The organism is Streptomyces sp. NPDC020731 (genome assembly GCF_044334705.1).
GTDB lineage: Bacteria > Actinomycetota > Actinomycetes > Streptomycetales > Streptomycetaceae > Streptomyces.
This window is the reverse complement of the sequence record NZ_JBIRTN010000005.1, coordinates 161228-274432: the sequence shown is the minus strand read 5'-3', so window position 1 is coordinate 274432 and position 113205 is coordinate 161228. Positions and strand designations below refer to the sequence as shown.

Annotated in this window: 106 protein-coding genes and 1 riboswitch (1 of these 107 running past the window's edge); of the genes, 39 read left to right on the top strand and 67 right to left on the bottom strand. The window is 71.9% G+C overall.

The features are described 5' to 3' along the window. A protein-coding gene (locus ACH4VX_RS10200; protein WP_398366893.1) for a DUF6350 family protein crosses the window boundary here: on the bottom strand, positions 1-720 show its 5' portion. It extends 909 nt beyond the left edge of the window; 720 of the gene's 1629 nt are visible here — the first part of the coding sequence; it begins with the start codon at positions 718-720; its stop codon lies off the left edge, out of view. A gap of 96 nt (positions 721-816) precedes the next feature. On the opposite strand from ACH4VX_RS10200, the gene ACH4VX_RS10195 reads away from it, so the two are divergent. Next, positions 817-1986, top strand: coding sequence for a sigma factor-like helix-turn-helix DNA-binding protein (locus ACH4VX_RS10195; RefSeq protein WP_398366892.1), 1170 nt, complete (start codon positions 817-819; stop codon positions 1984-1986). Positions 1987-2065: 79 nt separating this feature from the next. On the opposite strand, the gene sucD is transcribed toward ACH4VX_RS10195, so the two are convergent. From sucD to ACH4VX_RS10165, 6 genes are all read right to left on the bottom strand, one after another. Further along, positions 2066-2950 carry a succinate--CoA ligase subunit alpha gene (gene sucD / locus ACH4VX_RS10190; RefSeq protein WP_398366891.1) on the bottom strand — a complete coding sequence of 295 codons (885 nt, stop codon included), beginning with the start codon at positions 2948-2950 and terminating at the stop codon, positions 2066-2068. Positions 2951-2971: 21 nt separating this feature from the next. Continuing rightward, a complete protein-coding gene (gene sucC / locus ACH4VX_RS10185; protein ID WP_398366890.1) occupies positions 2972-4150 on the bottom strand; it encodes an ADP-forming succinate--CoA ligase subunit beta in 1179 nt (392 codons plus the stop codon). Positions 4151-4741: 591 nt separating this feature from the next. Continuing rightward, entirely contained in the window at positions 4742-5800 is a 1059-nt protein-coding gene (locus tag ACH4VX_RS10180; protein ID WP_398366889.1) for a hypothetical protein, read from the bottom strand. A 155-nt stretch (positions 5801-5955) separates the two neighbouring features. Beyond that, positions 5956-7137: a VWA domain-containing protein gene (locus ACH4VX_RS10175; protein WP_398366888.1), complete on the bottom strand. Its 1182-nt coding sequence runs from the start codon at positions 7135-7137 to the stop codon at positions 5956-5958. Continuing rightward, positions 7134-9461 carry a DUF5682 family protein gene (locus ACH4VX_RS10170; RefSeq protein ID WP_398366887.1) on the bottom strand — a complete coding sequence of 776 codons (2328 nt, stop codon included), beginning with the start codon at positions 9459-9461 and terminating at the stop codon, positions 7134-7136. Before ACH4VX_RS10170 ends, ACH4VX_RS10175 begins: the two co-directional genes overlap by 4 nt. Beyond that, positions 9458-10609: an AAA family ATPase gene (locus ACH4VX_RS10165; protein ID WP_398366886.1), complete on the bottom strand. Its 1152-nt coding sequence runs from the start codon at positions 10607-10609 to the stop codon at positions 9458-9460. The genes ACH4VX_RS10170 and ACH4VX_RS10165 overlap by 4 nt, the downstream gene beginning before the upstream one ends. Positions 10610-10741: 132 nt before the next feature. Here ACH4VX_RS10165 and ACH4VX_RS10160 point away from each other — a divergent pair, with 132 nt between their 5' ends. Further along, complete coding sequence (locus ACH4VX_RS10160; protein ID WP_398366885.1) at positions 10742-12094, top strand: SWIM zinc finger family protein; 1353 nt, start codon at positions 10742-10744, stop codon at positions 12092-12094. Positions 12095-12206: 112 nt separating this feature from the next. Then, positions 12207-13835, top strand: coding sequence for a DUF5691 domain-containing protein (locus ACH4VX_RS10155; RefSeq protein WP_398366884.1), 1629 nt, complete (start codon positions 12207-12209; stop codon positions 13833-13835). A 278-nt stretch (positions 13836-14113) separates the two neighbouring features. On the opposite strand, the gene ACH4VX_RS10150 is transcribed toward ACH4VX_RS10155, so the two are convergent. After that, on the bottom strand, positions 14114-14530 hold the full coding sequence (locus ACH4VX_RS10150; RefSeq protein ID WP_398366883.1) for a cobalamin B12-binding domain-containing protein: 417 nt from the start codon (positions 14528-14530) through the stop codon (positions 14114-14116). Positions 14531-14943: 413 nt separating this feature from the next. Between ACH4VX_RS10150 and ACH4VX_RS10145 the strand changes: the two genes are divergently transcribed. Continuing rightward, complete coding sequence (locus ACH4VX_RS10145) at positions 14944-15810, top strand: esterase/lipase family protein (protein ID WP_398366882.1); 867 nt, start codon at positions 14944-14946, stop codon at positions 15808-15810. A gap of 319 nt (positions 15811-16129) precedes the next feature. Further along, positions 16130-17587 carry a M23 family metallopeptidase gene (locus ACH4VX_RS10140; RefSeq protein WP_398366994.1) on the top strand — a complete coding sequence of 486 codons (1458 nt, stop codon included), beginning with the start codon at positions 16130-16132 and terminating at the stop codon, positions 17585-17587. A gap of 30 nt (positions 17588-17617) precedes the next feature. Here ACH4VX_RS10140 and pcrA read toward each other — a convergent pair whose 3' ends face one another. Next, on the bottom strand, positions 17618-20098 hold the full coding sequence (pcrA, locus tag ACH4VX_RS10135) for a DNA helicase PcrA (protein ID WP_398366881.1): 2481 nt from the start codon (positions 20096-20098) through the stop codon (positions 17618-17620). Between the two features lie 255 nt (positions 20099-20353). After that, positions 20354-20511: riboswitch (cyclic di-AMP (ydaO/yuaA leader) on the top strand. A gap of 7 nt (positions 20512-20518) precedes the next feature. Between pcrA and ACH4VX_RS10130 the strand changes: the two genes are divergently transcribed. Further along, entirely contained in the window at positions 20519-21694 is a 1176-nt protein-coding gene (locus tag ACH4VX_RS10130; RefSeq protein WP_398366880.1) for an NlpC/P60 family protein, read from the top strand. A 55-nt stretch (positions 21695-21749) separates the two neighbouring features. Here ACH4VX_RS10130 and ACH4VX_RS10125 read toward each other — a convergent pair whose 3' ends face one another. Beyond that, positions 21750-22103, bottom strand: coding sequence for a hypothetical protein (locus ACH4VX_RS10125; protein ID WP_398366879.1), 354 nt, complete (start codon positions 22101-22103; stop codon positions 21750-21752). Positions 22104-22464: 361 nt separating this feature from the next. Between ACH4VX_RS10125 and ACH4VX_RS10120 the strand changes: the two genes are divergently transcribed. Further along, a complete protein-coding gene (locus ACH4VX_RS10120; protein WP_398366878.1) occupies positions 22465-23502 on the top strand; it encodes an NlpC/P60 family protein in 1038 nt (345 codons plus the stop codon). Between the two features lie 9 nt (positions 23503-23511). Here the strand turns inward: ACH4VX_RS10120 and ACH4VX_RS10115 are convergent, their stop codons facing one another. Further along, positions 23512-24234, bottom strand: a complete 723-nt coding sequence (locus ACH4VX_RS10115; RefSeq protein ID WP_398366877.1) for a LuxR C-terminal-related transcriptional regulator — start codon at positions 24232-24234, stop codon at positions 23512-23514. Beyond that, a complete protein-coding gene (locus tag ACH4VX_RS10110) occupies positions 24231-25520 on the bottom strand; it encodes a PspC domain-containing protein (RefSeq protein WP_398366876.1) in 1290 nt (429 codons plus the stop codon). The genes ACH4VX_RS10115 and ACH4VX_RS10110 overlap by 4 nt, the downstream gene beginning before the upstream one ends. A gap of 179 nt (positions 25521-25699) precedes the next feature. On the opposite strand from ACH4VX_RS10110, the gene ACH4VX_RS10105 reads away from it, so the two are divergent. Further along, positions 25700-27058: a PspC domain-containing protein gene (locus ACH4VX_RS10105; protein ID WP_398366875.1), complete on the top strand. Its 1359-nt coding sequence runs from the start codon at positions 25700-25702 to the stop codon at positions 27056-27058. Further along, complete coding sequence (locus tag ACH4VX_RS10100) at positions 27045-27281, top strand: hypothetical protein (protein ID WP_398366874.1); 237 nt, start codon at positions 27045-27047, stop codon at positions 27279-27281. Before ACH4VX_RS10105 ends, ACH4VX_RS10100 begins: the two co-directional genes overlap by 14 nt. Before the next feature lie 311 nt (positions 27282-27592). On the opposite strand, the gene ACH4VX_RS10095 is transcribed toward ACH4VX_RS10100, so the two are convergent. The 3 genes from ACH4VX_RS10095 to ACH4VX_RS10085 all read right to left on the bottom strand — a co-directional run bounded on the left by ACH4VX_RS10095 (position 27593) and on the right by ACH4VX_RS10085 (position 30625). Further along, positions 27593-28114: a DoxX family membrane protein gene (locus ACH4VX_RS10095; RefSeq protein WP_398366873.1), complete on the bottom strand. Its 522-nt coding sequence runs from the start codon at positions 28112-28114 to the stop codon at positions 27593-27595. Between the two features lie 282 nt (positions 28115-28396). After that, positions 28397-29677 (bottom strand): hypothetical protein, encoded by a 1281-nt coding sequence (locus ACH4VX_RS10090; RefSeq protein ID WP_398366872.1) that lies wholly within the window; start codon positions 29675-29677, stop codon positions 28397-28399. A gap of 153 nt (positions 29678-29830) precedes the next feature. Further along, the gene (locus tag ACH4VX_RS10085) at positions 29831-30625 is read right to left on the bottom strand and encodes a class II aldolase/adducin family protein (RefSeq protein ID WP_398366871.1); all 795 of its coding nucleotides are present in this window, start codon (positions 30623-30625) and stop codon (positions 29831-29833) included. A gap of 164 nt (positions 30626-30789) precedes the next feature. Here ACH4VX_RS10085 and ACH4VX_RS10080 point away from each other — a divergent pair, with 164 nt between their 5' ends. Beyond that, positions 30790-31269, top strand: coding sequence for a pyridoxamine 5'-phosphate oxidase family protein (locus ACH4VX_RS10080; protein WP_398366870.1), 480 nt, complete (start codon positions 30790-30792; stop codon positions 31267-31269). A gap of 9 nt (positions 31270-31278) precedes the next feature. On the opposite strand, the gene guaA is transcribed toward ACH4VX_RS10080, so the two are convergent. Further along, a complete protein-coding gene (guaA, locus tag ACH4VX_RS10075) occupies positions 31279-32859 on the bottom strand; it encodes a glutamine-hydrolyzing GMP synthase (RefSeq protein ID WP_398366869.1) in 1581 nt (526 codons plus the stop codon). Positions 32860-33193: 334 nt separating this feature from the next. Between guaA and ACH4VX_RS10070 the strand changes: the two genes are divergently transcribed. Beyond that, positions 33194-33490 (top strand): chorismate mutase, encoded by a 297-nt coding sequence (locus ACH4VX_RS10070; protein ID WP_398366868.1) that lies wholly within the window; start codon positions 33194-33196, stop codon positions 33488-33490. A 280-nt stretch (positions 33491-33770) separates the two neighbouring features. On the opposite strand, the gene ACH4VX_RS10065 is transcribed toward ACH4VX_RS10070, so the two are convergent. Further along, positions 33771-35006, bottom strand: coding sequence for a hypothetical protein (locus ACH4VX_RS10065; protein WP_398366867.1), 1236 nt, complete (start codon positions 35004-35006; stop codon positions 33771-33773). Between the two features lie 238 nt (positions 35007-35244). Here ACH4VX_RS10065 and ACH4VX_RS10060 point away from each other — a divergent pair, with 238 nt between their 5' ends. Beyond that, positions 35245-36291, top strand: a complete 1047-nt coding sequence (locus tag ACH4VX_RS10060) for an LAETG motif-containing sortase-dependent surface protein (protein ID WP_398366866.1) — start codon at positions 35245-35247, stop codon at positions 36289-36291. A 126-nt stretch (positions 36292-36417) separates the two neighbouring features. Here the strand turns inward: ACH4VX_RS10060 and ACH4VX_RS10055 are convergent, their stop codons facing one another. The 7 genes from ACH4VX_RS10055 to ACH4VX_RS10025 all read right to left on the bottom strand — a co-directional run bounded on the left by ACH4VX_RS10055 (position 36418) and on the right by ACH4VX_RS10025 (position 49674). Next, the gene (locus ACH4VX_RS10055) at positions 36418-38205 is read right to left on the bottom strand and encodes a GMC oxidoreductase (RefSeq protein WP_398366865.1); all 1788 of its coding nucleotides are present in this window, start codon (positions 38203-38205) and stop codon (positions 36418-36420) included. A gap of 99 nt (positions 38206-38304) precedes the next feature. Continuing rightward, positions 38305-39918, bottom strand: coding sequence for a succinic semialdehyde dehydrogenase (locus ACH4VX_RS10050; RefSeq protein ID WP_398366864.1), 1614 nt, complete (start codon positions 39916-39918; stop codon positions 38305-38307). A 129-nt stretch (positions 39919-40047) separates the two neighbouring features. Continuing rightward, positions 40048-41754, bottom strand: coding sequence for a serine/threonine-protein kinase (locus ACH4VX_RS10045; RefSeq protein ID WP_398366863.1), 1707 nt, complete (start codon positions 41752-41754; stop codon positions 40048-40050). A gap of 80 nt (positions 41755-41834) precedes the next feature. Then, the gene (locus ACH4VX_RS10040; protein ID WP_398366862.1) at positions 41835-43058 is read right to left on the bottom strand and encodes a serine/threonine-protein kinase; all 1224 of its coding nucleotides are present in this window, start codon (positions 43056-43058) and stop codon (positions 41835-41837) included. Between the two features lie 82 nt (positions 43059-43140). Next, a complete protein-coding gene (locus tag ACH4VX_RS10035; protein ID WP_398366861.1) occupies positions 43141-44748 on the bottom strand; it encodes a protein kinase in 1608 nt (535 codons plus the stop codon). 159 nt (positions 44749-44907) lie between these two features. Beyond that, positions 44908-47466: a protein kinase gene (locus ACH4VX_RS10030; protein WP_398366860.1), complete on the bottom strand. Its 2559-nt coding sequence runs from the start codon at positions 47464-47466 to the stop codon at positions 44908-44910. A 153-nt stretch (positions 47467-47619) separates the two neighbouring features. Beyond that, positions 47620-49674 (bottom strand): protein kinase, encoded by a 2055-nt coding sequence (locus ACH4VX_RS10025; RefSeq protein WP_398366993.1) that lies wholly within the window; start codon positions 49672-49674, stop codon positions 47620-47622. A gap of 172 nt (positions 49675-49846) precedes the next feature. On the opposite strand from ACH4VX_RS10025, the gene ACH4VX_RS10020 reads away from it, so the two are divergent. Next, positions 49847-50941, top strand: a complete 1095-nt coding sequence (locus tag ACH4VX_RS10020) for a serine hydrolase domain-containing protein (RefSeq protein WP_398366859.1) — start codon at positions 49847-49849, stop codon at positions 50939-50941. Positions 50942-50966: 25 nt separating this feature from the next. Here ACH4VX_RS10020 and ACH4VX_RS10015 read toward each other — a convergent pair whose 3' ends face one another. Continuing rightward, complete coding sequence (locus tag ACH4VX_RS10015; RefSeq protein ID WP_398366858.1) at positions 50967-52673, bottom strand: glycerol-3-phosphate dehydrogenase/oxidase; 1707 nt, start codon at positions 52671-52673, stop codon at positions 50967-50969. A 272-nt stretch (positions 52674-52945) separates the two neighbouring features. Here ACH4VX_RS10015 and ACH4VX_RS10010 point away from each other — a divergent pair, with 272 nt between their 5' ends. Next, the gene (locus ACH4VX_RS10010; RefSeq protein ID WP_398366857.1) at positions 52946-54154 is read left to right on the top strand and encodes a nucleotide sugar dehydrogenase; all 1209 of its coding nucleotides are present in this window, start codon (positions 52946-52948) and stop codon (positions 54152-54154) included. Between the two features lie 310 nt (positions 54155-54464). On the opposite strand, the gene ACH4VX_RS10005 is transcribed toward ACH4VX_RS10010, so the two are convergent. The 4 genes from ACH4VX_RS10005 to ACH4VX_RS09990 form a co-directional block, all read right to left on the bottom strand. After that, complete coding sequence (locus ACH4VX_RS10005) at positions 54465-55589, bottom strand: GuaB3 family IMP dehydrogenase-related protein (protein WP_398366856.1); 1125 nt, start codon at positions 55587-55589, stop codon at positions 54465-54467. A gap of 128 nt (positions 55590-55717) precedes the next feature. Then, positions 55718-57223 (bottom strand): IMP dehydrogenase, encoded by a 1506-nt coding sequence (gene guaB, locus ACH4VX_RS10000; protein WP_398366855.1) that lies wholly within the window; start codon positions 57221-57223, stop codon positions 55718-55720. Between the two features lie 161 nt (positions 57224-57384). Further along, on the bottom strand, positions 57385-57972 hold the full coding sequence (locus tag ACH4VX_RS09995) for a sigma-70 family RNA polymerase sigma factor (RefSeq protein WP_398366854.1): 588 nt from the start codon (positions 57970-57972) through the stop codon (positions 57385-57387). Positions 57973-58961: 989 nt separating this feature from the next. Continuing rightward, complete coding sequence (locus ACH4VX_RS09990) at positions 58962-59573, bottom strand: response regulator transcription factor (protein WP_003948568.1); 612 nt, start codon at positions 59571-59573, stop codon at positions 58962-58964. 380 nt (positions 59574-59953) lie between these two features. Between ACH4VX_RS09990 and ACH4VX_RS09985 the strand changes: the two genes are divergently transcribed. Continuing rightward, the gene (locus tag ACH4VX_RS09985) at positions 59954-60283 is read left to right on the top strand and encodes a WhiB family transcriptional regulator (RefSeq protein ID WP_398366853.1); all 330 of its coding nucleotides are present in this window, start codon (positions 59954-59956) and stop codon (positions 60281-60283) included. Between the two features lie 112 nt (positions 60284-60395). Here ACH4VX_RS09985 and ACH4VX_RS09980 read toward each other — a convergent pair whose 3' ends face one another. After that, the gene (locus ACH4VX_RS09980; protein ID WP_398366852.1) at positions 60396-61292 is read right to left on the bottom strand and encodes a LysR family transcriptional regulator; all 897 of its coding nucleotides are present in this window, start codon (positions 61290-61292) and stop codon (positions 60396-60398) included. Between the two features lie 80 nt (positions 61293-61372). Between ACH4VX_RS09980 and ACH4VX_RS09975 the strand changes: the two genes are divergently transcribed. The 3 genes from ACH4VX_RS09975 to ACH4VX_RS09965 all read left to right on the top strand — a co-directional run bounded on the left by ACH4VX_RS09975 (position 61373) and on the right by ACH4VX_RS09965 (position 63790). Further along, entirely contained in the window at positions 61373-62053 is a 681-nt protein-coding gene (locus ACH4VX_RS09975; RefSeq protein WP_398366851.1) for an MOSC domain-containing protein, read from the top strand. Positions 62054-62116: 63 nt separating this feature from the next. After that, positions 62117-62890: an SDR family NAD(P)-dependent oxidoreductase gene (locus tag ACH4VX_RS09970; RefSeq protein WP_398366850.1), complete on the top strand. Its 774-nt coding sequence runs from the start codon at positions 62117-62119 to the stop codon at positions 62888-62890. Between the two features lie 192 nt (positions 62891-63082). After that, positions 63083-63790 carry an ester cyclase gene (locus ACH4VX_RS09965; protein ID WP_398366849.1) on the top strand — a complete coding sequence of 236 codons (708 nt, stop codon included), beginning with the start codon at positions 63083-63085 and terminating at the stop codon, positions 63788-63790. A 207-nt stretch (positions 63791-63997) separates the two neighbouring features. Here ACH4VX_RS09965 and ACH4VX_RS09960 read toward each other — a convergent pair whose 3' ends face one another. Continuing rightward, positions 63998-64222 carry a hypothetical protein gene (locus ACH4VX_RS09960; protein ID WP_398366848.1) on the bottom strand — a complete coding sequence of 75 codons (225 nt, stop codon included), beginning with the start codon at positions 64220-64222 and terminating at the stop codon, positions 63998-64000. A 153-nt stretch (positions 64223-64375) separates the two neighbouring features. Between ACH4VX_RS09960 and ACH4VX_RS09955 the strand changes: the two genes are divergently transcribed. The 4 genes from ACH4VX_RS09955 to ACH4VX_RS09940 all read left to right on the top strand — a co-directional run bounded on the left by ACH4VX_RS09955 (position 64376) and on the right by ACH4VX_RS09940 (position 66755). After that, positions 64376-64726, top strand: a complete 351-nt coding sequence (locus ACH4VX_RS09955; protein ID WP_398366847.1) for a PadR family transcriptional regulator — start codon at positions 64376-64378, stop codon at positions 64724-64726. Between the two features lie 15 nt (positions 64727-64741). Further along, positions 64742-65176: a hypothetical protein gene (locus ACH4VX_RS09950; RefSeq protein WP_398366846.1), complete on the top strand. Its 435-nt coding sequence runs from the start codon at positions 64742-64744 to the stop codon at positions 65174-65176. A 240-nt stretch (positions 65177-65416) separates the two neighbouring features. Beyond that, positions 65417-66277: a helix-turn-helix domain-containing protein gene (locus ACH4VX_RS09945; protein ID WP_398366845.1), complete on the top strand. Its 861-nt coding sequence runs from the start codon at positions 65417-65419 to the stop codon at positions 66275-66277. 208 nt (positions 66278-66485) lie between these two features. Further along, entirely contained in the window at positions 66486-66755 is a 270-nt protein-coding gene (locus ACH4VX_RS09940) for a hypothetical protein (protein ID WP_398366844.1), read from the top strand. A gap of 267 nt (positions 66756-67022) precedes the next feature. Here ACH4VX_RS09940 and ACH4VX_RS09935 read toward each other — a convergent pair whose 3' ends face one another. The 3 genes from ACH4VX_RS09935 to ACH4VX_RS09925 all read right to left on the bottom strand — a co-directional run bounded on the left by ACH4VX_RS09935 (position 67023) and on the right by ACH4VX_RS09925 (position 69531). Beyond that, positions 67023-67223, bottom strand: coding sequence for a DUF397 domain-containing protein (locus tag ACH4VX_RS09935; RefSeq protein WP_228313034.1), 201 nt, complete (start codon positions 67221-67223; stop codon positions 67023-67025). Positions 67224-67977: 754 nt separating this feature from the next. Further along, a complete protein-coding gene (locus tag ACH4VX_RS09930) occupies positions 67978-68193 on the bottom strand; it encodes a hypothetical protein (protein WP_398366843.1) in 216 nt (71 codons plus the stop codon). Between the two features lie 162 nt (positions 68194-68355). Continuing rightward, a complete protein-coding gene (locus ACH4VX_RS09925) occupies positions 68356-69531 on the bottom strand; it encodes an FAD-dependent oxidoreductase (RefSeq protein ID WP_398366842.1) in 1176 nt (391 codons plus the stop codon). An 80-nt stretch (positions 69532-69611) separates the two neighbouring features. On the opposite strand from ACH4VX_RS09925, the gene ACH4VX_RS09920 reads away from it, so the two are divergent. The 3 genes from ACH4VX_RS09920 to ACH4VX_RS09910 are packed head-to-tail and all read left to right on the top strand — an operon-like array spanning position 69612 to position 70571. Continuing rightward, positions 69612-70262 carry a TetR/AcrR family transcriptional regulator gene (locus ACH4VX_RS09920; RefSeq protein WP_398366841.1) on the top strand — a complete coding sequence of 217 codons (651 nt, stop codon included), beginning with the start codon at positions 69612-69614 and terminating at the stop codon, positions 70260-70262. Continuing rightward, positions 70259-70408 carry a hypothetical protein gene (locus tag ACH4VX_RS09915; RefSeq protein ID WP_398366840.1) on the top strand — a complete coding sequence of 50 codons (150 nt, stop codon included), beginning with the start codon at positions 70259-70261 and terminating at the stop codon, positions 70406-70408. The genes ACH4VX_RS09920 and ACH4VX_RS09915 overlap by 4 nt, the downstream gene beginning before the upstream one ends. 40 nt (positions 70409-70448) lie before the next feature. Beyond that, entirely contained in the window at positions 70449-70571 is a 123-nt protein-coding gene (locus tag ACH4VX_RS09910) for a hypothetical protein (RefSeq protein WP_398366839.1), read from the top strand. Between the two features lie 70 nt (positions 70572-70641). Here the strand turns inward: ACH4VX_RS09910 and ACH4VX_RS09905 are convergent, their stop codons facing one another. Together ACH4VX_RS09905 and ACH4VX_RS09900 are read right to left on the bottom strand one after the other, a co-directional pair. Next, entirely contained in the window at positions 70642-70848 is a 207-nt protein-coding gene (locus ACH4VX_RS09905; protein WP_398366838.1) for a DUF397 domain-containing protein, read from the bottom strand. Then, positions 70845-71693 carry a Scr1 family TA system antitoxin-like transcriptional regulator gene (locus ACH4VX_RS09900; protein WP_398366837.1) on the bottom strand — a complete coding sequence of 283 codons (849 nt, stop codon included), beginning with the start codon at positions 71691-71693 and terminating at the stop codon, positions 70845-70847. Before ACH4VX_RS09900 ends, ACH4VX_RS09905 begins: the two co-directional genes overlap by 4 nt. Before the next feature lie 191 nt (positions 71694-71884). Here ACH4VX_RS09900 and ACH4VX_RS09895 point away from each other — a divergent pair, with 191 nt between their 5' ends. Then, positions 71885-72349 carry a hypothetical protein gene (locus tag ACH4VX_RS09895; RefSeq protein WP_398366836.1) on the top strand — a complete coding sequence of 155 codons (465 nt, stop codon included), beginning with the start codon at positions 71885-71887 and terminating at the stop codon, positions 72347-72349. Positions 72350-72496: 147 nt separating this feature from the next. Then, positions 72497-73567 (top strand): hypothetical protein, encoded by a 1071-nt coding sequence (locus ACH4VX_RS09890; protein ID WP_398366835.1) that lies wholly within the window; start codon positions 72497-72499, stop codon positions 73565-73567. A gap of 130 nt (positions 73568-73697) precedes the next feature. Here ACH4VX_RS09890 and ACH4VX_RS09885 read toward each other — a convergent pair whose 3' ends face one another. Next, positions 73698-74237 (bottom strand): GNAT family N-acetyltransferase, encoded by a 540-nt coding sequence (locus tag ACH4VX_RS09885; protein WP_398366834.1) that lies wholly within the window; start codon positions 74235-74237, stop codon positions 73698-73700. A gap of 245 nt (positions 74238-74482) precedes the next feature. On the opposite strand from ACH4VX_RS09885, the gene ACH4VX_RS09880 reads away from it, so the two are divergent. After that, entirely contained in the window at positions 74483-74953 is a 471-nt protein-coding gene (locus ACH4VX_RS09880) for an ATP-binding protein (protein ID WP_398366833.1), read from the top strand. 230 nt (positions 74954-75183) lie between these two features. Continuing rightward, entirely contained in the window at positions 75184-75600 is a 417-nt protein-coding gene (locus tag ACH4VX_RS09875) for a DUF1761 domain-containing protein (protein WP_398366832.1), read from the top strand. On the opposite strand, the gene ACH4VX_RS09870 is transcribed toward ACH4VX_RS09875, so the two are convergent. The 5 genes from ACH4VX_RS09870 to ACH4VX_RS09850 all read right to left on the bottom strand — a co-directional run bounded on the left by ACH4VX_RS09870 (position 75597) and on the right by ACH4VX_RS09850 (position 81052). Beyond that, positions 75597-76667, bottom strand: a complete 1071-nt coding sequence (locus ACH4VX_RS09870) for a hypothetical protein (RefSeq protein WP_398366831.1) — start codon at positions 76665-76667, stop codon at positions 75597-75599. The genes ACH4VX_RS09875 and ACH4VX_RS09870 overlap by 4 nt on opposite strands. 173 nt (positions 76668-76840) lie before the next feature. After that, the gene (groL, locus tag ACH4VX_RS09865) at positions 76841-78466 is read right to left on the bottom strand and encodes a chaperonin GroEL (RefSeq protein ID WP_398366830.1); all 1626 of its coding nucleotides are present in this window, start codon (positions 78464-78466) and stop codon (positions 76841-76843) included. A gap of 129 nt (positions 78467-78595) precedes the next feature. Further along, the gene (gene groES / locus ACH4VX_RS09860; RefSeq protein ID WP_003998759.1) at positions 78596-78904 is read right to left on the bottom strand and encodes a co-chaperone GroES; all 309 of its coding nucleotides are present in this window, start codon (positions 78902-78904) and stop codon (positions 78596-78598) included. Between the two features lie 301 nt (positions 78905-79205). Beyond that, positions 79206-79991: a polysaccharide deacetylase family protein gene (locus ACH4VX_RS09855; RefSeq protein ID WP_398366829.1), complete on the bottom strand. Its 786-nt coding sequence runs from the start codon at positions 79989-79991 to the stop codon at positions 79206-79208. 182 nt (positions 79992-80173) lie between these two features. After that, positions 80174-81052, bottom strand: a complete 879-nt coding sequence (locus tag ACH4VX_RS09850; protein WP_398366992.1) for a polysaccharide deacetylase family protein — start codon at positions 81050-81052, stop codon at positions 80174-80176. A gap of 135 nt (positions 81053-81187) precedes the next feature. Here ACH4VX_RS09850 and ACH4VX_RS09845 point away from each other — a divergent pair, with 135 nt between their 5' ends. Further along, on the top strand, positions 81188-82375 hold the full coding sequence (locus ACH4VX_RS09845) for a methyltransferase domain-containing protein (protein ID WP_398366828.1): 1188 nt from the start codon (positions 81188-81190) through the stop codon (positions 82373-82375). On the opposite strand, the gene ACH4VX_RS09840 is transcribed toward ACH4VX_RS09845, so the two are convergent. The 8 genes from ACH4VX_RS09840 to tsaB form a co-directional block, all read right to left on the bottom strand. After that, positions 82376-83674, bottom strand: a complete 1299-nt coding sequence (locus ACH4VX_RS09840) for an RNA polymerase sigma factor (RefSeq protein ID WP_398366827.1) — start codon at positions 83672-83674, stop codon at positions 82376-82378. A gap of 65 nt (positions 83675-83739) precedes the next feature. Beyond that, a complete protein-coding gene (locus ACH4VX_RS09835; RefSeq protein WP_398366826.1) occupies positions 83740-84096 on the bottom strand; it encodes a YciI family protein in 357 nt (118 codons plus the stop codon). A 123-nt stretch (positions 84097-84219) separates the two neighbouring features. Then, positions 84220-85323 (bottom strand): LCP family protein, encoded by a 1104-nt coding sequence (locus tag ACH4VX_RS09830; RefSeq protein ID WP_398366825.1) that lies wholly within the window; start codon positions 85321-85323, stop codon positions 84220-84222. Between the two features lie 111 nt (positions 85324-85434). After that, positions 85435-86487 (bottom strand): LacI family DNA-binding transcriptional regulator, encoded by a 1053-nt coding sequence (locus ACH4VX_RS09825; protein WP_398366824.1) that lies wholly within the window; start codon positions 86485-86487, stop codon positions 85435-85437. A gap of 229 nt (positions 86488-86716) precedes the next feature. Beyond that, positions 86717-86980, bottom strand: coding sequence for a hypothetical protein (locus ACH4VX_RS09820; RefSeq protein WP_398366823.1), 264 nt, complete (start codon positions 86978-86980; stop codon positions 86717-86719). Further along, positions 86977-88074: a tRNA (adenosine(37)-N6)-threonylcarbamoyltransferase complex transferase subunit TsaD gene (gene tsaD / locus ACH4VX_RS09815; protein WP_398366822.1), complete on the bottom strand. Its 1098-nt coding sequence runs from the start codon at positions 88072-88074 to the stop codon at positions 86977-86979. The genes ACH4VX_RS09820 and tsaD overlap by 4 nt, the downstream gene beginning before the upstream one ends. Next, a complete protein-coding gene (gene rimI, locus ACH4VX_RS09810; RefSeq protein ID WP_398366821.1) occupies positions 88067-88648 on the bottom strand; it encodes a ribosomal protein S18-alanine N-acetyltransferase in 582 nt (193 codons plus the stop codon). Before rimI ends, tsaD begins: the two co-directional genes overlap by 8 nt. After that, positions 88645-89298 (bottom strand): tRNA (adenosine(37)-N6)-threonylcarbamoyltransferase complex dimerization subunit type 1 TsaB, encoded by a 654-nt coding sequence (gene tsaB, locus ACH4VX_RS09805; RefSeq protein WP_398366820.1) that lies wholly within the window; start codon positions 89296-89298, stop codon positions 88645-88647. Before tsaB ends, rimI begins: the two co-directional genes overlap by 4 nt. A gap of 119 nt (positions 89299-89417) precedes the next feature. Between tsaB and ACH4VX_RS09800 the strand changes: the two genes are divergently transcribed. Beyond that, positions 89418-89966 carry a hypothetical protein gene (locus ACH4VX_RS09800; RefSeq protein WP_398366819.1) on the top strand — a complete coding sequence of 183 codons (549 nt, stop codon included), beginning with the start codon at positions 89418-89420 and terminating at the stop codon, positions 89964-89966. A 164-nt stretch (positions 89967-90130) separates the two neighbouring features. Continuing rightward, a complete protein-coding gene (locus tag ACH4VX_RS09795; protein ID WP_398366818.1) occupies positions 90131-90310 on the top strand; it encodes a hypothetical protein in 180 nt (59 codons plus the stop codon). A gap of 140 nt (positions 90311-90450) precedes the next feature. On the opposite strand, the gene tsaE is transcribed toward ACH4VX_RS09795, so the two are convergent. The 4 genes from tsaE to ACH4VX_RS09775 form a co-directional block, all read right to left on the bottom strand. Next, positions 90451-90930: a tRNA (adenosine(37)-N6)-threonylcarbamoyltransferase complex ATPase subunit type 1 TsaE gene (gene tsaE / locus ACH4VX_RS09790; protein ID WP_398366817.1), complete on the bottom strand. Its 480-nt coding sequence runs from the start codon at positions 90928-90930 to the stop codon at positions 90451-90453. An 88-nt stretch (positions 90931-91018) separates the two neighbouring features. Continuing rightward, a complete protein-coding gene (locus ACH4VX_RS09785; RefSeq protein WP_398366816.1) occupies positions 91019-92248 on the bottom strand; it encodes an alpha/beta fold hydrolase in 1230 nt (409 codons plus the stop codon). After that, positions 92245-93435, bottom strand: coding sequence for an alanine racemase (gene alr, locus ACH4VX_RS09780; protein WP_398366815.1), 1191 nt, complete (start codon positions 93433-93435; stop codon positions 92245-92247). The genes ACH4VX_RS09785 and alr overlap by 4 nt, the downstream gene beginning before the upstream one ends. Positions 93436-93595: 160 nt before the next feature. Further along, complete coding sequence (locus ACH4VX_RS09775) at positions 93596-95029, bottom strand: NAD(P)H-hydrate dehydratase (RefSeq protein ID WP_398366814.1); 1434 nt, start codon at positions 95027-95029, stop codon at positions 93596-93598. A 148-nt stretch (positions 95030-95177) separates the two neighbouring features. Here ACH4VX_RS09775 and ACH4VX_RS09770 point away from each other — a divergent pair, with 148 nt between their 5' ends. Then, positions 95178-96362 carry a hypothetical protein gene (locus ACH4VX_RS09770; RefSeq protein ID WP_398366813.1) on the top strand — a complete coding sequence of 395 codons (1185 nt, stop codon included), beginning with the start codon at positions 95178-95180 and terminating at the stop codon, positions 96360-96362. A 75-nt stretch (positions 96363-96437) separates the two neighbouring features. Here ACH4VX_RS09770 and ACH4VX_RS09765 read toward each other — a convergent pair whose 3' ends face one another. The 4 genes from ACH4VX_RS09765 to ACH4VX_RS09750 all read right to left on the bottom strand — a co-directional run bounded on the left by ACH4VX_RS09765 (position 96438) and on the right by ACH4VX_RS09750 (position 98522). Continuing rightward, positions 96438-97274, bottom strand: coding sequence for an RNA polymerase sigma factor SigF (locus ACH4VX_RS09765; protein ID WP_398366991.1), 837 nt, complete (start codon positions 97272-97274; stop codon positions 96438-96440). Between the two features lie 108 nt (positions 97275-97382). Beyond that, complete coding sequence (locus ACH4VX_RS09760) at positions 97383-97517, bottom strand: hypothetical protein (RefSeq protein WP_398366812.1); 135 nt, start codon at positions 97515-97517, stop codon at positions 97383-97385. A gap of 5 nt (positions 97518-97522) precedes the next feature. Beyond that, the gene (locus ACH4VX_RS09755) at positions 97523-97894 is read right to left on the bottom strand and encodes a holo-ACP synthase (RefSeq protein ID WP_398366811.1); all 372 of its coding nucleotides are present in this window, start codon (positions 97892-97894) and stop codon (positions 97523-97525) included. Positions 97895-98108: 214 nt separating this feature from the next. After that, positions 98109-98522 (bottom strand): ATP-binding protein, encoded by a 414-nt coding sequence (locus ACH4VX_RS09750; RefSeq protein ID WP_398366810.1) that lies wholly within the window; start codon positions 98520-98522, stop codon positions 98109-98111. Positions 98523-98726: 204 nt separating this feature from the next. On the opposite strand from ACH4VX_RS09750, the gene ACH4VX_RS09745 reads away from it, so the two are divergent. The 3 genes from ACH4VX_RS09745 to ACH4VX_RS09735 are packed head-to-tail and all read left to right on the top strand — an operon-like array spanning position 98727 to position 99984. After that, on the top strand, positions 98727-99566 hold the full coding sequence (locus ACH4VX_RS09745) for a helix-turn-helix domain-containing protein (protein WP_398366809.1): 840 nt from the start codon (positions 98727-98729) through the stop codon (positions 99564-99566). An 8-nt stretch (positions 99567-99574) separates the two neighbouring features. Then, a complete protein-coding gene (locus ACH4VX_RS09740; protein ID WP_078913967.1) occupies positions 99575-99769 on the top strand; it encodes a DUF397 domain-containing protein in 195 nt (64 codons plus the stop codon). After that, positions 99766-99984 carry a DUF397 domain-containing protein gene (locus ACH4VX_RS09735; RefSeq protein WP_398366808.1) on the top strand — a complete coding sequence of 73 codons (219 nt, stop codon included), beginning with the start codon at positions 99766-99768 and terminating at the stop codon, positions 99982-99984. Before ACH4VX_RS09740 ends, ACH4VX_RS09735 begins: the two co-directional genes overlap by 4 nt. Here the strand turns inward: ACH4VX_RS09735 and glmS are convergent. Then, complete coding sequence (gene glmS, locus ACH4VX_RS09730; RefSeq protein ID WP_398366807.1) at positions 99945-101792, bottom strand: glutamine--fructose-6-phosphate transaminase (isomerizing); 1848 nt, start codon at positions 101790-101792, stop codon at positions 99945-99947. The two genes, ACH4VX_RS09735 and glmS, sit on opposite strands and share 40 nt — an antisense overlap. A gap of 124 nt (positions 101793-101916) precedes the next feature. Further along, the gene (locus ACH4VX_RS09725; RefSeq protein WP_398366806.1) at positions 101917-102702 is read right to left on the bottom strand and encodes a hypothetical protein; all 786 of its coding nucleotides are present in this window, start codon (positions 102700-102702) and stop codon (positions 101917-101919) included. Between the two features lie 210 nt (positions 102703-102912). Here ACH4VX_RS09725 and coaA point away from each other — a divergent pair, with 210 nt between their 5' ends. Together coaA and ACH4VX_RS09715 are read left to right on the top strand one after the other, a co-directional pair. Further along, the gene (gene coaA / locus ACH4VX_RS09720) at positions 102913-103902 is read left to right on the top strand and encodes a type I pantothenate kinase (RefSeq protein ID WP_398366805.1); all 990 of its coding nucleotides are present in this window, start codon (positions 102913-102915) and stop codon (positions 103900-103902) included. A gap of 16 nt (positions 103903-103918) precedes the next feature. Then, a complete protein-coding gene (locus tag ACH4VX_RS09715) occupies positions 103919-104866 on the top strand; it encodes a DUF389 domain-containing protein (protein ID WP_398366804.1) in 948 nt (315 codons plus the stop codon). Between the two features lie 200 nt (positions 104867-105066). Here ACH4VX_RS09715 and glmM read toward each other — a convergent pair whose 3' ends face one another. The 4 genes from glmM to ACH4VX_RS09695 all read right to left on the bottom strand — a co-directional run bounded on the left by glmM (position 105067) and on the right by ACH4VX_RS09695 (position 109168). Next, positions 105067-106425, bottom strand: a complete 1359-nt coding sequence (gene glmM / locus ACH4VX_RS09710; protein ID WP_398366803.1) for a phosphoglucosamine mutase — start codon at positions 106423-106425, stop codon at positions 105067-105069. A gap of 303 nt (positions 106426-106728) precedes the next feature. After that, positions 106729-107241, bottom strand: a complete 513-nt coding sequence (gene rpsI, locus ACH4VX_RS09705; RefSeq protein ID WP_398366802.1) for a 30S ribosomal protein S9 — start codon at positions 107239-107241, stop codon at positions 106729-106731. 42 nt (positions 107242-107283) lie between these two features. Further along, positions 107284-107727 (bottom strand): 50S ribosomal protein L13, encoded by a 444-nt coding sequence (gene rplM / locus ACH4VX_RS09700; protein WP_037929612.1) that lies wholly within the window; start codon positions 107725-107727, stop codon positions 107284-107286. A gap of 244 nt (positions 107728-107971) precedes the next feature. Beyond that, positions 107972-109168 carry a glycosyltransferase family 87 protein gene (locus ACH4VX_RS09695; protein ID WP_398366801.1) on the bottom strand — a complete coding sequence of 399 codons (1197 nt, stop codon included), beginning with the start codon at positions 109166-109168 and terminating at the stop codon, positions 107972-107974. Between the two features lie 74 nt (positions 109169-109242). Here ACH4VX_RS09695 and ACH4VX_RS09690 point away from each other — a divergent pair, with 74 nt between their 5' ends. Next, positions 109243-110130: a hypothetical protein gene (locus tag ACH4VX_RS09690; protein WP_398366800.1), complete on the top strand. Its 888-nt coding sequence runs from the start codon at positions 109243-109245 to the stop codon at positions 110128-110130. Between the two features lie 19 nt (positions 110131-110149). Here the strand turns inward: ACH4VX_RS09690 and truA are convergent, their stop codons facing one another. The 3 genes from truA to ACH4VX_RS09675 all read right to left on the bottom strand — a co-directional run bounded on the left by truA (position 110150) and on the right by ACH4VX_RS09675 (position 112861). After that, a complete protein-coding gene (gene truA / locus ACH4VX_RS09685) occupies positions 110150-111007 on the bottom strand; it encodes a tRNA pseudouridine(38-40) synthase TruA (RefSeq protein ID WP_398366799.1) in 858 nt (285 codons plus the stop codon). A gap of 143 nt (positions 111008-111150) precedes the next feature. After that, positions 111151-111648 (bottom strand): 50S ribosomal protein L17, encoded by a 498-nt coding sequence (rplQ, locus tag ACH4VX_RS09680; RefSeq protein WP_398366798.1) that lies wholly within the window; start codon positions 111646-111648, stop codon positions 111151-111153. 190 nt (positions 111649-111838) lie between these two features. Continuing rightward, positions 111839-112861, bottom strand: a complete 1023-nt coding sequence (locus tag ACH4VX_RS09675; RefSeq protein ID WP_003966937.1) for a DNA-directed RNA polymerase subunit alpha — start codon at positions 112859-112861, stop codon at positions 111839-111841. Positions 112862-113205: the final 344 nt, after the last annotated feature.

The following is a 113205-nucleotide window of genomic DNA, read 5'->3' as shown; positions in this document are numbered from 1 at the left end:
CAGCAGCGCCCCGCCGCCGGCCAGCACCGTCGCCCCGGCCGCCGCCGCCCGTGCCACGACTCCGGGACGGCCGTCCGGTCCGCGGACCAGATGGCGTACGCCCCTGGGCAGCACCGCGCCCAGCACCCGCTCCAGCGGTCCGCTCGGACGGCCGTACGCCGTCCACACCCCCGTCCCCGCGGCCAGTCCGGCGACCAGCGGCACGCACACCGCGGTCCACTCCCACGCCGGCCGCAGCCCACCGCCCGCGCAGTAGAGCGCGGCGGGAGTGCCGACGGCGAGGTAGCCGAGGAGGACGCCCGCCCACGCCGTACGGCCGGGGACGAGCGGGGCCTCCCGGCCCGCACCGCCCGCGCCGCCCTCCGCCGCGTCGCGGGCCGCCCGGTGCAGCAGCCACACCGGCAGCGCGAGCAGCAGCAGCGGCGGGACGCCCACGGGTGCGGGGACGCCGGAGAGCGTGTCGGTGCGGACCAGTTCGGCGCCGTGCGCCAGCAGCCACAGCGCCGCCGCGATGTGCAGGGCGCCGCCCGGTCCGCTGTCGGGGTAGGGCGAGCTGATCCACAGCAGGATCACGAGCACGGTGAGCGCCGCGAGCCCCAGTCCGGCCGCGAGGGCGCCGCCGAGGAGGCCGGCGGCAAGCCCTGGCGAGCGGTCACGCATGCGGGTGAGCAGGGCGGCCGGCGTCGTACGGCGAGCGGTCATCTGGGTCACGTCCGCCATGCTCCCAACGACACGCGCTTTCCCGGCGTAACGGGCGAAGCACGGTTGTGTCGCTCAATATACGTTTATGTACTTTTCCGGACGGAGGGGCACCCGGTGACATGGAGCCCCGCCACCCCGCTTCCCCCACCCGACGAACGCCGACGCCTGCGTGAGACGGCCTCACTGACACGGCCTCAGCTCGCGGAACGCGTGGGCGTCCGGCCCGAGACGGTGCGTGCGTGGGAGTCCGGCCGCAGCGCACCCCGCGGCCGGAACCGGGAGGCGTACGCGAAGCTGCTGGCCGGCCTGGCGGAAGGGGCCGCCGGTGCGGGGACGCGGGAGTCCCCGTCCGTCCGTCGGGAGAAGGAGGCCACAGAGGTGGTGACGGTGCGCGTGGACAAGCCGGCCGGCGACGGCCGTTCCGGAGAGTTCGCGCAGGCGCCCCCGCCGTCCTCCGTCTCCTCCGAGACCCCCGAGACCTCCCCGGGGCTGACACCCGCTCAGGCCTTCGACGCCCTGTACTCCTTCTGCGCCCCCGCCCTCGTCCGGCAGACCTATCTGCTCACCGGCCGCCGCACACTCGCCCGCGAGTCCGTGGAGCGCGCCTTCCAGTTGGCCTGGGACCGCTGGCCCGAGGTGGCCCGCGACCCGGACCCGGCCGGCTGGGTGCGCGCGGCGGCGTACGAGTGGGCGCTCTCCCCGTGGCACCGGTACCGCCGCCGCCACCGGCAGTCCGAACCGCCGCCCCCCGACGAGGACGACCGGGCACTCCTGGAGGTCCTGCTGCACCTGCCGCCGCCGTACCGCCGCACGCTCCTGCTGTACGACGGCCTCGGCCTCGGCCTGCCCGAGACGGCGGCGGAGACGGAGGCCAGCACCCGGGCGGCGGCCGGCCGGCTGACGCACGCGCGCGAGGCCGTCGCCGCCCGGCTCCCGGACCTGTCGGACCCGCGGGAGCTGCACCGGCGGCTGGCCGAGCTGGCTTCCACCGGGCGGCTGCGGGCGGCCGAACCGCCGGTGGTGCGCGACGCCAGCGAGCGCCGGGCGAGGATCTGGACCCGGGCCGCCGTCGCGTTCACGGTCGTGCTGATCGGCACCACGGCACTCACCCTGCGTACGGCCCCGACCCGCTACGAGCCGCCCGTGCCACCGGGCGGGACGGTGCGGGGCGTTCCGCCGCGGGTGGCACCCGGGCCCCTGTCGGAGGACCAGCGCGAGTTGCGCGCCCGGCTGCGGGAGGAGCTGCCGCGGGGACCGGAACGGCTGGCACCGCAGGCGCGATAGCCGTGGCCGGAGACGACGGTGGGCCCGTCCCCCTGCGGGGAACGGGCCCACCCGTACGGTGTCGCTCGGTGCCGTCCGCTCAGCCGGCGAGGATCGCGCGCGCCAGCTTCGCCGTCTCGGTCGGCGTCTTGCCGACCTTGACGCCGGCGGCCTCGAGGGCCTCCTTCTTCGCGGCGGCCGTGCCGGAGGAGCCGGAGACGATGGCGCCGGCGTGGCCCATGGTCTTGCCCTCGGGTGCGGTGAAGCCCGCGACGTAGCCGACGACCGGCTTCTTCACGTTCTCCGCGATGTAGGCCGCGGCCCGCTCCTCGGCGTCGCCGCCGATCTCACCGATCATCACGATCAGGTCGGTGTCGGGGTCGGCCTCGAACGCGGCGAGCGCGTCGATGTGCGTGGTGCCGATGACCGGGTCGCCGCCGATGCCCACGGCCGAGGAGAAGCCGATGTCACGCAGCTCGTACATCATCTGGTACGTCAGCGTGCCGGACTTCGAGACCAGGCCGATACGGCCCGGCTTGGTGATGTCGCCCGGGATGATGCCGGCGTTCGACTGGCCGGGGGTGATCAGACCCGGGCAGTTCGGGCCGATGATCCGGGTCTTGTTGCCCTTCTCCACGGCGTACGCGTAGAAGGCGGCGGAGTCGTGCACCGCGATGCCCTCGGTGATGACGACCGCGAGCGGGATCTCGGCGTCGATGGCCTCGACGACCGCGGACTTGGCGAAGGCCGGCGGGACGAAGAGGACGGACACGTTCGCGCCCGTCTTCTCCATCGCCTCGGCGACCGTGCCGAAGACCGGGATGTCGTTGCCGTCGATGTCGACCGACGTGCCGGCCTTGCGCGGGTTCACGCCACCGACGATGTTCGTGCCGTCGGCCAGCATGAGCTTGGTGTGCTTCATGCCCGTGGCACCGGTCATGCCCTGGACGATGACCTTGGAGTCCTTGTTGAGGAAGATAGCCATGGCTGTTCTGTCCCTCGTCCCTTACTTCGCGGCCGCGAGCTCGGCGGCCTTGTCGGCCGCGCCGTCCATGGTGTCCACGCGCTGCACCAGCGGGTGGTTGGCGTCGGAGAGGATCTTGCGACCCAGCTCGGCGTTGTTGCCGTCGAGGCGGACGACGAGGGGCTTGGTGACTTCCTCGCCCTTGTCCGCGAGCAGCTGGAGCGCCTGCACGATGCCGTTGGCGACCTCGTCGCAGGCGGTGATGCCGCCGAAGACGTTGACGAAGACGGACTTGACGTCCGGGTCGCCGAGGATGATCTCCAGGCCGTTCGCCATGACGGCGGCGGAGGCACCACCACCGATGTCGAGGAAGTTGGCGGGCTTGACGCCGCCGTGCGCCTCACCGGCGTAGGCGACGACGTCCAGGGTGCTCATGACGAGGCCCGCGCCGTTGCCGATGATGCCGACCTCACCGTCGAGCTTGACGTAGTTGAGGTTCTTCTCCTTGGCGGCCGCCTCGAGCGGGTTGGCCGCGGCCTTGTCCTGCAGGGCCTCGTGCTCCGGCTGGCGGAACTCGGCGTTCTCGTCCAGGGAGACCTTGCCGTCCAGGGCGATGACGTCACCGGAGGCGACCTTGGCCAGCGGGTTGACCTCGACGAGGAGCGCGTCCTCGGCGACGAAGGTCTTCCACAGGGTGACCAGGACGTCGGCGACCTTGTCGGCGACCTCGGCCGGGAAGTTCGCGGCCTCGACGATCTCGCGGGCCTTGGCGGGGGTCACACCCTCGTTGGCGTCGATCGGGGTCTTGGCGACGGCCTCCGGACGGTTGGCCGCCACCTCCTCGATGTCCATGCCGCCCTCGACGGAGGCGATGGAGAGGAAGGTGCGGTTGGCGCGGTCGAGGAGGAAGGAGACGTAGTACTCCTCCAGGATCTCCGGGGCCGTCTCGGCGATCATCACCTTGTGGACCGTGTGGCCCTTGATGTCCATGCCGAGGATGTCCGTCGCGCGGGCGACGGCCTCGTCCGGGGTCGCGGCGAGCTTGACGCCGCCGGCCTTGCCACGGCCGCCGACCTTCACCTGGGCCTTGACGACGGACTTGCCACCGAGACGCTCGGTGGCTGCGTGGGCCGCCTCAGGCGTGTCGATGACTTCACCGGCCAGCACCGGTACATCGTGCTTGGCGAAGAGGTCCCTCGCCTGATACTCGAACAGGTCCACGCGCTTCCGTCCCTATCAGTGATCTCGCGGTCGTTGGGTGCGTGGGCGTGCCGCGAAGGGCAACGTGACGTCCGCCGTGTCACAAGGGAGGCGCACACGGTGTCCGAGCGCGCGGCATGTCCGTCTCGCAGGTTATCGCCGCTTGGGTGACCTCTCTAAATCGCGGGTCACACGTGAGCGGTGATACCTGTCACATGATGCCGCCGTCCCTGGCACGGCGTGCCGGGCGTGAGGGGCCTCACCGGGCTGGGGTTGGCCCGGTGAGGCCCTTTCGAACAGCCCGGAGGGGCGGTGAACGCCCCGTTCTCCGGGATGCGGGGTGGCCGGCCCCCACCCCAATGGGGGCCGGCCACCCCTCCACGAGGTTCCGACCGGACAGACCGACGGCTTTCGGCTGTCCGGGTCCTGATGCCCCGCGAAGTCCTTTGTTACCCGCGAGTCAGGTACGGGTGGGGACACGGGTACGTGCGGTCGGACCGGCACGGGAGGGGCCGCGGCGGCTTCCGCCGGGGCCCGGAGGGCCGCCCGGTCGGGCAGGCTGCCGCGCCGCCCTCGCGCGCACGTGTCCGCAGCGAGGGGAGGGCTCCGTCCCTAAGCGGGTGAGACCGGGACGTCCCGGTACGGGGCCCGCGTGCCGGCCGCCTCGACGCGCACGGTGGGGCCGGGTACGAGCCGGAGCGGCGGCCGGTGATGCGCGGTGACGGCGTACGCGTCACCGTGTCGCGGTGTGCCGTGGTCCACGGCCGAGCGGCTGCCCGTCGTGCCGTCCGGCTGACCGGCGGGAGTGCCGGGAGTGTGCGGTGCGGGGGCCGGGCCGGCGTCCCCGGCTTCCCCGGCCCGTACGGCGTCCCGCGCGGGCCGGTGTCCGTGCTCTGCCTGGGTCGCGCCGCCGGCACGGGTGGACTCCGGACCGTGGGCTCCGGGGCCCGCGACCGGCTCCGGGGTCCCGGACGGTCCGTCCGGCCCCTTCAACTCGTCCGGGGCGTCCTGCCCGGGCGCGTCGGACGGCGGCGTCGAGGTGCCCGGCTGCGGGGCGGGCGTGCTCGGCCCGGGGAGCGTCTGCTCCGGCGCGTCGGGCAGGTGCGGGAGCTCCGGCAGCGGCGCGGGCTGCTCCAGGCCGGGGAGCGCGGGCAGGGCGGGCAGGGCTGGGAGGCTGGGCAGGGCTGGCAGGGCGGGGAGCACGGGCAGAGTAGGGAGCGCGGGCTGCTCCAGGCCAGGGAGCGCGGGCAGCGCGGGGAGTTCGGGCAGAGCCGGGAGCTGCCCCGGCGTCGACTCGTCCAGCCGGTCGGTCACCGCGTCGGCCAGGTCCCCGACCGGCCGTACGACCCGCTCGTCCACGGGCCGGGCCACGGTCTCGGTCAGCGGGCGGGCCGGGGCGGCCGCGTCCGGGCGCGGCGCGGTGAGGACGTCGATGACCGGCGCGGGACCGTTCGAGTCGGGCGGGGTGCCCGGATCGGCCGATGCCAAGGCCCCGATGGTGGAGGAGGCCTTCTCCGCCGGCCCGCCGTCCGCCGCCCGCGCCCCCTCCCCGCACAGCACGCCGAGCACGAACACCGCGCCCACCAGCAGGGCCAACTGGACCGCACGCCGCCCCGCCACCGTGCGCATCGCGCGCAGAGCGGCACCGGGCACGGCTGCTGACCGGATCAAGAGGGGCGGGTCCTCCCGGACGGCGGGACGGCTGGAGACACTTCGCGGGTCCCGAATCGAACGGCGTCGATACTCGCACGCGACTCCCGAGGTTGCGCAAGCCCTCCGTTACCGATGGGTACTCATGTCCGTTTTCACCGGCCCGAGTCCGCCCCTCACACCGCGTCCGGTATCGGCAACGGCCGCTTCTCGATCGCCGCCGCCATCACCTCCGGGAACAGATCGGGTGTGCAGGCGAACGCCGGTGCGCCCAGCGCGGCGAGCGCCGCCGCGTGCTCCCCGTCGTATGCGGGCGCCCCCTCGTCGGACAGCGCGAGCAGCGTCACGAACCGCACGCCCGACGCCTTCATCGCCGCCACCCGTTTGAGCATCTCGTCGCGTATCCCCCCTTCGTAGAGGTCACTGATCAGCACGAGCACCGTCTCCGCCGGCCGGGTGATCCGCGACTGGCAGTACGCCAGCGCCCGGTTGATGTCCGTACCACCGCCGAGCCGGGTGCCGAAGAGCACGTCGACGGGGTCGTCGAGCCGGTCGGTGAGGTCGGCAACCGTCGTGTCGAAGACGACGAGCCGTGTGTCGATCGACCGCACGGAGGCGAGCACCGCCCCGAACACCGACGCGTACACCACGGACGCCGCCATCGACCCGGACTGGTCGACGCAGAGGATCACCTCCTTCCGCACCGACCGCGCGGCACGCCCGTAGCCGATGAGCCGCTCGGGCACGACCGTCCGGTGCTCCGGGAGGTAGTGCTTGAGGTTGGCCGCGATCGTGCGGTTCCAGTCGATGTCGTGATGGCGTGGCCGGCTGACACGGGCGCTGCGGTCGAGGGCGCCGGTGAGGGTGGCCCGGGTGCGGGTGGCGAGCCGCTTCTCCAGGTCCTCGACGACCTTGCGCACGACCGCCCGTGCCGTCTCCTTCGTCGTCTCCGGCATGGCCTTGTCGAGCGACAGCAGCGTGCCGACGAGGTGGACGTCGGCCTCGACGGCCTCCAGCATCTCCGGTTCCAGCAGGAGCGTGGCGAGGCCGAGCCGGTCGATGGCGTCGCGCTGCATGACCTGGACGACGGAGGAGGGGAAGTAGGTCCGGATGTCCCCGAGCCAGCGGGCCACCGACGGTGCCGACGCGCCGAGCCCCGCCGAACGGTCCCGGCCCGCCTGCGGCTTGTCCCCCTTGCCGTAGAGCGCGGCGAGCGCCCCGTCCATCGCGGCGTCCTGTCCGGACAGCGCGCATCCGGTCCCGTCGGCCGTGTCTCCGCCGAGCACGAGCCGCCAGCGCCGCAGCCGCTCCTGCGCCGGGTCCGTCGTCCCTGCCGCCTCGCCCTGCGTGTCCGTCATCCCGCCACCCCCGCCAGTCCGTCGCGTACCCTCTCGTCCTCCCCGTCCGGCCCGAGCAGCAGCCGCAGGACCGGCAGCACGGCGTCCGCGCGGGCGGTGTCGGGGTCGGGGGCGAAGCCGGGGGTGCCGGAAACCGCGGCCGCCGTGCCGCCGCGTGTCCCCGGTCCACGCCGGACCAGTTCACCGAGGGTGCGCCGCACCCCCGGCTCGTACGCCGAGAACGTCCGCCGCAGCAGCGGCAGCACGTCCGTGAACGCCTCCGCCGGTACGCCCGTCAGCCATGTGTCGACCAGCCCGAGCAGCCGCTCGTCGTGGACCAGGAGCAGTCCGCCGCCGGAGCCGCCGCCGACAAAGCCCTCGATCCACGCGGCCGCGTCCGCCGGTGGCGTGCCCGGCGACAGCACGAGCCCCATGAGCCGCGCCGCCTCGTCCTGCGCCAGCTCCCCGTCGTCCAGCAGCAGCCGCACGGACCGCCCCCGTATGACGCCGGGCACGGTGTCCCGTGCGGACAGGGTCCGCAGCACCGACTGCCAGCGGGCGCGCAGCTTCCCGTGGCCCGGTGCGGGGGCGTCGCCGAGGAGGCCCACCGCGCCGTGCACCGCGTCGACATGGCGCCGCATCTCCTCGGCGGCGTCGGCGTCCAGTGCCGCGCAGGCCGGGGGCAGTCCGACGAAGACCCGCTCGGCGAGTCCGGCGGCGACCTCGGCCAGCGCCGCCGTGTCGGTGCCGCGCACGTCGCCGTAGCGCAGCGAGCGGACTAGGGCGGGCAGCGCCTGGGCGAGGTGGCCGACGTCCGTGTCGAGGGCCGCGCGGTCGGTGAGGATCCGCATCACCGTGGGCAGCGCCTCGGGCAGTGCGGCCAGCAGACAGCGCTCGGCGAGTCCGGTGACCTCGGCGAGGCCCCGCGCGCCGCCGGCGTCCGCCTCCGCCTTGGCGGTCGCGGCGGCGAGTACGGTCGTCCCCCAGACCCCGGCCTCGGCGACCCGCACGGACAGCTCGGGCTCCCAGCGCAGCCGCCATGTCTCCCGGAAGGTCCCCGTGCCGCCGCGTGCGGCGGCCGGCTCTCCCCAGCCGATGCCGAGCAGCCGCAGCCGGTGCAGCAGTCTGCCGCGCTCCGCGTCGGTCTCCTTGCGCAGGTCGAGTTCCAGCTCCCGCGCCCCGGCCTCGGGTTTCAGCCGCAGCCGGCGCTGGGTCCGCTCGAGGTCCCGCTGCAACGGCACGGCGGGCGCCGTCGCCGGCACCTCCCCGAGCACGTCGCCGACGATCAGCCGGTCGCGCACCAGTGCCAGCGGCACGTCGGAGCCCTCGCACATCACCGCCCGTACGGCGTCGGTCGTCTCGCCCAGGCCGGGCAGCGGACGTCCGCGCAGCGCGGCGAGGGTCTCCGCCAGCCGTACGGCCTCGATGACGTGCGCGGAGGAGACGATCCGGTCCTCGGCCCGCAACAGCCCGGCCACCTTGGTCAGCCACCGCTCGACCGGCCGGTCCGGGGCGCCGAACAGATGCCCGTACCAGCCCGGGGAGTCGATGCCCGCGCCGTAGCCGCTCGTCCGGGAGAGTCTGCGGTTGGTCCAGGGCACCCAGGTCATGTCCGTCTTCACCTTGGGCAGCCCCTTCAGCAGGGCACGGTCGGCGGCGACGGTGGCCCTCCGCCGCAGCGCCGGCACGTGCCAGGCCCCGCAGACCACGGCCACGCCGTCCTCGGACTCCCGCTGTGCCGCCCGGATCCGCAGCCGCATGTGCGCCTCGCGCACGAGGTCCCGCCGGTGTCCCCCGCTTCCGTACTCCTCCCGCAGCGCGGTCATGGCCTCCTCGAGCGCGGTGAACGGTGCGACCGCGTCCCCCTCACCCACGCCCCGGTGTTCGACGACGTCCTCCCACCACCGCTCGGCGTCGTCGTACCCGGCGGCTTCGGCGAGCACCCCCAGGGGATCGATCCGTAGGCCGTCGCCCGCGCCGGGCCCGGGGCCCTCGTCGTCCTCCCAGGCCAGTGTGTGCGTGGCCGGCAGGTCGATGAAACGGGCCTGGACCTTGTGCTCCAGCGCCCAGCGGAGCGCGACCCACTCCGGGGAGAACTCGGCCAGCGGCCAGAAGGCCGAACGCCCGGGTTCGTCCACCGCGTGGGCGAGCAGCGCGACCGGTGGCCGCATGTCCTCCTCGGCGGCGAGCGGGACCAGCACGTCCGCCTCCGGCGGGCCCTCGATCAGCACGGCATCCGGCCGGGCCTCCTCCAGCACCGCCCGCACCGCCCGCGCGGACCCCGGCCCGTGATGCCGCACGCCGAGCAGCAGCGGCCCCGCGGTGCCCGCCTTCCCGCCGTTCATCCACTGACCTCCCGGCAGGCCCGGTAGAAGTCCTTCCAGCCGTCGCGCTCGCGGATCACGGTCTCCAGGTACTCCCGCCAGACGACGCGGTCCGCCGCCGGGTCGCGGACGACCGCGCCGAGGATGCCCGCGGCGACGTCCCCGGCCCGCAGCACGCCGTCACCGAAGTGGGCGGCCAGCGCCAGCCCGCCCGTGACGACGGAGATCGCCTCGGCGGTCGACAGCGTGCCGCTGGGCGACTTGAGCTTCGTCCTGCCGTCGGTGGTGACCCCGTCGCGCAGCTCGCGGAAGACGGTGACGACCCGGCGGATCTCGTCGATGCCGTCGGGCACGGCCGGCAGGTCGAGGGAGCGGCCGATCTGGTCGACCCGGCGCGAGACGATGTCGAGCTCCGCCTCCGGGGTCTCCGGCAGCGGCAGCACCACGGTGTTGAAGCGGCGGCGCAGGGCGCTGGACAGCTCGTTGATCCCGCGGTCGCGGTCGTTGGCCGTGGCGATCAGGTTGAAGCCGCGGACCGCCTGCACTTCCTGGCCCAGCTCCGGTATCGGCAGCGTCTTCTCCGACAGGATGGTGATCAGCGTGTCCTGGACGTCGGCCGGGATGCGGGTCAGTTCCTCGACGCGGGCCGTCATGCCCTCCGCCATGGCCCGCATCACCGGGCTGGGCACGAGGGCGTCGCGGCTGGGGCCGTGGGCGAGCAGCCGGGCGTAGTTCCAGCCGTAGCGGATGGCCTCCTCCGGGGTGCCGGCCGTGCCCTGCACGAGCAGGGTGGAGTCGCCGCTGACCGCGGCGGCCAGGTGCTCGGAGACCCAGGTCTTCGCGGTGCCGGGCACGCCGAGCAGGAGCAGGGCGCGGTCGGTGGCGAGGGTGGTCACCGCGACCTCGACGATGCGGCGCGGACCGATGTACTTCGGCGTGATCACCGTGCCGTCCGGCAGTGTGCCGCCGAGCAGGTAGGTGGCGACGGCCCACGGCGACAGCCGCCAGCGGGCGGGGCGGGGACGGTCGTCCTGCGCCGCCAGCGCGGCGAGTTCGGCGCCGAAGGCGTCCTCGGCGTGCGGCCGCAGCGTCTGCGCGGGCGTCGCGTTCGCGGGCGCGGAGCCGTCCCGGCTCGGGTCGACGGACGTCGGTTCCACAGAGACAGGCATGGTTGATTCCCTCTCCAGCTCGGCCGGTTCGGATCTGGCACCAACCGTGCACCACGCCACTGACAATCGCTCTGGCCTGCGCGAATGCGCTCACCGGGGCGATTGTCAGTGCGAGGATCTAGTTTCGGTGGCATGACTCAGCAGGGGGTGCGCTGGACCGCGGACCAGGTGCTGGCACTGGCGCCTGACCCCGCGTCACGCACGGCGGGGAGCGAACTCGGCGCGGCCGGTCCGTGGTCCGGGACCGGCAGTTCGGGCGAGGGGACGGTGTGGGGTCTGTGCGAGGGCGGTGGGAGCACTCCGTACCGGACGGTCGTCGACGTCGCGGACGCCTCCGGGCCCGCGTACCAATGCAGTTGTCCGAGCCGTAAGTTCCCGTGCAAGCACGCGCTCGGTCTGCTGCTGCTCTGGTCGGGCGGGGACGGGGCGGTGCCACGGGAGGAGGCGCCGGAGTGGGCCGAGCAGTGGATCGCGGGCCGGCGCACGCGCGCGGAACAGAAGCGGACCGCGGGTGCCTCGGAGGCCTCGGGCCCCGCCGCTCCGGAGGCGGCGCGGCGCAGGGCGGAGCGCCGGGCCGAGCGGGTGACGGCGGGTGCGGTGGAGCTGGAGCAGCGCCTGACGGATCTGCTCCGCGGCGGCCTGGCCTCGGCCGAGCAGTCGGGGTACGGGCTGTGGGAGGAGACCGCGGCCCGCATGGTCGACGCCCAGGCGCCGGGGCTGGCCGCCCGGGTGCGTGAGCTGGGGGCGCTGGCGGGCGCCGGGCCGGGCGGGCCGGTGCGGCTGCTGGAGGAGTGCGCGCTGCTCCACCTCCTCGGCCGGGGCTGGCTGCGCCGGGAGCGGCTGCCGGAGGGGCTGGCCGCGACGGTCCGGTCCCGTATCGGCCTGCCCGTGTCGGCGGACGGCCCGGCGATACGGGACCGCTGGCTGGTCCTCGCCCAGTACGACACGGCGGACAGCCGTCTGACGACCCGCCGCATCTGGCTGTACGGCACGGATTCGGGGCGCACGGCGCTGCTCCTCTCCTACGGTGCGGCGGGCCGCGCCCCGGAGCTCGCGCTGCCGGTCGGGCCGGCCCTCGACGCCGAGCTGTCCGCGTACCCGGGCGCGGGGCAGCCGCGGATGGCCCTGGGCGAGCGGTTCGCGCCGCCCGCGCCGACGGACGTACGGCCGCCGGGGACGACGACGGCCCGGGCGGCCGCCCGCTACGGCGAGGCGCTGCGCGACGACCCCTGGCTGGACTCGGTCCCGGTGACGCTGGACCGGGTGATACCGGCTCCGGACGGTGACGGCTGGCAGCTGGCCGACGCCGACGAGGACGCGGCCCTGCCGCTCACGCCGGCCGCGCGGTCCCGCCCCGGTCTGTGGCGTCTGGTCGCCCTGTCGGGTGGCGCCCCGGTCAGGGTCTTCGGCGAGTGCGGCCACCAGGGATTCACTCCATTGGCGGCATGGCCGGAGGGACCCGGTGAGGCGGTGTCACTGTGCTGAGCGGTGCGCTCGTCCCCGTTCCCGTCCGCCCCAGGAATTTTTCGGGCATCACTGGACACTCGGCGCGTGTGAGTCTTCGACCGTGCCGGGACGCCCGTCGGAAAGGAAGCTCATGAGCAGGACGACCACCGCCGTGGACGCGCCCCTCCCGGATTCCTGGGAGGAACTGGTGACCGCGGCCCTGCTGGGCACGGACCGGCGTACACCGGCGGGCTCCGTGCCCGGGCCGGACGCGCCGTCGGCCCTGCTGGACGCGGTGGCCGTGGCGACCGTGCGGCGACGCGCCGGGCTGCGGCCGGCGCGGGCCGCGGAGCGTCCGCGGCCGGCGCCCGAGGATCCGCGCCCTCCGCTGCCGTCCGCCGCCGCGCACCGGCTCACGACGCTGCTCACCGACCGACCCGGCACCTCGGGCGGCGGGCGCCGGGGCACGGCTCCGGACCTCATGGAGCTGCTGCCCCAGTGGCTGGCGACGGCGAACGCCCGCGGTTTCGCGGCACCCCCGGCCGCGCTGCCCGCCCTGCTCGACGCCGCGCGGGGACGGACCGACCTGCGTCCGGCGGCGCTGCGCTTCGCGGGGCCGCGCGCCCTGTGGCTGGCCCGGTTCAACCCGGACTGGCGGTTCGCCCTGCGTTCCGCGCCGGGCGGGGACACGTCCGCGCCCCGTCTCCACGACACGGAAGGCGTACGGCGGCTCTGGCAGGAGGGTCTCTTCGCCGAACGGGTCGCCCTCCTCACCGCCCTCCGCTCCCGCAAGCCGGCCACCGCGCGCGAACTCCTCGCGGCGAGCTGGGCGACGGAACGGGCGGAGGACCGCCTGATGTTCCTGGACTCGCTGCGCACCGGACTCGGCCCGGACGACGAGCCCTTCCTCGAGCAGGCCCTGGCCGACCGCAGCCGCAACGTACGGGCGACGGCGGCGGAGCTGCTGACGGCGCTGCCCGGCTCCGCGCTGGCGGAACGCATGGCGGTCCGGGCCGTGGCCTGTGTGGCCGTCGACCATACGCGGAACACGCCGACGATCGCCGTCGAGGCGCCGCACGAATGCGACGCGGGCATGGAACGCGACGGCGTGGTGTCCAGGGCTCCCGCGGGCCGGGGCGAACGGTCCTGGTGGCTCGGCCAGTTGGTGGAGGCGGCACCCCTGGGCAGCTGGTCGCGGCGGCTCGGCGGGCGTACGCCCCGGGAGATCGTGGCGCTGCCGGTGGCGGACGACTGGCAGGGCGAACTGCACGCGGCCTGGTGCCGGGCGGCGGTACGGCAGCGCGACGCGGCGTGGTCCCGGGCGCTGCTCGGAGAGCCCTCCGCGCCGGAGGCGGGCGGACCGGGGGCGGTGTCCCTGGCCGAACGCGCCAAGCTGCTCGGCACGCTGGACGCCGCCGAACGGGCCGAGTGGGTGGCCGGGTTCATCGAGACGCACGGCCTGTCCGAGGCGTTCCAGCTGCTCGGGGTGTGTGCCGTGCCCTGGGCGGCGCCGGTCGGACGAGCGGTGGTCGACGCGCTCAACATCGCGCGTGACGCAGGGAGTTATCCATGGAGTTTCAGCGGAGTCATGGGCCTGGCCGAACGTTGCCTCGACCCGTCCGAGGCCGGCCGCCTCGACGCGCTCCTGGCGATACCGGACGAGCCGGAGAACGCGTCGCCCGGAGCCGGCGGCTACTGGTCGGAGGCCTTCCAACGCCTGGTCACCACACTGCGCCTGCGCGCGGCCATGCTGACAGAACTGACCCCGGCCGCCTCCTGACGTCCCGGAACGAGGAGACCGCCCCCAGCCGACTCATCGCGAGCAGCCGCACCGTGCCGACCGCGGGCGGTCGTGCCTCCCCCAGTGCCCCGAAGGCCTGGGAGGTGCCCCCAGGGGCGATGGGGGTTCCCCCGCCGGGGGAGGCACCCCGCAAACGCCGGGCCGCGCGACCCACCCCCGTCCCACGCCGGCCCCGGGGCGACAGAGCCGAGGCGCCGGGTCCGGTCCGGCGACCGGCCGAGCCCCGGCCACCACGCGCGCGGCGCCACAAGGGCGGGCTACGCCTCCGCCGGCTGGTGCACGTTCGCCCGCACCCAGTCCACGATGGACGCCGTGGTCGCACCCGGGGTGAAGATCTCCGCGACACCCTTCTCCTTCAGCGGAGCGATGTCCGCCTCGGGAATGATCCCGCCGCCGAAGACCAGGATGTCCGCCGCGTCCCGCTGCTCGAGCAGCTCGATGACGGCCGCGAAGAGCGTGTTGTGCGCCCCGGAGAGGATGGACAGACCGATCGCGTCGGCGTCCTCCTGGATCGCGGTGTCGACGATCTGCTCGGGGGTCTGGTGAAGCCCGGTGTAGATCACCTCCATACCGGCGTCGCGCAGCGCCCGCGCGATCACCTTGGCCCCGCGATCGTGGCCGTCGAGCCCCGGCTTGGCCACCACCACGCGGATCGGACCGGCTGCCACACCCATCACTGCCTCCATGAAGCGACTACATCCATCCGTACCGACAAGTACCGCACACATCCGTCATGCCGTACACATCGCTCGGGTGCCCCGGCCCGAACCGGCCGGGGAAGTGAACGAACGTTATCTCCAGCATCCCGCAACCGGCAGTTTCACGGTGCGCAGCGAGGGGCAAATCACACGGAGGGACACGTTCACCGCGCAGCGTTCCCGGGCTCGGAGCCCCGCGCACCGCATGCCCGTGCACCACTCGGGCAACGGTGGGAACATGCGCACAAGGGATTCGCACCGAGGTCGCCGTACCACCGCGCCCCCTCCACGCATCGCACACGCGCACCGTCGACCGCTCTCGTAGCGATTTCCCATGAGGGCACACGGGGGACAGGGCTGTCCTCCCGCGTGCCGACAGGAGGTCGGCCATGAAGGTCACCGAGACAGCTCTTCCCTTCCTGCCGCTCTGCCGGCGCCTCCTGCCGACCCGGCTGGCGGATCTCTCCCTGACCCTGCTGAAGGCGACCGCCCTGGAGCTGGCGATCCTGGCGGGCCACCTCCTGCTCTACCCCGCCGGCATCGTCCAGGAGCGCCGGGACGCGCGCCCCGCGCTGCCCGCCCCGGACGGCACCGCACAGCTGCCGGCGGAGGCCAAGCCCCCGGTGGTGCTGCTGCACGGCTTCATCGACAACCGGTCGGTCTTCGTCCTGCTGCGCCGCAGCCTCGCCCAGCACGGCAGGCAGCAGATCGAGTCGCTCAACTACTCCCCGCTGACCTGCGACATCCGCATCGCGGCCGAACTGCTCGGCCACCACATAGAGCAGGTGTGCGAACGCACGGGCAGCCGCCGGGTCGATGTGGTCGGGCACAGCCTCGGCGGGCTCATCGCGCGGTACTACGTACAGCGGCTGGGCGGTGACACCCGTGTGCGGACGCTCGTCACGCTCGGCACCCCGCACTCCGGCACACGCGTCGCCCCACTGGCCAACGCGCACCCCATCGTGCGCCAGATGCGCCCCGGCTCACCGGTGCTCGAGGAGCTCGCCCGGCCCGCGCCGGGCTGCCGTACGCGCTTCGTCGCCTTCTGGAGCGACCTCGACCACATCATGGACCCGCTGGAGTCGGCGTGCGTCGAGCACCCCGACCTGACGACGGTGAACGTACGGGTGAGCGGCGTGGGCCACCTCGCCCTGCCCGTGCACCCGGCCGTGGCGACCCGTATACGGCAGGCCCTGGACACGGCGCATCCCGAAGAGCCGGCCACCGGCCGCCCGGAAGGCCTGACGGTGGCCTGAGCGCGACACGCCCGGCACCGGCGCCACGGGACAACCGGAACCACGCGCCCCCTCGACAGCAATCCGAACAACAACGGTCCAAGAAGGCCCACTTACCGCCGTCGACCCGTCCACCATCTCGAACAAACCTCGAACAAAAAGCCAAGACCGCGCCCGTCGTCCGCCAAAAGACGACCGATTGCCCGTTTCCTGCGCGCGTGAAACCTGCGGAAGATTGTCGTGCCCGCATACCGCCGGGTACAGTCGCCGCACTGCTCTGGCAGCCCCTGTTGTCGAGGCGAAAGAGAAGTTGGTGAACGACCGTCACCCGTCGGGGACCATGGACCCGGCTCCGGCTTCCGACGCCGATCCGGCGCCCCATGCGTCGTACGGCACCCAGGAAGCCCAGTACGGCGACTTCACCACGTACGGCGGTTACGACGCCACTCATTTCGGGACCGGCGGCCACCCCACCGGAAGCTTCGCCACCGACCCCCTCTTCGGCGACCTCCCCGGCGGCGGCCACGACACGGGCGCGTACGAGACCGGGCACTGGCCCGCGCATGGTCACGACACCGGGCAGTACGACACGTACGCCACCCCGTGCCCGTCCGCGTACGACACCGGCGGCTACGACGCGACCGCCTGGACCACCGGCCATCACCCGATGCCGGTGATCCCGCCGCAGGCCACCTCCCCGGAGACCAGCGGCCAGTGGGATTCCGGTGAGTGGCTCCAGGCCGATCAGGCCGGGAACCCCGCCGACCGGACCCAGCAGTGGGACTGGGGCACGCAGACCTTCGACAGCGGTGTCTACGACGCCACGCAGTGGAACTCCGACGGCGGCGACACCGCCGCCCCGGCGCCCGCGTCCGGCCCCTATGAGCCGCAGGCCGAGTCCTACGAGCACCGGGCCGAGCCGTTCGACCAGGAGCCCTACGAGGCTCCCGCCGCCGACGGGCCGGCCGACACCGGTGAGCTGCCCGCGGTGCACCTGCTCGAAGAGCAGGAGGAGACCGTTCCCGCCCCGGCGCCGCGCGCGGCCTCACGCGCCGGGTCCCGTTCCCGCCGCCGTACGCCCGCCAAGCGCTCCGCGCTGCTGACGGTGGCCGTGCCCTCGGCGTGCGTGATGGGTGTCGCCGGTATCGCCGCGGCCTCGGTCGGCGACCTGACCGACGACGGCGGCCAGGAGACGGCGACGACCGCGGCGGACGTCCAGCCGGTGAAACCGTCCACCGCCAACATCAAGCTGGACACCCAGCTGGAGAGCCTCGCCGCCGGCGCCGACGACTTCGCCGACCGGGCCAGCCGCACCCAGGAGCGCATCGACCTCAAGGCGCAGCAGGAGGCCGACCGCAAGGCGGCCGCGCAGGAGGCGGCCCGCAAGGAGCGGCTGCGGCCGAAGTTCGCGCTCCCGGTCGCGCAGCACGGCCTCAGCGCCTACTACGGCCAGTCCGGCATCAACTGGATGTCCGTCCACACCGGCATCGACTTCCCCGTCCTGTACGGCGCGACGGTGATGGCCGCCACCGACGGCACGGTGCGCACGCAGCTCAACTCCGCCTACGGCAACATGATGATCGTGACGGCGAAGGACGGCACGGAGACGTGGTACTGCCACCTCTCCAGCTACCAGGTCGCCTCCGGTACGACCGTGAAGGCCGGCGACCCGATCGCCTTCTCCGGGGACTCCGGCAATTCGACCGGTCCGCACCTGCACTTCGAGGTCCGCCCCGGCGGCGGCTCGGCGATCGATCCGCTCGCCTGGTTCCGCAGCCACGGCCTCGACCCGTCGTAGGACCAACCCCCGACGGGTCGAGGCCCGCGGCTACAGCTTCTCCACCGGCGCGTACCGCAGCAGCAGCCGCTTGGGCTTGGTGTCCCCGAAGTCGATCGTCGCCTCCGCGTTCCCACCCGTGCCCTTCACCGCGACCACGGTGCCGAGGCCGAACTGGTCGTGGGTGACCCGGTCCCCGACCGCCACCGACACCACGGGCTTCTCCGCGGTCCGCCGGGTGGCGAAACCTGAGGCGCCCGACGCCGACGAGCGGGAACGGGACGACGACAGCGAAGCCGCCACTCCCGACACCGGACCGGAGGACACGGACGCGCTCGCTCCCGTCCGCTTCCACTCCAGATGGGTGGCCGGGATCTCCTCCAGGAACCGCGAGGGCGGGTTGTAGGACGGCTGACCCCACGCGCTGCGCAGCGTCGACCGGGTCAGGTACAGCCGCTCACGCGCGCGCGTGATGCCGACGTACGCCAGGCGCCGCTCCTCCTCCAGCTCCTTGGTCTGGCCGAGGGCGCGCATGTGCGGGAAGACGCCGTCCTCCATGCCGGTGAGGAAGACCACCGGGAACTCCAGGCCCTTGGCGGTGTGCAGGGTCATCAGGGTGATGACGCCGGAGCCGTCCTCGTCCTCGTCGGGGATCTGGTCGGAGTCGGCGACCAGGGCGACCCGCTCCAGGAAGTCGGACAGCACCACGGACTCGCCCTCGCCGCGCTCCTGCTCGAACTCCAGGGCGACAGCCGCGAGTTCCTGGAGGTTCTCGATCCGGGTCTCGTCCTGCGGGTCGGTGGAGGCCTGCAGCTCGGCGAGGTAACCGGTGCGTTCCAGGATCGCCTCCAGGACCGTCGCCGGGCCCGCCCCGGACTCGACGACCGTACGCAGGTCCTCCATCAGCGTGTTGAACCGCTTGACCGCGTTCGACGACCGCGCGGCCATGCCGTACGCCTCGTCGACGCGCCTCAGCGCCTGCGGGAAGCTGATCTTCTCGCGCTGCGCGAGGGCGTCGATCATGGCCTCCGCACGGTCGCCGATGCCCCGCTTGGGGACGTTGAGGATGCGGCGCAGCGGCACCGAGTCCTCGGGGTTGGCGAGCACCCGCAGATAGGCCAGGACGTCCCGGACCTCCTTGCGCTCGTAGAAGCGGACGCCGCCGACGACCTTGTAGGGCAAGCCGACGCGGATGAAGATCTCCTCGAAGACACGGGACTGGGCGTTGGTGCGGTAGAAGACGGCGACGTCACCCGCCTTCGCCTCGCCCGCGTCGGTGAGGCGGTCTATCTCGTCGGCGACGAACTGGGCCTCGTCGTGCTCGGTGTCCGCGACGTACCCGGTGATCCGCGCGCCCGCGCCGGCGTTGGTCCACAGGTTCTTGGGGCGGCGCGACTCGTTGCGCTCGATGACGGCGTTGGCCGCGCTCAGGATGGTCTGCGTGGAACGGTAGTTCTGCTCCAGCAGGATCGTGGTCGCGTCCGGGTAGTCCTCCTCGAACTGGAGGATGTTGCGGATCGTCGCGCCGCGGAAGGCGTAGATCGACTGGTCGGCGTCACCGACCACGCACAGCTCGGCGGGCGGGACCTCGGTCTCGGACGGTGCGCCGGCGGGGTGCCCGGCGGTGCCGACGAGCTCACGCACCAGGGCGTACTGGGCGTGGTTGGTGTCCTGGTACTCGTCCACCATGACGTGCCGGAAGCGGCGACGGTAGTGCTCGGCGACGTCCGGGAAGGCGCGGAGCAGATTGACCGTCGTCATGATCAGGTCGTCGAAGTCCAGCGCGTTCGCCTCGCGCAGCCGCGACTGGTAGAGCGCGTAGGCCTGGGCGAGGGTCTTCTCGAAGCCGTCGGCCGCCCGGGCGGCGAAGTCCTCCTCGTCGATCAGCTCGTTCTTCAGGTTGCTGATCTTGGCGCTGAAGGACTTCGGCGGGAAGCGCTTGGGGTCGAGGTCCAGGTCGCGGCAGACCAGGGCCATCAGACGCTTGGAGTCGGCGGCGTCGTAGATCGAGAACGACGACGTGAAGCCGAGCTTCCTGCTCTCACGGCGCAGGATGCGCACGCACGCGCTGTGGAACGTCATGACCCACATGGCGCCCGCGCGCGGGCCGACGAGCTGCTCGACACGCTCCTTCATCTCGCCCGCGGCCTTGTTGGTGAAGGTGATCGCGAGGATCTGGCCCGGATGGACGTTCCGCTCGGCCAGCAGATGGGCGATGCGGTGGGTGAGCACGCGGGTCTTGCCGGAGCCGGCACCGGCCACGATGAGCAGCGGGGAGCCGGAGTGCGCGACGGCGGCACGCTGGTTTTCGTTCAGCCCCTCCAGCAACGCGGCGGCGTCGATCACCGGGCGCGGGGCGCCGTCGCGGTAGTAGGCGTCCCTGTCCGGCGGCACGTCGAATCTCCCGCCGAACAGGTCGTCCGGAATCTGCTCCGGTACGTGCTCGTCCTCGGGCGGTGGCGGGGGCTCGTCCGCGGGGCCCCGCCGGGCCTGGAGGTCCGCCAGGAAGCTGTCGTCAAAGAGGCTGCTCATCGCTCTCCGAGTCTAGGGCGCTCCACCGACAACCCGGGGCCACCCCGGGAACATCCCCGCTTTCCGGCAGCCGGGGCAGGGTGTGCACCCTCCAGAACCACTGCCTCACCCTGAGTGACCCCACACGTGAGGTCACGAAAATGTATCGGGCATATCACCCGTCAACCTTCACAAGGGCCACACCAGTTGGCTACGGTGCGGGCGGGCCGTACGACCCCCACCGGCGAACCCCGCCGGGCCGCACGGCCTCCGCCGAGTCCGTCCCTGCCGATCGCGGCAGCCGGAGCCGGGGACCCACCGAGACCATGGGGTGAATCGGCCCACTCCCTCGCGGAGCGGCCGTAGGGCAACCCTTCCGAATCACCCGCCCGAACCCGACAGCTAACCCGGTAGGCGGAGCATCGGAAGGAGTCGCCTCCCTTGGCGTCGCACCGCAAGTCGCGCACCCCCGGCGCGCGCGTGGCAGGCATACGGACCCCGGCCCTCGCCACGGCCGCCCTGACCTCCGTGGCCCTGCTGTCCCAGACGGCGGGCGCCGCCCCCTCCGACGACGGCAAGCCCAGCCTGGAGGAGGTCGAGAAGAAGGTCGACGAGCTCTACCGCCAGGCGGAGTCGGCGACCGACAAGTACAACGCGGCCAAGGAGAAGACCGCGAAGCAGCGCAAGCAGGTCGGCACCCTCCTCGACGACGTGGCCAAGCGCACCCAGAAGCTCAACGACGCGCGGGAGGAACTGGGCTCCTTCGCCGCCGCCCAGTACCGGACCGGCGTCGGTGTCCCCGACACCGCGACCTTCCTGCTCGCGGACACTCCGCAGGACTTCTTCGACCGGTCCCAGCTGATGGACCGGATGACCGGCCGCCAGAAGGAAGCGGTCGACGACTACGTCACCCAGCAGTCCGAGACGATGAGGAAGCGCCAGGAGGCCACCGAGAGCCTCGAGACGCTCACCGAGTCCCAGGGCGACCTGAAGACGGCCAAGGCCACCGTCCAGAAGAAGCTCACCGACGCGCGCAAGCTGATGTCGAAGCTGACCGCCGAGGAGAAGGCGCGGCTCGCGGCGATCGAGGAGAAGAAGCAGCAGGAGGCCGCCCGCAAGGCCGCCGAGCTCGCCGAGCAGCAGGCGGAGCAGCAGAAGACCCAGGAGAAGGCCGCCGCCCGGCAGGACAGCGGCACGTCGGGCAGCACCTCCGGATCCGCCGGCTCGACCACCGCGCCGTCCACCGGCTCCTCGTACGCCACCAAGGCCGAGAAGGCCCTCGCCTTCGCCCGCGCGCAGATCGGCAAGCCGTACGTCTGGGGCGCCACAGGCCCCGGCTCCTATGACTGCTCCGGCCTCACCCAGGCCGCCTGGAAGGCCGCCGGCGTCACCCTCCCGCGCACCACCTACGACCAGGTCGACGCGGGCACGACGGTCCCCGTCTCCCAGGCCCAGCCCGGTGACCTGGTCTTCTTCTACGACGACGTCACCCACGTGGGCATCTACATCGGCAACGGGATGATGATCCACGCGCCGAAGCCCGGCACGTACGTCCGCGAGGAGTCGATCTACTACGACGGCGAGTCCTCGATCCACAGCGTGGTGCGCCCCGCCTGACCTGCCCGGGGACACGCCGCCCGGCGCTACGACACGCGGCGCCGGGCGAAGGGCATCAGGTCCACAGCACCGCGATGAAGACGTTCGCCGTGGTCAGCAGACCGACCAGGCCGAACAGGCCCTTGTCCACCTTCTCCTCGTCCCGCTTCACATAGACCAGGCCGAGGATCACGATCAGCAGGGCCAGCTTCACGCCGATCTTGATGTTGTCGACGGAGTAGTCCTGGGCCTGGTTGAGGCCGACCAGGACCACACCGGTGACCAGCATCGTCAGCGCACCGTGCAGCATCGCGGGGACGAACCGGGCGGTGCCCCGGCCCATCGCCTTCATCTGGGTGAGGAAACCACCGAGGAGCGACGCGATGCCGATGATGTGCAGACCGACGAAGAGGTGGATGAGTACGTCCATGAGGCCGGAGCCTAGCCACAGCCACCTCGTAGCACTCCGGCGCCCTCATCCACCGCTCCTCCGGCATATCGGTCATCACCCTGAGTGAAGGTGACGAAGCCGGAACGGGATCCTGGTCACTTGAGGTCACTCGACGGTCCGCTCACGCCACTTCCGCACAACCCGTTACCGGGACCACGCGGCCGGGCCTAGCGTCCTCCCCCAGGTGACCGGCTCTCCACCGCCGCCCGGTCCAGGGGCGGCAACCGGACACCACCGCCGAGAAGGTCCGGCGGCGGACGGCTCCCCCTGTGCACCCCCGCCGCCGGACCGCCGGACGGCAGTCCGCTCCGCGCGGTCGTCGGAAAGGACGGGAGTCCAGGTGGCAGCGCACCGCAGGACCCGACAGCGCACGGCGGGCGGCACCACGACCCGCGTGGCCGCCGCCCTCGCCCTCGCCGGCGCGGCCACCGCGACCGGCTTCGACGGGACGGGACACGCCGAACCGCAGCTGACACCGGACCGGATCAAGGCCGATGTGCACAAGCTCTACCGGGAGGCGGAGGCCGCCACCGAGAAGTACAACGGCGCCAAGGAGAAAGCCGAGTCGGCCCGGCGTCGGCTGCGCGATCTGCAGGACGAGGCGGCCCGCAGGAAGGACCGGCTCAACTCCGCGCGGGACGCCCTGGGCTCGGTCGCGGCGGCGCAGTACCGCGGCGGCGGCCTGGACCCCGCCCTGCAGCTCTTCCTCTCCGAGGACCCGGACGGCTACCTGGACGGCGCCGCGCTCGCCGAACGGGCGGGCAGCCGCCGGCAGGCGGCGGTGGGGCGCGTACGCACACAGCTCCGGGAGATCGAGCAGTTGCGCGGCGCCGCACGCGTCGAGGTGAAATCGCTGACGGCCCGCCGCGCCGAGCTCGAGCGGCACAAGAAGACGGTCGACACCAAGCTGACCGCCGCCCGCCGGCTGCTGTCCCGGCTGACCCCCGGGCAACGCGCGGCGCTCACCGACGGCACCGGCCGCGCCCCACGCGCCTCGGCGGACACCCGGGACGCCCTCGCGGCCCCCGGCCCCCGTGCGGCGGAGGCCGTCTCCTACGCCTACGCCAAGCTCGGCAGCCCTTACGTCTGGGGCGCGACCGGCCCGAACGCCTTCGACTGCTCGGGTCTCATGCAGGCCGCGTACCGCTCCGCCGGCGTCTCCCTGCCCCGCACGACCTACGCCCAGATCGACGCGGGCCGCCGCATCCCCCGCTCCGAACTCCGCCCCGGGGACCTGGTCTTCTTCTACTCCGGCATCAGTCACGTCGGCATCTACGTCGGCGACGGCCGCATGATCCACGCCCCGAACCCCTCGGCCCCGGTCCGCGTGGCCCCCATCGACGAGATGCCCTTCGCGGGCGCCACGCGCGTGGTCTGAACGGCCCGTTCAGACCAGTCGCCGCGCCGTCGCCCAGCGGGTCAGTTCGTGGCGGTTGGACAGCTGGAGCTTGCGCAGGACCGCCGAGACGTGGGACTCGACCGTCTTCACCGAGATGAACAGCTGCTTGGCGATCTCCTTGTAGGCGTAGCCCCGGGCGATCAGCCGCAGTACCTCCCGCTCGCGCTGGGTGAGGCGGTCCATGTCCTCGTCGACCGGCGGGGCGTCGGTCGAGGCGAAGGCGTCCAGGACGAAGCCGGCCAGACGCGGCGAGAAGACCGCGTCCCCCTCCTGCACCCGGAAGATCGAGTCGACCAGGTCGGTCCCGGTGATCGTCTTGGTCACGTATCCGCGCGCACCGCCCCGGATCACCCCGATCACGTCCTCCGCCGCGTCCGACACGGACAGGGCGAGGAAACGGACCGGCTGCTCGGCGTCACCCATCAACGGGGCGCAACGGCGCAGCACTTCGACACCGCCGCCACCGGGCAGGTGCACATCGAGCAGGACCACCTCGGGCCGGGTCGCGGTGATGACCGTGACCGCCTGATCGACGTCGGCGGCCTCGCCGACCACCTCGACACCGGTCTGCTCGGTCTGCCCTATCTCCGCCTGGACCCCCGTGCGGAACATGCGGTGATCGTCGACGAGGACGACACGCACATGACGCCCGGCGGTGCTGCCGGCCGGCTCCATGGACTCGGCCCCCTTCGCCTCGGTCGGCTCGCTCATGACGTCTTCTCCATCTCCATCTCCAGCTCGACCTCCGTGCCGCCGTCCGGCACCGCGCGCAGCCGCGCCGTGCCGCCGTTGCGCTCCATGCGGCCGATGATCGATTCTCTGACGCCCATGCGGTCGGCGGGTATCGAGTCCAGGTCGAAGCCGGGGCCGCGGTCCCGGACGGACACGAAGACCGTCCTTCCCTCGACTTCGGCGTAGACCTGCACCGCGCCTCCCTCGCCACCGTACTTGGCGGCATTGACCATCGCTTCGCGCGCGGCCTGCATCTGTGCGCCGATTCTCTCGTCGAGCGGGCAGTCGCCGACGACCACGACCTCGATGGGGACCCCGTGCTTGTCCTCCACCTCGGCGGCATTGCGCTTCACCGCCTCGGCGAGCGTGGTGGGTTCGTCGTCCTCGTCCTTGCCGTTGCCCTCCGGCTTGTAGAGCCAGGCGCGCAGGTCGCGCTCCTGGGCCCGGGCCAGGCGGCGCACCTCGCCCGCGTTGTCCGCGTTGCGCTGGATCAGGGTGAGGGTGTGCAGCACCGAGTCGTGGACGTGGGCGGCGACCTCCGCGCGTTCCTGCGCCCGGATGCGCATCAGACGCTCCTCGGAGAGGTCCTGCGTCATGCGCACCAGATAGGGGCCGGCGAGGAGGGTTATGCCGACGAGGACCGCGAGGGCCGCCTGGAGCACCGAGCCGAGGTGGCTGCCGGAGCCCCGCAGGACGAAGATGCCCGAGGCGCCCGCCGTCACCAACAGCACACCGGCCACGGCCCGCAGCAGCGTGACCGTGCGCCGGCGGCGGCCGACCTCCATCCAGCGGGCCCGGCGGGCGTTGTCCGCCTGCCGCCAGACCAGGGCGACGCCCGCACCGACCAGCACGGTCGGCCAGAGATAGGCCCTGGCCCCGTTGGTCAGGTTCACATTGCCCACGAAGATCATGGCCACGACGACCATGAGGAGCAGGGCGACGATCTGCCCCTTGTCCGGTTTCCGGGTGACGAGTCTGCGCCGGCCGTCCGGCGAGGCCTCCGTCGTCACCAGTGAGGGCGGCTTCTGCGCGTCCACACCGCCGACGCCCAGCGGTACGAAGAACCAGAACGCGGCGTACAGCAGCGCGCCGAGACCGTCGGCCATGAACAGACCGACGAAGACGAGACGCACCCAGATTACGGGCAGCCCGAGGTGTCCGGCGAGCCCCCGCGCCACACCACCGAGCCAGCGTCCGTCACTGCTGCGGTAGAGCTTGCGCGGCGGCCGCGGCTCGGCGAGTGGCGCTGCTGCGGCTTCCGACATGCCAACGATGGTCACACGCCCGGGGTACCGGAGCATCAGGGTCGGTCCCGGAGACTCCCCTGATCTCCACGGGCCGGGTCCGTCGAACGCTCCCCCGGCCCCACTCGGGGGCCGATATCAGGGTCCGGCCAGGGTCGTACCGACTGCCGCCACGGCGGCTCGACCGTCACCATGGACCCATGACCGATCACCAGCACGCCGCGACGGGTCCGGGACCCGTCTCCGCCCCGGAGGGAGCGACCGCCCCGGCACCGGAGCCGGCCGACGAGAGCGGACGCTTCCGGCGCGACCGCCGGCACCGGATGCTCGGCGGGGTGTGCGCGGGGCTCGGCCGGCAGTGCGACATGGACCCGGTGATCTTCCGGATCACACTCGCGGTCCTGTCCGCCACCGGCGGCATCGGCCTCATCTTCTACGGCTTCGCCTGGCTCTTCGTCCCGTACGAGGACGAGGAGGAGAACGAGATCCGCCGGCTGCTGACCGGCCGGGTCGACGGCCACACCCTGACGGCCGTGCTGTTCGCGCTGGTCGGCTGCGGCGTCTTCCTCACCATGCTGAGCAACGACGGAGTGCTGAGCTTCGCCGTCATACTGTCCCTGCTGCTCGCCGGCGCCGGGTACTGGTCCCGGCGGCGTGGTGCGCCCAGCCCCGACCACATCGCCGCCCAGGCCGTGGCCGACGCCCCGCCGGAGCCCCAGGCACCGCCGGCCCCCTCCGCCTTCCCCTCGTGGTGGCGTGATCCCATCGTCAAGGACGGCACACACGTCGGAGGCACGGGCTATCTGTGGGGCCCCCGGGACTCCCGCGACATGGACATCGCCGCCGCCGTCGACATCGGCCTCGGCCCCCGCACCGGCACCCGCGACACCGCGTACGCACCGCACCGCCGGCCGCCGAAGCCACGCGGCCCCCGCGGGACCGGCGGCTGGATCTTCCTGCTCGCCCTGCTCGCCTGCGGCCTCGGCACCGGGCTGGCGTGGGAGCAACACCCCCTCGGCACCAGCCTGCAGACCGGCCTCGCCTGCGCCCTCGCCGTCTTCGGCGTCGGTGTGGCCGTCAGCGCGTTCCTCGGCCGCACCGGGGCGGGATCGATCATCCTGGCGGTCATCACGGCGGGCCTGCTCGCCGGCTCGGCCGCCCTGCCCAAGGACATCGGCACCGACTGGACGCACACGGCCTGGGAGCCCACCTCGGTCGCGCAGATACGCCCGACCTACGACCTGGGCGCCGGCGAAGGCGTCCTGGACCTGTCGGCGATACGCGTCCCCGCGGACGGAACCGTCTCGACACGGGCCGATGTCGGCCTGGGCCGGATCCACGTGATCGTGCCCAGGGACGTGACCGTGAGGCTGAGCGTCGATGTGGGAGTGGGCGACATCCAGTTGCCGGGCGACAGGCGGAAGGACGTGGACGTGGCACCGGGCAAGCACAAGGAGGTGACCCTGGAGCCGCCGGCCGGCGTCGAGGAGGCGGGCACGCTCGACCTCGATCTCCAGGTCGGCGCGGGACAGGCGGAGGTGAGCCGTGCTGCGTCATGAGTTCCAGCCGGGCAGGCTGGTGGCCGGCGCCTTCCTCACCCTCGCCGCGGTGATCTACGCCGGCGACGCGGGCGGCGCCTGGGACACCCCGTGGTTCGTGGTGATCCCCGTGGTCACCGGCGGGCTCTGCCTGGCCGGCGCGGTGGGTTCCCTGACCGGCCTCGTACGCCGCCGCCGAGGCAGACCGGTCTCCCGCGGGACCGACCCGGGGACGGCACCCTGAGCGGGCGCTACCGGTACCCCCGTCCGCTGCCGCCGCCGGGCACGAAGAACGGCGTCCACGGACGGTAACGGAGCGCCCGTCGGCACCAGTGAGGTCAAGGCCGTCAGGTGCGGGAGGACACGACCCTGGGAGATGTCGTTTGGATCTTGCCGGGGTCGCGGGGTCCGGCACGCACCTCTGCGGCGTTGCCGTCGGTCCTCGACGCCCCGCGTCGACTCCCTCCTCCGCCTCGCAGCCGCACGCACCGGACCCCGCCCGGCTCGGCTGTGAGGCGCCGTCGCCTGAAACCGGCCCGATCCAGACGACACCCCCTAGGAGCGCCCTCGGCTACGTCGGTTCCTGATCAGGGCATCCAGTGACCAGAGGGGCGCGCCGGCCAGTACGAGGGGCACCCAGCAGAACATGTACGGGAGGTCATTGCCGTAGTAGTACGGGTCGGCGGCCCAGCTCACGGTCAGCCACAGGCTGAGGGAGATCAGCGCGCCGCCCAGGGCGGCCAGGCGGGTGAGCAGGCCGAGCAGGGTGCCGATGCCGACGGCCAGTTCTCCGAGGGCGATGGCGTAACCGAAGGCGACAGGGCTCTCCAACGCCATGTCGACCAGCGCGGGGACGGCGGAGGAATCGCGGACGCCGCGCATCATGTCGCCGATCGATCCGGCGCCGGAGTCCTTCATGAACGCGCTGTCCGTGAGTTTGTCGAGGCCGGCGTAGATGAAGGTGATTCCGAGGAAGATGCGCAGGGGGACGAGGGCGTAGCGGGTGGCGGTGTCCCGCCAGTCCCTGTCGCCGTCGAAGTGGGGGGAGTGCGTGTCCGTGCGCATACCGTGAGTCATCGCTGTCCGCCGCCTCTCACCGCCGTGCCGGCACTCCTCGATAGACCATACGTACGACGAATGACGGCGGCTCAATCCTGAGGGCGGGGTTTTTCTTCGGGGTGCGGTACTCGTGGGCGCGGGTGCCCCGCGTTGGTGTGGGCCGGGGGTGTTCGCGCAGCCCGGCGCTTGCGGGGTGCCTCCTCCGGCGGGGGTACCTCCAGCCCGCCCGTGCCGCCCTGCGGCACGACTGCCCGCGGGAGCGGAGGCATACGGCAGCTGTTCGTGGGAGTGGGTGCCCGCCTAGTCCGTCACGTCGATCGTGTAGCGGTTCGTCTCCGCGCCCGCTGCCGTGACGACCTGTACCTCCACCCGCCCCGGTTCCACCTCCACCGGCACCGGCACGGTCAGCAGCGCGTCCGTCGGGTTGTCGAAGCCGCCCGTCACCGGGACCAGCGGCACGTGCACGTTGACCGGCCCGACCCGGACCACCATCCGGGACAGACTGTCCGCCCCCTGGGCGCCCACAGGAACGAACCCGGCTCCCCGGATCTCGATGTCGTCGCCGGTCCGGATCGGCGCGTCCAGATCGCCGGCCTCCCGCGCCCGCACCACCGACAGAATGACCGGGCGCCCACCCTCCGCGTACTTCCCCGCGAGATACGTCGCCGCCGACACCAGCACCACCACCGCGAGCCCCCACGGCAGATCCGGCAACTGGTCCGGCCGCCGGGCCAGCCGCACCGCCGCGAACGCCAGGGCGACACCGCTGATCACGACGTACTGGATGTCGGCGAAGCTGCCCCGCCCCGAGTCGTCGGTCAGCAGGTCCGCCGCCCTGGGCCGGTACGCGCGTACCTTCTGCAGCCGCTGCCCCAGCACCCGCAGCCCGACCACCCGCCGCACCAGCACGGCGATCCCGCACACCACGGCCAGTACGGTCACCACACCGGCACCGCGGGCGAGTTCGAGCCCGTCGATCAGGGCGTCCCGCTCCCGGTCACCGGAGGCGGCCGCGAGCCGCCCCACCAGAACGAGCACCGCGAACGCGAGGAACAGCACCCAGCACGCGGCCACCGCGCGGGACGTGGAGAGCCGGTTGTCCTCCCCGATCACCGGCGCCAGCGCACCCCCGCGCGCCCGGTGGAACCACGACGCGGCGGTCAGCGCCCCGGCCACCACCAGCGCGGCCAGCAATCCGGCGGTGCGCGCGGCGGTCCATCCCGCGCCGATCGCCGTGAGCGCCTGCCCCAGGAGCAGCAGCACGAAGCCCGCCCACACCACACCCGCGGTCCGCCGCCACAGCCGCACCAGCCACGCCGTGCCCTCGGCCCGCCCCCGTTCGGCGACGACCTCCGCGGCCTGCGTCAGCTCCTCCGACACCCACTGCCGGGAGGCGGAGGCGGAGTGGGCCACCGCGGCCGGCACCCCCTGTCCGGCCGCGAACTCGTCCCGCTTCAGCAGGAACGCGGCGACCGCGCGCCGATGCCCCTCACGCACGCCGTGCGGACAGTCCCCGCAGGTGCAGCCACCCTCGTGGGCACCCATGTCGGGGCCGCCCTGCCTCGCCTCCTGCACCGCCACGCCCGAAGCCCGCCTTCCCCACCGTCGAAGCCATCAAAAAACACGACACAAGTCCCCCGCGACGAAAGCGAATTGTGCCCTACCCCGCCCCCGCCCCGTCCGGCAGGACCGGTCCGGACGAGTGAACTTCGAGGCGCCAGGTTGACCCGCTGTCTACGTCAGCAGATCCGGCTCGCTCCGGCTGATGTCCTGCCACATCGGCTGGTAGTTGATCCACGCCACCAGGTCCCCGCCCAGCTGCTCCCGCGTCGCCACCGCCTGCCGGTGGTCGATGAGGACGGGCCGGCCCGCCGCCTTCGCGGTGAGCTGCACCTGGCAGGACCGCTCCATCGTCACGAACCACCAGGCCGCCGCGTCCACCGAGTCGCCCACGGTGAGCAGCCCGTGGTTGCGCAGCACCAGTGCCTTGTGGGAGCCGAGCACATCCGCGATCCGCCGTCCCTCCTCGGCGTCGACGGTGACGCCGCTGTAGGCGTCGTAGAGGGCGTGGTCCTCGTAGAAGGCACAGCTCTCCTGGGTGATCGGGTCGAGCAGGTCACCGAGGGCGGCGAGGGCGCGGCCGTGCACCGAGTGGCAGTGGGCGACGGCGACGACGTCGGGCCGGGCCGCGTGCACCTGGGCGTGCACGGTGAACGCGGCCTGGTTGACGTGGTGGCCGCCCTCGACGACCTGGCCGTCCCGGTTGGCGAGCACCAGGTCGCTCACGGTGACCTGCCGGAAGGGCATCCCGAACGGGTTGACCCAGAAGCAGTCGCTGAACTCCGGGTCGCGTGCGGTGATGTGCCCCGAGACACCGTCCTCGTAGCCGAGCCGCCCGAAGAGCCGCAGCGCGCCCGCGAGCCGCTCCTTGCGGTGCCGGCGCTCGTCGTCGACCGACTCGTGCATGGGCGGCATGGCGAAGCGCAGTTTGCCGGTGGGCAGCGGCAGGGGCGGCGTGGGCCCGTGCATGAGTCCTCCCGGGGGGGGTGTGCGTACGGGGCGGAAGTTACCGGTGGGCCGCCCCCTACGACAGCTCTCTTCCGTAAAGATGCGGTACGGGGCCCGCTGCTCCGTCCGGAGGACGCCGTCGATACCCGACACAGGACGTCCGGTATCCCCGTCACACTCGGCCCATGCACACGAACTGGGCGGCCTTCACCGCCGCCGAACCGGATTTCGCGAAGACCGTGGAGGAGCGCTTCGCCGCGTACACCCACCACGTTCTCGCGACCCTGCGCAAGGACGGCTCACCACGTACCACCGGCCTGGAGGTCCGCTTCCTGAACGGGGAGCTGTGGCTCGGCATGATGCCGGACTCGCTCAAGGCACTCGATCTGCGCCGCGACCCGCGCTTCGCGCTCCAGGCGAACCCCGGCGACGGCACGGGCATGGGCGGCGGCGACGTCCGGATCGGCGGCCGGGCGGTCGAGATCGCCGACGACGACACGGAGACCCGGCGCAGGTACGTCGAAGAGGTGGAACCGCCGGAGCCGTTCCACCTCTTCCGCACCGAGCTGACGGAGGTCGTACGGACCCGCGTCGAGGACGAGAAGTACCTGGTCGTCCAGGTCTGGAAGCCCGGAGAGCCGGTGCGCGCCCTCAAGCGGACATGAGGGTGGGGACTACTCCCACTCGATGGTGCCCGGCGGCTTGGAGGTCACGTCGAGGACGACGCGGTTGACGTCCCGCACCTCGTTGGTGATCCGGGTCGAGATCTTCGCGAGGACGTCGTACGGCAGCCGCGACCAGTCGGCGGTCATGGCGTCCTCGCTGGAGACGGGGCGCAGCACGATCGGGTGGCCGTAGGTACGGCCGTCGCCCTGGACACCCACGGACCGCACGTCCGCGAGCAGAACGACCGGGCACTGCCAGATGTCCCGGTCGAGACCGGCCGCGGTCAGCTCCTCGCGGGCGATGGCGTCGGCCTCGCGGAGCAGGTCGAGCCGTTCCCTGGTGACCTCGCCGACGATCCGGATGCCGAGCCCGGGGCCGGGGAACGGCTGGCGCTGGACGATCTCGTCCGGCAGGCCGAGCTCCTGGCCGACCATCCGGACCTCGTCCTTGAACAGCTTGCGCAGCGGCTCGATCAGCTGGAACTCGAGGTCCTCGGGGAGGCCGCCCACGTTGTGGTGGGACTTGATGTTGGCGGTGCCGGTGCCTCCGCCGGACTCCACGACGTCCGGGTAGAGCGTGCCCTGGACCAGGAACTCCACCGCCGGACCCGCGTCCGCGATGATCTCGGCCTGGGCCTGTTCGAAGACCCGGATGAACTCCCGGCCGATGATCTTCCGCTTCTCCTCGGGGTCGGAGACGCCCTTGAGCGCGGTGAGGAACCGCTCCTGCGCGTCCACGACCTTGAGCTGCACGCCGGTCGCGGCCACGAAGTCCTTCTCGACCTGCTCGGTCTCACCCTTGCGCATCAGGCCGTGGTCGACGTACACGCAGGTCAGCTGGGAGCCGATGGCCTTCTGGACGAGCGCGGCGGCGACGGCGGAGTCCACGCCGCCGGACAGGCCGCAGATGGCGCGCTTGTCGCCGACCAGCTCGCGGATGGCGTCGACCTGCTCGTCGATGACGTTGCCGGTGGTCCAGTCCGGGGTCAGGCCCGCGCCCCGGTACAGGAAGTGCTCCAGCACCTGCTGCCCGTGCGTGGAGTGCATCACCTCGGGGTGGTACTGGACGCCGTAGAGCTTCTTGTCGTCGTTCTCGAACGCGGCGACCGGGACGATGTCCGTCGAGGCGGTGACGGTGAAGCCCTCGGGGGCGGCGGAGCAGGCGTCGCCGTGCGACATCCAGACGGCCTGCTCGTCGGGGGTGCCCTCGAAGAGGGTGGAGGACGCCCGGGAGACACGCAGATCCGTACGGCCGTACTCACGGGCCCCGGTGTTGTCCACCTGGCCGCCCAGGCTCTGGGCCATGAGCTGGAAGCCGTAGCACATGCCGAAGACGGGGACGCCGGCCTCGAAGATCTCGCGGTCGAGGCGGGGGGCGCCCTCCTCGTACACGGACGAGGGGCCGCCGGACAGGATGATCGCCGCCGGATTCCTGGCGAGGATCTCCTCGACCGGCATGGTGCTCGGCACGATCTCGCTGTAGACCCGCGCCTCGCGGACGCGACGGGCGATGAGCTGGGCGTACTGCGCGCCGAAGTCGACGACCAGGACGGTGTCGGGCGCGTTGGCAGCGGGAGACGCTGATGACACGAGGTGCCTTCCGGCGGTGGGGCGGGGATCTTGTGCCTCCCAATTCTACCGAGGTGGCGGCGGAGCGTGTCCCGCCGCCGGGATCGGACGCCGTCTCACCATGCGATCCGTGTTGGACAGCCGCGGCCGGCCGGGCATACTTGCCCCATGCTCACGCACCCGACCTTCCTCTTTACCTATGGCAACCGGCCCGCCGGCTGCCATGGTCGTGCTGCTTGAGCAACTGACAAGCGACTTCCCAGGCGCCCCGGGCCGACAAGGTCCGGGGCGCCTGGCGTTTTCCTCCGGACCTTGTCGCTCCGGGGCACCGCACCCACCCACGAGGAGCCCCGACATGACCGCCACCACGACGGAGTCGACCGAGAAGACCGGCGCCCGCACCACCGAGGCCGCCGAGCTGATCACCGGCGCCCGCGAGCGGATCGACGCGCTCGACGACCGGATCATCGGTCTGGTGCAGGAACGGATGGCCGTGTCGGCCGTCATCCAGAAGGAACGCATCGCCTCCGGCGGCCGGCGGGTGAACCTGTCCCGCGAGATGGAGATCCTCGCCCACTACAGGGAAGCGCTGGGCAAGCCGGGCACCACGCTCGCGATGACCCTGCTGGAGCTGTGCCGCGGCAAGATCTGAATCCGCGTTCGCGGTACGGACGTACGCATGCTCCTCACCCGTACGGCGCGTGACCGGTAGCGGAACCGCTTCGTTGGTACCGGTGTCCGTGTCTGCCAGGGACGGACCCGGAGAACCACGCGTGGCTCGCCGGAGCGATGAGGCGTGCGGCTCCGCCGTGCGTCGTGGGACCTCGCTCCGGACAAGTGACCGGACGGCAGGGGACAGCGGCCCGGTCACTCCGGAGAACGGCCGGCCCGGGGGACGCCCGGGGCCGGCCGGCGGAAACCCGCCGTACGCCTCAGGTGCGGGACACGACGCCGCAGCCCGCGTCGTCCTCCGTCGGCTTCAGTTCCTTGCTGCGGTCGTACGGGTCGCGTGCCTTCCCGGACGGCTCGGGGTCGGTCCGCCGGTCGGCGAAGAACTCCGGGCGGATGAGGCCGTCGCCCTCCCGGCAGTCGTCGTTGGATATCTCGCTGTCGAGACCGACGACCCAGATGTGCCCCTCGCTGAACCGGAACCTGGCGGGATCCACGGCCTCCACCTCGACCGACCGGCGGACGATGGACCGGCTCACCTCGTCGCCGCCACCGACGCGGGCCATCGGGTACACGAAGGTGTAGTCGGCCTTGACCACGGCCCTCCCGGCCGTTCCGCTCACGGCCTCGACCGTCATACGGCCACGCACCCGCACGTCGCCCACGAGTTCGACCTCCTCGGGGTCGAACCGGGTGAACGTCCACACCGGGTCGTTCTTCACCGTGGGCTCGCGCAGGGCGGCGCGCAGGTCGGCGAGGTACTCCTTCTCCTCCGGATCCACGAGGTCCAGCGCCTTCTCCGGCCGGTCGCCCTTCAGCACCGCGGGATCGAGGTTGGAGGCGACCAGGAACTCCTTCGTACCCTTCAGCGCGGCCTCGATCCGGGCGGCGGGGACCCCGTTGACGGCCTTGGCCCCGGGCAGCCGGATGGCGTCCGCCCCCGACTCCCAGCGGGCGGCCGGGGAGCCGGCGAACGGCTTCTCGCGCGTGGGGATGCCGGCGGGGGCCGCGGAGGGCGCGGTGCCGGGCCGGGCGGTCTCGGGGGCCAGCGGCGCGGCGTCGGCCTTCCGCGCCTCGTCCGATGCGCCGGACCCCTCGCCGAGGTCGCCGGGCAGCCAGGACAGCGCGGCGGACGGATTGACGGCGACCACGGCCAGCGCCGCGGCCACCACCACCCCCACCGCGCTCCAGACCCGGCGCCGTCGCGAGGCACGGCCGTCCATCTCCTGCCAGGCCGGACCCGTACGCCATCCCTCGGGCTGGGCGGGCCGCACGGGCGCCCGCTTCCCGCCCCAGCGGCGCTTCCCGCCACCGGCCGCCCCGGCCTGCGCCTCGTCCATGGCCCGCAACCGCTCGGTCACCATGCGCGCCCGCGCCGACGGCTCCTTGGGGGCGGAGGAACGGATGTCGCGTTCACTGTCCCGGACGAACTTCTCCCAGACGTCGTCAGGGAGGGACGAGGACTCCGGTCCGGGCTCTTGGGACGGTTGTTGGGCCACGGGGTCGCGGACTTTCTCTCGGTGGCGGTCGTAGGCGGACGAGCGTACGCCAGCGATGATCACCCTTCCCCTGTGATCCACCTCACATAAGAATTCCGTGAGGGTCAGGACAACCATCCACGGGTCTGGTTGATCGAACTCACTGAATCCTCACGGATCACACCCGTAGCGCCCCACACGGAGGCGCCTCCCACCTCGTGCCGCGCCCGAGCGGTACACCGGACTCACCGAGGTCTTCATGAAGCTTCGCCGTGCCATGGCCGCGGCGGCCGCGACGGCCGTCATAGCGCCGCTGGCCCTGCTCTCGGCCCCGGTGGCGTTCGCCTCCGGTGAGACGCCGCCCGGCCCGGCGACCGAACAGAGCACCCCGGCCGAGACCCCGGGCACCGACGCGACGGACACCGGCTCCCCGACCGACGCCCAGAGCACCCCGGCCGAGCAGGATTCGAGCAGCCCCGCCACCGACGGGGCGAGCACCCCGGCCGGGGACGACACCCCCTCGACCGGTGCGAGCACGCCGGCCACGGACACGAGCTCCCCGGCCGCCTCTCCGTCGCCGAGCGCGAGCGAGAGCGCTCCGGCCGAGGACGACGTCGAGCTGTGCACCGACGAAGAGGGCAACAGCACGGCCGAGCTCAGCGCCGACCTGCGCAGCGGTCTGTCGGGGCTGCCCGAGACGATCGTCGCCGGCAGCGGCTGGACGCCGTTCTCGTTCGACGTCTCCAACCGCGGCGACGACGAGATCACGGACATCAAGCCGCTGATCGGCGTCGCGGCCCTCGGCTGGGACGAGAAGGACTACTCCGGCCGGATCACGGTCCAGGTCTTCGACAAGGCCACCGGGACGTGGGACACGCTCGCGGACGCCGCGGGTGAGGGCGGTACGTTCGCCGCGTTCTCGCTCGGTGCCGGCCAGTCGGTCTCGTACAAGCTGCGGCTGAGCGTCAGCGGCGAGGTGCCCGACGCGCTCGGCATCACCGGTGGTTTCGCCGAGTACGCGGACGACGACGGCTGCTGGGTCGCCGACGACTCCAACGGCTGGATCTACTTCTTCGACATCCTGGCCGCCGGCTCCGACCCCGGTGAGCCGAACGACGCCAAGCCGCAGACCGGCGGCAAGGTCGAGCTCGACGAGGTGAAGGACGTCAAGGTCACCGGCAGCCTCGCCGAGACCGGTTCGAGCTCCGCTCTTCCGATGATCGGCCTGGTCGGCGGTGCCGCCGTCGTGGCCGGTGCCGGTGCGGTGTTCGTGGTGCGCCGGCGCAAGGCCGGTGCGGAGGCGTAACACCGCCTCGCCGCGCTGTCCGCGCGGCATCACCCAGGACAAGGGAAAAGGACCTGAGCTCGGAGGGGGGCACAGGTCCTTTTTCCTTTTCTCTTTCCTCCCGCCGGTTCTCTTTCCTCCCGCCGGTTACTTCTTCGGCGGCACCGTCGGCATGCCCAGGAACGGCAGCCTCAGCGCGCCGAACGCCTCCGCCGGGACCACCGGGGACTTCGGCTCGACCGGCTCCAGGCGCCGGTAGGCCTCCCCCTGCGCAGGGCGCGGATCGGCCTCGCCCTTGTTGGGCCAGTACGACATCGCCCGCTCGGCCTGTGCCGTGATGGTCAGGGAGGGGTTGACGCCCAGGTTCGCCGAGACCGCCGCCCCGTCCACGACCGAGATACCGGGGTGACCGTAGAGACGGTGGTACGGGTCGATCACACCGGTCTCGCGGGACGCGCCGATCGGACAGCCGCCCAGGAAGTGGGCGGTCAGCGGCATCCCCGTCAGCTCGCCGACGTTGGAGCCGGCGAAGCCGTTGATCTCGGCCGCCAGCGCCGACGCGCCGTCCGTGGCCGCCTTGATCTGCTTGGGGTTGGGAGCGCCGTGCCCCTGCCGGGCGGTGAGCAGCCCGCGGCCGGCCCCGGACGGCTTGAGGTACGTCGTCAGGGAGTTGTCCAGCGACTGCATCACCAGGCCGATGATGGTCCGCTCCGACCAGCGCCGGTTGGACAGGGAACGCAGCATCAGCACAGGGTGCTTCACCGCGTTGCCCAGCCAGCCCAGCACCCGGGCCGTGCCCGAACCGCCGCCCGCGTACGGCACCTGGAGGATGGACAGCCCGCCCATCGAGTTGGAGCCGCGGCCGTAGCGGACCGGCTCGATGTGGGTGTTCTCGTCGGGGTGGATCGACGACGTGATGGCCACGCCGCGGGTGAAGTCGGCCTTCGGCGCGCCGGTGGCCCTGCGGTAACGGCGGTCGTCGGTCTGGGCTCCGACGAGGGCCTCGGAATTGGTGCGGGTCAGCTCGCCCAGCCTGTCCGAGAGGTGCGGCAGCCGGCCGCCGTCCCGCATCCGGTGCAGCAGCGTCTGGGTGCCGTAGGTGCCGGCGGCCAGGACGACCCGGCGGGCGCGGAAGGTGCGGCCCTCGCCCTTGCGGCGGTCGTCGGTCGGGAGCGTGGCGACGGCGAACCCGCCCCGCGAGTCCTCCGTGACCGACACGACCGTCGTCATGGGGTGCACGACCGCGCCCGCCTTCTCGGCGAGGTGGAGGTAGTTCTCGTTGAGGGTGTTCTTCGCGCCGTGCCGGCAGCCGGTCATGCACTCGCCGCACTCGGCACAGGCCCGGCGCGACGGCCCCGCCCCGCCGAAGTACGGGTCGGGCACCTCCTGTCCCGGCTTCGCCTTCGCCTTCCCGTCGGCGTCCTCGCCGTCGCCGAAGAAGACGCCGACCGGAGCCATGTGGAAGCTGTCGCCCACGCCCATCCGCTCGGCCGCCGCCTTCAGGTGCACGTCCGACGGGGTCATCGTCGGGTTGAGCCGTACGCCGAGCATGCGCTTCGCCTGGTCGTAGTACGGGCCCAGCTCCTCCTGCCAGTCGGTGATGTGCCCCCACTGCGGGTCCTCGAAGAACGGCTTCGGCGGTACGTAGAGGGTGTTGGCGTAGTTGAGCGAGCCGCCGCCGACGCCCGCGCCGGCCAGCACCATGACGTTGCCGAGCAGGTGGATGCGCTGGATGCCGTACATGCCGAGTCTCGGCGCCCAGAGGTAGTTCTTCAGGTCCCAGGAGTTCTTGGGCAGGGTTTCGCGGGTGAAGCGGCGGCCGGCTTCCAGGACGCCGACCGTGTATCCCTTTTCCGTGAGCCGGAGGGCGGTCACGGAGCCGCCGAAGCCGGAGCCGACGACGAGGACGTCGTAGTCGTGGGCGTCTTGAGGCACGGGTGTCTCCTCGTTGAGTTCACGTGCGGGTTGTCTGTGGTCGGTCGCGCTCACGCGGCGGAGCCGCACATCGATGCGGCCCCGCGCCCCCGGGGGTGGTCACCTGAACCGGAATGCCTTCATCAGGCGCAGGCTGCGGCTCATGAAGGCCGCGTACTTCTCGTCGTCCATGCCGAGCGAGGGGGCCATCGGGAGCAGCCGCTGGTGGGCGACGGTCTGGGCCTCGGTGTACTTGAGGATGCCCTCGGAGCCGTGCCGGCGGCCGAGGCCGGAGTCCTTCATGCCGCCCATCGGCGACTGGACGCTGCCGTACGCGGGGGCGTAGCCCTCGTTGATGTTGACCGTGCCGGTGCGCAGCCGCGCGGCGATCTCGCGGCCGCGCCGGGCGTCCTTCGTCCAGACGGAGGAGTTCAGGCCGTACGGGGTGGAGTTGGCGCGTTCGACCGCCTCGTCGTCGGAGGAGAAGCGGTAGAGGGAGACGACCGGGCCGAAGGTCTCCTCGGAGCAGACGCTCATCGGGGCCTCGACGCCGTCGAGGATGGTCGGCTCGTAGAAGTAGGGGCCGATGTCCGGGCGGGCCGTGCCGCCCGTGATCACCTTGGCGCCCTTGGCGACGGCGTCGTCGACGTGCCGGGTGACGGCGTCCAGCTGGCGTTCGCCGACCAGGGAGCCCATGTCGGCGCCGTAGGCGAGGGACGTGCCGAGGCGGATCGCCCTGGTGCGGGCGGCGAAGCGCTCCAGGAAGGCGTCCGCGACCGACTCGTGGACGTAGAGCCGCTCGATGGAGATGCACAGCTGGCCGGCGGAGGAGAAGCAGGCGCGCACGGCACCGGCGGCGGCCTTGTCGAGGTCGGCGTCCTGGAGCACCAGCATGGCGTTCTTGCCGCCGAGTTCGAGGGAGACGCCGACCAGGCGGGCGGCGGCGCCCTGGGCGACCTCGCGGCCGGTGCGGGTGGAGCCGGTGAAGGAGACGTAGTCGGCGTGCCTGACCACCTCGGGGCCCACGACCGGGCCCTCGCCGAGGACGACCTGGAAGACGTCGGCGGGCAGGCCGGCCTCGATCAGCAGGTCACGGGCCCACAGCGCGGTGAGGCAGGTCTCCGTGTCGGGCTTCATCACGACCGCGTTGCCCGCGACGAACGCCGGGAGCGCGTCACCGACGGAGAGTTCGAGCGGGTAGTTCCAGGGAGCTATCTGGCCCACGACACCGCGCGGGTGGCGCAGTTCGGTGACCTTCGTCAGGGTCGGCATGGCGCCCGCGTGCCGCTTGGGCCGCAGGTAGGCGGCGGCCCGGCGGCCGTAGTGGCGGGCGGCGACGGCGACGGCCTGCACCTCCTCGTGGGCGTGCAGCCGGGCCTTGCCGGTCTCCAGCTGGATCAGGTCGAGCACCTCGGCCTGGCGGCTCAGCACCAGGTCGTGGAAGCGCAGCAGGACGGCGGCGCGCTCCCGTACCGGAATCTGCGCCCAGACGGCCTGCGCGGCGCGGGCCGCCTCGAAGGCCTTCTCGACGTCCTCGGGCGTCGACTCGGGCAGGTCGGCCAGCTTCTCGCCGGTGAACGGCGTGTGGTTGGCGGTCCGGCCGGAGCCGGCCACGCCCTTGGTGAGCTGGGCGACCAGCTCCGGCGTGACCACGTCGGCGGCGGTGCGGGCACCCTCCGGCGCGGGGGCGAGGGGGTTGGTGCCGGTCGTTTCCCGGGTCTGCGCGTCCGTCATGAGCCGCAGGGTATGCCCGGGGGAACACTTTGTGTACCCGTCGGTAACAGATTCACCCACTGCTTACACATCGCCAGTGAACGCTGGCAACAAAGCCCCTGATCAGGGCGTTGGCGGACATCGGCCCGTTCAGAGCCGGCGGATGTCCCACGAATCGATGACCGTACGGGCGATCTCCCGGCCGTCCTCGGCGAAGTAGCCCCTGCCCGGGTACACGATCCAGAGCCGGTACATGTCGCCGTCCTTGTTCCGGTAGTACATGACCTGCGCCTCGCGCACCGTCGCCGGATCGGTGGTCGTCGTGTACACGATGGTGTTCGTGGCCGCCTCGTGGTCCTTGTACGTGCTCTCGCGCGGCTTGCCCTGAGGAGCAGGCGTGTCGGCGATGCCCCAGGTGTACTCGCCGTCCCTCAGCTCCTCCCAGTGCGCGAACGCCCGCTCCGAGGCCGAACCCTCGATCTCGCCCTGCTTGTCCTCGGCCTTGATGTCGCGGTCGACCTCGACCCGCACCAGTCCGCTCGGATCGGTGAAGGAGGCGATGGTCCCGTCCGAGTCCTCGGCCTGCTCGTCCTTCACGAAGCCGTCCGGCACCGCGACGGCGACGCCCACCCGGTCCCCGAGATCCTGCTGCTTCCAGCCGTCCGGCAGCGGCCCCGCGAACGGGTCGGCGATCACCAGGTAGGCGGCCAGCGCTCCCGCGACGACCGCCGCGCCCAGCCCCATCAGCGTCTTGCGGCCGACCCGGATGCCCTTGCCGCCGGGTTCCCCGGCGGGGAACCGGACGACCTGTGTGGGCTCCGGGGCGGGCGGGTTCGCGGCCGTTCCCAGTGCGGCACGGACCTGGGCGGCGTTCGGACGGCGCGCCGGGTCCTTCTGCAGCAGCCCGGTGATGACCTCGGCCAGCGGCCCCTGCGCGGAGGCGGGCGGCGCCGGCGTGGCGTTGAGGACCGACTGGAGGGTGGCGGGGGTGTTGCTGCGGCGGAACGGCGAGACGCCCTCCGTCGCCGCGTACAGCACCACACCGAGCGACCACAGGTCGGAGGCGGGGCCGGGGCGCTGGCCCAGCACCCGTTCCGGGGCGATGTACTCGGGCGAACCGACGAAGCCGCCGGTGTCGGTCAGATTGGTCTCGCCCTCGATCTGGGCGATGCCGAAGTCGGTGAGGACGACCCGGTCGTGCCGGCCGAGCAGCACGTTGTCCGGCTTCACGTCCCGGTGCAGGATGCCCGCCGCGTGGGCGGCCTCCAGCGCGCCGAGCACCTCCAGGCCGACCCTGGCCGCCTCGCGCGCGGAGAGGGTGCCCTCGTCCTGCAGCACGGCGCCCAGTGAACGGCCCTGGACCAGTTCCATCACGATCCACGGCCGGCCGTCGACCACGGCGACGTCATGGACGTTGACCACCGCGGGATGGTCGAGCCGGGCGGCGGCGCGGGCCTCGCGGCGCATCCGTTCGAAGGCGTTGGAGCGTTCGCGTTCGGGAAGGTGATCCGGGACGCGGGGCTCCTTGACGGCGACCTCGCGGTCCACGGTCTCGTCCTTGGCCCGCCACACCGTGCCCATGCCGCCGTGCCCCAGCTTGGCGAGCAGACGGTAACGGCCGGCGATCAGCCGCCCGGCGCCCGGGTCGTCCTGTGCCTGCGGCTGCGTGTGCGGCTGCGATTGCGGCTGTGGCTGCGATGGCGGCTGTGGCTGCGGCTGTGGCGGAACCACCTTGGTCGGCGCCGCGTACGGGTTGCCGGGGTGCGGCACGGCCGTGGGCGGGTTCGGGTCCGGCGGTTGCAGACCAAAACTGGTTGGCTCGTCGGCCCCGTGGCGGGCTCCCCCGTTGTTGCTCATGGTTCATCCATATCGCGCCAAGCCCTCACGTATCCACTGCGGATGCCGACCGGTCACAGACCCGTGACTCTCGCGGGGACTTATCTCCCGTTTACGGGGCTATGCGACCGGACCGAGGAGTCGGCCGGTGCGGGGCTGGCCGAGGGACTCGGGGACCTGGAGGGCGATTCGCCCGCGGGTGTCCCCGGCGCCGTACTCGCCGGCGTACCGCCCCCGTCGCCGCCCCGGTCCTGCAGGAGCAGCGCCGCCGCGGACACCCCCGCTCCCGCCATCGCGGCGACCGCCAGCGCGGCGACGAGCGCACCCCTCGTGGGCTGCCGCCGGACCGGACGCGTCTCGGGCCTCCCGCCCGCTTCCTCCCGCCGCACCGGGGACCGCCGGCGAGCCGGGTCCCGGGGCGCGTCCCGGTCCGGCGGCAGCAGTCCGGGGGGCGCCGACTCCGGCGTACGGCCCGTCTCCCGGAACGCCCGCAGCATCCGTTCGGCCCGGTCCGCGTCCAGCCGGCGGTCGGGGTCGCGCTCCAGCAGGCCGCGCACCACGGGAAGAATCGGTCCTGCTTCGACGGGCGGCCGTATCTCGTCGACCACGACGGCGTGCAGGACGCCGCCGAGGGAGTCCCGCCGGAACGGCGACTCGCCGCTGAGCGCCGCGCACAGCAGCGCGCCCAGCGACCACAGGTCGGACTCCGGTCCCGTCCTGGCGCCGGACATCCGCTCGGGGGCGGTGTACTCGGGCGAGCCGACGAAGGAGCCGGTCTCGGTGAGCGTGGTGGAACCCGACACCCGGGCGATGCCGAAGTCGGTGAGGACGACCCGGCCGGTGCCGTTCTCCAGCAGGACGTTGGCGGGCTTGAGGTCGCGGTGCAGCACACCGGCCGCGTGGGCGGCGCGCAGCGCCCCGAGCAGGTCGATGCCGATCCGCGCGGCCTCCGCGGCGTCGACCGGGCCCTGCTCGGCGACACGGTCGGCGAGGGACGGCCCGTCGATCAGCTCCAGGACGATGTACGGGCGTTCGTCGTCCTCGACGACATCGTGGACGACGATGATGTGCGGGTGGCTCAACTGGGCCAGGGCGCGCGCCTCGCGCAGGGTGCGGTCCCGCTGCCGCCGGGCGTCCGCCGCGGAGAGCGTCTCGTCGAGGGGGAGTTCCTTGACGGCGACACCCCGTCCGAGCAGTTGGTCGGTGGCCCGCCAGACCACCCCCATTCCGCCGCGCCCGAGCCTCGCCTCCACGCGGTAACGGCCCGCTATGAGGCGGCCGTTGGTCCTGGCGGTCGCGTTCTCGGCGTCCCCGTCGGTCCCCATGGGCCCATCATGCCCCACCGGATGTGTCCCCTCCGGTACGGCGATTCGGCCAAGCGGCGCGCATCCGCGCCCGTCGCGGGCGTCAGGGCTCGCGCCACCCCTTCAGCAGCGTCTCGAACTGCCCGCCGGTCGTGGCCCAGTCCTCGGCCGGCCCGGACATGTAGAGGGCGTACTCGATGCCGTCCCGCGAGAGGTACATCTGGTCGATCGCCCGGCGCGGCCCCGGGAACTCGGTGTCCTTGGCCAGCGCGGTCCACCCGTACTCCAGCCGGGCGCTCTCGCGGTCCCGGTAGACGCGGCGGTCCAGACCGATCCGCTGGTAGCCGACCAGGCGCTGCCCTATCTGCTGGTCCAGATCGCTCAGGTGCTCGTACGGGTCGTCGAAGTCGGGCGAGTCGTCGATGGCGACGCGGATGAAGTGCTTGCCGCCGTCGGGCGTGTAGTCGACCTGCCGGGTCTCCTCGTCGAAGACCTCGCGCTCCCAGTCCTCACCGGGCAGGACGATGCTGAAGCCCCAGGGGTCGCTGCGGCGCACCCAGCCCTCCGGGAGGCTTCCCCGCGACTCGGTCTCCCCCGTCTTCGTGGGGCTGGGCGTGGTGGTCGGGGAGGGGCCGGCCGTGGTGCCGCCGCGGTCCCCCTGCTGGAGCATCACCGCGGTTCCCCCGCCGATGATCGCCGCCAGGACGACGACCAGGGCGATCACCCGCCCGCGCACCCGCCGACGGGGTGCGACGGCGGCGGGCGGGTACGGCTGCTGAACGGCCGTGGGACCGCCTTGCGGGGAGCGCGGGACCGCCTCCGGCGCGGTCTCGTACGGCAGTGGCGCATGGGCGTCGACGGCCCGGGTCGGCACGTACTCCTGTGCCGCCTGCGGCCGGCGTCCCTCGGCCGCCTCGGCGAGCATCTGCTCGGCCCGGTCCGCGTCGGGGCGGGTGGCCGGATCCTTGCGCAGAAGCGCGCTGATGACGGGCGCGAGCGGGCCGGCGTGCCGTGACTCCTCGGCCTCCTCCTCGACGACCGCCTGCATCGTGGTCAGCGGTGAGGTGCGGCGGAACGGCGATCTGCCCTCCACCGCCGTGTACAGCGTCGCGCCGAGCGCCCACAGGTCGGAGGAGGGGCCGGGATCGTGGCCGCGGACCCGCTCGGGCGCGAGGTAGTCGACCGAGCCGACGACCTCGCCGGTGCGGGTGATGGCCGTGTCGCCCTCGATCTGCGCGATGCCGAAGTCGGTGAGCAGCACCCGGCCGTCCCGGCCGAGGAGAACGTTGCCGGGCTTGACGTCACGGTGCAGTACGCCGGCGGCGTGCGCGGCGCGCAGGGCGCGCAGCACCCACAGGCCGATGCGCGCGGCCTCGCGGGGGTCGACGCGTTCCTGTTCCTTCACCGCGTCGGCCAGCGAATGGCCCTCGACCAGCTCCATCACGATCCACGGCCGGCCGTCGTGCTCCAGCACGTCGTGCACCGTGACGACGGCGGAGTGGTTGATCCGCGCGGCCGCCCGCGCCTCCGCGCGGGTGCGTGCCAGCAGCGTGGCCTGTTCGCTGTCGGAGACGTAGAGCGCCGCTGTCAGTTCCTTGATGGCGACGGCCCGGTGCAGCACCTCGTCGTGGGCGCGCCACACCCGGCCCATGCCACCGCTCCCGATGGATTCGCCGAGCCGGTAGCGGCCCGCGACGAGCGAGCCCTGCATCTGATTCACGTTGCCCCGCAATGGTCTTGACAGGGCCAGCGTAAGTACCCCGGCGCGTCCTGGGAACCGAGGGGGTGCCATGGAGACCGCACTGTGACAGTTGTCGCTGTATGGGTTGGGAGGCAACCAAAACCCCTGCGTCCGCGTGGAGTCGGTCGTTCAGCCGGTGAACCGGTAGGTCGCCACGGCCTGCTCGTAGAGCCGTGTCACCTCGTCCCGTTCGGCGTCCGGTCCGCGTACCTGCACCACGTGGTAGCGGCCGTCGATCAGCGCCGCGAGGTTGCGGACGTACAGTTCGCCGCTGTTGCCCGTCCAGGTGAACTGGCCCTCGGCCATGGTCCGTCCGCCCACCTCGATGGTCCTCAGACCGGTGGAGGTGGCCCAGCTGGAGTCGCGGTAGGGCTGCAGCTCGCGCTCGTCGTCCCGCTGATAGGCCATGGGGTCGCTGCCGTACGCCTTCGCGCTGTCCCGGCCCGGTACGACGATGAGCTCGAAGTCACCGCTCGCGTAGACGACCTGGCCGCTGCCGTTCTTCGCGGTGCGCTGCCAGCCCTCGGCGACGGCGACCCGGAAACCCTCCGGGTCCTTGGCCAGGGTGAAGCCGTCGGCGACCTCGGGGCCGGTGGTCTGCGTCTCGGCGGAGGCGGCCGACTCCTTGGAGCCGTCCTCGGAAGTGTCCTCCGGCTTCGGGGAGTTCTTCCCCTCTCCCGGTTCCCCGCCGGCGGCCGACGGGCTCGGTGCGGGGCTCACCCCACCGGCGGCTCCGGTGCGGTCGGCCGAACCCGGTTCACTCTCACCGGACTTCGGCATGAACAGCATCGCGTACGCGATCAACGCCGCCATGGCGAGCAGCACCAGCAGAAGCAGGGTGCGGCCGAGCCGGCGCGGGGAACCGGCGTCCTGTCTGGCCCGCTTGTGCCGCCCGTGGTGCGCGGGAAGCCCGGCGCGGCGCCTGCGCACCAGCTCGCCCCGGCGCCGTATGACCGGCAGCTTGCTCGCGTCGGCGGGCGGTGCCGCTATGACGTGCACACCCGCCTCGGGCTCGGGCGCGGAGCGCACCAGCGAACGCAGCCAGCCGCGCAGTTCCTCGAAGTCGAGGCGCTCGGTGGGGTCCTGGCGCAGCAGCGACTCCACGACCGGCCGCAGCGGCCCGCACTCCTCGGCGAACGCGGGCGGCTCGGCGCACACCATCTGCACCAGCTCGGCCGTCGACTCCTCCGGGTAGGGCGCGTGTCCCTGTACGGCCCGGAACAGCAGGGAGCCCAGCGCCCAGAGGTCGGTGGCGGGGCCGATCGGGGCGGCCAGCTGCCAGTTCTCGTGCACGGGCCCGGCCTGCTCCGGCGCCCACCGCTCGGTCACGGGCCCGACGACGGCCATGCGCGCCTGCCGCGCCCGCTCGGCGGCCAGCGCGGTGGTCGGGCCGCGGCGCGCGGGGGCATGCGCCACCAGGTCGTCCCAGCGGGCGGGCGGGACGGCGCCGGCCGCCGGTTCGAGGGCCGCGGGGGCTGCGGGTGTGCCGGGGGCGGTGCGTCCGCTGCCACTGCCCGTACGGGGTGCGGCCCCGTGCCGGCCGGTGGCGCCCACCCCGTAGGGGTCGGCTATCTGTCCCGGCGGGATCGCGGGGGCCGTCGTGCCCGCGCCCTCGTCCCCCGGCCGGGAGACATACGGCGGCTGCGCGGAGCCGTTGCTGTGCTGCGGGGCGGGGACCGGACCGCCGTTCCCGGGGGCGGGCCGGGCGCCGGGCAGGGCGGCACGGCCGTTCTGCTGGGCCTCCTGCACCCGGGCGGCGGCACGGGTGCCCGCCCGGTACGCGGCGATCGCCCCCGCGCGGGCCGCCCGCACGTCGCCCGCGCTGTCGAGGGCCTTGGGGGCCGCCACGGGTGAGAGACCGCCCGCCGTGTCCGCCCCACCGCCGGACATCCGGCCGGCCCGTGCCTCGATGGCGGCCCGGCGCGCGGCATCGGGGTCGGGGTCGGCGGTGAACCCGGGCGGCCAGGACGGGCCGCGCCCGGCCTCCGGCGTGCCCGCGGGCGCCACCGGCCCCAGGGCCTCGAGCGCCCCCGCCGCCTGTCCCGGCTCCTCGTCCGGAGGGGGCACCGGGTCGTACCCGCACAGTGTCTCCTCGGCCGCACCGACCGCGAGGCCGGTGAGCATCACCCGGCCGTCGTCGCAGACGAGCACCGTGCGCGCGGTGATGTTGCGGTGCACCCAGCCGTGGGAGTGCAGCACCCGCAGTGCGGTCAGGACGTCGGAGGCGACCTCCGCCGCCCGGTACGGGGACAGCGGCTTCTCGGCGAGCAGGGCGGCGAGCGGACGCGCGGACACGAGTTCACTGACTATCCACAGCGAACCGCCCTCCGCGAACACGTCGAAGACCTGGTCCAGACGCGGGTGGTCGGGGATGGCGGCCGCCGCCTGCGCGGCCTCGACCGCGCGCCGCACGACCGGGTCGGCGGGCCGCCGCGTGCCCCCGCGCGCGGACACGGGCCCGGATCCGCCACGCCGCGCACCCCCGTCACGGGCGGTGAAACCGTCGGGCAGCCCCTCCGCGTCCAGCACCTCGGCCTCGACGACCTCCGGCAACGGAACCTGCCTGACCAGGACTTCCTGCCCGCTGTAGGTGTCGAAGGCGCGGGTCTCGGTCAGTTCGTACTCGTCGGAGGGCGGCAGTGGCAGGCGGTAGCGGTCGGCGAGAACCCGTCCCGCATAGTCGTCCACGTTGCCTCCCCCGGCACTACGGTCGGTCGGTTCCGTTCGCCCGGCGGGCCGTTCCGGCTGCGTACGGTCCGCAAGCATTCACGATACGTGCCGGAGGCAACCCGCAGAGAGGGGATGCCACATCTGACTCCCCATTCCGCGGACCGGTCATGCTCAGGACTTCGGCCGGAACGTCTTCGTCAGCGTCTGCCAGGTGTCCTTGCGCTGGTCGCTGCCCCAGTCGGCGGCCTTGGCCGTGTACATCAGCCCGTACCCGAGCCGGTCACCGACGACGGTCCCCCGGTCGACGGACCGGTACTTGGTCCCGCTCTCCACGTAGGTGAACTCCCAGTCGGCCGTGTTCCAGCCCCGGTATTCCACCGCCTCTATACGGATGCGCCGGTACTGGGCGCGCACCATGGCGCGTTCCTGGTTCTTCCAGTCCGCGACCGGGTCGTCCTTCGGTGTGGTCGTCCAGCCGATGAGCAGCTTCTGCCCGTCCGGCCCGGTGAACCGGTCCCCGGCGGCCCCCGTCGACTGGAACTTCCATCCCTCGGGCAGCCCGATCGAGTACCCCTGGTTCCCGTTGTACGTCTCCGCCGCCGACGTACCGCCGCCGTCCTCCTCCTCGGTCCCGTCCTTGCCCTTGTCCTTCTCGTCCTCGGCCGATCCGCCGGCACCCGCGGTGGCGGTCGCCGAACCCGCTCCCGTGCCCGCCGATTCGGTGGCCGTGCCGTCGGTGCGGGTGCCGTCGCCTCCGTCGCCCTTGGTGTCGGCGCTCGGGGCCCCACTGGCGACGGTCGCGCCGCCACTGCCCTTGGTCCCCTTGTCGCCCTCGTCGTCGCCGCCGAGCGTGAGGGCCAGCACGGTGCCGAGCACGGCGAGCACCACGACCACCGCGATGATGATCAGCGTCCGCCGCGGCACCACATCGGTGAGCGGCGCCCGCGGCACGGCCCTCGCCGGCAGGTCCGGCGGCGTCATCACCGGCCAGCCCGAACTACGGCCACCGGCGGCCGGCTTCTGCCGCGCGGTCCCCTGCGCGCCCGAGCCGGACGCCTGGGCCGGCTTCGCGGCGTGCTTCGCGGACGCCCCGGAGGGCGATGCCGCGCCGGGCCGCGCCCCGGAGGCACCCGCCGGCGTGCTCCTGGTTCCCGCGGCCGGTCCGGCGGCCGAAGCGGCACTGCCGCTGCCGGACTTGGCGCGGGCCGCCGCGGCGGCACCGGCCGAGCCGGCCGCCACCGCCTTCCGCACGGAACGCAACGCGCCCCGCAGCTTCTCCCCGGCCTCCTCGCCGCGCCTGCCCCCGGCGTCCGGCTGCTCGGGCAGCGGCACGACCTTCGTCGCGTCCGCCGGTTCCCCGGCCCCCTTGGACGCGGGCGCGTTGACGACCGCGTTCAGCATGGCCCGGGCGCCGCTGTCGTCGAGCCGCTGGGCGGGATCCTTGGTGAGCAGCCCGTAGATGACGTCCCTGAGCGGTCCCGCGTTCTTCGGCTCCTCGAGCGGCTCGGTCATCACCGCCGTGAGCGTCGCGATCGCGGATCCCTTGTCGTACGGCGGCGTGCCCTCCACCGCCGCGTACAGCAGCCCGCCGAGCGACCACAGGTCGGCCGCCGGCCCCGGCTTGTGCCCGCGGGCCCGCTCCGGGGAGATGTAGGAGGGTGCGCCGACCAGCATGCCGGTCGAGGTGATGGACGGGTCGCCCTCGACCTGGGCGATGCCGAAGTCCGTGAGCACGACCCGGCCGTCCTCGGCGATCAGCACGTTCGACGGCTTCACGTCACGGTGCAGGATGCCCTCGCGGTGCGCGGAGCGCAGGACGTCCAGGACGGCGAGGCCGACCTCCGCCGCGCGCTGCGGCTCCAGCAGGCCGTCCTCCCGGATGGCCTCGGCGAGCGACTTGCCCTCGACGAGTTCCATCACGATCCAGGGCCGGTCGTCCTCCTCGACCACGTCGAAGACGGTCACGGCGCTGTTGTTGCGGATCCGCGCGATCGCCTTGGCCTCGCGCAGCGTCCGCGTGATCAGCCGCCGCTTCTCCTCCTCGTCGATGTTCGACGGGAAGCGGAGCTCCTTGACGGCGACGGTCCGCCCCAGGGTCTCGTCCTGGGCCCGCCACACCGTGCCCATGCCGCCGCGGCCGAGCACATCTCCCAGCCGGTACCGCCCGGCGAGGAGACGTGCGCTCTTGTCCTGACGGGATGTCCCCGCCCGCTCCGCCTCCGACATGCGTCCCCTCATGCAACCCGCCCTGACAGAGCCTTCATTGTCCCTCACCCGACAAGTGGTCGACGCCCAGGGTGCCTCTGGCCGCACACCGGGCCCGGCGCACACGGCACCCGGGGGGGCGGACGCGCTCCCCCGCCCTGCATGATGGGCCCCCGACATGGGAGGGACCGGGATGCCGCCGCTTCGGACACTACTGGCCGTTCCTATGTCCCTGGCCCTGCTCGCCCTGGCCCCGAGCGCTTCCTCGGCACCGGCCGTCCCGCCTACGGATGTGCTCCTTCCGCTCCTGGTCACGCGGGGTGGCGCCCCGGCCGCGGCCCTGCTGGCCCTGGAGGAGACCGGCGCCCGCTACGCCGACGCCGGTCCGGGCATCGGGCGCGCCGACCACTTCCGCGCCGGCAGCATCACCAAGACGTTCGTCGCCACGGTCGTCCTGCAACTGGCCGACGAAGGCCGCCTGTCCCTGTCCGACACCATGGAGGAGCATCTGCCCGGCCTGGTGCGGGGAGCGGGCAACGACGGCCGCGCGCTGACCCTGCGTTCCCTGCTCACCCACACCAGCGGCCTCCACGACTTCTCCGCGGACACGCGAGGCACCGTGCCGGTCACCCCTCTTCAGGCCGTACGCATCGCACTCACCCACCCCCCGGCCGCCCCCGGCCGCTTCTCCTACTCGAACACCAACTACGTCCTGCTCGGCCTGGTCGTCGAACAGGTCACCGGCCGCTCGTACGCCGCCGAGGCCGAGCGCCGCATCATCGCTCCGCTGCGCCTGACGGGCACCTCCTTCCCGGGTTCCCGGACCTCTCTGCCCTCGCCGCACGGCCGCTCCTACGCGTCCGACGGAACCGACGTCACCCGGCTCGACCCGCGGGTGGCCGGCGCCGCGGGCGAGTTGGTGACCACGCTCGCCGACCTGGACCGCTTCTACGGGGCCCTGCTCGGCGGTGAACTGCTGCCCCCGCGCCGGCTGCGCGAGATGCTCGACACCCGCACCGCACACGGCTCGTACGGCATGGGCCTGTTTCCTGTGACGCTTCCGTGCGGCACCACGGTGTGGGGGCACAACGGGCGCATCTCCGGCAGCTACGTGCGCACCGCAGCCACGGTCGACGGCCGGCGTGTCCTCACCTTCCGCGTGAACACGGAGTCGATGGCGGATCCCGGTCTCGAGCCCGCGGTGCTCGCGGCCGAGTTCTGCCCTCGCACCTCCTGGAACGGCCGGGTCCCGAACGGGGATCCCGGATCCCGCCACCCGTTCGAGTGATTCGGGCCGGTGGCCCGCGGCGCGACTACAACGGCACGATGTCCGGTGCTCCCAGCCGTGCCGCGTCCGCCGTCAGGTCGTCGGGCTGCCGCTGCGACTCCCGTTCGGCCTCCACCCGCTTCTCGTAGTGCCGCACCTCGCGCTCGATCTGGTCCTTGTCCCAGCCCAGCACCGGCGCCATCAGCTCGGCCGCCTCACGGGCGCTGCGTGTCCCCCGGTCGAACGTCTCGATCGAGATGCGGGTGCGCCGGGTCAGCACGTCGTCCAGGTGCCGTGCGCCCTCGTGCGAGGCGGCATAGGTGATCTCGGCGCGCAGATAGTCGTCGGCCCCCCGGAGCGGCTCGCCCAGCGCGGGGTCCGAGGCGATGAGGTCCAGGACCTCCTCCGCCATCGCGCCGTACCGGTGCAGCAGGTGCTCCACCCGTGCCGTGTGCAGTCCGGTGCGCGCGGCTGTGCGCGCACGCGCGTTCCACAGCGCGTGGTAGCCCTCGGCGCCGACCAGCGGCGTGTCCTCGGTGACGCAGTCGGCGACGCGGACGTCGAGTCCGTGCACCGCCGCGTCGACCGCGTCCTTGGCCATGACCCGGTACGTCGTGTACTTGCCGCCCGCCACCACGACGAGCCCCGGTACGGGATGCGCCACGGTGTGCTCGCGGGACAGCTTGCTCGTGGCGTCCGACTCACCGGCGAGCAGCGGCCGCAGTCCGGCGTACACGCCCTCCACGTCGTTCCGCGTCAGCGGCACCGCGAGCACCGAGTTCACGTGTTCCAGCAGGTAGTCGATGTCCGCGCTGGACGCGGCCGGGTGCGCCTTGTCGAGGTCCCAGTCGGTGTCCGTGGTGCCCACGATCCAGTGCCGGCCCCAGGGTATGACGAACAGCACGGACTTCTCGGTGCGCAGGATGAGCCCGGACGTGGAGTGGATGCGGTCCTTGGGGACGACCAGGTGGATGCCCTTCGAGGCCCGCACGTGGAACTGGCCGCGCTCGCCGACCATCGCCTGCGTGTCGTCGGTCCACACCCCGGTGGCGTTGACGATCTGCTTGGCGCGGATCTCGTACTCGCCGCCGCCCTCGACGTCCTCCACCCGGGCGCCCACGACGCGTTCGCCCTCGCGCAGGAACCCCGTGACCCGCGCACGGTTGGCGGCTTTCGCGCCGTACGCCGCCGCCGTGCGTACCAGCGTCGCCACGAACCGGGCGTCGTCCATCTGGGCGTCGTAGTACTGCAGGGCTCCGACCAGCGCGTCCTTCTTCAAACAGGGTGCCACCCGCAGGGCGTGACGGCGGGTCAGGTGGCGGTGCACGGGCAGGCCTCGCCCCCGCCCCCGGGCCATCGCCATGGTGTCGTACAGCGCGACGCCCGCTCCGGCGTACAACCGCTCCCAGCCCTTGTGCTGCAGCGGGTACAGGAACGGCACCGGGCGCACCAGATGCGGAGCGAGCCTTTCCAGCAGCAGGCCGCGCTCCTTCAACGCCTCCCGTACGAGCACGAAGTCGAGCATCTCCAGGTAGCGCAGGCCACCGTGGATCAGCTTGCTGGACCGGCTGGACGTGCCCGACGCCCAGTCACGCGCCTCGACCAGGCCCGTGGACAGGCCGCGCGTCGCGGCGTCGAGCGCCGTACCCGCACCGACCACGCCGGCGCCCACCACCAGCACGTCCAGCTCGCGCTCGGCCATGGACGCGAGTGATTCGGCGCGCTGCGCCGGTCCCAGTGTCGCTGTCCTCACCGCTGCCTCCCGCTCATCGGTCGCATCGGCCGCACCCGTCGGGCGAAGCCCGGTCCCCACCCTCATGCCCAAATTCTGACCGGCTTGCCCGAATTCAGCCACCACGGACCCCCGGCCTGTGGACAACCCCGCGGAACGACTCACCGAAACTCAGCCGATCAATCCCGCATATCGGTCATATTTACTCCTAGTCTGACATTGCGCTCGCCTGTCCAGTCCACAGGGCTTGCGCACCTGTCGCACTCCGGTTATTGGGAAGGACGGCCCACGCCATGCCCGCAGATCTCGCCGTCATCGGACTCGGCCCGTACGGCCTGCCCCTGGCCCAGGCCGCCGTCGCCGCCGGCATCTCCACCATCGGGTACCGGACCGGCCCCGAGGAGGGCTCCCTCAGCGCCGCCGAACAGCGCCGCATGCTCGCCCAGGGCTTCCGTACGACCGCCAACGCCGCCGAGCTCGGCCGGGTGCGCACCGCGGTCATCTGCGCGCCGACGCCGCGCGGCGCGGACGGCGGGCTGGATCTGGGCCAGGTGGAGACGGCCGCCCGCACCCTCGCCGCGCGGCTGCGCCCGCACACCACGGTGATCCTCGAGTCCCCCGTGCCCCCGGGGACGACGGAAGGGCCCCTGCTGCGCCTGCTCGAATCGGTGTCGGGTCTCCGCGCGGGACACGATTTCCACCTCGCCCACTCCCCCAGCCGGGTCGACCCCGGCAACCGGGACCACACCCCCGCCAACACCCCGAAGGTCATCGGCGGCCTCACCCCCGCCTGCACAGAGTCGGCCGCCGCCTTCTACGGACGCATCACCGACAAGGTCGTACGCGCGCGCGGCCTGCGCGAGGCGGAGACCGTGCAGCTCCTGGAGACCAACTTCCGGCACGTCAACATCGCCCTCGTCAACGAGATGGCCGCCCTCTGCCACGACCTGGGCATCGACCTGTGGGACGTCCTCAGATGCGCGGAGACCAAACCCTTCGGATTCCACGCCTTCCGCCCCGGCCCCGGCGTCGGCGGTCATGCCCTCTCCCAGGACCTGACCGCCCACGCGGGCCGCACCCTGCGCATGGCGGAACTGGCCCAGGAGGTCAACAGCCGCATGCCGCGCTACGTCGTGCAGCGCGCCGCCGCCCTCCTCAACGAGCACGGCAAGTCCGCGCGCGGCGCGCGGGTACTGCTCCTCGGCGTCACCTACAAGCCCGACCTCGCCGACCAGCAGGGCTCCCCGGCCCAGGAGATCGCGGTCCGGCTGATGGAGCTGGGCGCCTCCGTCAGCTACCACGACCCGCACGTACCGTCCTGGAACGTCCTCGACCGGCCCGTACCCCGCGCGGACTCCCTCTACGAGGCCGCCGCCGACGCCGACCTGACGATCCTCCTCCAACAGCACCGCACGTACGACCTCCAGGGCCTGTCGGTGAAGGCCCAGCTGATGCTGGACACGCGGGGGGCCACCCCTACGGGGGCGGCGCACCGGTTGTGAGAGGGGGCGCGCGGAGGGCTGCCGTGCCACGGGGCCGGTGGTGGGCGGGGTGTCACACGGGTACGGCAGAAGAACAGGTGGAGAGAACAGGTGGAGCCCACTGCGGAGGGCACTGCGGCAGGCTCCTGAAGGGCGAACCGGGTGTCCACCCCTGCTCTCTCGCAGGAGCGGCTGCTCACCATCCGTGAATCCACAAGGTGCGCCCCCTGAGCACTACGGGCGCCCCCGCGCCCTGCTCGGACATGCGAAAGGGGCCGGTCACCCACCAGGTGACCGGCCCCTCGGTGCCGTACGAAAGCCCGCCCGGGACCTACCGCCGGTGCTGCGAGTCCGCCACCGTCACCTCGACGCGCTGGAACTCCTTCAGCTCGCTGTAGCCGGTCGTGGCCATCGCGCGGCGCAGGGCGCCGAAGAGGTTCATCGAGCCGTCGGGGGTGTGGGACGGGCCGGTGAGGATCTCCTCTATCGTGCCCACCGTGCCGAGGTCGACCTTCTGGCCGCGCGGCAGCTCCTCGTTGACGGCCTCCATGCCCCAGTGGTTGCCCCGGCCCGGACCGTCCGTCGCACGGGCCAGCGGGGAGCCCATCATCACGGAGTCCGCACCGCAGGCGATCGCCTTGGGGATGTCGCCCGACCAGCCGACACCGCCGTCCGCGATCACGTGCACGTACCGGCCGCCGGACTCGTCCATGTAGTCGCGGCGGGCGGCGGCCACGTCGGCGACCGCGGTGGCCATGGGCACCTGGATGCCCAGCACGTTGCGCGTGGTGTGTGCGGCGCCGCCGCCGAAGCCGACCAGCACGCCGGCCGCACCGGTGCGCATCAGGTGCAGGGCGGCCGTGTAGGTGGCGCAGCCGCCGACGATCACCGGGACGTCGAGCTCGTAGATGAACTGCTTCAGGTTCAGCGGCTCGTGCGCGCCGGAGACGTGCTCCGCCGAGACCGTCGTACCGCGGATGACGAAGATGTCCACGCCCGCGTCCACGACGGCCTTGGAGAACTGGGCGGTGCGCTGCGGGGAGAGCGCGGCGGCGGTGACCACGCCCGAGTCGCGCACCTCCTTGATGCGCTGCCCGATCAGCTCCTCCTTGATGGGAGCGGCGTAGATCTCCTGAAGCCTGCGGGTGGCCGCCTCGGCGGGCATGCCGACGATCTCGTCCAGCAGCGGCTGCGGGTCCTCGTAGCGCGTCCACAGGCCCTCGAGGTTCAGCACGCCGAGGCCGCCGAGCTCGCCGATGCGGATCGCGGCGGCCGGGGAGACGACCGAGTCCATGGGAGCGGCCAGGAACGGCAGCTCGAAGCGGTAGGCGTCGATCTGCCAGGCGATCGAGACCTCCTTCGGGTCCCGCGTACGGCGGCTGGGGACGACGGCGATGTCGTCGAAGGCGTACGCCCGGCGGCCGCGCTTGCCGCGCCCGATCTCGATCTCAGTCACGTCTGTGGCCTTTCCCTGATGCGTTGCAGCGCCTTCCAGTATCCCCGACGGCCGCGGCGGACACCGCCCCGGACGTACGGCGAGGGCGGCTCCGGATGTTCCGGAGCCGCCCTCGGGAAGCCCGCCGGCTACTTGCGGCTGTAGTTCGGCGCCTCGACCGTCATCTGGATGTCGTGCGGGTGGCTCTCCTTGAGACCGGCGGAGGTGATCCGCACGAACCGCCCGTTGTCCTGCAGCTCGGGCACGGTCCGGCCGCCGACGTAGAACATCGACTGGCGCAGGCCGCCGACCAGCTGGTGGACGACCGAGGAGAGCGGGCCGCGGTAGGGCACCTGGCCCTCGATGCCCTCGGGGACCAGCTGCTCGTCGGAGGCGACGCCCTCCTGGAAGTAGCGGTCCTTGGAGAACGACTTGCGGTCACCGCGGGTCTGCATGGCGCCGAGCGAACCCATGCCGCGGTACGACTTGAACTGCTTGCCGTTGATGAACATCAGCTCGCCCGGGGACTCCTCGCAGCCCGCGAGCAGCGAGCCCAGCATCACCGTGTCGGCGCCCGCGACAAGGGCCTTGGCGATGTCGCCGGAGTACTGCAGACCGCCGTCGCCGATGACCGGGACGCCGGCCTCCTTGGCGGCCAGCGCGGCCTCGTAGATCGCCGTGACCTGCGGGACGCCGACACCGGCGACGACACGCGTGGTGCAGATGGAGCCGGGGCCGACACCGACCTTGATGCCGTCGCAGCCCGCGTCGACGAGGGCCTTGGCACCGTCGCGCGTGGCGATGTTGCCGCCGATGACGTCGACGCCGGAGGAGTTCGACTTGATCTTGGCGACCATGTCGCCGACCAGACGGGAGTGGCCGTGCGCGGTGTCGACGACGATGAAGTCGGCACCCGCCTCGACCAGGGCCTGGGCACGCTCGAACGCGTCACCGGCGACACCGACCGCGGCACCGACCAGCAGCCGTCCCTCGGCGTCCTTGGCGGCGTTGGGGTACTTCTCGGCCTTCACGAAGTCCTTGACCGTGATCAGGCCCTTGAGGACGCCGCCGTCGTCGACCAGCGGAAGCTTCTCGATCTTGTGGCGCCGCAGCAGCTCCATGGCCTCCGGGCCGGAGATGCCGACCTTGCCGGTGACCAGCGGCATCGGCGTCATGACCTCGCGCACCTGACGGGAGCGGTCGGTCTCGAAGGCCATGTCACGGTTGGTGACGATGCCGAGCAGCTTCTTGTTGCCGTCGGTGACCGGGACGCCGCTGATGCGGAACTTCGCGCACAGGGCGTCGGCCTCGGCGAGCGTGGCGTCCGGGTGGATGGTGATCGGGTCGGTCACCATGCCGGACTCGGAGCGCTTCACCAGGTCGACCTGGTTGGCCTGGCCCTCGATGGACAGGTTGCGGTGCAGTACGCCGACGCCGCCCTGGCGGGCCATCGCGATCGCCATGCGCGACTCGGTGACCTTGTCCATGGCGGCGGACAGCAGCGGGATGTTGACCCGCACGTTCCTGGAGACGTACGAGGCGGTGTCGATCTGGTCGGGCGCCATGTCCGACGCGCCCGGCAGCAGCAGCACGTCGTCGTAGGTCAGCCCGAGTGTCGCGAATTTTCCGGGCACTCCGTCGACGTTGGCAGTCATGACACCTTCCCCAAATGGCCTTGATCGGTGCGGATGTCCATGCTAACGGGAAGCGTGGGTGTCTCATTCCACGGTTTCGCACGGCTCCGGGCTTCGTATGTTCGTACGGGAACGGCTGATCGTCCGTTCATACGCCGAAGGGGCGGCGCGGTGGCGGGAGGTTACTGCTCCGCCAGGGCACGCAGCCGGCTCAGCGCGCGGTGCTGGGCCACCCGAACGGCGCCGGGTGACATTCCCAACATCTGTCCAGTCTCCTCCGCCGTGAGGCCCACGGCGATACGCAGCAGAAGCAGCTCGCGCTGGTTCTCCGGCAGGTTGGCCAGCAGTTTCTTGGCCCATTCGGCGTCGCTGCTGAGCAGGGCGCGTTCCTCCGGGCCCAGGGAGTCGTCGGGGCGTTCGGGCATCTCGTCGGAGGGCACGGCCGTCGAACCGGGGTGCCGCATCGCCGCACGCTGCAGGTCGGCGACCTTGTGGGAGGCGATGGCGAAGATGAACGCCTCGAAGGGCCGGCCGGTGTCCTTGTAGCGGGGCAGCGCGAGGAGCACCGCGACGCAGACCTCCTGGGCGAGGTCCTCGACGAAGTGCCGGGCGTCGCCGGGCAGCCGTGACAGACGGGTGCGGCAGTAGCGCAGCGCCAGGGGGTGGACGTGGGCGAGCAGATCGTGCGTGGCCTGCTCGTCTCCGTCGACCGCGCGATGGACGAGCGCACCGATCGCCCCTTGGACAGTGCCCGCCTCGTCGTCGCGCATCGGTCCATGGTGCCCTGCGGACGTCTGGTCCGCGGCACCGTGTCCCTGGTTGTGCACCGAAGCGTTATGAGCAGGTGCGCCGGAACTCATACCCTGCGCCCTCCCCTTCCGCTCGACCGACTCGTCCCCGAGGAACTCCACACCTCAAGGATGCGGCATCCGCGGCGAAACGAGCAGCGGGTGTTCTGCGGCTGCCGTCGATGCGCTGGTGGACGGGGTTTTTCGCACCCCGGGCGCGGCGGCCGACGGGGGCTTTGACGCCCCGGGCGCGGCGACCGACGAGCTTGCCCGCACCCCGGCTCCGGCGGCCGGCCGACTCGCCCGCACCCCGAACCCGGCAGATCCGGCCGACTGCGACGGCTTGGCATGCTCCGGGGCCGGCTCGACCTCCCCCGGGACCCACTCGGCCGGCTCCGTGGCCTGCCGTACGGCTGGGTTCGGCTCCGTGGGGCCGGCGGTACGCCACACGGAGCCACGGGTTTCGCGCCCACCGACAGCACGCCGACCGGAGCCATGAGCTTCCCAGGTGCGGCAGCACACCATGCGAGGCCACGAACCTCGGGCCCGCCGAGAACACACCGCGCGGAGCCACAGGCTCCACGCCCGCCGAGAACACGCCCCACCGGGTCGCGGAACCCCGTGGCCGCCGAACCACGCACCGTCGGCCGATGGGCTTCGCCCGGACCCGGTGCGTGGGCGACCGGTCGCGCGGGGGTGCCGCGTCGGCGGTCGTGGTCGGGTTCCGGGCGGGGGCGTTCGCAGGCCCCCGCACACCGGCTGCCGTGTAATACCGCGCGCCGGGGCGGGCCGGTCCGAGGCCGAACGGGCCCAGGGTCTCTCGTTCGGATCGTGCCGGGCCCGTGGCCCTCGATTCCACGCCGGGCCGCGCAGGCGCAGGCACCCGGCGCTGTGCCCCGGTTCCCGCCGCCGTCCCGCGGCGCGGGGCACGGGGCCCTGCTCGCTACCCGGCGTGATCCCCACGCAAGGCCCTAGCGCACCAGGCCCCACCGGAAGCCGAGCGCCACCGCGTGGGCCCGGTCCGACGCGCCGAGCTTCTTGAAGAGCCGCCGCGCGTGCGTCTTGACGGTGTCCTCGGAGAGGAACAGCTCGCGGCCGATCTCGGCGTTGGAGCGGCCGTGGCTCATGCCTTCGAGGACCTGGATCTCCCGCGCGGTGAGCGTGGGCGCCGCACCCATCTCCGCGGAGCGCAGCCGGCGCGGGGCGAGCCGCCAGGTCGGGTCGGCGAGCGCCTGCGTGACCGTCGCCCGCAACTCCGCGCGGGAGGCGTCCTTGTGCAGATAGCCCCGCGCACCGGCCGCCACCGCGAGCGCCACACCGTCGAGGTCCTCGGCGACCGTGAGCATGATGATGCGCGCTCCGGGGTCGGCGGACAGCAGCCGCCGGACCGTCTCGACGCCGCCCAGACCGGGCATGCGTACGTCCATCAGAATCAGGTCCGAGCGGTCGGCCCCCCAGCGGCGGAGGACTTCCTCGCCGTTGGCAGCCGTCGTTACGCGCTCGACGCCGGGCACGGTCGCGACCGCGCGGCGGAGCGCCTCTCGGGCAAGCGGGGAGTCGTCGCAGACGAGGACGGAAGTCATGGCCGCCCTCCGCAGCTGATGCGCGTCACCTTGAGCCTCCAGGCTGGTACGGAATCGTCACCTGTGCGGTCGACCGTCCCGGACGTCCGTCCGAGCGCTTGTTCCTTCAACCGCCTCGCACTCTCAACGACGGTCACTCGAAAGAGTTACGGGGCCGTCTGCCATCTTCGGCACTCTACGTGAGGAGACGGACACGATGGAGACATGCGCGGCGGACCCCCGAACTTTCATCACAACCCGTGCCCCATTCAGACCCTTTTCTTCCCCTTTGTTGGTGTCCGGGGCTAGATTCGCAATGAGTCATATTTTCATCTCCTTGGATCGTAGTTGTACGGTCGTGGACACCGGATCCGCCCAGAACGGCTACAAGGGGTCACGTAATGGCAGATTTCTCCCGCCTTCCCGGACCGAACGCGGACCTGTGGGACTGGCAGCTCCTGGCCGCCTGCCGCGGGGTGGACAGCTCACTCTTCTTCCACCCGGAGGGCGAGCGTGGTGCGGCTCGAAGCGCCCGCGAGAACTCGGCCAAAGAGGTCTGCATGAGGTGCCCGGTGCGCGCCGAGTGCGCCGCACACGCGCTGGCGGTGCGCGAGCCGTACGGCGTGTGGGGCGGACTGACCGAGGACGAGCGCGAAGAGCTGATGGGGCGGGCGCGCAACCGGCTGATGTCGGCGTCGGCCGCCGCCGGGCACGCCGCTTCGAACAATTGAAGGAACGTTTCTCCAGAACGTCGGGAACACGGGGCACGCAGCGTGCCCCTGCTTTGTCACTGGAGATGATCAACCGCTCCTCACGCGCGGTGACCACATACCCGAGACCCCCTTACCGGGCGGCCGCTCCGGCCAGCTTCTCCAGCGTCGCGGTGACCGCCGGCACCTGGGCGAGGTCCGGGAGGGTGAGCGCGACGATCTCCCGGCGCACGGCGGGCTCCAGCGCCACGGTGCGCACACCCCTGGGCCGTACCGACTCGATGGCCAGCTGGGGCAGCACCGCCACCCCGAGTCCGGCGCCGACCAGTCCGGCGACGGCCGGATAGTCGTCGGTCGCGAAGTCGATGCGCGGGGTGAAGCCGGCCGCCTCGCACACCTCGACCAACTGGCCCCGGCAGCGCGGACAGCCGGCGATCCAGGGCTCGTCGGCGAGCTCGCCGATGGCGACGGACTCCGCGCGGGCGAGCCGGTGCCGTTCGGGCACGAGCCCCACCAGCCGGTCCGACAGCAACGGCCGTACGACGAGGTCGTCCCACTCCTCGGCACCCGCCGCCCCCTCGTACCGGAAGGCGAGGGCCACGTCGCAGTCGCCCTCGCGCAGCATCTCCACGGAGCGGGGCGGTTCGGCCTCCTCCAGGGACACCCGGGTGCCGGGGTGGGCGGCGCGCAGGGCGGCGAGGGCCGCGGGGACGAGTGTGGAGCTGCCACTGGGGAAGGAGACGAGCCGGACCCGGCCCGCGCGGAGCCCGGCGATGGCGGCGACCTCCTCCTCGGCGGCGGTCAGTCCGGCGATGATCCCGGCCGCGTGCCGCACCAGCGCCTCTCCGGCCTGCGTCAGGCGCATCTCGCGGCCGCTGCGTATGAGCAGGGGCGTGCCGACGGACGCCTCCAGGGCCTTCATCTGCTGACTGACGGCGGGCTGGGTGCAGCCCAGTTCACGGGCCGCCGCGGAGAAGGAACCGGTGGTGGCCACGGCGCGCAGCACGCGGAGATGACGGGCTTCGATCACCCTTCGAGGATAAGCCGAACTTTGACACTGCGCCGGATAATGCGTCGACGCTTTGATGCCCATCACCTACCGTGCGACTCATGAAGCTTCTGTCTGTGAACCTGGGGCGCCCCGAGGCCGTGCCGTACACGGACCACCGCGAGGGCGTGACCGGTATCGACAAGCAGCCCGTGGACGGGCCGGTGCGGGTGGCCGCGCCGGGCCCGAAGGGGATCGGCGCGAGCGGTCTGGCCGGGGACGCCGTGTGCGAGACACGGCATCACGGCGGGGACGACCAGGCGGTGTACGCCGTGGCCCGCGAGGACCTCGACGAGTGGGAGCGCACGCTGGGGCGCACACTGACGAACGGCTCGTTCGGCGAGAACCTCACCACCGAGGGGATCGACGTGTCCGGCGCCCTGATCGGTGAGCGCTGGGCCGTCGGGCCGGAAGTGGTGCTGGAGGTCACCTCCGGGCGCATCCCCTGCCGCACCTTCCAGGGCCATCTGGGTGAGAAGGGCTGGGTGAAGCGGTTCACGCAGCGGGGCGCGCCGGGGGCGTACTTCCGGGTGATCCGGCCCGGTGGGATACGCGCGGGTGACGCCGTACGGATCGTGCACCGGCCGGAGCACGAGGTGACGGTCGCGCTGCAGTTCCGCGCGGTGACGACCGAGCGGGCGCTGCTGCCCCGGCTGCTGGCGGCGGGCGGGGCACTGCATCCGGAGGTGCTGGCGACGGCGCGGACGTACGTGGAGAAGTACGGGGCGGAGCCGACGGCCTGACGGCATGTGTCCATGGGATGACACGAAGCGGACGACTCCACTCCGGGTAACTACTCTTGCGCCATGACAACGGCTCTGATTACGGGATCGACGGCTGGGATCGGTGCCGCGTTCGCGCGGCGGCTGGCGGCCAACGGGCATGATCTGGTGCTGGTCGCCCGCGACACCGTCCGGCTGCGCGAACAGGCGACCGAGCTGCACGACCGCCACGGCATCGAGGCGGAGGTGCTGACCGCCGACCTGGCTCAGGACAAGGGCATCGAGGCGGTGGCCGACCGCCTCGGCGACCCCAGGAACCCCGTCGACCTGCTGATCAACAACGCCGGCTTCGGCCACCGGGGCCGTTACCTCGAGGTCCCCATGGCCGACGAGCTGAGGATGCTCAAGGTGCACTGCGAGGCGGTGCTCCGGCTGACGTCGGCGGCGGTGGAGGCGATGCGCGAGCGCGGGCGCGGAGGTGTCGTGAACGTCGCCTCGACCGCCGCGTTCGTGCCGCGCGGGACCTACGGGGCGTCCAAGGCGTGGGTCGTGCAGTTCACCCAGGGCGCGGCGCAGGATCTGGCGGGCCGCGGCGTACGGCTGATGGCGCTGTGCCCCGGGTTCGTGCGCACCGAGTTCCACGCGCGGGCCGGGATGGGCACGGACAACATCCCGAACTGGATGTGGCTGGACGCGGACAAGGTCGCCGCGGCGGCGCTCGCGGACCTGGCCCGGGGCAAGTCGCTGTCGATCCCGGATCCGCGTTACAAGGCGCTGATGGGCGCGGCGAAGCTGGTCCCGCGCGGGTTGCTGGGCGGGATCTCGTCGCGGACGGGACGGAAGTACGGACCCCGGTAGCGGTCACCCGGCGGGTACGCGGATCCCGGCGGCCACAGCGTCACGGCAGACACGCGGCCGCGGCCGGCACGTGGCCACACGGTCACGGCCGGCACGTGGCCACACGGTCACGGCGGGACGGACCCGGCTCCCCGGGAGAAAATGGGTGCTGACAGACGAACCCGGACCCAGGGGGGACCGGAGGCGAGCGTCATGACCTTCGTACAGCTCATCGACTGCAGGACAAGCCGGTTCGAGGAGATGGACCGGCTCATGGACCAGTGGGTCGAGCAGACCAAGGGGAAGCGGACGGCGACGCACGCGGTGGTCGGCAAGGACCGCGCGGACACGTCGCACGTCGTCGAGATCGTGGAGTTCCCGTCGTACGAGGAGGCGGTGCGGAACTCCAAGCTGCCGGAGACCGACCGGATCTTCCGGGAGATGGTGGCCCTGTGTGACGGTGTGCCGACGTTCACGGACCTGGACGTGGTGCGCGACGCGCAGCTGAACACGGACTCCGCGCGGCGCTTCTTCGAGATCCTGGCCACCGAGGACGACCTCTCCCCGATGACGGGCCTGATCGAGGAGCACTACCACGACCACGATCCGGCCAACGAGCAGGACGTCATCGGCCTCGACCACTTCCGGCGCGAGATGGACGTGTGGCGCGGCGGCTTCGACTTCGCGTTCCGGATCGAGGACCAGCTCGCGCGGGTGGACCGGGTGTGCACCCGGTGGAGCTGGGAGGGCACCCACAAGGCCGACTTCCTCGGCATCCCGGCAACGGGGAGGAAGGCCGTCATGACGGGCACGACCATCTTCCGCTTCGGCGACAACGGAAAGATCGTCGAGGGCTGGTGGCAGTACGACCGGCTGGGGCTGATGGCGCAGCTGGGGGCGCTGGAACCGACGGATCCCTGAGCCTGCGTCACCTCGGACGGTCGGCCGGTCCGGGCGGCGACGGCACGCGCGCACCAGGGGCTCGGTGTGTGGTGTCCGCCTTCAGGTCACGGCCTTCCGCCACCGCCGCCGGGACACCGCCCCGTCGGGAGACGTCCCCGTGCCGGAGGCCCCCACCGGTGGTGAGGGCCTCGTGATGCGGCGTGGGAGGACGGTGATGCCGTCGCGCTAGGACAGCGGCGGCTGCCACCACTCGACGTAGCCCCAGCCGCTCACGGCGGCGATCAGCCACAGCAGCAGCACCAGGGAGATCCGGAGGTCCAGGTAGCGGCCCGCCTTGACGTTCAGCCCCGACCGGTCGAGCCGGAAGTCCCAGGCGGGCGTCTCCTGCACAGGGCTTTCGCAGGCCGCGCACCTGTCGGTGCCGTCTGCGTCCCGCTTCTTCGTGGCCATGTCCCACACCGTCCTCTCATCGTGTCCCACCCGGACCCTATAACTCTACCTAGGTCATACACAACCTAGGTAGAGTTGTGGGTGAACACGAAGCACTCAACCATTTCGCTGGAGGCAACATAAGTCATGGACAAGGTAGGTAGAGTTAGGGATATGAGTGGATTCCGAATGACCAAGCAGACCGAGCTGGTCCTCAGGGAGCTGCTCCGGAACCCGACGCGGGCCCATTACGGGCTGGCAATCGGTCAGGCGGTGGAACTGCAGAGCGGGACCATCCAGCCCATCCTGGCCAGGCTCGGACGAGCGGGGATACTGGAGAGCTTCTGGGAGGACCCCGATGAGCACGTCGCAAGCACTCCACCCCGGCCCCGACGCCGCTACTACCGCTTCACCACGGACGGCGCGGAGCAGGCCCGCGTAGCTCTGGCCCTGGCCCTGGCCCGCACCAGCAGAAGCAGGCCGGTGAAGTCCGGCACGGCCGCCCCCACTCCCGCCACGGACTGATCGGACTGCACATCGATGGTCACCGCCCTCGCCGCCGCCGTCCTGTTCGCCTCGGCGGCCCTGCTCCTGGCCCTCGCCCTGCTGATAGCGGTGCGCGGCAGGAAGTCGACAGCACAAGCGATCAAACTGCTGCCCGAACCGCTCGACGCGTTCCTGGGCCGGGTGGGCAGGCGGCTCGTCTCCCTGTGGCGGACGAGCCCCGAAGGAAGGCAGCACGAGGGGCGGCCCGCGGCCGTCCCCAGGGACACCCGGGTGGGCGTCAGGCTGCGCCTCATCGGCGCCTTCCTCCCCGCCAGTGAGAAATGGCGGCTCGAGGAGACGATGGATCACCGCAACGAGCTACGGAAGCAAGGTGGCCGCCTGCCTCCGTTCTACTACCTGGTCACTTTCGCGGGAGCATGCAGGATGCGCTGGGAAGCATGGACGGACCCCGAGCGGCAGGTCGACTGAGATCGGAAGGCGGCGCGAGGGGAAAGCGGCCAACCGGGCCCCCACAGTCGTGGGGGCCCTTCGCGTTGAGGCACGAACCCGAAGCGGCACGGACCGGAGCGGCACGACTCCAAAGCGACATGCCCATGTCATTCAGCTATTGGCTGACCGACATGGGCATAATGACAGGAGCAGATAGGCGTAAGCGTTCCGTGCATAGCAGAGAAGGTACCGGGTACGCGCACGACGGAAGGAGCGGCGATGACACCCCTAGTTGATCCCAGCCTCAACAGGCGAAAACTGCGTATCGCGCTGCGCAGGGCCCGGGAGGACGCCGGCCTCACTCAGCGCGAGGCCGCGGAGCGCGTGGAGTGGTCCCTGTCCAAATTGGTCCGGGTGGAGAACGGCGCGGTGAGCATCTCCGTGACCGACCTGCGCGCCCTGGCCCAGGTCTACGGCATCACCGACCCCGCGGTGGTCGAGGAACTGGAGACCGCGGCCCGCGGAAGCAAGGGGCCCAGCTGGTGGTCCAGCTTCCACGATGTCGTCAATCCGCAGTTCGCCCAGTACCTGGGGTACGAGACCGCAGCCGTCAGCCTGTCCACGTACCACCCGATCGTGGTGCCGGGCCATCTGCAGACCCGCGGTTACGCGGAGGCGCTGCTGCGTCCTCGCGTCCTCGACCCCGAGCGGCTCGCGCGCCTGGTGGACCTCCGGATGAAGCGCCGGGAGCGGATGTTCGGGGGCGACGGCCCCCGGGAGACGCTGTTCCTCCTCGACGAGGCCGCCGTCCGGCGCCGGGTCGGCGGCGACGCGGTGATGGCCGAGCAGCTCCGGCAACTGCTGGACCTGGCGGACCGGCCCGACGTCACCCTGCGCGTCCTGCCCTTCGAGGCGGGCGCCCACTACAGCACCCTCGGCAGCTTCGTCCTGCTCGGCTTCACCGACGACAAGGACCTGCTGTACCTGGAGTACGCCACCGGCAGCATGACCGGGGGCGAGGACCCCCGGTTGCTGGAGCGCTATCAGGAGTGCCTGGAGCAGATCTCGCGCCTGGCTCTCGATGCGTCGGAGTCGCTCGGTCTGATCGGCCGCGTCAAGCAGGACCTGGACAGAGCCTAGCCGGGCCCGGCCCCGCGGAACCGACATGAGCAGGGGGAGGATCGAGGTGACGAGAGCAGCGTGGCGGCGCCTGCGGGAGCTGCTCGTTTCCGGAGGAGGGCAGGACCGTACGGGCTCGGCCGACGAGCCCGCGGAGGAGGCCGGAGGGACGCCCGGCCGGACGGGGGAACCCGGTCCCGCGCACCCCGCTCCCGTTCCGTCGGGGTCCGTGGAGCGGATCGTCGGCTGCTTCGCCGTGCTCGCCGTGCTCTTCATGTTGAGCACGGCGATCGTCGCGCTCACGTTGGCCGACGGTTCTTGGGACGTCTCGTGGAAGACCGTCTTCTGGATCGTGGTCAGCCTGGGGGTCGCCATACTCGCCGCCGCGCTCGCCTGGCGGGTCGGGAAGGCCTGGCAACGCCGGAGGAAGGGCCCTACCGGGGCGAACCCGCCCGCGGAACGTACGGAAGACGATCAGAACTCGGTGGGGAAGCCGTGACGGAGTAACGTCCGCACCACAGGCCCGCACTCACCGAAACGGCGAGCAGCACGGCCACCCACAGCACTCGCTTCACCGGCAGGCTCTCCACCAGAAGGGACGCGGCGGCCGCGGTACTCGTGGCGACCGCTCCGACGGCGAGCAGGAAGAGCGCGGGGGGCGCGACGCCGACGGAGCGGGACCGGCCCTCGCCCCCGCGCCTCCGCGCTGCAGACTTCTCGATGTCCATAACAGCCCCACACTTTCTGCCGTCCGCCCGAAAGGATGTCATGCGTCCCTTGGTTCTCCGCGTGCGACAGCACTGAGGAAGCCCGTCCAGGCGAGGGCGGTGAAGCGCAGCACGGTCGCGGCAGGTCGCTTCGAGTCACGCGCAAGGACATGCCTGGCGAGTACGGCCACCTCCACACACTCCGACTCGTTGCCGCAGGCACTGCTTCTACGCCATAAGGGTCGCCCCTCATGAACCACCGCGGTCTCCCCCCGATCCCCCAAGCTGCCCGAAATGGTGCCCGTCAAGCGTAGTGGCCGACCGGCCGCAGCCGCAGGCGAGTACCGAAATCCCTGGCTTCACCTTCGCCACCGGTACCCGGCCGACCACGAAGAGCTACCTGGAATTCAGGTTAGGGCCGGCTCACCTCGGGTGCCATACGAGAACCGGCCCATTCGGAGTACGCCGGTGCTCGTACGAGACCGACGAGCGCCGACCGGGTGGCCGGAGCCCACGACGCCGTCGCCGGCGAGGGAGCGGTGGCGCGACAGGAGGTCACCCGTGTGGTGGTCGCGGGGCCGAAGACGGCGTCCGTGCCGGTGCGGTACCCGTGGGACGCGAGCCGCAGCCGGATCGCGGCGACCGTCTCGCCCCTTGCGGGCCGGTCACCTCGCCCCGGACGTCACCACCTGCGCCCGGCGGTGGAGCGTCTCGCTCTTCTCGTCGTAGGTGAGCCGGGTCCCGTCGCCGGGCGGGCGTACGTAATGGCGATCATGGTGATCCGCTCTCCGCTCCCGGCGGAGGGCGGTGGGGGATGCGCGGGCAGCCCTTCTTGAGCCCAGAGGCCCGCCGGACCGCCCTGCGGTCCCGGATCAACGCGTTCGTCGAGCAGCACCTCGCCGACCCCTACACCTACGGCCACCGCAGCGCCCAGGGCCTGGCCTTCGGCCCCGACGGCGGGGCCCTCACCAGAACCACGGCTCCGACCTGCCCCGGCCGGTACTCGGACGCCGGTCACGGTGCAGAACGCCTCCGCTCCAGCAACCAGGTCCCCCCTGTCACTGCCCCCGTCACACATAAGCCGATGATCAGCGACCTTGTGAGCTCCTCCATCTTGCTGCCGTCGTCCGCGACGACCACCGCCACCGCCATGATGACGGTCGTGATCACCAGCCCAACGGCCAGGTTCTTCCTCACCCGCGATTTCAGCACCTGCTTCTCCTTCTCCATGGGTGTGGCGCCGCGTCGTCCTCGATGCGGTGCCACACCGGGTTGTGTTCCGTCCGGGTCGGTCAGTACGGCCTTGGGCCGTGTCCGTCAGGGACGTTGCAGACCACCACCGAACGGCGTGAACTCCGACTTCACGAGCGAGGCGTCGGGCCCGCAGGCCGTCTAGCGCGTGGCGGACCGTGATCCGCCTACGGCGGACAGGGAAGGCGGCTCGTAGTCGTACAGATATCCCTGCGCCCGTTCGAAGAACGGGAGGAGTACGCGCATCTTCGCCGAGTTGATCTGTCGCTTCACGGCGCCGGGTCGCTTGCTCTCACGGGCGTTGTGCCCGTGCTTGAGCAGTTTGTCGATGCGCGGGCGGCGTGTCGCGTCGTAGGCCTTGAGTGCCGCCGGGACGGTCGGGGCGCTGCTCAGCGCCGCCGCGAGCTCCAGTGCGTCCTCGATGCACATCGAGGCGCCGTGTCCGACGCCGACAGGGTGGGCGGCGTCGCCGACCAGGACCATGCGCCCACTGTGCCACGTCCGGATCGGGTCGCAGACGTTCAGGTGGCCGGACGCGACGATCGATGTCGCGGCTCCGACCATGGCCCTCGGCATTGCCTCCGGAAACAGCTCGGTGACGCGCCGGAGCCATTGCGCGTCGTCGATGCCTCGCAGGTCGGGCTTGACCGGATCCCCGATCTGAGCCGTCCACCACTGGGTCTTCTCGTCGATGCTGGTGTACACGAAGGCACCGTTGCGCGCGTAGGAGAGGTTCCAGACGCCGGGCTCGAGACCCGTCATGGTGGCGATTCCGGCGACCCCGTAGAGCCCCGCGTACTCTGCGCGCGGCGCGGACGAGTCGATCAGCCCGCGCACGGTTGACCAGACGCCGTCGGCGCCCACGAGCAGCTCCGCGGTGTCGCGCCGGCCGGAGGCGAATTCGGCCACCACGCTGTCCGCTGACTCCGTCGCGCCCACCAGGCGCTCGCCGGTGACGATCTGTGCGCCCGCGTCGAGCGCCGCGCGCCGCAGGATCGCCACGAGCCGTCCGCGCCGGAGCGAGATGCTGCGCATCGAGTCGGCTTCGCGCCGAAGGCGTGGCACGTCGCCCAAGAGGTGGCCGCCCGCCGAGTAGAACCGCATCCGTTCGATGGGGTGTCCGGCCGCCTGTACGTCGCGTAGGCAGTCCAGCTTCTCCAGTGCGCGCAGGCCGTTGACCGCCAGGCTGAAGTGGGCGCCGACGTCCTCGGGCGGAACGTCGTACGCCTCGTAGACGGTCACGTCGTGACCGATCCGCTGCAGTGCAAGGGCGATGGCAGGCCCGGCTATCCCGCCACCGATCACGATCGTCCGCATGACATCTCCCTGAATTGAGTTTCACTGAATGCTGATTCAGCGTAAGTCTGTTCCGATACGCTGGCGTCTGTCAACAGCCGATGGAGGACGACATGCCGCAGGCGAGTACCGCCAGTCGAAAAGTCCGGGCGGCCCAGACTCGTGCCGCGCTGCTGGACGCGGCGCGGGGGCTGTTCAACGATCGCGGCTACCTCAATACGAAGATCACCGACATCACCGCCGCGGCCGGACGCTCGACCGGCTCGTTCTACGAACACTTCGCCGGCAAGGACGAGCTGCTCCAGGCGCTCCTCGCCGAGATGGAGAGTGCGATCGACAAGCGCATGGTCGGCCTGGAGCACCCCCGCGACCACGACCTGACCGACCGCGACCAGCTGCGCGACCACCTCGGTGTCGCGTGGACGGTGATGCGGCAGAACCGCCCGGTCACGCTCGCACTGTTTCAGGCGATGGTGGCCGACGACCCCGGCACGGGCCGGGCCTGGCGCGACCTGTGCGAGCAGACAGGAACCATTCGGGAGCATCTGGAGTACCTGGTCGAGCGCGGACACCAGCTGCCCGGCGACCCCGAGTTCATCGCGGCGGCGATGGGCGCGATGCTCGTCACCCTCAACTACGCTGTGCTCACGCCCCCTGGCGGCGAAGACGACCAGTACGTCATCGACACCCTCACGGATCTGCTGTTGCACGGGCTGACCGGACCGGCGTCACGACCAGCGGAAGAAGCTTGACGGACCACGTGCGCGTCGATCCCGCGCCGGCCGAGGACAAGGCTTTGCCGACGGCGGTCAGGCTCAACACCGCAGCCGCGCACGAGCGGTTCGAGGGCCTGGCTGTCGCGCGGGTTCGCGCCGGAGATCCCGATCGAGAGCGGTGAACCGGTCCGCTCGGTGATCAAGTGGATCTTCGAGCCTTTCTTGACCGAGGAGTTCCAGGCCGCCCTCGACACCGGGCGTGCTGAGCGCGAGCTGGTCGAGGCGGATCTCGTCAACTGGCGGCCTGAGAAGAAGGCAGGTGGGCGGCGCAGGAAGAGCGAGTAAGCATCGCCCTTCGGGCATGAGTGAGGGGCGGTGGGAAGCGCAAATGGTTCCCTACCGCCCCTCGTTCGTTTCAGACGCGTGCGGCCATCCGCACAAATGCCGTCCACTGGGCAGAGGACACATTGAGGATCGCCACGTCCGGGCACTTGGAGTCGCGGACCAGCACGGCCGTACCGGCGTCCGCGATCTCGACGCAATCACCACCGTTGCCCGCGCTGTAGCTGCTCTTGAACCAGCGCAGTTCGCCAGCGGCAGGCTCGGGGCTGCCTGTCTTCATAGCTCTCCCAACAGCTTCTGGATGAAGGCCAGCGACTCCCTGGGAGTCAACGCCTGCGCCGCGAGGACTCTGTACGTCGCCTCCAACGGACTGACCTTCTTCGGGTCCGAGTACAGGGCACTTGTGTCCTGTACCTCCATGTAAGCCATCCTGCGCTGATCGGCGAGATGGATCAATGTGAAGGGGCCCGCCAGTCCTGCATGCTCGTCGCGCCGCGTCGGCATGACCTGCAACTCGACGTTGCGTTCATGCCCGTACAGCAGCAATTGTTCCAATTGGCCCCGCAGCACCTCCGGACCTCCAAGAGGTCGCTGCAGAACATGTTCTTCAATGACGAAGCTCAGCAACGGAGCAGGCCGACGAGCGAAGAGCTTCCGCCGCTCCAACCGCGCCGTCACGCCCTGCTCGATCGTCTCCTCGTCCAACAACGGACGCCACATGCGGAAGACCGCGCGTGCGTACTCCTCCGTCTGCAAGATCCCCTTGACCACGTGGTCGGAGTAGGCGTGCAACTCGACCGCTTGGGACTCCAGTTCCGCGTACCGCCGGAAGAACCCCGGATACCGAGCCTTCGCCACCTCCCCCTTCATCGCCACCAGCAGCCCCCGCCCGCCCACCTCCCGATCCACCGCGTCCACCAACTCCGGTTTCGGGATGCGACGTCCCTGCTCCACCGCTGCGATCAGGGCCTCGCCGTAGCTGACCCGCTCCCCCAACTGCGCCTGTGTCAGCCCGGCCGCCTCCCGCAGCAGCTTCATCTGCCGCCCGAAGCACCGCAGGAACTCCCCGTTCGAGTCCGCGCCCGCGTCCTCCACGCCCGCACCCGAGTCCGCTCCCGACTCCATCGCACCAGCCCCCTCAGCACATCCGTCCACCGATCACCCGTACTCGCACCGTAGGACAAACACGCACCAACCCTGCCCGGCACTGGACATGTTCCGGCTTTCGGGTGAACCCCTCGCCGAAACCGACCCACCGCACCGGCCGCCTACCATTCCGGCAAGGAACCGGCATCGGAATCCCGAAGGGGTTGCTCGTGGCGCGACTTGTCCGGCAGCAGCGCGCGGACGCGTATGTGGGGTACCACGCATTCGGTGTGCAGGAGTCGGACGACGCGGACCTGTCGGTCCCGTTCCCCGACGACTTCGACCACAGTGCCTTCCTCAGTACGCACCCCGGCCGTCTGGACATCACCAGCGGCGGGCACACCCACACCGCCACGGTCACCGTCGAGGTGTGGGACGGGCCGCCGCAGGAGGACCCGGCGGACTGGGACGAACAGGCCGAGGCCGGCTTCGAGTCGACGAGCGGGCAGGTCGCCGTGTGGTCCATGCACGCGGGCCGGGCGGACGACGTGATCGTGCTGGGGGACTCCGGCGGGGCGTGGCGCGTGCGGGTCGGTTGCGCGGGCCGGGCCGAGGCCGCAGCCCTGTCGGAGGGCGAGGGCACCGGTCACGGAGTGGAGCGTTACCTCATCCGGTTCTGGCCCGCCGGCACGTAAGAAAGCAGTCGTGCGGCGGGAGCCCTCTTCACTCAACGTGTACGCGCACACACGTTCCGTGCGGTACCGTCACGACAAATCAGCCCCCGCGACGGTTGCACCCGTTCGCGAGGGCCTGGACCACCAGTGGAAGGCACCAGCTCCACCGTGATTTACCGGCACAATACCGCGCCCCCGCGCGCCTTCTCCCAGTTCTCCCACGACCTGATCCGGCACCCCCGGCTGTCCTCCGACGCCGTGCGGCTGCTGACCTGGCAGCTCTCCCTCCCCGGCGGGGCGCGCGAGCCCCTGTCGCGCACCGCCGAGCGCGCCCGCATCGGCGCGTGCGCCTTCACGCGGGCCAAGCGGCAGCTCAAGGAGGAGGGGTTCGTCCACGAGCGGCGGCTCCAGGGGCCCGGCGGTCACTGGGTCACCCAACAGCTCGTCTCCAACGTCCCGTTGAGCGCCGCCGAGGCCGCCAAGATCCTCGCCCGGATGCCCGTACACGTGCCCGACGCCTCCGCGTCGCCCCAGCCCGTACCGAGTGCCCGCGTTCCGACCGCCGGTGCTCCGACCCCTCCGCCCACCGACGGTCATCCAAAGAAAAACCCCGGAGGAAACACCTCCCACCCTCCCGCCGAGCCGGACGCCACCGCCCCGGAGGCAGCCGAGATCCCCGAAACCGCCCGCGCCCTCGTCGCCGCCCTCCCCCGCCTCTCCCCGGACCTCCGCCGCATCCCACTCGGCATGCACGACGAGCTGGCCCGCCTCGTCACCCACTGGCTCGCCGCCGGTCACGCCCCCACCGCCATCCGCGCCCACATCCTGCGCGGCCTCCCCTCCGACGGCACCCCCGTCCACCGCCCCGGCGGCCTCCTGCGCTACCTGCTCCGGGACATCCCGCCCGCGCCGGTCCCTGACGCCACCCCGGCCGCCGAACACCCCGCCCCCGCCCGCCCGTCCAACCGCCTCGCCGCTCTCCGGGAATGCGAGGGCGACCACGTACAAGCGACCCTCTTCCGGCCGACCGGCGACGAAACTCTCTGCCGCCGCTGCCTCACCTCACCACCGTCCAGCGCTGAAGAACAGGACCGACCTGAAGGGGCTCGATCCGGTGTCACTGTGCGAGGCGATGCAGCCGGGCCCCTTCTCCCCGGGCAGCGGCACGGAGGTGCGCCCACCGACATGACGGGGCTGACGGAGACAATGAGGCCACCGCAAAAGCAGAGGCCCGCCTGAGTCCTTGGCGGGCATCCGCGCCCACTGTGCCGCGATGTCCAGCGCACTGGGCCGGTCCGGCTGCGGTCCGGCGTGGCCAGTGGCTCGTCTCATGACGTCGAACGGCCGTGGATACGGCGTTCGGTGCTGCTCAGTGCGGCAGTCTCGTTGCGTAGATCCAGTCGAGGCCGTCGTATCCGGTTTCGTCGAGGTGCTCCGCCCGGGTCAACCCAGCGCGCACAGCCACGTGTTGAGAGGCGATGTTGTCCGGCCGGACGCGGGCGGTCAGTGGGATGTCGGGAACGTGGCGGAGCGCCCAGGCGGCGACCGCCGCTGCGGCCTCGCCGGCGAAGCCCTGGCCCCAGGCCGAAGTGGCGAAGCGGTAGAAGAGATTGAGGACCTGCATGCCTTGCAGTTCCATGGGCTTGATCCCGCAAAAGCCCAGTTGCAGGGCGGAGTCGTGGCGTCGTACGACCCAGTACCCGTATCCGCACCTCTGCCACTGGTCGTTCCAGCGGCGATACAGTTCCCCGGCCTCATCGAGCCGGGTGAGAGCGTCGGAGGGGTTGTGCAGACAGGTCTCAGGGTCACGGTGGATGGCCAGGATCGCGTCGATGTCGGCTTCGGTCGGACGCCGCAACGACAGTCGGGGGGTGTGCAGTTGTTCGCCCGCCGGGCTCCGGTCACTCATGTGAGGATCGTAGAGGCGCGTCAGGCGGCCCCTGTGAGGTACCGGGTCGGGCACGGATCGGTGGGTCCGGCGCGGAGTTCGCCTTCGGTTCGGCACGGCCGGCGGCACTGACGCGTGCGGTCCGCGCTGGTCCGTCCGGGGATCACCCCGGCAGGCCCGACACTGTCGCCCACCGCCCCGACAGAGCGCCGCCGTGGGGGCGTCGTACCTGGTGGGCGGGGGTGTGGGCGCGGGATCTTCGGGGCATGACCACTTCCCCCGCCACGGAGCGGCGGTCCGCGCTGCCGCTCCCGCTCGCCGACCAGACGGTGTTCTCGTTCCGCTTCACCCCGTCCCCGCGCGGTGCCCGGCTCGCCCGCCGGCTCGCCTCCTGCCAGATGGACGCCTGGGGGTGGCGGTACGGCACCCCCGTACACGATGCCGTGGAACTGATCGTCGCCGAACTGGGCGTCAACGCCGTCACCCACGGCAGGGTGCCCGGCCGGGACGCCGAGTTGCGGCTCAGCAGGGAGGACGGCGGGCACGTACGCGTCGAGGTCAGCGACGCGCGGGGCGAGCGGCTGCCCGAAGCACGGGACGCCGGAACCGGGGAGGACGGCGGGCGGGGACTCCTCCTCGTAGCCGCCCTGGCGAAGGAGTGGGGGACGGCCGCGCGCCCCGGTGCCCCCGGCAAGACGGTGTGGGCCCTGGTACCCGCCGTGCCGGTCCACGGGTGAGCCGGGGGAAGCACTCGGCCCGTCAGTAGTGGTACCGGGCCTTGATGATCACGACTTCCTTCTCGAAGGAAGTCGTACCAGTCAGGTGGTACAGGGATCCGGTACGAGTCGCATGGCCTCGGTCGGCAGGAACGACTCCCGTGAGGAAGCGGACACACCCTGACCTGTACGTCGCCGAGACTCGTGCCCCCGGCGGTCGCAAGGACCGCCCGTCCGCAAGGAGCCCGCACGTGTTCTCCGTTCTCGCCGACATCAACTGGTCGGCCGTCGCGATCGCGGCCGTCGCCTCGGTCCTGCTCGCCGGCGTGTGGTTCGCGGTCGTGATCGCCAAGCCGTACGCCGCGGCCCTGGGCCGCGAGGGCGCGCCGGCGCCCGTACAGACGGCTGTCACCATGGCGGGGCCGCCGGTGTGTCTCCTCTTCACCGTCCTGACCAGCGCCGTGCTGGTCGAGGCGCTCGACATCACCGGCATGGGTGACGCCGTGGTGTTCGGGCTCCTCGTCGGCTTCGGTTATCTGGGCGCGATGACCTTCCAAATCGCCATCAACCCGAACTTCCCGCGCCCGCTGTACTACGGCGTCCTCAACGCGCCGTTCTTCGTGATCACGAGTGTGCTCAACAGCGTCGTCCTGGTCGCGACGCGCTAGTCGCCTCCGCCTCCGCCTCCGCCTCCCCCGTCGCCGCCGCCGTCACTGCCGTCACTGCCGCCTCCGCCGTCGCCGCCGTCTCCTCCGTCGCTGCCCCAGCCGTCGCCGCCGCCGGGTTCGTTGTCGTCGCGGCCGGTGCCGAGGTTGCTGAACCAGGGGAGGTCCCAGGTGCCGGTGTCCGCCTCTCCTCGGGAGCGGGAGCGGGGGCGGGGGCGGAACCTGGCCAGGCCCGTCGTGTCCCCGAGGCCGAAGGACACGGCGACCGCGTGGGCCATGACGGCGTCCAGGGGGTCGGGGCTCTCGTGGTGCACGGCCGCCAGCGGCAGCAGCACCGTGCCGGGTACGGGACCCGGCCGGCGGGGCGGACGGGTCAGCAGCGCGACCCGGCGGTCGTCGCGCAGCAGCCACGAGCTCTCCGCGTTCTCGCGCCGCAGCGTCCAGTGCCGGTCGGGCAGGCGTATCTCCACACTGCTCCTGGACTTGCGGAACTTCTTCTGAAGGACGAGCCGGGCCGTTGTGTCACCGACGGTCATGACCAGGCCGCTGCCCGGGACGGTGGAGTCGCCGCGGAAGCCGTACGGTGCCCTGAGCCGTACGGCGGGGGCGTGCGGGCCCCACACGTCCACGCGTACCAGGCGCCGGTCCACGGCGACGGCGACCGGCCCGGCGGGACCCGGCGCGTACCGCCGTGCGATCCACAGCGGTACGCCCTCCGCGTGCGCCCGCGCGGCGAGCGCGGCCACCTGGTCCGCCCCGCCGCACCCGCGAACCGCCCATTCGCCCAGGGCACGGGCGAAGTCGGCGGCCAGGCGCACCTTCAGAGGCGTGGTCGTGCCGGTCACGCGGGTGACCGGCACGGCGCCGGGGCCCTGCGCCAGCGAGGCCAGGGGACGTTCCGTACCGCCGCCGCCCAGCCAGTACCCCCGCAGGTACGCCTCGGCCATGGCGCCGAGGTTCAGCTCGGCCGGCGGTGTCGTCCGGCCGCCTCTGCGCAGCCCGTCCTCGGTGAGTTCCACGGTCCGCGCCAACGGGTTCCGGGACCGTTCCCCGTAGAGCACCTGGCTCATCACGTCCCCCTCCTGCTCCGGCGTCCTCCGGCTCGCGCCAATGGACAGGTCGCCACCGGCCGTACCGCCGGTTCCGAGATCGGCTGACATCTCACCGCGGGCACGGCGAAGGCCCGGCAGCCCCGTTTCCGGGGTTGCCGGGCCTTCGCTCGGGCTCTGGCGACCTTACGCCGTCAGTGGGCGTGGCCGTGGCCGTGACCACCGGCGGCCGGCTCTTCCTCTTCCTTCTTCTCGACGACCAGGGTCTCGGTCGTCAGCAGGAGGGAGGCGATGGAGGCGGCGTTCTCCAGGGCGGAGCGGGTCACCTTGACCGGGTCGATGACGCCGGCCTTGACCAGGTCGCCGTACTCGCCGGTGGCGGCGTTGTAGCCGTTGCCCTTCTCGAGCTCGGCGACCTTGGAGACGATGACGTAGCCCTCGAGGCCGGCGTTCTCGGCGATCCAGCGCAGCGGCTCGACGGCGGCCTTGCGGACCACGGAGACACCGGTGGCCTCGTCGCCGGTCTTGCCGAGGTTGCCCTCGAGGACCTTGACGGCGTGGACCAGCGCGGAGCCACCACCGGAGACGATGCCCTCCTCGACCGCGGCGCGGGTCGCGGAGATGGCGTCCTCCAGACGGTGCTTCTTCTCCTTCAGCTCCACCTCGGTGGCGGCGCCGACCTTGATGACGCACACGCCGCCGGCCAGCTTCGCGAGGCGCTCCTGGAGCTTCTCGCGGTCCCAGTCGGAGTCGGTGGACTCGATCTCGGCCTTGATCTGGCCGATGCGACCGGTCACGTCCTCCTTGTTGCCGCCACCGTCGACGACCGTGGTGTCGTCCTTGGTGACGGTGACGCGGCGGGCGGAGCCGAGCACGTCCAGGCCGACCTGGTCGAGCTTGAGGCCGACCTCCTCGGCGATGACCGTGGCGCCGGTGAGGACGGCCATGTCCTGCAGCATCGCCTTGCGGCGGTCACCGAAGCCGGGCGCCTTGACGGCGACCGCGTTGAAGGTGCCGCGGATCTTGTTGACGACCAGGGTCGACAGGGCCTCGCCCTCGACGTCCTCGGCGATGATCAGCAGCGGCTTGGAGGCGTTGGCCTGGATGACCTTCTCCAGGAGCGGCAGCAGCTCCGCGATGGAGCCGATCTTGCCCTGGGTGATCAGGATGTAGGGGTCGTCGAGGACGGCCTCCATGCGCTCCTGGTCCGTCACGAAGTACGGCGACAGGTAACCCTTGTCGAAGGCCATGCCCTCGGTGAAGTCCAGCTCCAGACCGAAGGTGTTGGACTCCTCGACGGTGATGACACCGTCCTTGCCGACCTTGTCCATCGCCTCGGCGATGAGCTCGCCGACCTGCTGGTCCTGCGCGGACAGCGCGGCGACGGCGGCGATGTCGGACTTCTCGTCGATCGGGCGGGCCGAGGCGAGCAGGTCCTCGGAGACCGCGGCGACGGCGGCGTCGATGCCCTTCTTCAGGGCGGCCGGGGAAGCACCCGCGGCGACGTTCTTCAGGCCCTCGCGGACCAGCGCCTGGGCCAGCACGGTGGCGGTGGTGGTGCCGTCACCCGCGATGTCGTTGGTCTTGGTCGCCACCTCCTTCACCAGCTGCGCGCCGAGGTTCTCGAACGGGTCCTCGATCTCGACCTCGCGGGCGATCGTGACACCGTCGTTGGTGATGGTGGGGGCGCCGAACTTCTTGTCGATGACGACGTTGCGGCCCCTGGGGCCGATCGTCACCTTCACCGTGTCGGCAAGCTTGTTGACGCCGCGCTCAAGGGCGCGACGGGCGTCCTCGTCGAACTTCAGGATCTTCGCCATGGGAGCGGTTCAGCCCTCTCGGAAAACGTGGGTGAAGCGAACGAACTGCGCCCCTGACGCCCGGCTTCATAAGGTCGCGGGGGCCCGGGGCGCAGCTCAAAAGCAGGTGCTTCGATGGAAGCGGGTGAACTACTTCTCGATGATCGCGAGGACGTCGCGAGCCGAGAGGACGAGGTACTCCTCGCCGTTGTACTTCACCTCGGTGCCGCCGTACTTGCTGTACAGCACGATGTCGCCGGTCTTGACGTCGAGCGGCAGGCGCTCGCCGTTCTCGAAGCGGCCCGGGCCCACGGCCAGGACGACGCCCTCCTGGGGCTTCTCCTTGGCGGTGTCCGGGATGACCAGGCCAGAGGCGGTGGTCTGTTCGGCGTCGAGCGGCTGGACCACGATGCGGTCCTCGAGCGGCTTGATGGCAACCTTGGAGCTGGTGGTCGTCACGATCCGACCTCCCCCTTCGGAGATCTCACGGGGTTAACTGTCTGAGGTGGCGACCAGGTGGATCCGTCGTCGCGGGTGCCGGACCTGCCCGTCGCGCATGTTGGCACTCTCCAGTGGGGAGTGCCAGACCTGAGACTATGACTGTGGTTAGCACTCGGTCAAGCGGAGTGCCAATTGCCTGCGGCGCGTCGCGGGGGTGGGTGCGTTGTTCATACCGGATTGCGCAGTCGGCGGTGTCGCAGTGACCGTCCACCGGGGGCTGCGCCCCCAGACCCCCTTCGGCCCTGGACGGGCCTCGTCCTCACACTCCCCCGGAGGGGGTGCCCCCAGACGGGCTGATTTGGCCGGCGTAGTCCTCCAGGCGGCCCACCTTCAGCCCTTGTTCCTCCAGCTCGTCCAGCACTCGTGTCGTCCGTTCCGCCAACGACAGCGTCGGAGCCTCGCCCGACGGTACGGAGACGATGTCGCCGGGGGTCAGGTGGTGGGGGCCGTGGGTGTAGGTGAGGTGGCCGTCCGTTTCCAGCGTCGCCCTCCACAGGACGACCGCCTCGATGCCGCAGGCGGCGGCGGCGCGCAGGGTGGTGGTGTCGTACGTGCCGTAGGGCGGGCGGAAGAGGCGGGGGCGGACGCCGAAGCGGGACTTGAGCTTGCGCTGCTGGCCGCAGATCTCGGCGCGCTGTCCGGCGTAGGGCAGACCGCGCAGGGCGGGATGGTCGAGGGTGTGGTTCTGCAGGCTCGCGCCGACCGAGCGCAGGCGGGCGAAGTGGGCGTAACCGGGGCCCGTCACGCTGTCCGTGAGGAACAGGCTGACGGGGAGCCGGCGCTCGCGCACCAGGTCGATGAAGCGGGGGTCGCGTTCGGCGCCGTCGTCGAAGGTGAGGAAGACGACCCCGTCACGGGTCGGGACGTGGTCGACGACGGGCGGGAGCGCGCCGTCCGCCACCGGGCCGCCTCCGGGCGGCCGGCCCGCCCCGTCCCCCGTCCCGCCCGACGGGCCGCAGCCGGCGACCACGGCCAGCAGGGCGACACCCGCGCCCGCCAGGAGGCCGGCCCGCCTCCGGAAGGTGACCGGGCCGGTCCTCGCCACCAAGGCGATCCACGGCCCAGGACCGAACCTCGCCCGAAACCCTCGCCACGCCCGCAGGAAGGCGACCGGGCCGGTCCCCACCGGAACCGCGGCCCTCGCCACGAAGACGATCCACGGCCCAGGACCGAGCCGCACCCGAAACCCGCGCCGTGCCCGCAGGCCGGTTGCCGGTTTCCCGGCCCTCACAGGTAGTCCTCCAGGCGGGCCACCGCGTACCCCTCCGCCGTGACCTCGTCCAGGAAGCGGCGGATCATGTCCGGCATCGTGCCCTTCCAGTCCTCACGGCCCCGGAAGTGGCTGAGCACGATGTCGCCGGGGTGCAGGTCGCGGTCCCACTCGCGGTACTCCCAGCGGTCGACGAAGACCTCCTCGTTCCAGAGGGGGACGTGGGTGATCCCGCAGGCCTTCGCGGCGCGCAGGGTGGCCTTGTCGTAGTTGCCGTAGGGCGGGCGGAAGAGGACGGGGCGCTTGCCGTAGCGCTTCTCGATGACCTTCTGCATGCCGCAGATCTCGCGCTTCTGGCGCGCGTAGGACAGGGCCGGCAGGTAGGGGTGGTGGAGTGTGTGGTTGTGCAGGGCGGCGCCCCGGTTCCGCATCTCCTTGAAGTAGCCGTAGTCCTCCTTGACGAGGTAGTCGCTGAGGAAGGCGCTGTACGGGATCTTCAGCTCGCTCATCATCCGCAGGAACGCCGGGTCCTTCTCGGCGCCGTCGTCGATGGTGAGGAAGAGGATCTTCTCGTCGGTGGGGACGGTGGTGAAGACCGGGGGGAGTTCCAGCCGCCGGTGGCCGTCGACCTCGAAGCCGTCGCGGGTGGTGATCCCGGGCTTCCTCGCCGGGGGCGGCGGGGCGGTCAGGGGCACCCGCTTCAGTCCCCAGCGTTTCGCGGCGGCGACCCTCGCGGCGTGCGCCGCGCGCAGCTTGGTGGCGTAGGCGTCGAGTGCGCGGGCCGGGGGCGCCTTCAGGGGCTGCTGACCGCCCGCCGGTTCGACCGGAGCGCCGCCGCCCGGTCCGCAGCCTGCGGCGATGGAGGCGAGAGCGAGTACCGCGAGGCCGATCCGCACACCACCCATGGGCCACTTTTTATCGTTTTGTCCTACTGCTCGCATGGAGCCGGATCCTCGCAGCCCGCCACCGGCGCCCCGGCCCGACACCGCGGCCGGAGGCACACGGTCCACCGACTGGCCCACAATGACCCGGTGAACGACCTCGCCCCCCTCCTCACCCCCGAAGGCCGCGCCCTCCTCGACGAGGTCCGCGACACCGACCCGGCGCACGAACTCGCCGTCGCGACCCGGCTGCGCCGCGAACACCCCGCCGGCCTGGTGTCGGCGGCGCTGGGCCAGGCGCGGCTGCGGCAGCGGGCGGTGGCCAAGTTCGGGGCGGAGGACGCCCGGCGGATGTTCTTCACGCCGAACGGGGTGGAGCAGTCGACACGGGCGAGCGTGGCGACGTACCGGGCCGAGTGCCTCCGGGCGCTCGGGGTACGGTCCGTCGCCGACCTGTGCTGCGGGATCGGCGGCGACGCGATCGCGTTCGCCCGCGCCGGGATCCGGGTGCTGGCCGTCGACCGGGATCCGCTGACCTGCGAGGCGGCCCGCGCCAACGCCGCCGCGCTCGGCCTCGCCGACCTGGTCGAGGTGCGCGAGGCCGACGTGACGGAGGTGGACACGGCCGGGTACGACGCCGTGTTCGTCGACCCCGCCCGGCGTTCCTCCAGACGTGGCCGGATCTTCGATCCGGAGGCCTACTCCCCTCCCCTGTCCTGGGCCGTGTCCGCCGCGCTCGAGGCGCCGCTCGGCCTGCTGAAGATCGCGCCCGGCATCCCGCACGAGGCGATCCCCGCGGACGCGACGGCCGAGTGGGTCTCGGACGGCGGGGACGTGAAGGAGGCCATGCTGTGGTTCGGCCCGGACGTGACGCCGGGCGCCCGGCGGGCGACGCTGCTGCCCGCCGGAGCCGGCATCCACGTGACTCCCGACACCATGCTCCCGGACCCCGAGGTCCGCCCGGTCGGGAGGTACCTGTACGAACCGGACGGCGCCGTCATCCGCGCCCACCTGGTCGCCGAGGTGGCCGAGGACCTGGACGGTGGACTGATCGACCCGACCATCGCCTACGTCACCTCCGGCGAACCGCACGACACGCCGTACGCCACCGCCTACGAGATCACCGACCGGCTCCCGTTCAACGTCAAGAAGCTGAAGGCGCTGCTGCGCGAGCGCCGGGTCGGCATCCTGACCGTCAAGAAGCGCGGCTCGGCCGTCGAGCCGGAGGAACTCCGCCGCAAGGTCCTGCCCAAGCCGTACGGTCCCGAATCCGTCACGGTCTTCCTGACCCGCGTCGACGGTGCTCCGACGATGCTGCTGGGGCACCCGGTGCGGTGATCACGCGCCGGTCTGCGCCGCGCGGCGCAGCAGCAGTTCCCTCTCGCGTTCGTTGCGGGTCAGCGACGCCGCGCGTGTGAACTCCGCCCGGGCCTCCTCCGTACGGCCCAGGCGGGCCAGCAGGTCGCCGCGGACGCTGGGCAGCAGGTGGTAGTCCCGGAGCGCCGGTACGCCGGTCAGGGCGTCGACCAGGGGCAGCGCGGCGGCGGGGCCCGCGGCCATGGAGACGGCCACCGCGCGGTTGAGTTCGACGACCGGGGAGGGGGCCCGGGCGGCGAGAAGGGCGTACAGGGTGGCGATGCGGGGCCAGTCGGTCTGCTCGTAGCGGTACGCGTGCGCGTGGCAGGCGGCGATGGCCGCCTGGAGGACGTACGGGCCCGGGGCGCCGGCGGCGACGGCGTCGGCTCGGGTGAGGGCGGTGACACCGCGGGCGATGAGCATGCGGTTCCAGCGGGCACGGTTCTGGTCCTGGAGGAGGACCGGTGCGCCGTCCGGGCCGGTGCGGGCGGCGGCGCGCGAGGACTGGAACTCCAGCAGCGCGGTGAGCCCGTGCACTTCGGGCTCCTTCGGCATCAGTTCGGACAGCACGCGGGCCAGCCGCAGCGCGTCCTCGCACAGTGCCGGGCGCAGCCAGTCGTCACCGGCCGTGGCGGCGTACCCCTCGTTGAAGATCAGGTAGATGACGTCCAGGACCGAGCCGAGGCGGGCCTCGCGGTCGGGGCCGTAGGGCACCTCGAAGGCGACGTTCCTCGTCGCCAGGGTGCGTTTCGCGCGGACGATCCGCTGGGCCACCGTCGGTTCCGGTACGAGGAAGGCGCGGGCGATCTCGGCCGTGCTCAGGCCGCCGAGCAGCCGCAGGGTGAGGGCGGTCCTGGCCTCGGCGGACAGCACCGGGTGGCAGGTGGTGAAGACGAGACGGAGCAGGTCGTCGTCGATGTCGTCCGGGTCGGCGGGCTCCTCCGGCGGGGCCGTCACGGCCGACCGGTCCCGGCCGATCTCGGCCAGCTTGCGGGCGTAGGTCTCGCGCCGGCGGATCAGGTCGACGGCGCGGTGGCGGGCGGTGGCCATGAGCCAGGCGCCCGGGTTGTCGGGCACCCCGTCCCGCGGCCACTGCTCCAGCGCGGCGACGAGGGCGTCCTGGGCGAGTTCCTCGGCGATGCCGACGTCCCGGACGACACGGGTCACGCCGGCGATCAGCCGGGGGGACTCCATGCGGAACACGGTCTCGACGGTCCGTGCCGTGTCCGTGTCCATGTCCGTGTCCGTGTCGCGGGGGCCTGTGGTGGGCTGTGGTGTCACGACCCACCATCAGACACCCGTACGGCGGCGGAGCCAAGGAAGGATCTCCGGGCGCGCGGGAGCGGTCAGCCCTCCATGACCTCCCGCACCTCGCAGGTCACCGTCCAGTGCGGCTCGTGCACCTTCAGGAACCGCTTGGTCCACTCGATCGCCTCGGCCCTGTCCTTGGCCTGCAGCATCGCGTAGCCGCCGATGACCTCCTTGGACTCGGTGAACGGCCCGTCGGTCACGGACAGGCGGCCGCCCTCGTAGTGCACCCGGGTGCCCTGGGCGGTCGGCGTCAGCCCGGCGGTGTCCAGCAGGACCCCGGCCTTCGTCATCTCCTCGATCAGTTCGCCCATCCGCTGCATCAGCTCGGGGCTGGGGCCGCCTTCGGGGGCGTTGTTCTCGTCGATCCGGATCATGGAGAGATAGCGCGGCATGGTGACTCCTCGGGTCGTGGGGGCCGGGTCCTTCCCGGCCTCTCACCCATGCGTCGAACGGGAGACACCGGTTTCGACACCGGCGCCGGAGTTTTTTCGCCTCACTTCCGCCTCACTTCCGCCTCACTTCAGAGAGGCCCACAGCTCCCCCGCCTCCGGCTCGTCCGCCACCACGCGGTTGCGGTCCCAGGGGGCCGGGACGACCGGCATGGTGAGGGTCGTGACGCCGTCGGCCGGGAGATCCCGCAGGCTCTGGGCGAGGCGCGTCAGCTCGCCCAGGGAGTCCAGGCCGGTGTCGGTGGTGAGGCTGCCGGTGACGGTGTCGGCGACCCGGTACAGCCGGGCGGGGCCGGCCAGCAGGTCCTCGTCCGCGATCTGCTCCAGCAGTGCCTTCACCAACTGGTGCTGGAGCCCTATGCGGCCGAGGTCGCTGCCGTCGCCGACGTCGTACCGGGTGCGGGCCAGGGCGAGGGCGTCCGTTCCGTCGAGGTGGTGGGTGCCGGCGTCCAGGGTGAGGTGGCTCCGGTCGTCGTCGATGTCCTCCTCGGTGGTGACGGTGACCCCGCCGAGCGCGTCGACCAGGCGGGCGAAGCCGGCGAAGTCGATCTCGACGTAGTGGTCCATGCGGACGTCCGTGAGCGACTCGACGGTCTTCACGGCGCACACCGGCCCGCCCACCTCGTACGCGCTGTTGAACATCACGCCGGAGGCCTCACGGGTCGACTCCCCGTCCTCCAACGGGCAGGAGGGCCGGTCGACGAGGGTGTCGCGGGGGATGCTGACCACCGTCGCGGCCGTCCGGCCCGCGTCGAGGTGGACGACCATGGCGGTGTCGGAGCGGGCGCCGCCGCTGTCGCCGCCGCCGAGCGCCTGGTTCTCCTCGCCGCTGCGCGAGTCGGAGCCGAGCACCAGGATGTTCAGGGACCCGGTCGGCAGCGGCGAGGCCGTGGCGGACGCGTCCGGGGACGGGGTGACCACGGCCTTGGCGGGACGGTCGTCACCCAGGGCACTGTTGATGTCGACGCTGTCGATGTTGCCGTTGAGCTGCCAGTACGCCCAGCCGGCGGCTCCGGCGCCCAGGACCAGCAGGCCCGCCAGCGTCAGCCCCGTGATCTTCAGCGCCTTCGCCCGCCGGCCCGCCCGTGTTCCCGCCCCCGCGCCCCCGCCCCTGTCCCCGGACTCGTCCCCGTCGTCCCCGGTCCCGCCGCTCTTCTCATGTCCCCTCACGAACAGGAACGTAAGTCCGAATTATGGCGAGCAGCGACCCGCGGGCGGTTTTCTTGCGGAATTCTCAGACTTCCGGCATGACGTCCGACGGTCCGAAACTTTCGGACCGGCTCACGCCCCCGCCGGCGCCGCCGTACTGCTCCGCACCACCAGGCTCGTCGCCAGCTCCACCCGGGTCGCCGCCGCCGAGTCCTCGTTCCTGCCCAGATCGAGGACCAGCCTGGCCGCCGCCTCCGCCATCTCCGTCAGCGGCTGCCGTACGGTCGTCAGCGGCGGCCCCACCCAGCGGGCCACCGGCAGATCGTCGAACCCGACCACGCTCAGGTCCTCCGGGATCCGCAGTCCCAGCTCGCGCGCGGCCTCGTACAGCCCGAGGGCCTGGAGGTCGTTGCCGGCGAAGACGGCGGTGGGCCGGTCCTCGCGGCGCAGCAGGGCGAGGCCCTGCCGGTAGCCGGCCTCGTGGTGGAAGTCCCCGGTCATGATCAGCCCCGGGTCGACCGGCAGACCGGCGGTCTCCAGGGCGGCCCGGTAGCCGTCGACGCGGGCGCGGCTGCACATCATCTGCGTGGGTCCGCTGATCGCGCCGATGCGGGTGTGGCCCAGTTCGACCAGGTGCCGGGTCGCGGCGAGCCCGCCCTGCCAGTTGGTCGCGCCGATGGAGGGCACGTCGGTGCCCGGGTCGCCGGCCGGGTCCATCACCACGAACGGGATGGAGCGGCTGGTCAGCAGGGCCCGTCCGGACTCGTCGAGGCCGGACAGCACGAGGATGACGCCGTGCGGGCGGCGCGCGGCGACCTGGTCGGCCCAGGTCCGTCCGGGCGTGAGCCGGCCCGCGCTCTCGGAGAGGACGACGCTCAGTCCCGCGTCCCGGGCCACGTTCTCCACGCCCCGGATGACCTCCATCGCCCAGGCGCTCTCCAACTCGTGGAAGACCAGGTCGATCAACGGCGACCGGGCCGCCTCGGCGCGTCGGCGCCGGTAGCCGTGGGCGCGCAGCAGTCCCTCGACCCGGCTCCGGGTGGCGGGAGCGACATCGGCACGACCGTTGAGGACCTTCGAAACAGTCGGGGCGGAGACGCCGGCCTCGCGGGCGATCTCGGCGAGGGTCGCGGTCCGGGAGCTGCGCCCTTGCGTCCGGGTTTCGGCGGGCTGCGAGGAAGTCATGGCCGCGATCGTAACCCTGTCGGCCCTCTTGACGAAGACCTCCGGGACTCAACGGGTCCCAGAACATTCGGAATTGTAACCGAAACATTCGGCTGCATCGGTACGCGGAAGGGCCGTCGGTGAACGGACACGCGCCCGCCCGTCACGTCCCTGCGCCGGGAGGGCCCGCCCTCGTCGTCGTCGACGAAGTCCGGTACGGGGCCGGGCCACCGAGCACCCAGGCGCCGGGTCAGACGCCCCCGAGCGACTCGAACCGCCACCGGTGCACCGGACGGGTGGTCAGCTCCACGTCCGGTTCGGGAAGTTCCGGAAGGTCCGCGTCGTACGGGGCGTCCCACCAGGTGATGACCAGGACCCTGTCCTGCGGGGCGCGGAAGGTCTCACGGCGCAGGGGGCGTTCGGACAGCTCCCGGACCCGTTCCTCCGTCCAGGCCAGCAGGTCCGCGCCCCGGCCGGGAACCGCACGGGCCTCCCACATCAGCGCGACCGTCACGAGTACAGGTTCCCCTTGGCGGTCTCGTGCACATGGTCGTGCGTGTGCGAGACACCCGGCACGTGCGGCTCCGTCACCGGGAGCGAGGAGTCGGCCGACAGGTCCCAGTCGGAGGCGGGGCGGTTCCGGGCGACCATCTCCGCGCCCAGCGCCGCCACCATCGCGCCGTTGTCCGTGCACAGCTTGGGGCGCGGCACGCGCAGCCGGATGCCGGCCGCCTCGCAGCGCTCCTGGGCCAGGGCCCTCAGCCGGGAGTTGGCGGCCACTCCGCCGCCGATCATCAGGTGGTCGACACCCTCGTCCTTGCAGGCCCTTACGGCCTTGCGGGTGAGGACGTCCACGACCGCCTCCTGGAAGGACGCCGACACGTCGCGCACCGGCACCTCCTCGCCCGCGGCCCGCTTGGCCTCGATCCAGCGGGCCACGGCCGTCTTCAGCCCGGAGAAGGAGAAGTCGTACGCCGGGTCGCGCGGACCGGTCAGCCCGCGCGGGAACGCGATCGCCTTCGGGTCGCCCTCGCGCGCGTACCGGTCGATGACCGGGCCGCCGGGGAAGCCGAGGTCCATCACCCGGGCGATCTTGTCGAAGGCCTCGCCCGCCGCGTCGTCGATGGTCGCGCCGAGGGGACGGACGTCGGAGGTGATGTCCGTGGAGAGCAGGAGCGAGGAATGCCCGCCGGACACCAGCAGCGCCATCGTCGGCTCGGGCAGCGCGCCGTGCTCCAGCTGGTCGACGCAGATGTGCGAGGCGAGGTGGTTGACGCCGTAGAGCGGCTTGCCGAGGGCGTAGGCGTACGCCTTCGCCGCCGAGACGCCGACCAGCAGCGCGCCGGCGAGTCCGGGCCCGGCGGTGACGGCGATGCCGTCGAGGTCGCGGGCGCTGACGCCCGCCTCCCTCAGCGCGCGGCCGATGGTGGGGACCATCGCCTCCAGGTGGGCGCGGCTCGCCACCTCCGGGACGACGCCGCCGAAGCGCGCGTGCTCGTCGACGCTGGAGGCGACGGCGTCCGCCAGCAGGGTGGTCCCGCGCACGACGCCGACACCGGTCTCGTCGCAGGAGGTCTCGATCCCCAGTACCAGGGGTTCGTCAGCCATGGGTCTCGGTTCCTTGTACGCCGTTCCCGTCGACGGGATTCGCCGGGTTCACAGAGGTGGACGGATCGGTCAGTCGCATCACCAGGGCGTCCACGTTCCCCGGCTGGTAGTAGCCGCGCCGGACGCCGATGGTCTCGAAGCCGAAGCGCTCGTAGAGCTTCTGCGCCCGGACGTTGTCCACCCGGCACTCCAGCAGCACCTCGGCGCATTCGAAGGCGGTCGCCGCCCGCAGCAGCTCGGTCAGCAGCCGCGAGCCGAGGCCGGTTCCCCAGTGCTCCCGGGTGACGGCGATGGTCTGCACGTCGGCCGCCGGGACGCTGTCGCCGCCCTGGTCGCCGTCGCCGTCGGACTCCGCACCGGAGGTGGTGAGGCCCGCGTAGCCGACGATCCGGTCACCCTCCTGGGCGACGACGTAGCACCGGGTCGCCCCGGGCCCGCGCGCATGGGCCAGCTCGGACCAGAACATCCCGCGCGACCAGGCGTCCTCGGGGAACAGGTCCCGCTCCAGCTCCAGTACGGAGTCGATGTCCCACCAGCGCATCTCGCGCAGCACGGCAGTCTCGGATCCGGTCACTTGGGGGTGACCACCTTGTAGTTCTTGGGGATCTGGGCATCGGGCCGGCGCAGATACAGCGGCCGGGGCGCGGGCATTTCCTCGCCCGCCGCCAGCCGCTCCGCGGCCAGCCGGGCCAGGGCGGCGGCGGACACGTGCTCGGGCTCGTGCGCCTGGGGGAAGGTGTCCGGGTACAGCAGCGCTCCGGCACCGACCGCGGGCAGTCCGGCGACCTGCCCGGCGATGTCGGCGGGCCGGTCCACGGCGGGCTCGGTGAGACGGGTGCGGGAGTCGGCGTAGCGCGCCCAGTAGACCTCCTTGCGCCGGGCGTCGGTCGCCACGACGAAGGGGCCCTCCAGGTCGGCCGCGCAGGCCAGGCCGTCCAGCGTGCACACACCGTGCACGGGCACGCCCAGCGCGAGCCCGAAGGTGTCCGCGGTCATCAGGCCGACGCGCAGCCCGGTGTACGGGCCGGGGCCGACGCCGACGACGATCCCGGTGACGGCGTCCAGCCGCAGACCTGCCTCGGCGAGCACCCGGTCGATCGCCGGGAGCAGCAGCTCGCCGTGGCGGCGGGCGTCCACCTGGCTCGACGAGGCGATGACGTCGCGGCCGTCGTGCAGCGCGACGGTGACGGCGGGGGTGGCGGTATCCAGAGCGAGCAAGAGCACGCAAACAGCCTACGGCTCCCGCGCCTCGGCCACGGCCGCACGGGCCGGCCGGTCACGTACTGCTACGGTCGCGTCCACGTACGCGGATAACGGGGCAGAGCGGGACAGAGGTGACGACGGTGGCAGGCACCAGCTCGGCGATCGTGGCAGGGCTGACCGCGGCGGCCCTCGCGACGATCGGCTACCTCGGCCACCGTGCGGCGGTGACCGTCCCGGCCGAGCTGCGTCCTCCGGCGCCCGGCACCGCGGCGGCCGTCCACAAGGCCCTCCGGGACAGGAACCACCCCGCCGCCCTGCCCGCACGGTCGGGGACGGGCGAGCGGGTCGTGTACGCGCTGGACGACGACCGGGTGTGGCTGGTCGAGGAGAGCGGCGAGGTGCGGCGCACCTTCGGGGTCAGCCCCAGCACGGTGGACCCGGAGCCGGGCACCTACCGGGTCACCTCCCGGTCCGGCACGGTCACCGGATCGGACGGCGTTCCGGTCGAGCACGTGGTGCGGTTCGCCTCCGTCGAGGGCACGGCGATCGGCTTCAGCGCGGCGGTCGACGGTTCGGCGCCGCAACTCGACCCGGAGGAGCTGACGGGCGGCATCCGCGAGACCCGCGCGGACGGCGCGGCGATGTGGAGGTTCGCGGGGATCGGGCGGAAGGTCGTCGTCGTCCGGTGAGTCCCGGTGTGCGCGTTCCGGCCGGATCACGTGAACGGGGCCCGTCCGTTCCGACAAGACGTCGGCAAGATGTTGCGTTCGGCGTCCCGGGCGTGGTCACATGGTATCCAGTCCGTGGTTAGGTCTACCTAACCACGTCCGCCCCCGTCCTTCAGGAGGCGTCCATGCCGGCCCACCAGAGCGCCCGCCGGACCACGGCGCAGTCGCGGCCACAGCCGGTCTCCGCGATCCCGATGCGCGACCTGTTGGCGGCCTGCGCCGCGGCCGCCGCGGTCTCCACCCCGCCCCGCGCGCCGGAACCCCGGCCCTGCGAACCGGCGAAGGACCACCGCGAGGCCGCGTAACCCGGCCGGACCGCCCGGACGCCCGGACCGCCGGCACGCACGGACGACAGGACGGCCGGTCCGACAGAACGGCCGGTCCGACAGAACGCCAGCACGCTCAGGCCGACAGCACGCTCAGGCCGACAGCACGCTCAGGCCGCTCAGGCCGACAGCACGCTCAGGCCGGTCGCCGCCCAGCGCGCGCCCAGACCGGTCACGGTCACCTGGCGCACCTCGTCGGTGGTGTCGCCGACCGCCCGGTGGATGACGATCTGGAGACGGTCCTCGGCCAGCTCCTCGACCTTGCCCTCGCCCCACTCCACGACGATCACCGACTCCGGCAGCGAGACGTCCAGATCGAGGTCCTCCATCTCGTCGAGACCGCCGGAGAGCCGGTACGCGTCCACGTGGACCAGCGGCGGACCGTCCTCCAGGGACGGGTGCACCCGGGCGATCACGAACGTCGGCGAGGTGACCGCGCCCCGCACGCCGAGCCCCTCGCCGAGCCCCCGGGTCAGCGTCGTCTTGCCCGCGCCCAGCTCGCCCGAGAGCAGGACCAGATCGCCGGCGCGCAGCAGCTTGGCGATACGCCTGCCGAGCTCCCGCATCTGTTCAGGGGAGTTGATGGTGATCTCTTCCATCGCCACTCACTTGCAGTAGTGCACTTGTCACGCCCCACGAGGGGTTGGTCCGGGCTGGACCACAGCCTAAGACTGGAAGCCACCTCCGTCAGGAGGAGGCGGAGTCACAGCCCTTAACGGTAGCCGTGATGGGCACCGCCCCTGTACGGACGAGCAGATCAGCGAGGCGATCGGTGACCGCTGCCGGGTGCTCCAGCATCACCAGGTGCCCGGCGTCCGGCACGAGTACCAACTCGGCGCCCGGCAGGAGGTCAGCGATCGCCTCGCTGTGCTCGCTCGGCGTCACCATGTCCCCCACCCCGGCCAGCACCAGCACCGGCAGGCCGGCGAAGTGGGCGAGGGCCTCGGTCTTGTCGTGGTCGTTGAACGCCGGGTAGTACTCGGCGACCACGTCGATCGGCGTGCCCTCGATCATCCGCTCGGCGAACCGGACGACCGCCGGGTCCACGTCCCGGGACGCGAACGAGTACCGCTTGATGACCCCGGCGAACAGATCCGCGGTGGCCCTGCGCCCCCTCTCCACCAGCTCGGCCCGCTGCCCCAGCGCCTTCAGCACCCCCGGCAGCACCCGCCGCACCGCGTTGACGCCGGCCACCGGAAGCCCGAAGTTGACCTCGCCGAGCCGCCCCGACGACGTACCGACCAGGGCGACGCCCACCACCCGCTCCCTGATCAGCTCCGGGTACTGGTCGGCGAGGGCCATCACCGTCATCCCGCCCATGGAGTGACCGACCAGCACGAGCGGTCCCTCGGGCGCCGCCGCGTCGATCACGGCCTTCAGGTCCCGCCCCAGCTGTTCGATGGTGACCGGCTCGCCCCGCTCGACCTGCGCCGCGCCCCGCGCCGAGCGGCCGTGGCTGCGCTGGTCCCAGTGCACGGTCCGGACGACGCCCCGCAGCGCGGCCCGCTGGAAGTGCCAGGAGTCCTGGCTGAGGCAGTAGCCGTGGCTGAAGACGACGGTGACAGGGGCGGGGGCCCTGCGGCCGAACAGCCGGCGCCTGCGCTCGGGGGTCGGGGCGGGGTCGACGTCGTCGGCCTCGTAGTACAGCTCGGTGCCGTCGTCGGCGTACGCCTTGCCGGGCGTGCCGCGCAGCGCGCCGTACGGTCCCGCGGAGTCGAGGGCGAGCCGGGCCTTCTTGCGCATGCCCCGTCCGACCGTCATCCGCTCTATCGCGACGCCCGCGGCCGCCCCGGTGGCGAGCACTCCTATCGCGACACCCGCGACGCCGGTGGCCCGGCGCCAGCCTCCGCCGACCGCACCGACCGCACCGGCCGCACCGGCCGCTGAGACGGCGGCCTCCGCGATGCCCTCGCTCACGTACCGCTCCCCTCGTTGCCGTCGTTGACGTAGACGCGCGGGACGCGGGTTCCGATCCGGGTGACGATCTCGTACGCGATGGTCCCGGCGGCCTGCGCCCAGTCCTCGGCGGTGGGCTCACCGCGGTCGCCGGGCCCGAAGAGGACGGCCTCGGTGCCCGGCCCCGGCTCGTCCCCGCCCAGGTCGACGACGAACTGGTCCATCGCGACCCGCCCCGCGACCGTGCGCCACTTGCCCTCGACCAGCACCGGCCCGGTGGAGGAGGCGTGGCGCGGGATGCCGTCCGCGTAGCCGAGCGGGACGAGGCCGAGGGTGGTGGCGCCCGGGGTGACGTAGTGGTGGCCGTAGCTGACGCCGTGGCCGCCGGGGACGTGCTTCACCAGAGCCATCGAGGCGGACAGGGTCATCGCCGGGCGCAGTCCGAGGTCGGCGGGGGTGCCGATCCCGGGGCTGGGCGAGACGCCGTACATCGCGATGCCGGGGCGGACGAGGTCGAAGTGGCTCTCGGGGAGGGTGAGGGTGGCGGGCGAGTTGGCGATGTGCCGCACCTCGGGGTCGATGCCCCGGCTCTCGGCGTACGCGACCATCTCGCGGAACCGGGCGAGCTGGGCGGCGATGGAGGGGTGCCCCGGCTCGTCGGCGCAGGCGAAGTGCGACCACAGGCCGGTGACCCGCAGCAGCCCCTCGGCCTCGGCGCGCAGCGCGGAGGCGACCAGCTCCGTCCAGTCGTCGCCGGGCTGGCAGCCGCCCCGCCCGAGCCCGGTGTCGGCCTTGAGCTGCACCCGCGCGGGCCGCCCCGCGAGCCGGGCCGCCCGGGTGACCTCGTCCAACGCCCACCTGCCGCTCAGGGACACGTCGAGGCCGGCCTCGACCGCCTCCCGCCAGGGCCCGCCGGGCGTCCACAGCCAGCACATGATCCGTACGTCGTCCGGCACCCCGGCCCCGGGCGCGCGCAGCGCGAGCGCCTCCTGCGGGGTGGCGGTGCCCAGCCAGGTCGCCCCGGCCTCGACGGCCGCACGCGCGCACGGGATCACGCCGTGCCCGTACCCGTCGGCCTTGACGACGGCCATGAAGGCAGCGCCGGGCGCGCGCTCGCGCAGGGCCCGCACGTTGGCCCGCACGGCGGCAAGGTCGATCTCGGCACGGGCCCGCAGCTCCGCGCCCCCCGGGGCGACTGTCTCGTTCATCCGGCCCAGTCTCTCAGAGCCCTCCGTTGCCCCTTCCCTTCCCGTCGGCCGAATCAGCCCCTCCGGCGTTCGAGGAGCGGGGTCCGGGGCGGAGCCCCGGGTCGGGACGGGAAGGGGCGGCGGGGGCGAAACACCCTCCGGAACCCACCCGCACCGCCCCTCACCCCCGCACCACACTCCGCCACGCCCCCGCGATCCCCTCCGCCACGTCGTGCGCCCCCACCGGCGCACCGTCCGCCGCGAAGCGCCCCGCAAGCCCGTGCAGATACGCCCCCGCACTCGCCGCGTCCACCGCCGACAGCCCCGCCGCCAGCAACGACCCCGCCAGCCCCGAGAGCACGTCACCGCTGCCGGCCGTGGCCAGCCACGACGTACCCGTCGGATTCACCCGCACCACACCCCCGCCCGAGGACGCGATCAGGGTCGTGGACCCCTTCAGCAGCACCGTCGCCCCGTACCGCCCCGCCAGCTCCCGCACCGCGGCCAGCCGGCCGCCCTCGACCTCCCCCCGCTCCACCCCGAGCAGCGCGGCGGCCTCCCCGGCGTGCGGGGTCATCAGCGTCGGCGCACTCCGGCCCCGTACCGCCGACGCCTCCGCCAGCCGCAGCCCGTCCGCGTCGATCAGCACCGGCACGTCCGCCGCGAGCACCTCCGCGACCGTTGCCGCGTCGTCCCCGGCCCCCGGCCCGACCACCCACGCCTGCACCCGCCCCGCGTGCTTCGGTCCCCCGTCCGACACCAGCGTCTCGGGGAAGCGCGCGATCACGGCCTGCCCGGCGGGACCGACGTACCGTACGGCCCCCGCGCCGCCCCGCAGCGCCCCCGCCACCGCGAGCACCGCGGCCCCCGGATAGCGGGCGGACCCTGCGGCGATCCCGACGACGCCCCGCCGGTACTTGTCGCTCTCCGCGGCCGGCACCGGCAGCAGCCGGGCCACGTCCGCGTGCTGCAACGCCTCCAGTTCCGCCCCGGCCGGGAGCGACAGTCCGATGTCGACCAGCCGCACCGCCCCCGCGTACTCCCGCGCCGGATCGATCAGCAGCCCCGGTTTGTGCGTCCCGAAGGTCACCGTGAGATCGGCCCGGACCGCCGTCCCCCGCACCTCCCCGGTGTCGGCGTCGACCCCGCTCGGCAGGTCGACGGCGACCACGGCCGCCCGCGCCCGCCCGGCGGCCTCGGCCAGCGGTACCGCGTCCGGGCGCAGCCCGCCCCTGCCGCCGATGCCGACGATGCCGTCGACGACGAGGCCGGCCCGTGCGATCAGCGCTTCGGCGCCGTCCGTTCCCGTGGTCCGCCCGCCCGCCCGGCGCAACGCCGCGAGCCCCCCGCCGTGGGCGCGCTCCGGCGCGAGCAGCACCGCGCTCACGCCCGCGCCGCGCCGGGCGAGCCGGGCACCGGCGTACAGGGCGTCACCGCCGTTGTCCCCGCTGCCGACCAGCAGGACGACCCTGCTGCCGTACACCCGCCCCAGCACGTCCGCACAGGCCGCGGCGAGCCCGGCGGCGGCGCGCCGCATCAACGCCCCCTCCGGCAGCCGTGCCATCAGTTCCCGTTCCGCCGTCCTGACCGTCTCCACGCTGTACGCAGTACGCATGCGTCCGAGTCTCCCGCAGACGGCCCGTCAACTCCCGTACCGGTGAAGCAGGCCGCTTGACTCCTTGCCATGCCCTTGCCAAACTCTCGGCCCCCCACCGGATGAATCGATTCAGTCGAATCGGTTCGACGACAGAAGCAGAGGACCCATGGGACGCAGAGCCGCACTCCTCGCCGCAGCCGGCGCCACCGCACTCCTCACCGCAGCCGGCGTCATGACGGCCCCGGCCACCGCCGCCACCTCCCCCACGACCACCGCTGCCCCGGCCCCCGCCCGCGCCGCTGCCTGTGGCGACGGCTCCTACCAGGCCGAGGCCGTACTCAGCGGCAGCACCTGGACGGCCAGGCGCGGCAGCAGCACGGTCTACACCGGCGGCGACATGCGCGCGGCCGTGCAGGCGGCGATCAGCAGCCTGTCCTCCGGCCGCACCAGCAAGGAACGGGTCGTGGTCCGCGGCTCGGGCTCCGTCTCCGCCGGCTCCCGCATCTCCCTGCCGAGCTACACGACCCTCGACGTCTGCGGCACCATCAACGTCACCGGCAGCGGCTCCGGCGACCAGGCCCCGGTCTACTCCCGCGGCACCCGCGACATCGAGGTGCAGCACCTCGACGTCACCGGCGCCCCGCTGTACGGCATCTTCCTGCGCAACGTGCAGAACGTCGTCCTCGGCCAGATCGACATGCGCCTCTCCCGCGGCCTCGGCGTCCGCATCGACAACCGCGGCGACACCAGCCAGTGGACCCGCAACGTCCGCATCGACGACGTGTACGTCTCCGGCGCGTCCAGCCACGCCGTGGAGACCTACGGCGTCGACGGCCTCACCATCGGCACGGTGACCGCCCGCAACGTCGGCGAGTCGGGCCTGCTGCTGAACCAGACCGTCAACGCCACCGTCTCCAAGGTGGACGCGGAGAACGCCGGCACCGGCACCGGGTACGCCGCCTTCCGCATGGCCAACCGCAACGGCCGTATCGGCAGCTCCTACTCCACCAACATCCGCGTCGGCGAGGTCGTCGCGCGCGGCGGCGGACGGGGCGTGTTCTGCGTCTCGGAGAGCGGCGGCGCGACCATCGACAGGATCACGCTCTCCAACACCGGCAACAACGCGATCCTCATCGAGAACTGCTACAACGTCAGCCTCGCCACCCAGAGCGGCACCGTCACGGGCGGCGGCGAGATCCGTCTGGCGGCGCGGACGGAGTTCGCGAACAACCGGGACATCACCGTCCAGAACCTCACGGTGACCAACTCGTCGATCCGCGAGAGCCCCTGCGGCGAGAACACGACGTTCCGCAACAACCGGCTGGTGAACAGCAGCCAGTCGATCTGCTAGCGGAGGCACGCACACGCGCGGGGTGCGGCGCCCCATGTCGCCGCACCCCGCGCGCACCGTGCGCCCGTCGTCACCTCAGCTCGTGGCGAGCATCCCCGCCCGCAGCCGCTTCAGCGTGCGGGACAGCAGCCGTGAGACGTGCATCTGGGAGCAGCCGAGCCGCTCGCCGATCTCCGCCTGCGTCAGCTCCTCCACGAACCGCCAGTGCACGATCTTGCGCTCACGCTCGTCGAGCTCGGCGATCATCGGCGCCAGCGCGTGGAAGTCCTCGACCAGTTCCAGCGCGGCGTCCTCGGCCCCGATGAAGTCCGCGAGCACGCTCTCGCCGTCCGGCTCGCTGCCGATGGCGGCGTCGAGCGAGGAGGAGTTGTAGCCGTTGGAGGCGATCCGGGCCTCGTTGACCTCGGCCTCGGTCAGGCTCATCAGCTGCGCGAGTTCGGCGGTCGTGGGCGTACGGCCCAGTCGGCTGCGCAGTTCCTCGGTGGCGCGGGCGAGCTGCACCCGGGCCTCCTGGAGCCGGCGGGGCACGTGCACGGACCACGACGTGTCCCGGAAGAACCGCTTGATCTCGCCGACGATGTAGGGGATCGCGAAGGAGGTGAACTCCACCTCGCGGGTCAGCTCGAACCGGTCGATCGCCTTGATCAGCCCGATCATGCCGACCTGGACGATGTCCTCCATCTCCTCCGGACCGCGGCTGCGGAACCGGCCGGCCGCGAAGCGGACCAGGGACATGTTCATCTCGATGAGGGTGTTGCGCGCGTACTGGTACTCGTGCGTGCCCTCCTCCAGCTCCGTCAGCCGTCGGAAGAACTGCTTGGACAGCTCCCGGGCGTCCTTCGGCGCGACCTGACCGGGATCGACGACCTCCGGCAGTTCGGTCACTGTCTGAGCCCGGTCGGTCCGCGCCATCGTCGACGTCACTGTTCGCCCTCCCTGGTCTGGTCGGCCCCACTTCCGGCACCGGCTCAACCGCATGTACCCCGGTTCACGCGATACACGCACCCTCTTTTCGCACATTCATCGACGGCGGTTGCGCAGCAGCCTCACGAGGGCGAAGACGACGGTGAGCACGGCGGCGACGACGAGGAACGCGTCACCCCAGACCGGCAGGTCGACCCCGACCCCGGGGAAGGCGAGGGGAAGGGCGAGCACCGACCTCACCCCTCCGCGATCACGACCGCCGAGGCCACCCCGGCGTCATGGCTGAGCGACACGTGCCAGGACCGCACGCCCAGCTCGGCGGCGCGGGCGGCCACCGTCCCCTTCACCCGCAGCCGGGGCTGCCCACTGTCCTCGCACCACACCTCGGCGTCGGTCCAGTAGAGCCCCGCGGGCGCCCCGAGCGCCTTGGCGAGCGCCTCCTTGGCCGCGAACCGCGCGGCGAGCGAGGCGACACCGCGCCGCTCACCGCTGGGCAGCAGCAGCTCGCTCTCCAGGAAAAGCCGCTGGGCCAGCGCGGGCGTCCGCTCCAACGACTGCGCGAACCGCTCGATCTCGGCCACGTCGATCCCGACTCCGATGATGCTCATGCGGGCACCTTATTGCGGTGGGGCGGGGGTGGGTGGGGTGAGCGCCTGCCTTCAGGTGACCGTCGGGCCGCCCGTTTCTTCGCCGGTGCCGTGCTTCCGCACCCCGGGGAAACGGACCGGGCAAGCTCACAGACTGCCGCCGGTTGGAGACATGCGAGGGTGGGTGGGGTGGACGCACGCTTCCACGTGGCCGTTGGGCCACTGGCAAACCCCGTCAGGCCGCACCCAGTTCGCACCACACCAGCTTCCCTCTGCTGCCGTCCCGGGACAGCGGCTGCCACCCCCACAGGTCGGAACACGCCCGCACCAGTGACAGTCCACGTCCGTCCTCCAGACCGAGGTCCGCGGACCGTTCGAAGGGCAGCGGCGCATCGGGCGGCGCGGGGTCGGTGTCCCACGCCCCGATCCGCAGCACACCGGCCGCCCAGCACACCCGCAGGGCCGCAGGCCCCTTGGTGTGCCGTACGGCGTTGGCCACCAGCTCCGCCGCGAGCAACTCGGCGACGTCGACCAGCCCGATCAGCCCGTGCATCGTGAGGATGAGACGGAGGGTGCGGCGGCTCACCGTGACCGCACGGGGGTCGTTGGGGATGGAGAGGGAGTACTCCCAGGACTCGTTCTCGGGCATGCCTGAACTCCGTTCAGTGGGGGTGGAGTCGATTCGCGGGCGGTGGCAGTGCCGCAGCCGTCATGGCAGGACGGAACGGTGCGCTTCCGCTGCGCTCACCTGTTATCACTGACGGTAGACCTAATATTTCATCCGGATCAAGCCGATCGCGTAATCTGGCCCCGAACGAGTCGCGCCCACAAGCGCGTTGAAAAGGAGCGGTCAATGGTCCTGCGGCGCGAACCCACTGCACGCCAGATGCGCCTGGCAGTCGAACTGCGCAAGCTACGTGACGCAGCCGGCCTCAAGGCCCGCGAAGCGGCAGCGTTGCTCGGCGTGAGCTCCGTCCAGATCAGTCACATCGAGTCCGGCCTCACCGGAGTGAGCGAGGAGCGGCTACGTCGCCTCGCCTCCCACTACTCCTGTACGGACAAGGAGTTCATTGATGCCCTGGTCGGGATGGCCACCGATCGGACACAGGGCTGGTGGGAGGAGTACCGCGGACTGCTTCCCACGTCATTCCTGGATCTTTCGGAGCTGGACCACCACGCCGCGTTCCAGCAGGACGTAGCGATCCTGTATGTACCCGGTCTGTTCCAGACGGAGGATTACTCCCGAGCGGTCTTCTCTTCCAGGCTGCCAGAACTCACTGACGAAGAACTGGAGTTGCGGGTCCGCCACCGCATGACACGCCAGCAAGAGGTCGCCTTCCCTCACGAAGTCGTGATTCATGAGGCCGCGCTGCGCATCAGGGTCGGCAACCGCGCTGCCGCCCGCACTCAACTCACCCGTCTCCTTGAGCTTTCCGAAGTGGACCGCATCACTTTGCGCGTCATCCCCTTCGACCTGGACGGTTTCGCCAGAGCCTCAAGCACGATGACGTACGTGGGCGGCCCCGTGCCCAAGCTGGACACCGTGGTGCGCGATGCACCCCACGGTTCCATCTTTCTCGACTCCGAGTCCCAGCTCACCACTTATCGAACGCGCTTCCGTAAGGTGGAAGCCGTGTCGCTCGAACCGGACCGGTCGCGCGACTTCATCCACGAGCTGACGAAAGAGCTGTGAGGCACTCGATGGACAACTGGCGCAAGTCGTCCTACTCCGGCGAAGGCGACGGCAACAACTGCGTGGAAATCGCGACCCACCCCACCCACGCAGCCGTCCGCGACTCAAAAGCTCCAGCCGGGGCGACCCTCACCTTCCCCGCCGAAGCCTTCGCCACCTTCGTGGAAGCGCTGAAGGCTCACTCCCCTGGGAGGCCGGCATGACCGCACTCGGCCGCTGGAAGAAGTCGTCCTACTCGGGCCCCGACGACGGCAACGAGTGCGTCGAGATCGCGCACACCGCCACTCACGTGGGCGTACGCGACTCGAAAGCCCCGGCCAGGGCGACCCTCACCTTCCCCGCCGGAGCCTTCGCCGCGTTCCTGGACGGTCTGAAGACCTACTCCACCGTCACCGACTTCGCCAGGTTCCGCGGCTGATCCACCTCGTTGCCCCGCGCCGTGGCCAGCTCGCACGCGAAGACCTGCAACGGCACCGTCGCCACCAGCGGCTGGAGCAGTGTCGGAGTGGCCGGGACGCGGATCAGGTGGTCGGCGTACTCGGCGACCGCCTCGTCGCCCTCCTCCGCGATGACGATCGTCCGCGCACCCCGTGCCCGGATCTCCTGGATGTTGGAGACGATCTTGTCGTGGAGGACGGAGCGGCCGCGCGGCGACGGGACGACCACGACCACCGGAAGGTCGTCCTCGATCAGCGCGATCGGCCCGTGCTTCAGCTCGCCCGCCGCGAAGCCCTCCGCGTGCATGTACGCGAGTTCCTTCAGCTTCAGCGCGCCCTCCAGCGCGACCGGGTAGCCGACATGCCGGCCCAGGAACAGCACCGTGTCCTTCCCGGCCAGCGACCGCGCCAGTTCCCGTACCGGCTCCATCGTGTCCAGGACCCGTTCCACCGCACCGGAGATCGAGGACAGGTCCCGCACCACCGCGCGGATCTCGTCCGCCCACTTGGTGCCCCGCACCTGGCCCAGGTACAGCGCGACCAGGTAGCAGGCGACCAGCTGGGTCAGGAACGCCTTGGTCGAGGCGACCGCGACCTCCGGCCCGGCGTGCGTGTACAGCACGGCGTCCGACTCGCGCGGGATCGTCGAGCCGTTGGTGTTGCAGATCGCCAGCACGTGCGCGCCCTGTTCGCGGGCGTGGCGCAGGGCCATCAACGTGTCCATGGTCTCGCCGGACTGGGAGACGGCGATGACGAGGGTCTGCTGGTCGAGGATCGGGTCCCGGTAGCGGAACTCGCTCGCCAGTTCCACCTCGCAGGGGAGCCGGGTCCAGTGCTCGATGGCGTACTTGGCGATCAGCCCGGCGTGGAAGGCCGTACCGCAGGCGACGATGACGACCTTGTCGATCTCACGCAGGACGTTCGCCGGGATGCGGACCTCGTCCAGGGTCAGCGAGCCCGCACCGTCGATGCGGCCCAGCAGCGTGTCGGCGACCGCCTTCGGCTGCTCGGCGATCTCCTTGAGCATGAAGTAGTCGTAGCCGCCCTTCTCGGCGGCGGAGGCGTCCCAGTCGACGTGGTACGCGCGGACGTCGGCCGCGTCGCCGTCGAAGTCGGTGACCGTCACCGCGTCCCTGCGCAGCTCGACCACCTGGTCCTGCCCCAGCTCGACGGCGTCCCGCGTGTGCGCGATGAACGCGGCCACGTCCGAGGCGAGGAAGGCCTCCCCCTCCCCCACGCCCACCACCAGCGGTGAGTTCCGCCGCGCGCCGACCACCACGTCCGGCTCGTCCGCGTGTACGGCGACCAGCGTGAACGCACCCTCCAGGCGGCGGCAGACCAGCCGCATCGCCTCCGCGAGGTCCGCGCAGCCGGAGAACTCCTCGGCGAGCAGGTGCGCGACCACCTCGGTGTCCGTCTCGGAGGCGAGGTCGTGCCCGCGCTCGGTCAACTCCTCGCGCAGGGCGGCGAAGTTCTCGATGATGCCGTTGTGGACGACGGCGACCCGGCCCGCGTTGTCGAGGTGCGGGTGCGCGTTGGCGTCCGTCGGGCCGCCGTGGGTGGCCCAGCGGGTGTGCCCGATGCCGGTGGTCCCGGTCGGCAGCGGCCGCTCGGCCAGCTCCTTCTCGAGGTTGACGAGTTTCCCGGCCCGCTTGGCGGTGGCCAGACCGCCGTCGGCCAGCACGGCGACGCCCGCCGAGTCGTACCCCCGGTACTCCAGCCGCTTCAGTCCGGCCGTCACGACGCCCAGCGCCGACTGCGGCCCCACGTATCCCACGATTCCGCACATGCCCGGCAGCCTACGGTCCGCCGGCCGCCGGAAAAGGTCTTCGCCTGCCCGAAATCGGAAATTCCCACCGGTGCACGAAAGCGTGCGGGCACCGGTGGGAACGGAACGCGGGACGCGGGACGCGTCAGGCGAGCTTGCCGAGCTGGGCGGCGACGACGTCCGCCGGGACCTCGAAGTCCTCGCCGGTGGCCATGGCGGCCAGGTTCACGGCGCTGAAGGAGACCAGGGTGGCGCCCTTGCGGACGACGACGATCTTGTTCGGCGCCTTGATCTCCTCGTCGACGGCCACGGTCAGGGTGATGGCGGTGCCCTCGTCCCCGCCCTCGGGCCCGGCGGACGTGGCGACCTTGACGACCTTGGCCTTCTCACCGGACACGGTGGCGGTGAAGCCGCCCGCGCACTTCTCCGCGGCGGTGATCAGGCCCTTCATCGCCTGCGCGGCGCCGTCACCCTCGTAGGAGGCGAGGTTGATCAGCATCTTGTCCACGTCGAGGGAGGCCAGCAGGGCGTCCTCGGGGTCCGTGCCCTCGGAGGGCTTCACGGGCTCACCCGTCCAGGACCGCTTCACGGTCGCGGCGGGCTCGCCCTGGGCCACGCCGGCCTGGGCGTGGGCCAGCGGCAGGCAGGCCGCGTCGTCCGTCTTCACCTGGTCCTTGGCGATGTCGTCCGTCGCCGCGACCTTGGTGGCCACCTTGCCGCTCTTGACGTCCGCCTGCGCCAGGCCCGCCTTCTCCAGCTCCGCGGCGGTGAGCGCCTCGGCCGCCGGCGCGGCGGAGGCGGTCGAGTCGCCCTTGCCCTTGCCGTCGTCGGCCTTGTCCTCGTCGCCGGAGCCACCGCAGGCGGTGGCGAGCAGGGCGAGCGCGGCGGCGGAGGCGGCGAGCGCGGTACGGCGGACGGCGGTGGTTCTCAAGGAGGAACTCTTTCTCGAAGGCGCGGAGGACTCCGCAACGCGTTGCGGGCAATTTAAACGGACTTCGAACACAGCCGCCGCGCAGATGATCATCGGACGATCACCCGGTATGCGACCGTGACAACCGCGTGATCTCGGACGGCTGCGAGCCACCGCCGTACGTGACACAGCCCACCTGTCGCCCCGTTCGAACTCCGTTAACAATGGACTGTGATCTCTCCGGTCCCCTCGATCCCCCGGAGCGCCCACCGGCAACGGCCGGAGGCGACTCCCTACCTGGACCTCACCCGCGCCGAATGGAGCGCGCTGCGCGACAAGACTCCGCTGTCCCTGTCGGCGGCGGAGGTCGAACAGCTGCGCGGCCTCGGTGACGTCATCGACCTCGACGAGGTGCGGGACATCTACCTGCCGCTGTCCCGGCTGCTCAATCTCTACGTCGGCGCCACCGACGGACTGCGGGGCGCGCTGAACACCTTCCTCGGCGAGCAGGGCTCCCAGTCCGGCACGCCCTTCGTCATAGGGGTCGCCGGTTCCGTGGCCGTCGGCAAGTCCACGGTGGCCCGGCTGCTCCGCGCCCTGCTCTCCCGCTGGCCCGAGCACCCGCGCGTGGAGCTGGTCACGACGGACGGGTTCCTGCTGCCGACGAAGGAGCTCCAGGAGCGGGGCCTGATGTCGCGGAAGGGTTTCCCCGAGTCGTACGACCGCCGTGCGCTGACCCGTTTCGTCGCCGACATCAAGGCGGGCAAGGGCGAGGTCACCGCCCCCGTCTACTCGCACCTCATCTACGACATCGTGCCCGACGAGAAGCTCACCGTGCGCCGGCCGGACATCCTGATCGTCGAGGGGCTCAACGTCCTCCAGCCGGCGCTGCCCGGCCAGGACGGCCGCACCCGGGTCGGGCTCGCCGACTACTTCGACTTCAGCGTGTACGTGGACGCCCGCACGGAGGACATCGAGCACTGGTACCTCAACCGCTTCAAGCGGCTGCGCGAGACCGCTTTCCAGGACCCGTCGTCGTACTTCCGCAAGTACACCCAGGTCTCCGAGGAGGAGTCCCTCGACTACGCCCGCACGATGTGGCGCACCATCAACAAGCCGAACCTGGTGGAGAACATCGCCCCGACCCGCGGCCGGGCCACGCTGGTGCTGCGCAAGGGTCCGGACCACAAGGTCCAGCGCCTCAGCCTGCGCAAACTGTGACCGCTACGCTGCCGCCATGCTGCACCTGCGCCTGATCACACCGGCCGACAGGACCGATGACGTGGTCCGACTGATCGAGGGGACGCTCGGCACCACGCATCTGTGTGTGCTGCCGGGCGCCGCCCGCACTCCCGCCGGGGACGTCGTGATGTGCGACGTGGCGCGGGAGGCCGGTGACGATCTGCTCAGCGGGCTGCAGCGGCTGGGGCTGGAGACGAGTGGTTCCATCGCCGTGGAGAACATCGGCCTGTCGCTGTCGAAGCGGGCCGAGCAGGCGGAGAAGGACGCGCCGGGCGAGAGCGCGGACGCGGTGCTGTGGGAGCACCTGACCGAGGCCACCCACGAGGAGTCGACCCTCTCGGTCACCTATCTCGCGTTCCTCACGCTGGCCACGATGATCGCGGCGTGCGGTGTGGTGCTGGACAACGCGATCCTGATCGTGGGCGCGATGGCGGTGGGCCCGGAGTTCGGGCCGCTGGCCGGTGTCTGCACGGCGGCGGTGCAGCGCCGGCCGCGTCTCGCGCTGCGCTCGGTGACCGCCCTGCTGGTGGGCTTCGCGGTGGCGATGGCGGTGACGGTGGGCTTCAGCCTCTTCATGGACGCGGTGGGGCTGTTCACCATGGAGCAGTTGGAGGGCGAACGGCCGCAGACCGGCTTCGTGTACGCCCCCGACTGGTTCTCGTTCGTGGTGGCGGTCCTGGCCGGAGCGGCCGGCACGCTCTCGCTGACGTCCGCGAAGTCGGGCGCGATGGTGGGCGTCGCCATCTCGGTGACGACGGTCCCGGCCGCGGCGAACGCCGCCGTGGCGCTGAGCTACGGCGACACCGTCCAGACCTGGGGGTCGACCGGGCAGCTCCTGCTCAACCTGCTCGGCATCACCGTCGCGGGCACCCTCACCCTGCTGGCCCAGAAGTACTTCTGGGCCGGCCAGCACAAGCGGCTGCGCAGGCGCGGTACGGCCTGACCGGCGCGGCGCTTCAGTGGTTGCCCGGCGTTGGTGCTGGCCGGGGGGGTGTTCGCGCGGCCCGGCGCTTGCGGGGTGCCTCCCCCAGAGGGGTGCCCCCAGCTCACCCGTGCCGCTCTGGGGGTACCTCCCAGGCATTCAAGGCACTGGGGGAGGCACGACTGCCCGCGGAGGGCGGGGGCGGCGGCACCCGCACCGGACTACCCCAGCGCCGACTTCACCACGTCCGCCAGGCGGCCGGCGACCGAGCGGGCCTGGTCGATGTCCGCGGCCTCGACCATGACGCGGACCAGCGGTTCCGTACCCGAGGGGCGGAGGAGTACGCGGCCCGTCTGGCCCAGTTCGCGCTCGGCCTCGGTGACGGCCGTGGCGAGTTCCGCGGAGCTCTTCACGCGGGACCTGTCCACGTCCGGCACGTTGATGAGGATCTGCGGGAGGCGCTCCATCACCGAGGCCAGGTCCCGCAGCGTACGGCCGGTCTCGGCGATCCGCGCCGCGAGCAGCAGGCCGGTGAGCGTGCCGTCGCCGGTCGTCGCGTGGTCGAGGACGATGACGTGGCCGGACTGTTCGCCGCCGAGGGCGTAGTCCTTCCCCTTCATCTCCTCCAGCACATAGCGGTCGCCGACCCCGGTCTGCACGAGCCGGATGCCCTCGCGTTCCATGGCGAGCTTGAAGCCGAGGTTGGACATCACGGTCGCGACGACGGTGTCGGAGCGCAGTGCGGAACGCTCCCGCATCGCCAGCGCGAGTACGGCGAGGATCTGGTCGCCGTCGACCTCCGCACCGGTGTGGTCCACGGCCAGGCACCGGTCGGCGTCACCGTCGTGCGCGATGCCCAGCGCGGCCCCGTGCTCGACGACCGCGGCCTTGAGCAGGTCGAGGTGGGTCGAGCCGCAGCCGTCGTTGATGTTGAGCCCGTCCGGGTCGGCACCGATGGTGACGACCTCGGCCCCGGCCCGGGTGAACGCCTCCGGCGAGACCTTCGCGGCGGCGCCGTGTGCCTCGTCGAGGACGATCCTCAGACCGTCCAGCCGGTTCGGGAGGACGCCGACGAGGTGGGCGACGTAACGGTCGAACCCCTCCTCGTAGTCCCGCACGCGGCCCACGCCGGCGCCGGTCGGGCGGTCCCAGGGGGCGCCGGTGCGGTGTTCCTCGTACACGGACTCGATGCGGTCCTCCAGCTCGTCGGCGAGCTTGTGACCGCCGCGGGCGAAGAACTTGATGCCGTTGTCCGGCATGGCGTTGTGGCTCGCGGAGAGCATGACGCCGAGGTCGGCGCCGAGCGTGCCGGTGAGGTGCGCCACCGCCGGCGTCGGCAGCACGCCGACCCGCAGGACGTCCACGCCCGCGCTGGCGAGGCCCGCGACGACGGCGGCCTCCAGGAACTCTCCGGACGCGCGTGGGTCACGTCCGACCACGGCGGTGGGCCGGTGGCCTTCGAACGTGCCCGCCTCGGCCAGTACGTGCGCGGCGGCGACGGACAGGCCGAGCGCCATCTCCGCCGTCAGGTCCGCGTTGGCGACACCGCGCACGCCGTCCGTGCCGAAGAGTCGTCCCACTTGTCCTCCTGAGGGTGCGTCAGTACCGAAAGCCGTTTCCGGGGCCGTGCCGAGGCGTCGGCCCCGTCCGCGCGATCGACGGTTGTGCCGCTGACGGTGCTGGTGATGTTGTTCGACGGTCGCGATGCGAGTGCGGCTCCGCATCCGCGGACACGCGCCACAGCGACGATGCCCGACCATCCGATCACATTAGCCTTTGAGCGCCTTGTGCCGTTATACGCCCACAGCAATGAATAAACGAACGCCCCGACAGCACTGTGGCGTGCCGCCGGGGCGTTCGGAGTACGCGCGAGCGCCTGCGATTTAGCGCTTGCTGTACTGCGGGGCCTTACGGGCCTTCTTCAGACCGGCCTTCTTGCGCTCGACCGCACGGTCGTCGCGCTTGAGGAAGCCGGCCTTCTTCAGTGCGCCGCGGTTGTTGTCGACGTCCGCCTCGTTCAGCGCACGGGCGACACCGAGACGGAGCGCACCGGCCTGACCCGAGACACCGCCACCCGCGATGCGGGCGATGACGTCGTAACGACCCTCGAGCTCGAGCACCTTGAAGGGCTCGTTGACTTCCTGCTGGTGCACCTTGTTCGGGAAGTAGTCCTCGAGGGTGCGACCGTTGATCTTCCACTTGCCGGTGCCCGGGACGATCCGGACGCGGGCGATGGCGTTCTTGCGACGGCCCAGGCCGGCGGCCGGCTGGGGCTCGCCGAACGCGGAGGCCATCGACTCCGAGGTGTACTCGCCCTCGACGGGCACCTCGGACTCGGTGGTGTAGCTGTCGATGTCAAGCTCTTCGAGCGGCTGCTCGGCAGTGGTCTCGGCCACGATGCTCCTCAGATTCTGTTCAGTCTTAGGGGGTGGCCGGACTTACTGCGCGACCTGGGTGATCTCGAACGGCACCGGCTGCTGGGCAGCGTGCGGGTGCTGGTCGCCCGAGTAGACCTTCAGCTTCGAGAGCATCTGACGGCCCAGGGTGTTCTTGGGAAGCATGCCCTTGACGGCCTTCTCGATGGCCTTCTCGGGGTTCTTCGCGAGCAGCTCGTCGTAGCGGACGGAGCGCAGACCACCCGGGTAGCCCGAGTGGCGGTACGCCATCTTCTGGGTCCGCTTGTTGCCGGAGAGGTGCACCTTGTCGGCGTTGATGACGATGACGAAGTCACCGGTGTCGACATGGGGGGCGTAGATCGGCTTGTGCTTGCCGCGCAGGATGGAGGCCGCAGTGGAGGCCAGACGCCCCAGGACGACGTCCTGAGCGTCGATGACGTGCCACTGGCGCGTCACATCGCCGGGCTTGGGGCTGTACGTACGCACGGTTCGTAGCCTTCGCTTCTTCAGTGAATGGTCCTGACAAGGTCACCGAAGACGATCACGACAGCCTTGACCGCACCGCGGTGACGCAAACCGCGCGCTGGTCGCTGGTCATCGGTCCGGTGGACCGGTGTAAGGGCCCCTCACGTGAGAATGAGCAAGCCACTACACACAACGAACGAGCAGAATACCCGCCCACGGCCGGACGGGTCAAAACGACCCCGTCCTCGACCTCGTCCTCGGTGGGCTACGCCGATTCTACGGCCGCACGCCGCTCCCCCGCCGCCTCGCCCGGACCGTCCGCCTCCCGCGTCCCCCGTGCGCAGTGGTGCGCGACCGTCACCGCCAGTACGCACAGCGTGAGGGCGTCACGGAAGGCCCGGCGCCTCCCCGACTCCAGCCACGGCCAGGTCACCCCCGGCAGCTGCGGCACCAGGGCGAGCCAGAACCAGGGCCGCCGCGCCACCGCCCCGGCGTACGGCAGACCGGCGAGCAGCAGCGGCAGGACGACCAGGAGGTAGTGGTTGTAGGAGGGCCGCGACACCAGGAACGCCGAGAGCATCAGGCCCGCGGACGTCTCCGTGAGCCGCAGCGGCACCGGACCCGGCCCGCGCCAGCGCCGGTACGCGCACACCACTCCCGCGGCGGCCGCGAGCAGCGCGAGCAGCGCGGCCGGGGCCCTGGGCACGCCGAGCCGGGGCAGCACGGCCGCCGGCGAGGCCTCGTAGAGCCGTACGAAGGCGTCGTCGCCGCTCAGCAGGAACGGCAGGGTGCGGGTGAGGAAGCCCGTGGGGTCCGGCAGGAACGGCGCCGCCGAGACCGAGGCGACCACCGGGATCAGCACCAGCACCGCCAGCGCCCGCCACCGGCGCGCGAAGAGGAACAGCAGCGCCATCGGCGCGAGCAGCGGCTTCAGCGCCACCGCCACCCCGATGACCGCGCCCGCCGCGACCCACCGGCCCCGGCTCGCCAGCAGCAGACACAGCGGCAGCGCCAGCACGGCCGTCACCGTCCAGTTGCCCAGCCGCACCAGCTGCCCGAACGGCGCGAAGCCGGCCGCGAGGCCCAGCAGCCCGAGGACGGCGAGCCTGCTGCCCAGCGGCACCCGGTGCAGCCGCAGGGCGCAGGCCCAGCCCAGCGCGAGGGCGAGGACCACCGCCACCGGCACCAGCACGTCGAGCACGGACCGCGGCAGCAGCGCCTGCGGGGCGGCGGCAACGACCGCGCTCGGAAAATAGAGGAAGTGCCGGTCGTCATACGGCGAACCACCGTCCAGCCAGACCCGCGCGGCGTCCACGACGATCGCGTTGTCCATCCCTCCGTCCGAGGTCACCAGCACCGTATGCGCCGTCAGCGCCCCCAGCACCGCCGCGAGTCCGGCCCACAGGTGTCCGCCCGCAGGACGCACCAACCACCCGGAGATGTCGCTTTTGCCCGTCACCATGGCGGTAACGCTAGGGCCCGCGGGCCCTGTTGAGGCGGACCAGCACGCCCCGCACCCCGTCTAAGATGCGCCCCATGAGTCTTGGGCAGGGGGGACCTCAGCAGCAGTGGGATCCCTGGAAACCGAATTCCCAGCAGCCCTGGAGCGGCGGCGGCTCCGGCGAGTCACCCGACTGGGCCGCGCTCGCCGACGCCTCCGAGGCCCGCGCCAAGCGGCGCCGACTGCTGTTCATAGGCGGCGGCGCGCTCGCCACCGTCGCGATAGGCACGGCCGTGGCGGTCGCCGTCGTCTCGGCGAACGGCAACGACGAGGCCTCGCCGGGCACCTCGTCCCAGCTGCCCGGGGCCTCCGACATCGACATACCGAGCCCCACGGGCACGGTCCCGTCGTTCGCCCCGACGAGCGCCCCACCGCCGCTGGACCCGAAGGACTTCATCGCCGGCGCGAAGAAGGACAAGGCCCCGCTGAGCCCCGACATCCTCTTCCCCGGCACCCAGCTGACCATGGGTGAGACGGTGTACAAGAAGGGCCCGACGGCGGACACCAAGAACTGCGCCTCCGCCGCGAAGTCCACGCTCCCGAAGGTCCTGAACGACAACGACTGCACCCGCCTGATCCGGGTCACCTACACCAAGGACGACATGGCGGTGACGGTCGGCGTGGCCGTCTTCGACACCGAGGCCCAGGCGACCAGGGCCAAGCAGCAGGCCGACAAGAAGAGCATCGTCAAGTCGCTGTCGGGCGGCGGCGTCAAGGACTTCTGCTCCGGCGCTGTCTGCCGCACCACGACCAACTCCTACGGCCGTTACGCCTACTTCACCATCGCCGGCTTCACGGCCGGCAAGGACGTGACGACGAAGGACACGGCCGTCTTCTCCGCGGGCGACGACCTGCAGACGTTCACGGTCCGTCAGATCCACCGCAGGGGCCAGGCCCAGGCGTCGGCGGCGGCAGCCGAGTAGCGCCGCCGCCCCGGCGGGGTCAGCAGCAGCCGGCCGTCGGCAGGGTCCGCTTGTTGCGGGCCTCCTTGCTGCGGGCCGCGAGGAGTTCGTCGGCCGGGTAGCCGACCTCCTCCAGCGTCAGGCCGTGCGGGCGTACGACGTGGACGGCCGAGTCCCGTACGCCCGCCGCCAGCACCTTGCCCGGCCAGTCGGGCGGACGGTGGCCGTCGCCGACGAACAGCAGCGCGCCGATCAGCGAGCGGACCATGTTGTGGCAGAAGGCGTCGGCCCGGACGGTCGCCGTGACGATCCCGTCCTCGCCGCGCACCAGGCTCAGTTCCTGGAGCGTACGGATGGTCGTCGCGCCCTCACGCCGCTTGCAGTACGCCGCGAAGTCGTGCTCCCCCAGCAGCCCGCGGGCCGCCTCGTTCATGGCGTCGACGTCGAGCGGCCAGTCGTGCCACAGCACGTGCCCGCGCAGCAGCGGGTCCACCCCGCCCGGGTTGTCGGTGACGCGGTAGGCGTAGCGCCGCCAGATCGCGGAGAACCGGGCGTTGAAGCCGCTGGGCGCCTCCCTGAGCGCCCACACCCGCACGTCCCTCGGCAGCCGCCCGGCGAGCCGCTTGAGGAGCTTCGTGTGGTGCTCGGCCCACACCTCCCGTGGCAGATCGACGTGCGCGACCTGACCGCGCGCGTGCACCCCGGCGTCGGTCCGCCCCGCCACGGTCAGCTCGTACGTCGTCCCCCCGGACCGCGTGACCGTACGCAGCGCGTCCTCGACCTCCCCCTGCACGGTCCGCCGCCCGCCGGCCTGCTTGGCCCAGCCCGAGAACTCGGTCCCGTCATAGGAAAGGTCCAGCCGCACCCGCACGAACCCGGGCCGCACTTCGTCACTCACGTACAGATCCTCTCACCCACGCAAAAGCGGGCCCGCTCCTGAAAAGGAACGGACCCGCAGTAGCGCCCCATGGGGGCGCGGGGAACTGCGCGACCAGCCACGACGGAGCCGCAGCCGCGAACGAACAGTCCCCGCCGGAACGCCTACGCGTCCTTCGACTCCTCGGCCGGAGCCTCGACAGCCTCGTCCTTGGTCGTGTCGACCTTGGTCTCGGCGGCCTCGGCGTCCTTCGCGGAACGCTTCGTCGCGGCCTCGGCCTCGCCGACCGCGGTCTGCTGCACCGTCAGCGCCTCGACCAGCTCGATGACGGCCATGGGCGCGTTGTCGCCACGGCGGTTACCGATCTTGGTGATGCGGGTGTAGCCACCGGGACGGTTCTCGTACCGCGGGCCGATCTCGGTGAAGAGCGTGTGGACGATGCTCTTGTCCGTGATGACCTGGAGCACCTGACGGCGGTTGTGAAGGTCACCCTTCTTCGCCTTGGTGACCAGACGCTCGGCGTACGGACGCAGCTTGCGCGCCTTCGCCTCGGTGGTGGTGATGCGGCCGTGCTCGAACAGCGCCTTCGCGAGGTTCGCGAGGAGCAGCTTCTCGTGCGCGGCGCTGCCGCCCATACGGGCACCCTTGGTGGGCCTCGGCATGGTGTTTCTCCTAGGTGTCTGCCCCGGCCGTATCAGGTACCGGGGTCAGTATCCGAGCAGACGGTTGTCTGTCGAAGATCCGGGCGCCCTTTCGGACGCCCGGAGGGTCCGCGCCCCGAAGGGGCGCGGGGAACTGCGCGACCGGCCACAACAGGCCTGCAGCCGTAGAACCGGCCTCCTCGCGGAGCGCTCAGTACTGCTCGGTCTCGACGAACCCGGCGTCCGCGTCGTCGTCCGCGCCGAACGCGTCCGCCGCGGCGGTGGGGTCGAATCCGGGCGGGCTGTCCTTGAGCGCGAGGCCCATGCCGGCCAGCTTCGCCTTGACCTCGTCGATCGACTTCGCACCGAAGTTACGGATGTCGAGGAGATCGGCCTCGGAGCGGGCGACCAGCTCACCCACGGAGTGGATGCCCTCACGCTTGAGGCAGTTGTACGACCGAACGGTGAGCTCCAGCTCCTCGATCGGCAGCGCCAGGTCGGCGGCGAGCGCGGCGTCCGTCGGCGACGGGCCCATGTCGATGCCCTCGGCGTCGATGTTGAGCTCGCGGGCCAGACCGAACAGCTCGACCAGGGTCTTACCGGCCGACGCCATGGCGTCACGCGGACGCATGGCCTGCTTGGTCTCGACGTCGACGATCAGCTTGTCGAAGTCGGTGCGCTGCTCGACACGGGTCGCCTCGACCTTGTAGGTGACCTTGAGGACCGGCGAGTAGATCGAGTCGACCGGGATACGCCCGATCTCCTGACCGACCTGCTTGTTCTGCACGGCGGAGACGTAGCCGCGACCGCGCTCGACGGTCAGCTCCATCTCCAGCTTGCCCTTGCCGTTGAGCGTGGCGAGGACGAGGTCGGGGTTGTGCACCTCGACACCGGCCGGCGGCGCGATGTCGGCGGCGGTGACCAGACCCGGGCCCTGCTTGCGCAGGTACATCACGACCGGCTCGTCGTGCTCCGAGGAGACGACCAGCTGCTTGATGTTGAGGATCAGGTCGGTGACGTCCTCCTTGACACCCGGCACGGTGGTGAACTCGTGCAGGACGCCGTCGATGCGGATGCTGGTGACAGCGGCTCCGGGGATCGACGACAGGAGGGTGCGGCGGAGGGAGTTGCCGAGGGTGTAGCCGAAGCCCGGCTCCAGCGGCTCGATCACGAACCGGGAGCGGAATTCGTCGACGACCTCTTCGGTCAACGAGGGACGCTGAGCGATCAGCATGTGGAGATCCTTCAGTCAGGGGCGCCCGCTATTTGACGCCCGACCAGTACTGCAAGGGTACGGGCGATACGACCCGAAAGAGTCGTACCGCCCGTAAAACCCTGGTGAAGCGAGTGAAGCGAGATCAGACGCGACGGCGCTTCGGCGGACGGCAGCCGTACTGCGACACTGCGGGGGACGACCCCCGCACCCCCAGCAGGGAGCCGACCCACCGAACCGCTGCGTCAGACGCGACGGCGCTTCGGCGGGCGGCAGCCGTACTGCGACACTGCGGGGGACGACCCCCGCACCCCCAGCAGGGAGCCGACCCACCGAACCGCTGCGTCAGACGCGACGGCGCTTCG

Coding starts and splice junctions, on each gene's coding strand:
- sucD (WP_398366891.1), bottom strand. CDS start 2,950: ATGGCTATCTTCCTCAACAAGGACTCCAAGGTCATCGTCCAGGGCATG.
- ACH4VX_RS10175 (WP_398366888.1), bottom strand. CDS start 7,137: ATGACGGACACGCAGGGCGAGGCGGCAGGGACGACGGACCCGGCGCAG.
- ACH4VX_RS10170 (WP_398366887.1), bottom strand. CDS start 9,461: ATGAACGGCGGGAAGGCGGGCACCGCGGGGCCGCTGCTGCTCGGCGTG.
- ACH4VX_RS10165 (WP_398366886.1), bottom strand. CDS start 10,609: ATGCCTGTCTCTGTGGAACCGACGTCCGTCGACCCGAGCCGGGACGGC.
- ACH4VX_RS10160 (WP_398366885.1), top strand. CDS start 10,742: ATGACTCAGCAGGGGGTGCGCTGGACCGCGGACCAGGTGCTGGCACTG.
- ACH4VX_RS10155 (WP_398366884.1), top strand. CDS start 12,207: ATGAGCAGGACGACCACCGCCGTGGACGCGCCCCTCCCGGATTCCTGG.
- ACH4VX_RS10150 (WP_398366883.1), bottom strand. CDS start 14,530: ATGGGTGTGGCAGCCGGTCCGATCCGCGTGGTGGTGGCCAAGCCGGGG.
- ACH4VX_RS10145 (WP_398366882.1), top strand. CDS start 14,944: ATGAAGGTCACCGAGACAGCTCTTCCCTTCCTGCCGCTCTGCCGGCGC.
- ACH4VX_RS10140 (WP_398366994.1), top strand. CDS start 16,130: ATGGACCCGGCTCCGGCTTCCGACGCCGATCCGGCGCCCCATGCGTCG.
- pcrA (WP_398366881.1), bottom strand. CDS start 20,098: ATGAGCAGCCTCTTTGACGACAGCTTCCTGGCGGACCTCCAGGCCCGG.
- ACH4VX_RS10125 (WP_398366879.1), bottom strand. CDS start 22,103: ATGGACGTACTCATCCACCTCTTCGTCGGTCTGCACATCATCGGCATC.
- ACH4VX_RS10115 (WP_398366877.1), bottom strand. CDS start 24,234: ATGAGCGAGCCGACCGAGGCGAAGGGGGCCGAGTCCATGGAGCCGGCC.
- ACH4VX_RS10110 (WP_398366876.1), bottom strand. CDS start 25,520: ATGTCGGAAGCCGCAGCAGCGCCACTCGCCGAGCCGCGGCCGCCGCGC.
- ACH4VX_RS10105 (WP_398366875.1), top strand. CDS start 25,700: ATGACCGATCACCAGCACGCCGCGACGGGTCCGGGACCCGTCTCCGCC.
- ACH4VX_RS10095 (WP_398366873.1), bottom strand. CDS start 28,114: ATGACTCACGGTATGCGCACGGACACGCACTCCCCCCACTTCGACGGC.
- ACH4VX_RS10085 (WP_398366871.1), bottom strand. CDS start 30,625: ATGCACGGGCCCACGCCGCCCCTGCCGCTGCCCACCGGCAAACTGCGC.
- ACH4VX_RS10080 (WP_398366870.1), top strand. CDS start 30,790: ATGCACACGAACTGGGCGGCCTTCACCGCCGCCGAACCGGATTTCGCG.
- ACH4VX_RS10070 (WP_398366868.1), top strand. CDS start 33,194: ATGACCGCCACCACGACGGAGTCGACCGAGAAGACCGGCGCCCGCACC.
- ACH4VX_RS10060 (WP_398366866.1), top strand. CDS start 35,245: ATGAAGCTTCGCCGTGCCATGGCCGCGGCGGCCGCGACGGCCGTCATA.
- ACH4VX_RS10050 (WP_398366864.1), bottom strand. CDS start 39,918: ATGACGGACGCGCAGACCCGGGAAACGACCGGCACCAACCCCCTCGCC.
- ACH4VX_RS10045 (WP_398366863.1), bottom strand. CDS start 41,754: ATGAGCAACAACGGGGGAGCCCGCCACGGGGCCGACGAGCCAACCAGT.
- ACH4VX_RS10040 (WP_398366862.1), bottom strand. CDS start 43,058: ATGGGGACCGACGGGGACGCCGAGAACGCGACCGCCAGGACCAACGGC.
- ACH4VX_RS10035 (WP_398366861.1), bottom strand. CDS start 44,748: ATGCAGGGCTCGCTCGTCGCGGGCCGCTACCGGCTCGGCGAATCCATC.
- ACH4VX_RS10025 (WP_398366993.1), bottom strand. CDS start 49,674: ATGTCGGAGGCGGAGCGGGCGGGGACATCCCGTCAGGACAAGAGCGCA.
- ACH4VX_RS10020 (WP_398366859.1), top strand. CDS start 49,847: ATGCCGCCGCTTCGGACACTACTGGCCGTTCCTATGTCCCTGGCCCTG.
- ACH4VX_RS10010 (WP_398366857.1), top strand. CDS start 52,946: ATGCCCGCAGATCTCGCCGTCATCGGACTCGGCCCGTACGGCCTGCCC.
- guaB (WP_398366855.1), bottom strand. CDS start 57,223: ATGACTGCCAACGTCGACGGAGTGCCCGGAAAATTCGCGACACTCGGG.
- ACH4VX_RS09995 (WP_398366854.1), bottom strand. CDS start 57,972: ATGCGCGACGACGAGGCGGGCACTGTCCAAGGGGCGATCGGTGCGCTC.
- ACH4VX_RS09990 (WP_003948568.1), bottom strand. CDS start 59,573: ATGACTTCCGTCCTCGTCTGCGACGACTCCCCGCTTGCCCGAGAGGCG.
- ACH4VX_RS09985 (WP_398366853.1), top strand. CDS start 59,954: ATGGCAGATTTCTCCCGCCTTCCCGGACCGAACGCGGACCTGTGGGAC.
- ACH4VX_RS09975 (WP_398366851.1), top strand. CDS start 61,373: ATGAAGCTTCTGTCTGTGAACCTGGGGCGCCCCGAGGCCGTGCCGTAC.
- ACH4VX_RS09970 (WP_398366850.1), top strand. CDS start 62,117: ATGACAACGGCTCTGATTACGGGATCGACGGCTGGGATCGGTGCCGCG.
- ACH4VX_RS09965 (WP_398366849.1), top strand. CDS start 63,083: ATGACCTTCGTACAGCTCATCGACTGCAGGACAAGCCGGTTCGAGGAG.
- ACH4VX_RS09960 (WP_398366848.1), bottom strand. CDS start 64,222: ATGGCCACGAAGAAGCGGGACGCAGACGGCACCGACAGGTGCGCGGCC.
- ACH4VX_RS09955 (WP_398366847.1), top strand. CDS start 64,376: ATGAGTGGATTCCGAATGACCAAGCAGACCGAGCTGGTCCTCAGGGAG.
- ACH4VX_RS09950 (WP_398366846.1), top strand. CDS start 64,742: ATGGTCACCGCCCTCGCCGCCGCCGTCCTGTTCGCCTCGGCGGCCCTG.
- ACH4VX_RS09945 (WP_398366845.1), top strand. CDS start 65,417: ATGACACCCCTAGTTGATCCCAGCCTCAACAGGCGAAAACTGCGTATC.
- ACH4VX_RS09930 (WP_398366843.1), bottom strand. CDS start 68,193: ATGGAGAAGGAGAAGCAGGTGCTGAAATCGCGGGTGAGGAAGAACCTG.
- ACH4VX_RS09925 (WP_398366842.1), bottom strand. CDS start 69,531: ATGCGGACGATCGTGATCGGTGGCGGGATAGCCGGGCCTGCCATCGCC.
- ACH4VX_RS09920 (WP_398366841.1), top strand. CDS start 69,612: ATGGAGGACGACATGCCGCAGGCGAGTACCGCCAGTCGAAAAGTCCGG.
- ACH4VX_RS09905 (WP_398366838.1), bottom strand. CDS start 70,848: ATGAAGACAGGCAGCCCCGAGCCTGCCGCTGGCGAACTGCGCTGGTTC.
- ACH4VX_RS09900 (WP_398366837.1), bottom strand. CDS start 71,693: ATGGAGTCGGGAGCGGACTCGGGTGCGGGCGTGGAGGACGCGGGCGCG.
- ACH4VX_RS09885 (WP_398366834.1), bottom strand. CDS start 74,237: ATGAGTGACCGGAGCCCGGCGGGCGAACAACTGCACACCCCCCGACTG.
- ACH4VX_RS09880 (WP_398366833.1), top strand. CDS start 74,483: ATGACCACTTCCCCCGCCACGGAGCGGCGGTCCGCGCTGCCGCTCCCG.
- ACH4VX_RS09870 (WP_398366831.1), bottom strand. CDS start 76,667: ATGAGCCAGGTGCTCTACGGGGAACGGTCCCGGAACCCGTTGGCGCGG.
- groL (WP_398366830.1), bottom strand. CDS start 78,466: ATGGCGAAGATCCTGAAGTTCGACGAGGACGCCCGTCGCGCCCTTGAG.
- ACH4VX_RS09835 (WP_398366826.1), bottom strand. CDS start 84,096: ATGCCGCGCTATCTCTCCATGATCCGGATCGACGAGAACAACGCCCCC.
- ACH4VX_RS09825 (WP_398366824.1), bottom strand. CDS start 86,487: ATGACTTCCTCGCAGCCCGCCGAAACCCGGACGCAAGGGCGCAGCTCC.
- tsaD (WP_398366822.1), bottom strand. CDS start 88,074: ATGGCTGACGAACCCCTGGTACTGGGGATCGAGACCTCCTGCGACGAG.
- ACH4VX_RS09795 (WP_398366818.1), top strand. CDS start 90,131: ATGCCGGCCCACCAGAGCGCCCGCCGGACCACGGCGCAGTCGCGGCCA.
- tsaE (WP_398366817.1), bottom strand. CDS start 90,930: ATGGAAGAGATCACCATCAACTCCCCTGAACAGATGCGGGAGCTCGGC.
- alr (WP_398366815.1), bottom strand. CDS start 93,435: ATGAACGAGACAGTCGCCCCGGGGGGCGCGGAGCTGCGGGCCCGTGCC.
- ACH4VX_RS09775 (WP_398366814.1), bottom strand. CDS start 95,029: ATGCGTACTGCGTACAGCGTGGAGACGGTCAGGACGGCGGAACGGGAA.
- ACH4VX_RS09770 (WP_398366813.1), top strand. CDS start 95,178: ATGGGACGCAGAGCCGCACTCCTCGCCGCAGCCGGCGCCACCGCACTC.
- ACH4VX_RS09765 (WP_398366991.1), bottom strand. CDS start 97,274: ATGGCGCGGACCGACCGGGCTCAGACAGTGACCGAACTGCCGGAGGTC.
- ACH4VX_RS09755 (WP_398366811.1), bottom strand. CDS start 97,894: ATGAGCATCATCGGAGTCGGGATCGACGTGGCCGAGATCGAGCGGTTC.
- ACH4VX_RS09750 (WP_398366810.1), bottom strand. CDS start 98,522: ATGCCCGAGAACGAGTCCTGGGAGTACTCCCTCTCCATCCCCAACGAC.
- ACH4VX_RS09745 (WP_398366809.1), top strand. CDS start 98,727: ATGGTCCTGCGGCGCGAACCCACTGCACGCCAGATGCGCCTGGCAGTC.
- ACH4VX_RS09740 (WP_078913967.1), top strand. CDS start 99,575: ATGGACAACTGGCGCAAGTCGTCCTACTCCGGCGAAGGCGACGGCAAC.
- ACH4VX_RS09735 (WP_398366808.1), top strand. CDS start 99,766: ATGACCGCACTCGGCCGCTGGAAGAAGTCGTCCTACTCGGGCCCCGAC.
- glmS (WP_398366807.1), bottom strand. CDS start 101,792: ATGTGCGGAATCGTGGGATACGTGGGGCCGCAGTCGGCGCTGGGCGTC.
- ACH4VX_RS09715 (WP_398366804.1), top strand. CDS start 103,919: ATGCTGCACCTGCGCCTGATCACACCGGCCGACAGGACCGATGACGTG.
- ACH4VX_RS09695 (WP_398366801.1), bottom strand. CDS start 109,168: ATGGTGACGGGCAAAAGCGACATCTCCGGGTGGTTGGTGCGTCCTGCG.
- ACH4VX_RS09690 (WP_398366800.1), top strand. CDS start 109,243: ATGAGTCTTGGGCAGGGGGGACCTCAGCAGCAGTGGGATCCCTGGAAA.
- rplQ (WP_398366798.1), bottom strand. CDS start 111,648: ATGCCGAGGCCCACCAAGGGTGCCCGTATGGGCGGCAGCGCCGCGCAC.
- ACH4VX_RS09675 (WP_003966937.1), bottom strand. CDS start 112,861: ATGCTGATCGCTCAGCGTCCCTCGTTGACCGAAGAGGTCGTCGACGAA.